The organism is Streptomyces thermocarboxydovorans (assembly GCF_039524635.1).
Lineage (GTDB): Bacteria > Actinomycetota > Actinomycetes > Streptomycetales > Streptomycetaceae > Streptomyces > Streptomyces thermocarboxydovorans.
Map to the genome: position 1 here is coordinate 1 of NZ_BAAAGU010000004.1, position 114,109 is coordinate 114,109.

At 70.6% G+C, this 114,109-nt stretch carries 99 protein-coding genes and 4 pseudogenes (1 of these 103 cut by a window edge); 49 read left to right on the plus strand and 54 right to left on the minus strand.

Translation table 11 applies throughout. From position 1 onward, the window contains the following. A partial coding sequence (locus tag ABD198_RS02445; RefSeq protein ID WP_343997606.1) for a DUF6542 domain-containing protein occupies nt 1–500 on the plus strand: 500 nt, incomplete at its 5' end. Between the two features lie 84 nt (nt 501–584). Here the strand turns inward: ABD198_RS02445 and ppgK are convergent. Then, complete coding sequence (gene ppgK, locus ABD198_RS02450; protein ID WP_343997607.1) at nt 585–1,331, minus strand: polyphosphate--glucose phosphotransferase; 747 nt, start codon at nt 1,329–1,331, stop codon at nt 585–587. A gap of 117 nt (nt 1,332–1,448) precedes the next feature. Next, nucleotides 1,449–2,474, minus strand: a complete 1,026-nt coding sequence (locus ABD198_RS02455; RefSeq protein WP_343997608.1) for a 4-hydroxy-3-methylbut-2-enyl diphosphate reductase — start codon at nt 2,472–2,474, stop codon at nt 1,449–1,451. A 182-nt stretch (nt 2,475–2,656) separates the two neighbouring features. Between ABD198_RS02455 and xseA the strand changes: the two genes are divergently transcribed. The 3 genes from xseA (at nt 2,657) to ABD198_RS02470 (ending at nt 4,888) form a co-directional block, all read left to right on the plus strand. Next, nucleotides 2,657–3,865: an exodeoxyribonuclease VII large subunit gene (gene xseA / locus ABD198_RS02460; RefSeq protein WP_343997609.1), complete on the plus strand. Its 1,209-nt coding sequence runs from the start codon at nt 2,657–2,659 to the stop codon at nt 3,863–3,865. 9 nt (nt 3,866–3,874) lie between these two features. Next, complete coding sequence (locus ABD198_RS02465; protein ID WP_343997610.1) at nt 3,875–4,147, plus strand: exodeoxyribonuclease VII small subunit; 273 nt, start codon at nt 3,875–3,877, stop codon at nt 4,145–4,147. 150 nt (nt 4,148–4,297) lie between these two features. Beyond that, a complete protein-coding gene (locus tag ABD198_RS02470) occupies nt 4,298–4,888 on the plus strand; it encodes a malonic semialdehyde reductase (RefSeq protein ID WP_343997611.1) in 591 nt (196 codons plus the stop codon). A gap of 118 nt (nt 4,889–5,006) precedes the next feature. On the opposite strand, the gene ABD198_RS02475 is transcribed toward ABD198_RS02470, so the two are convergent. Next, the gene (locus ABD198_RS02475; protein ID WP_425580401.1) at nt 5,007–5,564 is read right to left on the minus strand and encodes a DUF4245 domain-containing protein; all 558 of its coding nucleotides are present in this window, start codon (nt 5,562–5,564) and stop codon (nt 5,007–5,009) included. Between the two features lie 91 nt (nt 5,565–5,655). Here ABD198_RS02475 and glpX point away from each other — a divergent pair, with 91 nt between their 5' ends. Further along, nucleotides 5,656–6,690: a class II fructose-bisphosphatase gene (gene glpX, locus ABD198_RS02480; RefSeq protein ID WP_343997613.1), complete on the plus strand. Its 1,035-nt coding sequence runs from the start codon at nt 5,656–5,658 to the stop codon at nt 6,688–6,690. A 244-nt stretch (nt 6,691–6,934) separates the two neighbouring features. Here glpX and ABD198_RS02485 read toward each other — a convergent pair whose 3' ends face one another. Together ABD198_RS02485 and ABD198_RS02490 are read right to left on the minus strand one after the other, a co-directional pair. Beyond that, entirely contained in the window at nt 6,935–7,312 is a 378-nt protein-coding gene (locus ABD198_RS02485; RefSeq protein ID WP_167994305.1) for a WhiB family transcriptional regulator, read from the minus strand. Nucleotides 7,313–7,943: 631 nt separating this feature from the next. Further along, nucleotides 7,944–8,645, minus strand: coding sequence for a DUF1707 SHOCT-like domain-containing protein (locus ABD198_RS02490; protein ID WP_343997614.1), 702 nt, complete (start codon nt 8,643–8,645; stop codon nt 7,944–7,946). A gap of 147 nt (nt 8,646–8,792) precedes the next feature. Here ABD198_RS02490 and ABD198_RS02495 point away from each other — a divergent pair, with 147 nt between their 5' ends. The 6 genes from ABD198_RS02495 to ABD198_RS02520 all read left to right on the plus strand — a co-directional run bounded on the left by ABD198_RS02495 (nt 8,793) and on the right by ABD198_RS02520 (nt 14,210). Then, the gene (locus ABD198_RS02495; protein ID WP_343997615.1) at nt 8,793–10,472 is read left to right on the plus strand and encodes a fumarate hydratase; all 1,680 of its coding nucleotides are present in this window, start codon (nt 8,793–8,795) and stop codon (nt 10,470–10,472) included. 180 nt (nt 10,473–10,652) lie between these two features. After that, the gene (locus ABD198_RS02500; RefSeq protein ID WP_343997616.1) at nt 10,653–10,895 is read left to right on the plus strand and encodes a hypothetical protein; all 243 of its coding nucleotides are present in this window, start codon (nt 10,653–10,655) and stop codon (nt 10,893–10,895) included. Further along, on the plus strand, nt 10,867–11,391 hold the full coding sequence (locus tag ABD198_RS02505; protein WP_343997617.1) for a DUF6879 family protein: 525 nt from the start codon (nt 10,867–10,869) through the stop codon (nt 11,389–11,391). Before ABD198_RS02500 ends, ABD198_RS02505 begins: the two co-directional genes overlap by 29 nt. A 15-nt stretch (nt 11,392–11,406) precedes the next feature. Next, complete coding sequence (locus tag ABD198_RS02510) at nt 11,407–12,255, plus strand: helix-turn-helix domain-containing protein (RefSeq protein WP_343997618.1); 849 nt, start codon at nt 11,407–11,409, stop codon at nt 12,253–12,255. A 641-nt stretch (nt 12,256–12,896) separates the two neighbouring features. Beyond that, the gene (locus ABD198_RS02515; RefSeq protein WP_343997619.1) at nt 12,897–13,031 is read left to right on the plus strand and encodes a hypothetical protein; all 135 of its coding nucleotides are present in this window, start codon (nt 12,897–12,899) and stop codon (nt 13,029–13,031) included. Continuing rightward, nucleotides 13,032–14,210: a methyltransferase domain-containing protein gene (locus tag ABD198_RS02520; RefSeq protein WP_343997620.1), complete on the plus strand. Its 1,179-nt coding sequence runs from the start codon at nt 13,032–13,034 to the stop codon at nt 14,208–14,210. Between the two features lie 63 nt (nt 14,211–14,273). Here ABD198_RS02520 and ABD198_RS02525 read toward each other — a convergent pair whose 3' ends face one another. Further along, nucleotides 14,274–14,726 (minus strand): phage major capsid protein, encoded by a 453-nt coding sequence (locus ABD198_RS02525; RefSeq protein WP_343997621.1) that lies wholly within the window; start codon nt 14,724–14,726, stop codon nt 14,274–14,276. Nucleotides 14,727–14,943: 217 nt separating this feature from the next. Here ABD198_RS02525 and ABD198_RS02530 point away from each other — a divergent pair, with 217 nt between their 5' ends. The 3 genes and pseudogenes from ABD198_RS02530 to ABD198_RS02540 form a co-directional block, all read left to right on the plus strand. Next, on the plus strand, nt 14,944–16,329 hold the full coding sequence (locus tag ABD198_RS02530) for a class II fumarate hydratase (RefSeq protein WP_343997622.1): 1,386 nt from the start codon (nt 14,944–14,946) through the stop codon (nt 16,327–16,329). A gap of 84 nt (nt 16,330–16,413) precedes the next feature. Then, nucleotides 16,414–17,106, plus strand: coding sequence for a cytidylyl-2-hydroxypropylphosphonate hydrolase (gene fomD, locus ABD198_RS02535; protein ID WP_343997623.1), 693 nt, complete (start codon nt 16,414–16,416; stop codon nt 17,104–17,106). 792 nt (nt 17,107–17,898) lie between these two features. After that, nucleotides 17,899–19,800 (plus strand): annotated as a pseudogene (locus ABD198_RS02540) (SpoIIE family protein phosphatase); the annotation flags it as partial. A 149-nt stretch (nt 19,801–19,949) separates the two neighbouring features. Here ABD198_RS02540 and ABD198_RS02545 read toward each other — a convergent pair. Beyond that, on the minus strand, nt 19,950–22,247 hold the full coding sequence (locus tag ABD198_RS02545) for a transglycosylase domain-containing protein (RefSeq protein ID WP_343997626.1): 2,298 nt from the start codon (nt 22,245–22,247) through the stop codon (nt 19,950–19,952). A gap of 267 nt (nt 22,248–22,514) precedes the next feature. Between ABD198_RS02545 and ABD198_RS02550 the strand changes: the two genes are divergently transcribed. The 5 genes and pseudogenes from ABD198_RS02550 to ABD198_RS02570 form a co-directional block, all read left to right on the plus strand. Continuing rightward, a complete protein-coding gene (locus ABD198_RS02550) occupies nt 22,515–23,450 on the plus strand; it encodes an SPFH domain-containing protein (protein WP_343997627.1) in 936 nt (311 codons plus the stop codon). After that, nucleotides 23,447–23,719, plus strand: coding sequence for a type II toxin-antitoxin system antitoxin (locus ABD198_RS02555; protein ID WP_343997628.1), 273 nt, complete (start codon nt 23,447–23,449; stop codon nt 23,717–23,719). The genes ABD198_RS02550 and ABD198_RS02555 overlap by 4 nt, the downstream gene beginning before the upstream one ends. Nucleotides 23,720–23,874: 155 nt before the next feature. After that, nucleotides 23,875–24,399 (plus strand): PadR family transcriptional regulator, encoded by a 525-nt coding sequence (locus tag ABD198_RS02560; RefSeq protein ID WP_343997629.1) that lies wholly within the window; start codon nt 23,875–23,877, stop codon nt 24,397–24,399. Next, nucleotides 24,396–25,088 carry an ABC transporter ATP-binding protein gene (locus tag ABD198_RS02565; RefSeq protein ID WP_343997630.1) on the plus strand — a complete coding sequence of 231 codons (693 nt, stop codon included), beginning with the start codon at nt 24,396–24,398 and terminating at the stop codon, nt 25,086–25,088. The genes ABD198_RS02560 and ABD198_RS02565 overlap by 4 nt, the downstream gene beginning before the upstream one ends. A 298-nt stretch (nt 25,089–25,386) precedes the next feature. Beyond that, nucleotides 25,387–26,166: pseudogene (locus ABD198_RS02570) on the plus strand (ABC transporter permease); the annotation flags it as partial. A 34-nt stretch (nt 26,167–26,200) separates the two neighbouring features. Here the strand turns inward: ABD198_RS02570 and ABD198_RS02575 are convergent. The 3 genes from ABD198_RS02575 to thyX form a co-directional block, all read right to left on the minus strand. Further along, entirely contained in the window at nt 26,201–26,374 is a 174-nt protein-coding gene (locus ABD198_RS02575) for a hypothetical protein (protein WP_343997631.1), read from the minus strand. A 234-nt stretch (nt 26,375–26,608) separates the two neighbouring features. Next, on the minus strand, nt 26,609–27,568 hold the full coding sequence (locus ABD198_RS02580; RefSeq protein WP_343997632.1) for a LysR substrate-binding domain-containing protein: 960 nt from the start codon (nt 27,566–27,568) through the stop codon (nt 26,609–26,611). A 433-nt stretch (nt 27,569–28,001) separates the two neighbouring features. Continuing rightward, entirely contained in the window at nt 28,002–28,559 is a 558-nt protein-coding gene (gene thyX / locus ABD198_RS02585) for an FAD-dependent thymidylate synthase (protein ID WP_343997633.1), read from the minus strand. A gap of 203 nt (nt 28,560–28,762) precedes the next feature. Between thyX and ABD198_RS02590 the strand changes: the two genes are divergently transcribed. After that, a complete protein-coding gene (locus ABD198_RS02590) occupies nt 28,763–29,332 on the plus strand; it encodes a peroxiredoxin (protein WP_343997634.1) in 570 nt (189 codons plus the stop codon). Nucleotides 29,333–29,335: 3 nt separating this feature from the next. After that, nucleotides 29,336–29,869, plus strand: coding sequence for an alkyl hydroperoxide reductase (locus tag ABD198_RS02595; protein WP_343997635.1), 534 nt, complete (start codon nt 29,336–29,338; stop codon nt 29,867–29,869). Between the two features lie 115 nt (nt 29,870–29,984). On the opposite strand, the gene ABD198_RS02600 is transcribed toward ABD198_RS02595, so the two are convergent. The 4 genes from ABD198_RS02600 to ABD198_RS02615 form a co-directional block, all read right to left on the minus strand. Continuing rightward, nucleotides 29,985–31,361 (minus strand): AI-2E family transporter, encoded by a 1,377-nt coding sequence (locus ABD198_RS02600; protein WP_343997636.1) that lies wholly within the window; start codon nt 31,359–31,361, stop codon nt 29,985–29,987. A 135-nt stretch (nt 31,362–31,496) separates the two neighbouring features. Further along, nucleotides 31,497–32,198: an aggregation-promoting factor C-terminal-like domain-containing protein gene (locus tag ABD198_RS02605; protein ID WP_343997637.1), complete on the minus strand. Its 702-nt coding sequence runs from the start codon at nt 32,196–32,198 to the stop codon at nt 31,497–31,499. 427 nt (nt 32,199–32,625) lie between these two features. Then, the gene (gene phoH2 / locus ABD198_RS02610) at nt 32,626–33,951 is read right to left on the minus strand and encodes an RNA 5'-3' helicase PhoH2 (protein ID WP_343997638.1); all 1,326 of its coding nucleotides are present in this window, start codon (nt 33,949–33,951) and stop codon (nt 32,626–32,628) included. Nucleotides 33,952–34,357: 406 nt separating this feature from the next. After that, nucleotides 34,358–35,131 carry an isoprenyl transferase gene (locus ABD198_RS02615; protein ID WP_343997639.1) on the minus strand — a complete coding sequence of 258 codons (774 nt, stop codon included), beginning with the start codon at nt 35,129–35,131 and terminating at the stop codon, nt 34,358–34,360. Between the two features lie 1,041 nt (nt 35,132–36,172). On the opposite strand from ABD198_RS02615, the pseudogene ABD198_RS02620 reads away from it, so the two are divergent. Beyond that, nucleotides 36,173–36,535, plus strand: a pseudogene (locus ABD198_RS02620) (DUF192 domain-containing protein); the annotation flags it as partial. Nucleotides 36,536–36,750: 215 nt separating this feature from the next. Here the strand turns inward: ABD198_RS02620 and ABD198_RS02625 are convergent. The 4 genes from ABD198_RS02625 to ABD198_RS02640 all read right to left on the minus strand — a co-directional run bounded on the left by ABD198_RS02625 (nt 36,751) and on the right by ABD198_RS02640 (nt 41,117). Next, nucleotides 36,751–37,287, minus strand: a complete 537-nt coding sequence (locus ABD198_RS02625; RefSeq protein WP_343997640.1) for a hypothetical protein — start codon at nt 37,285–37,287, stop codon at nt 36,751–36,753. Further along, nucleotides 37,284–38,003 carry an Imm52 family immunity protein gene (locus ABD198_RS02630; RefSeq protein WP_343997641.1) on the minus strand — a complete coding sequence of 240 codons (720 nt, stop codon included), beginning with the start codon at nt 38,001–38,003 and terminating at the stop codon, nt 37,284–37,286. Before ABD198_RS02630 ends, ABD198_RS02625 begins: the two co-directional genes overlap by 4 nt. 163 nt (nt 38,004–38,166) lie before the next feature. Beyond that, a complete protein-coding gene (locus ABD198_RS02635; RefSeq protein ID WP_343997642.1) occupies nt 38,167–40,749 on the minus strand; it encodes a Tox-REase-5 domain-containing protein in 2,583 nt (860 codons plus the stop codon). A gap of 146 nt (nt 40,750–40,895) precedes the next feature. Continuing rightward, a complete protein-coding gene (locus tag ABD198_RS02640; protein WP_343997643.1) occupies nt 40,896–41,117 on the minus strand; it encodes a hypothetical protein in 222 nt (73 codons plus the stop codon). On the opposite strand from ABD198_RS02640, the gene ABD198_RS02645 reads away from it, so the two are divergent. From ABD198_RS02645 to ABD198_RS02655, 3 genes are read left to right on the plus strand one after another with little or no spacing between them, the layout of a single operon-like run. Beyond that, nucleotides 41,074–41,616 carry a DUF5753 domain-containing protein gene (locus ABD198_RS02645; RefSeq protein ID WP_425580402.1) on the plus strand — a complete coding sequence of 181 codons (543 nt, stop codon included), beginning with the start codon at nt 41,074–41,076 and terminating at the stop codon, nt 41,614–41,616. The genes ABD198_RS02640 and ABD198_RS02645 overlap by 44 nt on opposite strands. A 12-nt stretch (nt 41,617–41,628) precedes the next feature. After that, the gene (locus tag ABD198_RS02650; RefSeq protein WP_343997644.1) at nt 41,629–41,820 is read left to right on the plus strand and encodes a hypothetical protein; all 192 of its coding nucleotides are present in this window, start codon (nt 41,629–41,631) and stop codon (nt 41,818–41,820) included. 26 nt (nt 41,821–41,846) lie between these two features. Next, nucleotides 41,847–42,038: a hypothetical protein gene (locus tag ABD198_RS02655; RefSeq protein WP_343997645.1), complete on the plus strand. Its 192-nt coding sequence runs from the start codon at nt 41,847–41,849 to the stop codon at nt 42,036–42,038. Between the two features lie 57 nt (nt 42,039–42,095). On the opposite strand, the gene ABD198_RS02660 is transcribed toward ABD198_RS02655, so the two are convergent. From ABD198_RS02660 to ABD198_RS02725, 14 genes are all read right to left on the minus strand, one after another. Then, nucleotides 42,096–42,743, minus strand: a complete 648-nt coding sequence (locus tag ABD198_RS02660; RefSeq protein WP_343997646.1) for an OmpA family protein — start codon at nt 42,741–42,743, stop codon at nt 42,096–42,098. 8 nt (nt 42,744–42,751) lie between these two features. Continuing rightward, entirely contained in the window at nt 42,752–43,327 is a 576-nt protein-coding gene (locus tag ABD198_RS02665) for a hypothetical protein (RefSeq protein WP_343997647.1), read from the minus strand. 34 nt (nt 43,328–43,361) lie between these two features. Further along, on the minus strand, nt 43,362–43,961 hold the full coding sequence (locus ABD198_RS02670) for a pilus assembly protein TadG-related protein (RefSeq protein ID WP_343997648.1): 600 nt from the start codon (nt 43,959–43,961) through the stop codon (nt 43,362–43,364). Continuing rightward, entirely contained in the window at nt 43,961–44,158 is a 198-nt protein-coding gene (locus ABD198_RS02675; protein WP_343997649.1) for a Flp family type IVb pilin, read from the minus strand. The genes ABD198_RS02670 and ABD198_RS02675 overlap by 1 nt, the downstream gene beginning before the upstream one ends. Nucleotides 44,159–44,320: 162 nt before the next feature. Then, a complete protein-coding gene (locus ABD198_RS02680) occupies nt 44,321–45,187 on the minus strand; it encodes a response regulator (RefSeq protein ID WP_343997650.1) in 867 nt (288 codons plus the stop codon). Between the two features lie 35 nt (nt 45,188–45,222). After that, complete coding sequence (locus ABD198_RS02685) at nt 45,223–46,545, minus strand: sensor histidine kinase (RefSeq protein WP_343997735.1); 1,323 nt, start codon at nt 46,543–46,545, stop codon at nt 45,223–45,225. A gap of 562 nt (nt 46,546–47,107) precedes the next feature. Beyond that, nucleotides 47,108–47,995 carry a DUF5936 domain-containing protein gene (locus tag ABD198_RS02690; RefSeq protein WP_343997651.1) on the minus strand — a complete coding sequence of 296 codons (888 nt, stop codon included), beginning with the start codon at nt 47,993–47,995 and terminating at the stop codon, nt 47,108–47,110. Nucleotides 47,996–48,008: 13 nt separating this feature from the next. After that, on the minus strand, nt 48,009–48,953 hold the full coding sequence (locus ABD198_RS02695) for a type II secretion system F family protein (RefSeq protein ID WP_343997652.1): 945 nt from the start codon (nt 48,951–48,953) through the stop codon (nt 48,009–48,011). 11 nt (nt 48,954–48,964) lie between these two features. Continuing rightward, nucleotides 48,965–50,302, minus strand: a complete 1,338-nt coding sequence (locus tag ABD198_RS02700) for a TadA family conjugal transfer-associated ATPase (protein ID WP_343997654.1) — start codon at nt 50,300–50,302, stop codon at nt 48,965–48,967. A 93-nt stretch (nt 50,303–50,395) separates the two neighbouring features. Next, nucleotides 50,396–50,755: a TadE/TadG family type IV pilus assembly protein gene (locus tag ABD198_RS02705; RefSeq protein WP_343997736.1), complete on the minus strand. Its 360-nt coding sequence runs from the start codon at nt 50,753–50,755 to the stop codon at nt 50,396–50,398. Nucleotides 50,756–50,768: 13 nt separating this feature from the next. Continuing rightward, nucleotides 50,769–51,182 carry a pilus assembly protein gene (locus ABD198_RS02710; protein WP_343997655.1) on the minus strand — a complete coding sequence of 138 codons (414 nt, stop codon included), beginning with the start codon at nt 51,180–51,182 and terminating at the stop codon, nt 50,769–50,771. Next, nucleotides 51,179–52,432 (minus strand): CpaE/TadZ family protein, encoded by a 1,254-nt coding sequence (locus tag ABD198_RS02715; protein ID WP_343997656.1) that lies wholly within the window; start codon nt 52,430–52,432, stop codon nt 51,179–51,181. Before ABD198_RS02715 ends, ABD198_RS02710 begins: the two co-directional genes overlap by 4 nt. 9 nt (nt 52,433–52,441) lie before the next feature. After that, the gene (cpaB, locus tag ABD198_RS02720; protein WP_343997657.1) at nt 52,442–53,149 is read right to left on the minus strand and encodes a Flp pilus assembly protein CpaB; all 708 of its coding nucleotides are present in this window, start codon (nt 53,147–53,149) and stop codon (nt 52,442–52,444) included. Nucleotides 53,150–53,212: 63 nt separating this feature from the next. Next, on the minus strand, nt 53,213–54,043 hold the full coding sequence (locus ABD198_RS02725; protein ID WP_343997738.1) for a hypothetical protein: 831 nt from the start codon (nt 54,041–54,043) through the stop codon (nt 53,213–53,215). 353 nt (nt 54,044–54,396) lie between these two features. Here ABD198_RS02725 and ABD198_RS02730 point away from each other — a divergent pair, with 353 nt between their 5' ends. From ABD198_RS02730 to ABD198_RS02745, 4 genes are all read left to right on the plus strand, one after another. Then, complete coding sequence (locus ABD198_RS02730; RefSeq protein WP_343997658.1) at nt 54,397–55,941, plus strand: hypothetical protein; 1,545 nt, start codon at nt 54,397–54,399, stop codon at nt 55,939–55,941. Nucleotides 55,942–55,959: 18 nt separating this feature from the next. Further along, nucleotides 55,960–56,637 carry a hypothetical protein gene (locus ABD198_RS02735; RefSeq protein WP_343997659.1) on the plus strand — a complete coding sequence of 226 codons (678 nt, stop codon included), beginning with the start codon at nt 55,960–55,962 and terminating at the stop codon, nt 56,635–56,637. A 2-nt stretch (nt 56,638–56,639) separates the two neighbouring features. Next, complete coding sequence (locus ABD198_RS02740; RefSeq protein ID WP_343997661.1) at nt 56,640–57,062, plus strand: hypothetical protein; 423 nt, start codon at nt 56,640–56,642, stop codon at nt 57,060–57,062. 191 nt (nt 57,063–57,253) lie between these two features. After that, nucleotides 57,254–58,963: a chitinase gene (locus tag ABD198_RS02745; RefSeq protein ID WP_343997662.1), complete on the plus strand. Its 1,710-nt coding sequence runs from the start codon at nt 57,254–57,256 to the stop codon at nt 58,961–58,963. A 109-nt stretch (nt 58,964–59,072) separates the two neighbouring features. Here the strand turns inward: ABD198_RS02745 and ABD198_RS02750 are convergent, their stop codons facing one another. Further along, complete coding sequence (locus ABD198_RS02750; RefSeq protein WP_343997663.1) at nt 59,073–59,273, minus strand: hypothetical protein; 201 nt, start codon at nt 59,271–59,273, stop codon at nt 59,073–59,075. Nucleotides 59,274–59,371: 98 nt separating this feature from the next. Between ABD198_RS02750 and ABD198_RS02755 the strand changes: the two genes are divergently transcribed. Both ABD198_RS02755 and ABD198_RS02765 read left to right on the plus strand, forming a co-directional pair. Further along, nucleotides 59,372–59,941, plus strand: a complete 570-nt coding sequence (locus ABD198_RS02755; protein ID WP_343997664.1) for a maltokinase N-terminal cap-like domain-containing protein — start codon at nt 59,372–59,374, stop codon at nt 59,939–59,941. Nucleotides 59,942–60,131: 190 nt separating this feature from the next. Then, nucleotides 60,132–60,323: a hypothetical protein gene (locus ABD198_RS02765; protein WP_343997746.1), complete on the plus strand. Its 192-nt coding sequence runs from the start codon at nt 60,132–60,134 to the stop codon at nt 60,321–60,323. Nucleotides 60,324–60,353: 30 nt separating this feature from the next. Here ABD198_RS02765 and ABD198_RS02770 read toward each other — a convergent pair whose 3' ends face one another. Then, complete coding sequence (locus ABD198_RS02770) at nt 60,354–61,688, minus strand: Nramp family divalent metal transporter (protein ID WP_343997666.1); 1,335 nt, start codon at nt 61,686–61,688, stop codon at nt 60,354–60,356. Between the two features lie 405 nt (nt 61,689–62,093). On the opposite strand from ABD198_RS02770, the pseudogene ABD198_RS02775 reads away from it, so the two are divergent. Together ABD198_RS02775 and ABD198_RS02780 are read left to right on the plus strand one after the other, a co-directional pair. Then, a pseudogene (locus ABD198_RS02775) lies at nt 62,094–62,309 on the plus strand (HAD-IC family P-type ATPase); the annotation flags it as partial. A 102-nt stretch (nt 62,310–62,411) separates the two neighbouring features. Continuing rightward, complete coding sequence (locus ABD198_RS02780; protein WP_343997739.1) at nt 62,412–62,954, plus strand: DUF4396 domain-containing protein; 543 nt, start codon at nt 62,412–62,414, stop codon at nt 62,952–62,954. 15 nt (nt 62,955–62,969) lie between these two features. Here ABD198_RS02780 and ABD198_RS02785 read toward each other — a convergent pair whose 3' ends face one another. From ABD198_RS02785 to ABD198_RS02805, 5 genes are all read right to left on the minus strand, one after another. Continuing rightward, on the minus strand, nt 62,970–63,602 hold the full coding sequence (locus tag ABD198_RS02785; protein WP_343997667.1) for a hypothetical protein: 633 nt from the start codon (nt 63,600–63,602) through the stop codon (nt 62,970–62,972). 77 nt (nt 63,603–63,679) lie between these two features. Next, nucleotides 63,680–65,170 carry a GntP family permease gene (locus tag ABD198_RS02790; RefSeq protein ID WP_343997668.1) on the minus strand — a complete coding sequence of 497 codons (1,491 nt, stop codon included), beginning with the start codon at nt 65,168–65,170 and terminating at the stop codon, nt 63,680–63,682. A gap of 117 nt (nt 65,171–65,287) precedes the next feature. Then, nucleotides 65,288–65,698: a RidA family protein gene (locus ABD198_RS02795; RefSeq protein WP_343997669.1), complete on the minus strand. Its 411-nt coding sequence runs from the start codon at nt 65,696–65,698 to the stop codon at nt 65,288–65,290. Further along, on the minus strand, nt 65,695–66,468 hold the full coding sequence (locus ABD198_RS02800; RefSeq protein WP_343997670.1) for an IclR family transcriptional regulator: 774 nt from the start codon (nt 66,466–66,468) through the stop codon (nt 65,695–65,697). The genes ABD198_RS02795 and ABD198_RS02800 overlap by 4 nt, the downstream gene beginning before the upstream one ends. Then, nucleotides 66,465–67,541: a sugar kinase gene (locus tag ABD198_RS02805; RefSeq protein ID WP_343997671.1), complete on the minus strand. Its 1,077-nt coding sequence runs from the start codon at nt 67,539–67,541 to the stop codon at nt 66,465–66,467. The genes ABD198_RS02800 and ABD198_RS02805 overlap by 4 nt, the downstream gene beginning before the upstream one ends. Before the next feature lie 134 nt (nt 67,542–67,675). On the opposite strand from ABD198_RS02805, the gene ABD198_RS02810 reads away from it, so the two are divergent. Next, nucleotides 67,676–68,953 (plus strand): alanine racemase, encoded by a 1,278-nt coding sequence (locus ABD198_RS02810; RefSeq protein WP_343997672.1) that lies wholly within the window; start codon nt 67,676–67,678, stop codon nt 68,951–68,953. A 19-nt stretch (nt 68,954–68,972) separates the two neighbouring features. Then, a complete protein-coding gene (locus tag ABD198_RS02815) occupies nt 68,973–70,583 on the plus strand; it encodes an N-acyl-D-amino-acid deacylase family protein (protein WP_343997673.1) in 1,611 nt (536 codons plus the stop codon). 63 nt (nt 70,584–70,646) lie between these two features. Here the strand turns inward: ABD198_RS02815 and ABD198_RS02820 are convergent, their stop codons facing one another. Next, nucleotides 70,647–71,576: a S1 family peptidase gene (locus ABD198_RS02820; RefSeq protein ID WP_343997674.1), complete on the minus strand. Its 930-nt coding sequence runs from the start codon at nt 71,574–71,576 to the stop codon at nt 70,647–70,649. Nucleotides 71,577–71,913: 337 nt separating this feature from the next. Between ABD198_RS02820 and ABD198_RS02825 the strand changes: the two genes are divergently transcribed. Both ABD198_RS02825 and ABD198_RS02830 read left to right on the plus strand, forming a co-directional pair. After that, on the plus strand, nt 71,914–73,125 hold the full coding sequence (locus ABD198_RS02825) for a pyridoxal phosphate-dependent aminotransferase (RefSeq protein WP_343997675.1): 1,212 nt from the start codon (nt 71,914–71,916) through the stop codon (nt 73,123–73,125). 149 nt (nt 73,126–73,274) lie between these two features. After that, the gene (locus tag ABD198_RS02830; protein ID WP_343997676.1) at nt 73,275–73,697 is read left to right on the plus strand and encodes an SCO4983 family protein; all 423 of its coding nucleotides are present in this window, start codon (nt 73,275–73,277) and stop codon (nt 73,695–73,697) included. Nucleotides 73,698–74,250: 553 nt separating this feature from the next. On the opposite strand, the gene ABD198_RS02835 is transcribed toward ABD198_RS02830, so the two are convergent. Further along, on the minus strand, nt 74,251–76,062 hold the full coding sequence (locus ABD198_RS02835) for a phosphoenolpyruvate carboxykinase (GTP) (RefSeq protein WP_343997677.1): 1,812 nt from the start codon (nt 76,060–76,062) through the stop codon (nt 74,251–74,253). 327 nt (nt 76,063–76,389) lie between these two features. Between ABD198_RS02835 and trhA the strand changes: the two genes are divergently transcribed. From trhA to ABD198_RS02855, 4 genes are all read left to right on the plus strand, one after another. Continuing rightward, nucleotides 76,390–77,103 (plus strand): PAQR family membrane homeostasis protein TrhA, encoded by a 714-nt coding sequence (gene trhA / locus ABD198_RS02840; RefSeq protein ID WP_343997678.1) that lies wholly within the window; start codon nt 76,390–76,392, stop codon nt 77,101–77,103. A gap of 224 nt (nt 77,104–77,327) precedes the next feature. Next, complete coding sequence (locus ABD198_RS02845; RefSeq protein ID WP_343997740.1) at nt 77,328–78,854, plus strand: MFS transporter; 1,527 nt, start codon at nt 77,328–77,330, stop codon at nt 78,852–78,854. 14 nt (nt 78,855–78,868) lie between these two features. Then, nucleotides 78,869–79,507 (plus strand): TetR/AcrR family transcriptional regulator, encoded by a 639-nt coding sequence (locus ABD198_RS02850; protein WP_343997679.1) that lies wholly within the window; start codon nt 78,869–78,871, stop codon nt 79,505–79,507. A 13-nt stretch (nt 79,508–79,520) separates the two neighbouring features. Then, nucleotides 79,521–80,252 carry a Mut7-C RNAse domain-containing protein gene (locus ABD198_RS02855; RefSeq protein WP_343997680.1) on the plus strand — a complete coding sequence of 244 codons (732 nt, stop codon included), beginning with the start codon at nt 79,521–79,523 and terminating at the stop codon, nt 80,250–80,252. A 179-nt stretch (nt 80,253–80,431) separates the two neighbouring features. On the opposite strand, the gene ABD198_RS02860 is transcribed toward ABD198_RS02855, so the two are convergent. The 11 genes from ABD198_RS02860 to ABD198_RS02910 form a co-directional block, all read right to left on the minus strand. Beyond that, complete coding sequence (locus ABD198_RS02860) at nt 80,432–82,846, minus strand: galactose oxidase family protein (RefSeq protein ID WP_343997681.1); 2,415 nt, start codon at nt 82,844–82,846, stop codon at nt 80,432–80,434. After that, on the minus strand, nt 82,843–84,036 hold the full coding sequence (locus ABD198_RS02865; protein WP_343997682.1) for a glycosyltransferase: 1,194 nt from the start codon (nt 84,034–84,036) through the stop codon (nt 82,843–82,845). The genes ABD198_RS02860 and ABD198_RS02865 overlap by 4 nt, the downstream gene beginning before the upstream one ends. Further along, a complete protein-coding gene (locus ABD198_RS02870) occupies nt 84,033–85,679 on the minus strand; it encodes an ArnT family glycosyltransferase (protein WP_343997683.1) in 1,647 nt (548 codons plus the stop codon). The genes ABD198_RS02865 and ABD198_RS02870 overlap by 4 nt, the downstream gene beginning before the upstream one ends. Then, nucleotides 85,676–86,947 (minus strand): glycosyltransferase, encoded by a 1,272-nt coding sequence (locus tag ABD198_RS02875; RefSeq protein ID WP_343997684.1) that lies wholly within the window; start codon nt 86,945–86,947, stop codon nt 85,676–85,678. Before ABD198_RS02875 ends, ABD198_RS02870 begins: the two co-directional genes overlap by 4 nt. Before the next feature lie 285 nt (nt 86,948–87,232). Next, nucleotides 87,233–89,263, minus strand: coding sequence for a thioredoxin domain-containing protein (locus ABD198_RS02880; RefSeq protein ID WP_343997685.1), 2,031 nt, complete (start codon nt 89,261–89,263; stop codon nt 87,233–87,235). 92 nt (nt 89,264–89,355) lie between these two features. Then, entirely contained in the window at nt 89,356–90,117 is a 762-nt protein-coding gene (locus tag ABD198_RS02885; RefSeq protein WP_343997686.1) for a thioesterase II family protein, read from the minus strand. Beyond that, nucleotides 90,114–90,863: a thioesterase II family protein gene (locus ABD198_RS02890; protein WP_343997687.1), complete on the minus strand. Its 750-nt coding sequence runs from the start codon at nt 90,861–90,863 to the stop codon at nt 90,114–90,116. The genes ABD198_RS02885 and ABD198_RS02890 overlap by 4 nt, the downstream gene beginning before the upstream one ends. A gap of 33 nt (nt 90,864–90,896) precedes the next feature. Next, the gene (locus ABD198_RS02895; RefSeq protein WP_343997688.1) at nt 90,897–92,189 is read right to left on the minus strand and encodes a cytochrome P450; all 1,293 of its coding nucleotides are present in this window, start codon (nt 92,187–92,189) and stop codon (nt 90,897–90,899) included. Beyond that, the gene (locus ABD198_RS02900) at nt 92,173–94,014 is read right to left on the minus strand and encodes an amino acid adenylation domain-containing protein (protein WP_343997690.1); all 1,842 of its coding nucleotides are present in this window, start codon (nt 94,012–94,014) and stop codon (nt 92,173–92,175) included. The genes ABD198_RS02895 and ABD198_RS02900 overlap by 17 nt, the downstream gene beginning before the upstream one ends. 58 nt (nt 94,015–94,072) lie before the next feature. Further along, nucleotides 94,073–94,291, minus strand: coding sequence for an MbtH family protein (locus ABD198_RS02905; RefSeq protein WP_343997692.1), 219 nt, complete (start codon nt 94,289–94,291; stop codon nt 94,073–94,075). 210 nt (nt 94,292–94,501) lie between these two features. Then, entirely contained in the window at nt 94,502–95,608 is a 1,107-nt protein-coding gene (locus ABD198_RS02910; protein WP_343997693.1) for a branched-chain amino acid aminotransferase, read from the minus strand. 215 nt (nt 95,609–95,823) lie between these two features. Here ABD198_RS02910 and vioD point away from each other — a divergent pair, with 215 nt between their 5' ends. From vioD to ABD198_RS02925, 3 genes are read left to right on the plus strand one after another with little or no spacing between them, the layout of a single operon-like run. Continuing rightward, on the plus strand, nt 95,824–96,960 hold the full coding sequence (gene vioD, locus ABD198_RS02915; RefSeq protein WP_343997694.1) for a capreomycidine synthase: 1,137 nt from the start codon (nt 95,824–95,826) through the stop codon (nt 96,958–96,960). After that, entirely contained in the window at nt 96,957–101,639 is a 4,683-nt protein-coding gene (locus ABD198_RS02920) for an amino acid adenylation domain-containing protein (protein WP_343997695.1), read from the plus strand. The genes vioD and ABD198_RS02920 overlap by 4 nt, the downstream gene beginning before the upstream one ends. Next, nucleotides 101,636–105,493, plus strand: coding sequence for an amino acid adenylation domain-containing protein (locus tag ABD198_RS02925; RefSeq protein WP_343997696.1), 3,858 nt, complete (start codon nt 101,636–101,638; stop codon nt 105,491–105,493). Before ABD198_RS02920 ends, ABD198_RS02925 begins: the two co-directional genes overlap by 4 nt. Before the next feature lie 5 nt (nt 105,494–105,498). On the opposite strand, the gene ABD198_RS02930 is transcribed toward ABD198_RS02925, so the two are convergent. Beyond that, nucleotides 105,499–106,749, minus strand: a complete 1,251-nt coding sequence (locus ABD198_RS02930; protein WP_343997697.1) for a cytochrome P450 — start codon at nt 106,747–106,749, stop codon at nt 105,499–105,501. A gap of 188 nt (nt 106,750–106,937) precedes the next feature. Between ABD198_RS02930 and amaB the strand changes: the two genes are divergently transcribed. The 5 genes from amaB (at nt 106,938) to ABD198_RS02955 (ending at nt 113,386) form a co-directional block, all read left to right on the plus strand. After that, a complete protein-coding gene (amaB, locus tag ABD198_RS02935) occupies nt 106,938–108,464 on the plus strand; it encodes an L-piperidine-6-carboxylate dehydrogenase (protein ID WP_343997698.1) in 1,527 nt (508 codons plus the stop codon). Nucleotides 108,465–108,499: 35 nt separating this feature from the next. Next, on the plus strand, nt 108,500–109,909 hold the full coding sequence (lat, locus tag ABD198_RS02940; protein WP_343997699.1) for an L-lysine 6-transaminase: 1,410 nt from the start codon (nt 108,500–108,502) through the stop codon (nt 109,907–109,909). Between the two features lie 260 nt (nt 109,910–110,169). Next, nucleotides 110,170–110,883: a helix-turn-helix transcriptional regulator gene (locus ABD198_RS02945; RefSeq protein ID WP_343997700.1), complete on the plus strand. Its 714-nt coding sequence runs from the start codon at nt 110,170–110,172 to the stop codon at nt 110,881–110,883. Beyond that, complete coding sequence (locus ABD198_RS02950) at nt 110,880–112,121, plus strand: winged helix-turn-helix domain-containing protein (RefSeq protein ID WP_343997702.1); 1,242 nt, start codon at nt 110,880–110,882, stop codon at nt 112,119–112,121. Before ABD198_RS02945 ends, ABD198_RS02950 begins: the two co-directional genes overlap by 4 nt. 101 nt (nt 112,122–112,222) lie before the next feature. Further along, complete coding sequence (locus ABD198_RS02955) at nt 112,223–113,386, plus strand: aminotransferase (protein ID WP_343997703.1); 1,164 nt, start codon at nt 112,223–112,225, stop codon at nt 113,384–113,386. 16 nt (nt 113,387–113,402) lie between these two features. On the opposite strand, the gene vioC is transcribed toward ABD198_RS02955, so the two are convergent. Beyond that, nucleotides 113,403–114,109: the 3' portion of an arginine beta-hydroxylase, Fe(II)/alpha-ketoglutarate-dependent gene (gene vioC / locus ABD198_RS02960; protein WP_343997704.1), read on the minus strand. The gene runs 322 nt beyond the window's last position; 707 of the gene's 1,029 nt are visible here — the last part of the coding sequence; its start codon lies off the right edge, out of view; its stop codon occupies nt 113,403–113,405.

Below are 114,109 nucleotides of genomic sequence, written 5' to 3' on the forward strand. Positions count from 1 at the left end.
CCCGGTCCCCGCGGGCGCCCCGGCAGGCGTCCCGCGCGCCGCGTCCCGCGCAGCGCCGGCCGGCTGCTGCCGCCGCAGCCGCCCGCCGGTTTCCCGGTCCCCGGCTCACCGGGCTCGGCACGGGGCTCTTCTGCGCCGCCGCGCTGCTGCTGCTCGGTCTGCTCGCCGGAGCGCTGTTCGGGCGCGCGGCCCAGACGGTGTACGGGGTGCTGTTCCTGCCGGTGTGTGCGCTGACGGCGCTGTGGGTGCGGCGCGGTGATCTGCTCACGGCCCCGGTGGTGGTGCCGATCGGCTTCCTGGTGGGGCTGGTGCCGGTCGCCGAGCAGGGCGACGGCAGCACGGCCAGCAGGCTGATGGGGCTGGTGACCGGCCTCGCCATCCAGGCCGGGTGGCTGTACGGGGGGACGCTGGTGGCGGGGGTGATCGTTCTGGTGCGGCGGGTGCGCATGATCGGCCGGGAACGGCGGGCCGGGCGCGGGCGCGGGCGCGTACAGAGGTGATCCGCGCGGGTTGAATCCACGCGGGGGTGATCCACGCGGGGGTGATCCACGGAGGGGTGATTCCCCGCGGGCCGGCCCTTCGGGTCAGACTCCGGTGGCCGCTCGCATGGCCGCTCCGACGATGCCCGCGTTGTTCTGCAGCCGGGCGGGGACGATCTCGGCCTTGATGCCCTTGATGTGCGGCAGGAACTTGTGCGCCTTGCGGCTGACGCCGCCGCCGATGATGAACAGCTCCGGCGAGAACAGCATCTCGACGTGGGCCAGGTACTTCTTCACCCGGCGCGCCCACTCCTCCCAGGACAGGTCGTGGTCCTCCTTGGCCTTGCTGGAGGCGCGCTTCTCCGCGTCGTGGCCGCGCAGTTCCAGATGCCCGAGCTCGGTGTTGGGGACGAGGACGCCGTCCGTGAACAGGGCGCTGCCGATGCCGGTGCCGAAGGTCAGCACGATGACGGTGCCCCGGCGGTGGCGTCCGGCGCCGAAGTGCATCTCGGCGATGCCGGCGGCGTCCGCGTCGTTGACCACCGTCACCGGCAGGCCGCCGAGGCGGTCGCCGAGCAGGACGCGCGCGTCGGTGCCGACCCAGCTCTTGTCGACGTTGGCGGCGGTACGGATGGTGGCGCCGTCGGTGACCACGCCGGGGAAGGTGATGCCGACCGGGCCGGTCCAGCCGAAGTGGTCGACGACCTGCTTGACGCCGTCGGCCACCGCGTCGGGCGTGGCCGGGTGCGGGGTGAGGATCTTGTGGCGCTCCTGCGCCAGATCCCCTTTGTCCAGGTCGACCGGGGCGCCCTTGATCCCGGATCCGCCGATGTCCACGCCGAAGATCTGCATAGCCTTACGTTACGACGGACCACGGAAGGTCACGGAGTCGATCTCCGTGACCTCTCTACTCTCCGTGACGACCGCGACAGGCTCCGTGACGTCACGGAGCCGCGGCGGCCTCCGGGGTCACTCGGCCGCGGGCTCGCCACTCCCGGCGCCGCCGCGCTCGGCCACCAGGGCGGCGGCCTCCTCGCGCAGGTCGCGGCGCAGTTCCTTGGGCAGCGAGAAGGTGATGGACTCCTCGGCGGCCTTGACGATCTCCACGTCCTCGAAGCCGCGCTGGGCGAGCCACTCCAGCACCTGCTCGACCAGCACCTCCGGCACCGAGGCGCCCGAGGTGACGCCGACCGTGGTGACGCCCTCCAGCCAGGCCTCGTCGATCTCGTCGGCGAAGTCCACCAGGTAGGCCTCGCGGGCGCCGGCGAGCTTGGCGACCTCGACCAGCCGCTTGGAGTTGGAGGAGTTGCGGGAGCCGACCACGATCACCAGGTCGGCCTGGGCGCCCATCTGCTTGACCGCGAGCTGGCGGTTCTGCGTGGCGTAGCAGATGTCGTCGCTGGGCGGCGAGACCAGCTGCGGGAACTTCTCCTTGAGGGCGTCGACGGTCTCCATGGTCTCGTCGACGCTGAGCGTGGTCTGGGAGAGCCAGACGACCTTGTTCGGGTCGCGGACCTCGACCTTCTCCACGTCGCCGGGGCCGTCGACCAGCTGGATGTGCTCGGGGGCCTCGCCGGAGGTGCCGATGACCTCCTCGTGGCCCTCGTGCCCGATCAGGAGGATGTCGTAGTCCTCCTTGGCGAACCGGACCGCTTCCTTGTGGACCTTGGTGACCAGCGGGCAGGTGGCGTCGATGGTGGCGAGCCGGCCGCGCCGGGCCTCCTCGTGGACGACGGGCGCCACGCCGTGCGCGGAGAACATCACGATGTTGCCCGGCGGGACCTCCTCCGTCCGTTCGACGAAGATGGCGCCCTTCTTCTCCAGGGTCTGCACGACGTACTTGTTGTGCACGATCTCGTGCCGGACGTAGACGGGGGCCCCGTACTGCTCGAGAGCCTTCTCGACGGCGATCACGGCGCGGTCCACACCCGCGCAGTAGCCCCGGGGGGCGGCGAGCAGGACACGGCGGCCAGGCGAAGCAGTCATGCGGTCCATCGTAAGGGCCAGGTCCTGTCGTCCGGATCAGCGGCGGCAGCGGGACCGGGCGCGGGGCGGCCGGAGGGGCGGGCGCGGGGCGGCCGGAGGGGCGGGCGCGGGGCGGCCGGAGGGGCGGGCGCGGGGCGGCCGGAGGGGGCGGTCACGGTGCGTTGTCGGTGCGGCGCACTACTCTCGCGGGCATGGCTGTCACAACGTCTGCGGAAGCGCCCCTGCCGGTCAGCGAGGTGTCGCGGCTCATCGGAGGGTGGATCGACCGGCTCGGCGCGGTGTGGGTCGAGGGGCAGATCACCCAGCTGTCGCGGCGGCCGGGCGCGGGCATGGTGTTCCTGACGCTGCGCGACCCGTCGTACGACATCTCCGTGGGCGTGACCTGCCGCCGGCAGGTGTTCGAGGCGGTGGCGGACGTGGTGAGCGAGGGTGCGCGGGTGATCGTGCACTGCAAGCCGGAGTGGTACGCGCCGCGCGGGCAGCTGTCGCTGCGGGCGGCCGAGATCCGGCCGGTGGGGGTCGGGGAGCTGCTGGCCCGGCTGGAGCAGCTGAAGAAGTCGCTGGCGCGGGAGGGTCTGTTCGCGCCGGAGCGCAAGAAGCCGCTGCCGTTCCTGCCGCAGCTGATCGGGCTGGTGTGCGGGCGCGCCTCGGCCGCCGAGCGGGACGTGCTGGAGAACGCCCGGCACCGCTGGCCCGCGGTCCGTTTCGAGGTGCGCAATGTGGCGGTGCAGGGGGTGCACGCGGTGCCGGGGGTCGTCCAGGCGGTGAAGGAGCTGGACGACATCGACGAGGTGGACGTGATCATCGTGGCGCGCGGCGGCGGCAGCGTGGAGGATCTGCTGCCGTTCTCCGACGAGCAGCTGGTGCGCGCGGTGGCCGCCTGCCGTACGCCGGTGGTCTCGGCGATCGGCCACGAGCCGGACAATCCGCTGCTCGACCACGTCGCCGATCTGCGCGCCTCCACGCCCACGGACGCGGCCAAGAAGGTCGTGCCGGACGTGGGTGAGGAGTTCGAGCGGGTACGGATGCTGCGGGACCGGGCGCGGCGCTGTGTGGAGGCGTTCCTGGACCGCGAGGAGCGGGGCCTGGCGCAGGCTCTGGCCCGGCCCTCGATACAGGATCCGCACCGGATGATCGACGTCCGTGCGGAGGAGGTCACCGCGCTGATCGAGCGGGGCCGGCGCTGCCTGCGGCACCAGCTCGACCGGGCGGACTCGGAGCTGACGCATACGCATGCGCGGGTGGTGGCCCTCTCCCCCGCGGCGACGCTGAAGCGCGGATACGCCGTGCTCCAGCGGTCCGACGGGCACGCGGTGCGCGCGGCGGCGGAGGTGCAGCCCGGTGAGGCCTTGCGGGCCCGGGTGTCGGAGGGCGAGTTCACGGTCCGGGTGGATGCGTAGGGTGGGCTGATGACCGGCGAGACGGAGCAGACGGTGACCGGCGGGACGGAGCAGGCGGCGGTGGCCGAGGCACTGGGGTACGAGCAGGCTCGGGACGAGCTGATCGAGGTCGTGCGGCGCCTGGAGGCGGGCGGTACGACGCTGGAGGAGTCGCTGGCGCTGTGGGAGCGCGGCGAGGAGCTGGCCAAGGTGTGCCGGCGCTGGCTGGAGGGCGCCCGGGCCCGGCTGGACGCGGCGCTGGCGGAGGAGACGGAGGCCGAGGACGCCGACGAGGGCGAGTAGTCGTCGTCGCGGTGTCCGACATGCCTGTAGCAGTGTCCTGGCGCGGAACCTGTGAAGTGGATCACCGCAGTCCGGTTTTTGTCGAGTGTTGAACTTCACCGGGCGTACGGTCGGCTGCGTCAACCGCACCACCGAGAAGGTTCATCACGTATGTCACTCGCTCTTGACCCGGCCGCTCAGGATCTGCTGTTCCGCGAGGCGCGCACCGCCAGCACGTTCACCGATGAACCGGTGACCGACGAGCAGATGCGGGCGATCTACGACCTGGTCAAGTACGGCCCCACCGCCTTCAACCAGTGCCCGCTGCGCATCACCCTGGTCCGCTCCCCCGAGGCCCGCGAGCGGCTGCTGCCGCACCTGGCCGAGGGCAACCGGGCCAAGACCGCGTCCGCGCCGCTGGTCGCGATCCTCTCCGCGGACAACGAGTTCCACGAGGAACTGCCCGCCCTGCTGCCGCACTTCCCGCAGGCCAAGGACGTCTTCTTCGCCGAGCGCCCGGTGCGGGAGAACTCCGCCGCGCTGAACGCCGCCCTCCAGGCCGGATACTTCATCGTCGGCGTGCGGGCCGCAGGGCTGGCCGCCGGGCCGATGACCGGGTTCGACCACGAGGGTGTCCGCAAGGAGTTCCTGGACGACGACCACACCCCGCTGATGATCGTCAACATCGGCCGCCCCGGCCCGGACGCCTGGTTCCCGCGCAGCCCGCGGCTGGAGTACGAGCAGGTCGTCAGCGAGGTCTGACCCCGCCGGACGTACCACAGGACGCAGAACACCGGGTGGCCGCATGGCTCGGCCGGTCACGAAACAGGGCCCTCGCGGATCGCTCCGCGAGGGCCCTGTCCCGACTCTGGCCGGGGGCTCACTCGGTGCGCAGCGCCTGCGCCATCTTCGTCAGCTGCCCGAAGGGTGCCGTGCCGGTCACCACGGTGGTCGCACCGTCCTTGCCCTGGAGGACCAGCGCGTCGTAGTGGTCGCCGTCGTAACGCGTCCAGGTCTGGCCGTTGATCTTCTGGGTGACGTCGGTCTTCTCGGCGCCCTGGGTCGCCTCCTCGATGAAGAGCACCGGCTTGCGCGTGGACTGCTCCACCCCGATGTACTCGCCCTCCGCGGTGTGGAAGCCGAGGTGCCAGGCCTCGCCCTCCTCGCCGCGGTAGCGCACGGAGGTCGCCTTCCAGGCCTTCGGCAGGCCCTCGGGGGCGGCCACCGGGTAAGACGCGGCGCGGCGGGCGGTGAGCAGCTCGACCCTGTAGTCGACCCGCTTCAGCTCCGGGTCGCTGTCGTCGTGCGGGAGGAACAGCCAGACCACTCCCGAGACAAGACCGATGAGGCCCAGGGAGAGGATCATGTCCCGGGCCGACTTCTGCACGCTGCTCTTTCCTGCCACGCCCCTATCGTCGCAGGTGTCCGGGGCGCTCATCCGTGGGGTCCCCTGCTCATTTTGTCTGCCTAACGATAGAGTCGGGTCTACACCCTCATCCGGCCGTCGTCGTACAGAAAGGTGCGCTCCGATGACCGATCATCACCATTTGCCGTCCGAGCTCGATGTCCCCTCCGAGGCCCCCGACCGCAACCTCGCCCTGGAACTGGTGCGGGTGACGGAGGCCGCGGCGATGGCCGCCGGCCGCTGGGTCGGCCGGGGCGACAAGAACGGCGCCGACGGGGCCGCGGTGCGCGCCATGCGCACCCTCGTCTCCACCGTCTCGATGAACGGCGTGGTCGTCATCGGCGAGGGCGAGAAGGACGAGGCCCCGATGCTCTACAACGGCGAGCGCGTGGGTGACGGGACCGGACCGGAGTGCGACATCGCCGTCGACCCGATCGACGGCACGACGCTGACCGCCAAGGGCATGACCAACGCCATCGCGGTGCTGGCTGCGGCCGAGCGCGGCTCGATGTTCGACCCGTCCGCGGTCTTCTACATGGACAAGCTGGTCACCGGGCCGGAGGCGGCGGACTTCGTCGACATCAACGCGCCGGTGAGCGTGAACATCCGCCGGGTCGCCAAGGCGAAGCGGGTCACGCCCGAGGACGTCACCGTGGTGATCCTGGACCGGCCGCGGCACGAGGGCATCATCAAGGAGATCCGGGAGACTGGGGCGCGGATCAAGCTGATCTCCGACGGTGACGTGGCGGGCTCGATCCTGGCGCTGCGCGAGGGCACCGGCATCGATCTGCTGCTCGGCATCGGCGGCACCCCCGAGGGCATCATCTCGGCCTGCGCCGTGAAGTGCCTGGGCGGGACGATCCAGGGCAAGCTCTGGCCCAAGGACGACGAGGAGCGGCAGCGTGCCATCGACGCGGGGCACGACCTGGACAAGGTCCTGACGACGGAGGACCTGGTCACCGGGGACAACGTCTTCTTCGTGGCCACCGGCATCACCGACGGCGAGCTGCTGCGGGGCGTGCGGTACCGGTCGGAGACAGCCACCACCGACTCCATCGTGATGCGGTCCAAGTCGGGGACCGTGCGGCGGATCGACTCCGAACACCGGCTGAGCAAGCTGCGGGCCTACAGCGCGATCGACTTCGACCGGGCCAAGTGAGGCAGGGCTTCGGCCCGGCGGCATGAAAGGGCACCCCCTGTGCGGAGGGGGTGCCCTTTTTGTACGGCCGGGGCCGTACGGCCGTTCTCGTGCGGCTGCCTCCTGCGGCTGCCTCGCGCAGTTGTCTCGTGCGGTCGCTTCTCGCGCTGTTGTCTCGTGCGGTCGCTTCTCGTGCGGTCGTTCTCGTATCGGTCTCGTGTCGTTGTCGCGTGCGGCGGTCGCGTGCGATTGCCTCGTGCGGGGCTCAGCCGGCCGCGGCTATGCGGTTCGTCGTGCGCGCGGCCTTCTTCAGCTCCATCTCGCGCCTGCGGCGGCGGGCCAGGACCACGCGGCGCTCGGCCGCGGTCAGTCCGCCCCAGACGCCGTAGGGCTCGGGCTGGAGAAGGGCGTGTTCGCGGCACTCCACCATGACCGGACAGCGGGCGCAGACCCGCTTGGCCGCCTCCTCGCGGGAGAGGCGGGCCGCGGTGGGTTCCTTCGACGGGGCGAAGAACAGACCGGCCTCGTCGCGGCGGCACACCGCCTCGGTGTGCCAGGGGGTGTCTTGGTCCCTGTCTCGCGCTGGCACCCGCTGGGCCGGAACGGCAGCTACCTGCAGGGACGAATGCGGCGGTTGCAGCACGGTCAACTCCTGACGACGGCTTCGCGGCTGGAGGGTGCTGCGGGATCCACGTGGTGAGCCCGGTGTGACCGGTGCGTCCGACCGCAGCGCCGAGCCGTCCCCCGCGGCCGGCCCGCGAGGGCGGTTCGGCAACGCCGCGAGCGGGCGTGCCGGGCGTGCCGGGCTCCGCGTGAGTCCCGCGGCGCCCTCCTGGAGACGATGCAGCAAGGCTTACCCGTTGTGCGCGTGCCTATGCACTGAGTCCCCAACCGCCCGGTACGGAATCTGCGTTCAGTGGCACGGGAGGCGCGGGTACGGCCGTTGCCGCCCCGCCGGCGGGCGTGCGTCACCCGCGGCCGGGAGGCGTGCGGTCGCGGGTGACGTGACGGATGCCTTCGGCCGTCGTCGGTGTGCGGATGTAGTCGGTGACCGATACCTGCCGGTGGCCGGATGCCTGCGGTCGCTGTCGGCGACCAGATGTCAGCCGGTGGCCGGAGTATGCGTTCGTCGAGCGCGAGCGTCTCTGCGGGCGCCGACGGCAACCGTCAATGTCCCGGCCGCTGAGGCGACTTCGGGCATCTCGGTAGCCGGCGGCGACTGTGGACATCGGTCACTGGCCGTCGGCGCCCGCTGGGACGTTTCGCGCTCGCCGTCAGTGGCCGAGATGCCTGCGCATGCCGCGATGGTGCGCGCGGTCCAGCGAGCGCTGCACCCGGTCCAGGATGTCGGCGACCAGCTTGCCGCGCTTCGGGCGCGCCTCCACGTTGCCCAGGACCGCCCAGCCGTCGACGTAGACCACCGGCGCCCCGGGGTCCTCGGCGTCGAGCGAGGCCACCTCGAAGTTGCCGAGCACGCCGCCGCCCAGGCCGCGCAGCGAGACGTTCTCCGGGACGCGGACCTCGACGTTGCCGAAGACGGAGAACGCCTTGATCACGACCTGCTGGTGGTCGAAGAGCGCCTCGCTGAGGTCGATCTCCACGCTGCCGAAGATCGCGTACGCGTGGATGCGGCGTCCGGCGCGCCAGCGGCCCCTGCGGACGGCGGCGCTGAACACCGCGACCACGTTGTCGTCGGGGTCGACCGGGATGGCGCCGGCGGTGGGGCGGCTCGGGGCGGGGGCGGGGCGGCGCTGGTGGGCGGCCGGGAGGTCCCGGACGAACGTCTCGAGCTCCCCCACCGTCTTGGCGGCCAGCACGCCCTCGACCCGCTCGGCGTGCTCCTCGGCGGTCAGCCGGCCCTCGGCCAGGGCCTCGCGCAGAAGCTCGGCTATGCGGTCACGGTCGGCGTCCGAGGCCCGCAGCTCTGCGGGCGTCGGTGCGTTGTCCTGCTGCGGTGCGTGCTTCTGAAGGTCCACGGCAGCAGCGTACCCAAACACGATAGATCGCGACACCCCTTGTGGTCCGGCAACTGAGCCTTACCTCACAGGCTCAGCCGCGGTCGGCAGGTTTTACGCTGGTGGGCGCCCGCCGACGAAGGCGGGCAGCCGTCTGTCGAGTGAGGAATGGGCGCGATGCCTGAGTTCGAGTACGCCGATCTGCTCCCCACGGGAGAGGACACCACCCCGTACCGGCTGGTGACCTCCGAAGGTGTCTCCACCTTCGAGGCCGGCGGGCGGACCTTCCTCAAGGTGGAGCCGGAGGCGCTGCGCAAGCTCGCCGAGGAGGCCATCCGCGACATCCAGCACTACCTGCGCCCGGCCCACCTGGCCCAGCTACGCCGCATCATCGACGACCCGGAGGCGTCCAGCAACGACAAGTTCGTGGCGCTGGACCTGCTGAAGAACGCCAACATCGCGGCCGCGGGCGTGCTGCCGATGTGCCAGGACACCGGCACGGCCATCGTGATGGGCAAGCGCGGGCAGAACGTGCTGACCGAGGGCCGGGACGAGGAGGCGCTGAGCCGCGGCATCTACGATGCGTACCAGAAGCTCAACCTGCGCTACTCGCAGATGGCTCCGCTCACCATGTGGGAGGAGAAGAACACCGGCACCAACCTCCCCGCGCAGATCGAGCTGTACGCGACCGACGGCGACGCGTACAAGTTCCTCTTCATGGCCAAGGGCGGCGGCTCCGCCAACAAGTCCTTCCTGTACCAGGAGACCAAGGCGGTCCTGAACGAGGCCTCCATGATGAAGTTCCTGGAGGAGAAGATCCGTTCGCTCGGCACGGCCGCCTGCCCGCCGTACCACCTGGCGATCGTCGTCGGCGGCACGAGTGCCGAGTACGCGCTGAAGACCGCGAAGTACGCCTCCGCGCACTACCTGGACAACATGCCGACCGAGGGCTCCGAGCTGGGGCACGGCTTCCGGGACAAGGAGCTGGAGGAGAAGGTCTTCGAGCTGACCCAGAAGATCGGCATCGGGGCGCAGTTCGGCGGCAAGTACTTCTGCCACGACGTCCGCGTGATCCGCCTGCCCCGCCATGGCGCCTCCTGCCCGGTCGCCCTCGCGGTCTCCTGCTCGGCCGACCGGCAGGCCGTCGCGAAGATCACCGCCGAGGGTGTCTTCCTGGAGCAGCTGGAGACGGACCCGGCGCGGTTCCTGCCGGACACCACGCCCGAGCAGCTGGCGGACGAGGGCGAGGTCGTCAAGATCGACCTCAACCAGCCGATGGACGCGATCCTCGCGGAGCTGACCAAGCACCCGGTGAAGACCCGCCTGTCGCTGAGCGGTCCGCTGGTCGTGGCGCGGGACATCGCGCACGCCAAGATCAAGGAGCGGCTGGACGCGGGCGAGGAGATGCCGCAGTACCTGAAGGACCACCCGGTGTACTACGCCGGCCCGGCGAAGACCCCGGAGGGCTACGCCTCCGGCTCCTTCGGTCCGACGACCGCCGGCCGGATGGACTCCTACGTGGAGCAGTTCCAGGCCGCGGGCGGCTCCAAGGTGATGCTGGCGAAGGGCAACCGCAGCAAGCAGGTCACCGACGCGTGCGCCGCGCACGGCGGCTTCTACCTGGGCTCCATCGGCGGCCCGGCCGCCCGGCTCGCCCAGGACTGCATCAAGAAGGTCGAGGTGCTCGAGTACGAGGAGCTCGGCATGGAGGCGGTCTGGAAGATCGAGGTCGAGGACTTCCCCGCGTTCATCGTCGTCGACGACAAGGGCAACGACTTCTTCACTTCGCGGGAACCCGAGCAGCCGACGTTCACCAGCATCCCGGTGCGGGGGCCCGGGCTGGCCTGAGCCACCCCGTAAGCGCCTCACAGACCCCTCGGCGTCGCCGGGGGGTCTGCTGCTGTCCGTAGGTGGCGCTATGAGCCCCCCGCTCCCGTGGCTTAAAGCGCACCCTTGACGCCAACACGGCAGCATCGGGAGGGTCCGTGCGTAGAAGTCCGTGCAATCCGCATAGCCCGGGAGGCTGCTGTGTCGCTACGGTTCATCGCCAAGGACCCGAACACGGACGGGGCGAACTGCCCCACGGTCTGGGTCGACGAGGAGAAGCAAGAGATCGTGATGCAGGGTTGGACGGTGGACGAGGCGACGCGCGCCGAGTGCCTAAAGACCGGCCCCATCCCCGACAGCGAGACCGTCGTACGGCTGCCTATGCGCATGGTCGCCGCCATCAGGGAGGCTTGTGATGCCGCAGTCGGCCCCACCGTTCAGTGAGCTGCTGGCGAACTGCCAGCATTCCGCCGTGCATCTGGAGATGCGCGACTTCTACGACGACCCCGACGAGGCCCCGCGCGTGGCCGCATGGAAGGCCGGTCATCGACCGGACCCAAACGACCGGGCGTCCTGGTGGCGTCCCTGGCTGGACATGGTGTCCGAGGCCGTTTCCCGTGGCGTCGTGATCCGTCGCGCCCGGATCGTCTCCGAGCCGGTGAGCGAGTACACCCGGTACCTCTACGACGGCACGTTCACCAACATCGCCGCCGGTGAGCAGATTCGTTGGCTTCCCCGGCGGAACGCGTCGGATCTGGCACTCCCCGGCAATGACTTCTGGTGCTTCGATGACCGGTTGGTGAGGTTCGGCTACTTCTCCGGTGAGGGCGTGTACCTCGGCGACGAAGTGGACGACCGCGCCGAGGTGGTCAAGCTGTGTGCCTCGGCGTTCGAAGCCGTCTGGGACCGGGCTATTCCGCACGACCGCTACAGGATCTGAGAACGCACAGCACCAATGGCCCGTTCCCCTTCGTCCAGCGTCCAGGCGGCCCGTCAGGCGCTTGCAGCACGCCTCCGGGATATTCGCCTAGACGCTGGCCTGAAGGCCCGTGAGGTGGCCGTACAGGCTGGCTGGCATCCCTCCAAGGCGAGTCGGCTGGAGAATGCCGTAACGCCCCCCTCGGACGCCGACATTCGCGATTGGTGCCGCATCTGTGGAGCCGATGATCAAGCAGCCGACTTGATCGCCGCGTCTCGCTCGGCGGAGTCGATGTACGTCGAGTGGCGACGGCTCCAGCGCACCGGGCTACGCCGACTCCAGGAGTCGTACGTACCTCTCTTCGAGCGCACCCGAACCTTCCGGATCTACTGCTCCAACGTGGTGCCCGGCCTGCTCCAGACCCCTGCGTACGCAACCGCGCTGCTGACTGAGATCACCGACTTCCGGAAGACACCCAATGACGTCACGGAGGCTGTGGCCGCCCGCATGGATCGGGCGCGGGTCCTGCGTGAAGGAGATCATCGATTCGCGATCCTCGTTGAAGAAGCCGTTTTGCGGTACCGCATTGGTGACGCCGAAGTCATGGCCGGACAACTGGGTCATCTGCTGTCGGTCATGTCCCTGCCGGCGGTTTCACTCGGAGTGGTGCCGTTCACTGCCTCGCGACACATGTGGCCGCTGGAGACGTTCTCGATCTACGACAGCGCCCAAGCCCAAGTAGAGCTACTGACTGCCGCCGTGAATGTCACAGCACCCTCGGAGATCGAGCAGTACGCGAGAGCGTTCGAACGCCTGTCAGAAGCAGCGGTCTACGGCGCGACGGCACGAACGTTGATCACGAAGGCGATCGAGGCGCTCGGCTAACCGTCGTGCAATTTCGTAGAACTTCGTAGAGCCCCGACGTGGCCCGTTCCTAGCGTGGTCTGCACGACCAGAGGAGGGGCGAGCGATCATGGCGAGCGACGCAAGAGCCCGGTTGTCGGAGGCGTTCGAGTTGTTCGGCAGCGACGGAAGGTTGCGGGTGTTCCACGACCCGGACGACCCGTTGGGAACGACGGCCGAAGGGGCGGACACTCCTCCGCACTCAGGAGTGGAACGTTCGCCCTTGCGGGAAAAAGTCGCCAAAGCCAATGCTCGGAGTCGTGGCGAAATCCTCTAATGGCGCGCACCGACCCGCGCCGTCCCCTCACGTTCATGCAGACCCTTTGGTCTTTCGGCGACTACTGCGGAACGTGCACGGGACACCGCGAAATCTGGTGCCCCATCTGCTTCGGCTTCGAGGGTTGCTCGGGCTGCAACAACCAGCGAAAGGTGCCCTGCCCCACCTGTACCGGCGGTCAGCTCCTACCCAACGTCTGGTGATCTTTCTCCGCTGATCTCCGCCCCTGTCGGATGTGACCCGACCACCTTTCCCCCACGGCTGGGAATCCCGGCAGGGGCGGGCAAACCCCGTTTCGCAGACAGCGGGACGGCCAATGAGCACCATGAACTCAGGAGGTAATCAAGTGCGTAGCTGGTGGCTCACGATGGTGGACGGCAACCCGCAGGACGACAGCGACAGCGGCAACAAGCACGGCGGTGGCGGGTCGGACGAGGGCGGCAACACCAACGACGGCCAGGGACCGGCGGACGGCCGCTGAATGACCGAGCAGCACGGAACGGACGCCAGCCCTGAGCGGCTGGCGTCCGCGCTGATGGAAAAGGGCGCCCTGACGTCTGACTGGCTTCCCGCGTACAAGCGGGCACCGCGCCACCTGTTCATTCCGGATGTCATCTGGCCGGGCACGGCGGGCGGCAACCGGCAGAAGAACCGGATCATCCGATCCGAGGAACCGCGCGCGTGGTGGGAGGCCGTTTACACGGATGCGCCGATCACCACGCAGTGGGATGACGGGACGTACACCGGCCCCGAGAAGGGCAAGATCCCATCGTCCTCCAACTCCATGCCCACCATGGTCTTCTCAATGCTTGACGCCCTGGCCGTCGAGGAAGGCCAGCGGGTCTTGGAGATCGGGACCGGTACGGGCTGGAACGCGGCGCTTCTGTCGCACCGCGTAGGCCCTGAGAACGTCGTCACGGTCGAAGTGGACGAAGCCGTGTCGGCGGACGCCAGGAAGCGTCTCCAGAACGCGGGCTTCGTGCCCCTGGCCGTCGTGGGCGACGGCGCGGAGGCATTCCCCATGGAAGCCCCATATGACCGTGTGATCGCCACGTGTTCCATCGGCAGGGTGCCTTACGCCTGGGTCGAGCAGACGAAGCCAGGGGGCGTGATCGTGGCCCCGTGGGGGCCGACCTACGGCGGGGAAGCCATCGTTCGGCTCACCGTGCACGCGGACGGTACCGCGTCGGGGAAGTTCCTCGGTTCCTCGGCGTTCATGCGGCTTCGCGCCCAGCGCACCGAGCGGAAGCATGTCCGGGAGTACCTGAAGGGCAAGCCGTGGCCTGCCGACGGCATCAAGTCGACCACGGCTCTTTCCCCGGACGATGTGGGCGACTGGCACGTCATGTTCGCCATCGGGGTTCAGGTGCCCAACGCGTTCCCGTGGATGGAGTCGTACAAAGACGGCTCTTACACCCTGTGGCTTCGAGATACGGCGGTCACGTCATGGGCGACGGCCGACTACGAGAAAGAGCGGACAGAGTTCGAAGTCGTGCAGTCCGGCCCCCGGAAGCTGTGGGATGAGGTGGAGACGGCGTTCCGATGGTGGGACGGCCAGGGCCGCCCCGGCTTCGACCGGTTCGGACTCACGGTGAGCCCAGAGGGTGAGACGGTCTGGCTCGACGAGCCGGGGAATCCAGTTCCTTCGGTTCTCGGCTGAAACGAAAAACTCAGGGGCACCCGAATCAAGCCGGGTGCCCCTGAGTTGTTTGATCGACAGTGTTTAGCTAGCGGCAGCCTTCACGATCTGGACCGACGCGGCCTCAGCAACACCGACACCAGCCACGCGCATGGTGAGCTTAAACCCGACCTGATCCGAGGAGAAGCGAGCGTCCTCGGAAACCTTCACCTGTGCGTTTCGCCGCACGCCGACAAAGAGGCGGGACGCGTCGGCGACCACGACTGTACGGACCGGGAGGAATGCACTCGGCAGGATCGGCAGGCCCCAAGCCGTGGCAGCCGGGGAATCAGTCGGCGAACCGCCCTGATACTCGCCGCTACCGGAAGCCTTCTCCTTACGGAGAGCCGCAGCCATGTCAGTAGAAGCCCACACAACAGACGGACGCCCATTAACGGCCTCGACGCGCGCAACCGCGTCGGCCAGGTCGTCATAGGTCACGACCTTGTTGCCGGCCGCGAGCGACGTCGTAATTCCCTGAGCCAGAACACCCTTCACCACGTCAGATGAACAAGTCGAACGACTTCTTCCAGGACCTGTCCCCCGCCCCCACCTTCACCACCATCCCGGTCCGCGGCCCCGGCCTCGCCTGACCGCCGCCGGCCGGCCGCTGCGGCCCTGAGCGGGCCTCGTTCTCGAAAGCGCCGGACGGGTCGTGTTGCCCGTCCGGCGCAATGCACGGAACATCCACGGGTGCTCACGCGCTGTACCCGGTATGAGCGAATACCGGATCGAGCACGACTCCATGGGTGAGGTGCGGGTGCCCGTGGATGCGAAGTGGCGGGCGCAGACGCAGCGGGCCGTTGAGAACTTTCCGATCTCGGGGCAGCGGATCGAGCGGGCGCACATCGAGGCGCTGGCCCGGATCAAGGGCGCCGCGGCGAAGGTGAACGCGCGGCTCGGGGTGCTGGACAAGGACATCGCCGAGGCGATCCAGGAGGCGGCCGGCGAGGTCGCCGAGGGGCGGTGGGACGAGCACTTCCCCGTGGACGTGTTCCAGACCGGGTCGGGCACCTCGTCGAACATGAACGCCAACGAGGTCATCGCGACGCTCGCGAGCGAGCGGCTCGGCCGGGACGTGCACCCCAACGACCACGTCAACGCCTCCCAGTCGTCCAACGATGTCTTCCCCTCGTCCATCCACATCGCCGCCACCGCCGCCGTCACCCGGGATCTGATCCCGGCGCTGGAGCATCTGGCCGCGTCGCTGGGGCGGAAGGCCGAGGAGTTCGCCGATGTGGTGAAGTCGGGGCGCACGCATCTGATGGACGCGACTCCGGTGACGCTCGGTCAGGAGTTCGGCGGGTACGCCGCACAGGTGCGGTACGGCATCGAGCGGCTGCAGGCCTCCCTGCCCCGCCTGGCCGAACTCCCCCTCGGCGGCACCGCCGTGGGCACCGGCATCAACACCCCGCCCGGCTTCTCCGCCGCCGTGATCGAGGAGGTGGCCCGGGTCACCGGTCTGCCGCTGACCGAGGCGCGCGACCACTTCGAGGCGCAGGGCGCCCGCGACGGGATCGTGGAGACCAGCGGCCAGCTGCGCACCATCGCCGTGAGCCTGACGAAGATCGCCAACGATCTGCGCTGGATGTCCTCCGGCCCCCGCACCGGACTCGCCGAGATCCGCCTGCCCGACCTGCAGCCCGGTTCGTCGATCATGCCGGGCAAGGTCAACCCGGTGATCCCGGAGGCGGTGCTGATGGTCTGCGCCCAGGTCATCGGCAACGACACGACCGTGACCACCGCCGGCGCCTCCGGCAACTTCGAGCTCAATGTGATGTTGCCGGTCATCGCCAAGAACGTGCTGGAGTCCATCCGGCTGCTCTCCAACGCCTCCCGGCTGCTGGCGGACCGTACCGTCGACGGGATCGAGGCCGACCGCGAGCGGGCCCGCGAGTACGCCGAGTCCTCGCCGTCCGTGGTGACCCCGCTCAACAAGTACATCGGCTACGAGGAGGCCGCGAAGGTCGCCAAGAAGTCGCTGGCCGAGCGGAAGACCATCCGGCAGGTGGTGCTGGAGGGCGGCTATGTCGAGCGGGGCGACCTCACCCTGGAGCAGCTCGACGAGGCGCTGGATGTCCTGCGGATGACACGGCCGTGACGACTGCGGCGCAGCCGTCTCCGGAAGGGGTGAACCGTGACGGGGACCGCAGCGTCGTATGCCTGTGACACCTAGTATCTGCGCATGACAGAGGGCGGAGCGGTGAGGCGCGGGCAGGCGGGCGGTACGGCGGACTTCTGGGCGCCCGGGACACAGATCCTTTGGCGGTACCGGGAGAACGGCGGCGCGCGCTTCCACATCGCGCGCCCCGTCACGGTCGTACGCGACGACCCGGAGATGCTCGCGGTGTGGATGGCACCGGGCACCGAGTGCGTGAAACCGGTCCTCGCGGACGGCACACCGGTGCACCGCGAGCCCTTGACCACGCGTTACACCAAGCCGCGGACCGTGCGGCGCGACCGCTGGTCCGGCACCGGCGTGCTGAAGCTGGCCCGGCCCGGCGAGCCCTGGTCGGTGTGGCTGTTCTGGGAGCCGGGCTGGCGGTTCAAGAACTGGTACGTGAATCTGGAGGAGCCGCTCACCCGCTGGGCGGGCGGCGTGGACTCCGAGGACCACTTCCTGGACATCTCGGTGCAGCCGGACGGCACCTGGCACTGGCGTGACGAGGACGAGTTCGCGCAGGCCCAGCGGGACGGTCTGGTGGACTCCGCGCTGGCCGGACGGGTGCGCGAGGCCGGCCGGGCCGCGGTGGAGGTGATCACCGACTGGGGGCCTCCCTTCTCGGAGGACTGGCCGAACTGGCGCCCGGATCCCGCCTGGCCGGTACCGTCGTTGCCTCAGGACTGGGACCGCACGCCCGCGCATGTGTCCTCATGAGACCCTTGATGCGCCCCCGGGCACGAAACGTAGGATCGTCCTCCGCAAGACAGGGAGCAGATATCGACCGGGCGGCAACTACCGGAGCACGCGCTGGGCTTGACCGGACGTCACCGAGGGGCGGCAGGACGTGATCGAGGGGTACGGCAGCAACACCGGTACGGGCCGGGCACGGTCGGCCGACGGCACAGAAACATCCTCTGACCACAGGCGGATCCCGTTCCCGGCAGATGTTTTCCGGGTATCGGCATCTCGGCGGGACGAAGTGCACGCAGGGCGCACAGCGCCGGACGGACGGACTCGACACGCGTGACGGAGCAGCCGACCTCCTTCGAACGCCCCCAGCCGGGCGGCACCCCCGCTGATCCCGGCGGGGCGCTGGTGCACACCCAGACACCGGCCTGCGTGCCCGGCACCGCCCCGGCCTTACCGGCACAGAGCCGCTCCGGCGCCGAGCCGCCGGCGGCGGCAGGGAGAACGTCCGGAAAGTCGTCCGGATCGTCCGGAAAGTCGTCCGGATCCTCCGGCAAGTCGTCCGGATCCTCCGGTAAGTCGACCGGGAAGCCCTCCGGAAAGCCCTCGGGCTCGTCCGGTTCGTCCGGGTCGTCCGGGGCCTCGGAGGCGGCGGGTGCGTCCGGGAAGACGGCGGCTCCTGGCGGTCCGGAATCCCCGGGCGCCCCGGCGGCGGCCGCGGGCACGCCCGTCGGCGGCCGGACGTCGGATTCCTCAAGTACCTCAAGTACCTCAAGTACCTCAAGTACCTCGAGTACTTCGCGTTCCTCGCGTTCGGCGCCCCGCACCGAGCACTCGCAGCCGGGCGCCGAGCAGAGCGCGGCGCCCGACGCGCACCGGCCGCGTCCCGTGCCCGAGGGCATCCCGGTCCAGCCGGCCGGCGGCGAGCCGGGTGCGTCCGCGGGGCGTCCGGACGGGCGGGAGCGGCGCACCGGCAAGGGAACGCCGCCCGGGCGGCCCACGCCGATGCGGCGGGACGGGGACCGGCTGCGCTTCGTCGGCGCCGCGACCCGGCGGATCGCCCGTGGCCTCGATCTCGACGAGATCGTGATGGGGCTGTGCCGGGCCACCGTGCCCACCTTCGCCGACGCGATCCTGGTCTATCTGCGCGACCCGCTGCCAGTCGGCGACGAGCGGCCCACCGGCCCGCTGGTGCTGCGGCTGCGCCGCACCGACCGCGTCCCGCCCGAGCGGGACACCGAGAGCGGCTTCGCCGCGGCCGTCCAGCCGGAGCCGTCCTGCGAGCTGGAGTCGGTCGGCGCCGAGCTGTGCACGGTGCGGCCCGGCAGCGCGCTCGCCGAGGTGCTGCGCGGGGTGCGCCCGGTGTTCACGGACGCGCCCGCCGCGCGCGCCGCGCTGCCCGAACTCCTCGGCGAGGGCCGCGAGTCGGCCGTGCCGGACGGGCAGCGGGCGATCCTCGCGCCGCTGCGCGGCCGGCGCCGGGTGATCGGCGCCGCGCTGTTCCTGCGCGGCACCGAACGCATCCCGTTCGAGGCGGACGATCTGCTGGTCGCCGCGCAGCTCGCCACGCACAGCGCCCTCGGCATCGACAAGGCGGTGCTGTACGGGCGGGAGGCGTACATCGCGGACGAGCTGCAGCGCACCATGCTGCCGGAGAACCTGCCGCGCTGTACCGGCGTGCGGCTGGCCTCGCGCTACCTGCCGGCGGCGGAGACCGCGCGGGTCGGCGGCGACTGGTACGACGCGATCCCGCTGCCCGGCAGCCGGGTCGCCCTGGTGGTCGGGGACGTCATGGGGCACTCCATGACCTCCGCCGCGATCATGGGCCAGCTGCGCACCACCGCGCAGACCCTCGCGGGCCTGGACCTGCCGCCGCAGGAGGTGCTGCACCACCTCGACGAGCAGGCGCAGCGGCTCGGCGTGGACCGCATGGCGACCTGCCTGTACGCGGTGTACGACCCGGTGGCGCACCGGATCACCGTGGCCAACGCCGGTCATCCGCCGCCGGTGCTGCTGCATCTGGGCGGCGACGCCGAGGTGCTGCAGGTTCCCGCGGGCGCTCCGATCGGCGTGGGCGGGGTGGACTTCGAGGCCGTGGAGCTGGACGCGCCCGCCGGGGCGACGCTGCTGCTGTACACCGACGGCCTGGTCGAGTCGCGTCTGCGGGACGTGTGGACGGGCATCGAGCAGCTGCGCGAGAAGCTCGCGGCGACGGCCCAGCTCACCGGTCCCGGGCACGCGCCGCCGCTGGAGGCGCTGTGCGACGAGGTGCTGGACATGCTCGGGCCGGGCGACCGGGACGACGACATCGCGCTGCTCGCCGCGCGGTTCGACGGGATCGCGCCGAGCGATGTGGCGTACTGGTTCCTGGAGCCGGAGGACGCGGCACCGGGCCGGGCCCGGCGGCTGGCCCGGCGGGCGCTGACCCGCTGGGGCATGGAGGAGCTCAGCGACTCGGTGGAGCTGCTGGTCAGCGAGGTCGTGACGAACGCGGTGCGCTACGCCACGCGACCGGTGACGCTGCGCTTGCTGCGGACGGACGTGCTGCGCTGCGAGGTCGGGGACGATGTGCCGCAGCTGCCGCGGCTGCGGCAGGCCCGGGCGACCGACGAGGGCGGGCGCGGCCTGTATCTGGTCAACCGGCTGGCCCGCCGGTGGGGGGCGACGCGCCTCAGCACCGGCAAGGTGGTGTGGTTCGAGCTGACCAACTCGGGCGGCTGAGCAGCTGAAGCCTTTCGGGCAGCTGAACAAGAACCGGACGCGAGGTCCTGCGCGACTGCCGTACGTGTACGGCTTATCGCGCGGTCCCTCGCGCCCCTGCCGTTCGCCCCCCTGACGGCCGTTCGCTGACGGGCCGTCCGGACGACCACCTACTGCTGTTGCTGCTGCCCGTGCGGGTCGTCCGGGTCGCCCGGGAGTTCCGGGGTGGGCGGAGGTGAGGGCTGGCCGTCCGTCGGCGGCTTGAACGTCGGAGGCGACTGGCTCGGCGGCTCGGACGTCGGCTCCTGCGTCGGCTCCTGGGACGGCGGCGCGGAGGTCGGCGGCTCGCTCGACGGCTCCTGGCTCGGCGTCTGCGACGGGCTCTGCGTGGGCGAGGGCGTCCAGGACGGCTGGATCGCCGCGCCCTGGTCGGTGTCCAGGTCGAACTTGCTGGTCTCGTCCAGCACGCCGAACATGTACGCCGCCCAGATCTGCGCCGGGAAGCCACCGCCGTTGACGCGCGGTTCGCCGCCCGCGCCGTACATCTCCACCTGCTTGTGCGGGGGCTTGTCGTCCTCGCCGAACAGGCCGACGGAGGTGACCAGCTCGGGCGTGTAGCCGGTGAACCAGGCCGACTTGTTGTTGTCGGAGGTGCCGGTCTTGCCGGCGACCTGCTGGCCCTTGCGCAGCGGGTTGTTCCGGACCGCCGCCTGCGCCGTACCGTCGTCGACCACGCCCGTGAGCACCGAGGTCACGGTGTCGGCGGCCGCGCGGCTGATGACGCGCTCGCCGACCGCGTCCGGCATGGTGACCGTGCGGGTGCGGTGCTCGGCCTTCTTGATGATGGTCGGGGTGACCTTCTTGCCGTGGTTGTCGAGGGTGGCGTAGACGCCGGCCATCTGCAGCGGGCTGGCGCCCATGGAGCCCAGGGTCTGCGCGGGCACCGCCTCGAGGTCCTCGACCTTCATGCCGAGCTTGCCGGCGGTCTCCATCACCTTCGGCATGCCGACGTCGACGCCCATCTGCGCGAAGACGGAGTTCACGGACTTGTTCATCGCCGTCTGGACGGTGATGGGGCCGTAGTTGCGGTCGTCCTCGTTCTCGGGGGCGAAGCCGGCCTTCCGGCCGTCCTCGACGACCTCGCGCTCGCTGGTGCCGTCGTAGACGGTGTTGGCGGTGATGGGGCTGCCCGACTGGGTGGTGGCCTGCTCCTCCAGGGCGGCGGCCAGGATGACCGGCTTGAAGGTGGAGGCGACCTGGTAGTCGGTGCGGGTGGCGTTGTTGATGTAGTGCTTGAGGTAGTCCTGGCCGCCGTACATCGCCACGACCGCGCCGGTCTTGGGGTTCACGGAGGCGGCGCCGGCCTGGATGTCCGCGTCGACCTTGCGGTCCTTGGGGTCCAGCTTGCTGCGGAGCTGGGTCTTCACGGCCCGCTCCAGCGCGGCCTGCTTCTTCTTGTCGATGTTGAGGGTGACGGTCCAGCCGCCCGCGTCCACCAGGGCGTCGGCCTGCTTGGCGTCCTCCGCGGTGCCCTCGGCGATCAGCTGCTGTTTCAGCGCGTCGTTGGCCGCGCTCACCAGATAGCCGGTCTGGCCCTTCAGACCGGGGTCGCCCTTGGGCGGCTTGGGCTTCGGGAACTTCATGCCGGCCCGCTCGGAGGCGTCCAGCCAGCCCTGCTCGACCATGTTGTCCAGGACGTAGTTCCAGCGGGCCTTGACCAGCTTCCTGCCCTTCTCCGAGGCGACCGCCCAGTCGTACTGGTTCGGCGCCTGGAGCAGCGCGGCGAGGTAGGCGCCCTGCTCGACGGAGAGCTTCTCGGCGTCGACGCGGTAGTAGGCCTGGGCGGCGGCCTGGATGCCGTAGGCGTTGCGGCCGTAGTAGCTGGTGTTGATGTAGCCGGCCAGGATGTAGTCCTTGGACTTCTCCCGGTCCAGCTTCAGCGAGATGACCAGTTCCTTGAGCTTGCGGCTGACGGTCTGGTCCTGCGTCAGGTAGTAGTTCTTGACGTACTGCTGGGTGATCGTCGAGCCGCCCTGTGCGCCCTTGCCGGAGAGCGTGTTGAACAGACCGCGTGCGGTGCCCTTGAGGTCGACGCCGGCGTCCTTGTAGAAGGTCTTGTTCTCGGCGGCGACGAATGTCTTCTGGACCGGCTCGGGGACCCGCGCCAGGTCGACGACCTCACGGTTGAAGCCGGTGCGGGCCATGATCGAGCCGTCGCTGTACTTGTAGACGTTGCCCTGCCGCTTGGCGTCCTCGTTCCCCGCGGCCGGGATGTCGATCATCATGTAGAGCGCGATGAAGGCACCCATGCCGAGCAGGCAGAGGCCGAAGAAGGTGCCGAGGATCTTCCGCCAGGTGAACAGGCGGCGTATGCCGCTGCGGCCGGCCGCCCCCGACGAGCGGCGGCCGCCGGGCGCCGCACGGCGCCCGCCGCGCTGTCGTGCGCGTCTTTCTTCCGCTCGTCCCATGGGTTCCTTCTGCTCCGCTTCATTCGCGTGTGCCCGCGTGCCACACGGTTCGCCGCTCAGGTCAGCTCAGAAAGCTAACACCGGCAGATATGACAAAGGGCTGCCGATGCGGTCGTTACGGACGTGACAATCAGCACCCGCCCCAACGGAACCGACGCCCCAGAGGGGTTGAGGTTGCCGCACACGGGTAATGTGATATCACTTAGCAAGCGCTGAGATAGAGCGCCGAGGCAAGCAGAGTCAGCTGGACAGAACGAGGGGGACCCCATGGCCACGCAGGACATACAGGCCACCGCGGACGTGCCCGAGATGCCCGATCCGCGGGTGCGGGAGTTCGCGGCGCACAGCATCGGCGGAGGGCTGGCGCTGCTGCTCGGCCTGGCCGGAGTGCTGGGCGGCGCCGCGCTGCTCTTCTCCGCCACGGCGGTGACCGGGGCCGGAGCCAAGGCGGCGCTGATCGTCCCCGGCGTGCTCGTGGTGATCGCCTCGCTCCTCGCCATGGCCGGGCTGAACATGGTGGCGCCCGGCGAGGCGCGGGTGGTGCAGCTCTTCGGCCGGTACCGGGGCACGATCCGCCAGGACGGGCTGCGCTGGGTGAACCCCTTCACCACGCGCACCAAGATCTCCACGCGCGTCCGCAACCACGAGACCGCCGTGCTGAAGGTCAACGACGCCTACGGCAATCCGATCGAGCTGGCCGCGGTCGTGGTCTGGCGGGTGGAGGACACCGCGCAGGCCACCTTCGAGGTCGACGACTATGTCGAGTTCGTCTCCACCCAGACCGAGGCGGCCGTGCGGCACATCGCCATCGAGTACCCCTACGACGCCCACGACGAGGACGACCTGTCCCTGCGCGGCAACGCCGAGGAGATCACCGAGAAGCTCGCCGCCGAGCTGCACGCCCGGGTGGAGGCGGCCGGTGTGCAGATCATCGAGTCCCGCTTCACCCACCTCGCCTACGCACCCGAGATCGCCTCGGCGATGCTCCAGCGGCAGCAGGCCGGTGCGGTGGTGGCGGCCCGCAAGCAGATCGTGGAGGGCGCCGTGGGCATGGTGGAGACGGCGCTCAACCGGATCGCCGAGCACGACATCGTGGAGCTGGACCCCGAGCGGAAGGCGGCCATGGTGTCCAACCTGATGGTGGTGCTGTGCGGTGACCGCTCCGCGCAGCCGGTCGTCAACACCGGGACGCTCTACCAGTGACGGCCTCCGAGGAGGGTTCCTCGCCGCGCCGCCGGCCGCAGCGCAAGCAGGTGCTGCTGCGGCTGGACCCGGCGGTCTACGAGGCGCTGGCCCGCTGGGCCAACGACGAACTGCGGTCCGCCAACGCCCAGATCGAGTTCCTGCTCAGGCGGGCGCTGGCGGAGGCGGGCCGACTGCCGGGCAACGCGGGGCCCATCCCGCGCCGCGGCCGCCCGCCGGCTCAGCAGCCGCCCGCGCAACCGCCCGGCGACCAGCGGGAATCCCAGTAGCGAGCGAGCCGCAGCAGCCCTCGCGGCGGGGAGGCTGCGGCGCCCGGTTGCAGAACCGTGACATTCGCCTCCCACCTGCGCTCTCCCACCCGGCGCCACCGAGTACACACTCCGCGTATACATGCCGCGTATACACGGTGTGTACAGTGCTCGCCATGTCCATCGGTCACACCCTTCTGGGGCTCCTGGAGTCCGGCCCGCGCCACGGCTACGACCTGAAGCGGGCCTTCGACGAGAAGTTCGGTCACGACCGGCCGCTGCACTACGGCCAGGTCTACTCGACGATGTCCCGCCTGCTGAAGAACGGGCTGGTCGAGGTCGACGGCATCGAGGCCGGCGACGGCCCCGAGCGCAAGCGGTACGCCATCACCGCCGCCGGGGTCACCGATGTCGAGCGCTGGCTCGCCACACCGGAGAAGCCGGAACCGTATCTGCAGTCGACCCTCTACACCAAGGTCGTGCTCGCGCTGCTCACCAGCCGGGACGCGGCCGACATCCTCGACACGCAGCGCTCGGAGCATCTGCGCAGCATGCGGATCCTCACCGACCGCAAGCGCAAGGGCGACCTCGCGGACCAGCTGATCTGCGACCACGCGCTGTTCCACCTGGAGGCCGACCTGCGCTGGCTGGAGCTGACCGCGGCGCGCCTCGACAAGCTCCGGGAGGCGGTGACCCGATGAGCCCCGTCCCCGCCGGCAGCCTGCTCGCCGCCCAGGACCTGCGCAAGGCCTACGGCCCGACCACCGCCCTCGACGGCGCCGAGTTCTCCATCCACCCCGGTGAGGTCGTCGCCGTGATGGGCCCCTCCGGGTCGGGCAAGTCGACGCTGCTGCACTGCCTCGCCGGCATCGTCACCCCCGACTCCGGGTCGATCCTCTACAACGGGCGCGAGCTGACCACGATGAGCGACGCCGAGCGCAGCGCGCTGCGCCGCTCGGACTTCGGCTTCGTCTTCCAGTTCGGGCAGCTCGTCCCGGAGCTGACCTGCGTGGAGAACGTCGCCCTGCCGCTGCGGCTGAACGGCAGACCGCGCAAGGAGGCGGAGCGGGCCGCGCTGAGCTGGCTGGAACGGCTCGAGGTGGACGACGTCCGCAAGAAGCGGCCCGGCGAGGTCTCCGGCGGCCAGGGGCAGCGCGTCGCCGTCGCCCGGGCGCTGGTCACCGGCCCGCGGGTGCTGTTCGCCGACGAGCCGACCGGAGCGCTCGACTCGCTCAACGGCGAGCGGGTGATGGAGCTGCTCACCGATGCCGCCCGCTCCACCAACGCCGCCGTCGTGCTGGTCACGCACGAGGCGCGGGTGGCCGCCTACTCCGACCGCGAGATCGTCGTACGGGACGGCAAGTCGCGCGACATGGAGCGCGTCGTATGAGTGCCCGCGACTGGGCCCGGACCTGGCCATGGGCACCCGGTTCGCCTTCGCGGGCGGCCGGGAGGGCTGGGTCCGGGCCGTACTGACGGCCGTCGGCGTCGGACTGGGCGTGGCGCTGCTGCTGATCACCACGGCGGTCCCCAACGCGCTCGACGAACGGCACCGGCGCGAGGAGGCCCGCCTCGACTACACCTACGGCGAATCGGAGCTCAAGAAGGCCGACGACACACTGGTCATCGCCGACCTCGACACCGAGTTCCAGGGCCGGGACGTACGCGGCCGGCTGATGGAACCGGGGATGCCCTCCTGCCGGGACGGCGACGTCTTCAGGGTCTCGGGCGGCGAGTACGACACCGACACCCCGGCACTGAGCAAGCCCGGCCGGAAGCTGTACCTGGAGCCGTCCGCGGTGACCGGGACGAAGGCTCCGGACCTGGTCTGGACCGTCCCCGCGGGGCTGAAGCAGGCCGAGTCCGCCGAGGACCCGACCGGCATGCGGCGGGGCGGCTTCCTGATGACACCGGGCGCGCTGACCGAGGATGTCGCCAAGGCGCTCAGGCACGAGCTGTACATCGCGGTCGACCACTCGGTGCCGGACGCCCGTGAGTATGTGCGCAACACGGCGGCGCACCTCGATCCGCTGGCCGAGCCGATGAACTGGCAGGCCACCGAGCGCTCCGAGCGGTTCGACTCCATCCGCACGGGACTGTTCGTCGGGGCGGCGGCGGTGCTGGTGCTGATCGGGGCGAGCCTGCTGGTCTCCCAGCTGGAGCAGTTGCGCGAGCGGCGCAAGCTGCTGTCGTCCCTGGTGGCCTTCGGCACCCGGCGGCGCACCCTGAGCCTGTCGGTGCTGTGGCAGACGGCCATCCCGATCGGGCTGGGCCTGCTGCTCGCCTCGCTGGTGGGCATGACGCTGGGCGCGGTGCTGCTGCGGATGACGGCCACCGCGGTGCGGATCGACTGGGCGAGCGTGGCGTCGATGACGGGGATCGGCGCGGGCGTGGTGCTGGTGGTGACGCTGCTGAGCCTGCCGCCGCTGCTGCGCATGATGCGCCCGGACGGGCTGCGCACGGAGTAGCGTCCCGCGCGGTCGCACGTCACGGTGCGGGCCGCTACAGGTCGATCGCGAACACCGCGTCCTGCATCGCCATCATGCAGACGACCCGGAGCTGCACGGCTCCCGCGTAGCCGTGGGCGATCAGTCCTGCGGCGGGCCACTTGCCGGCGCCGGGTTCCCGCATCAGCTCGGCCGGCCCGGGACAGTCGCCGGTAGCCGTCCCGGTCAAGGAAATCCCGAGTACCGGACATCGCTCCCCTCGACATGCCGCACCGATCCCCGAACCGGGGCAGTACACGGCGATTTCACACAAACGCCTGATACGTCGCACTGAGGGGGTATGTCTATCAGTTCGGATTCCTGCTCAGGTGCGTGTCCGCGCAGTTGACGGAACCTGGACGAATGCACCGCCCAACCAGTCCCGGACGCACCCTTACCTGAGCAATTCGCACCCGCTTTCCGTTCAGTCCCGGGGGCCGAGCACCCGCACCGGCAGCTCGCGCATCGCCTCCCGCAGGGCCGCCGCCAGCTCCTCGTACTCCGCCGCACGAGCCGCGCCGGTGCGCATGGCGAGGGCGATGCGGCGGTTCGGGGCGGGGTCGGCGAAGTAGCCGGTGAGGAGCTGGCTGGAGCGGGTGGTCTCCACCTTGACGGCGGTGCGCGGCAGCAGCGTCACCCCGAGGCCGCCCGCGACCAGCTGCACCAGGGTGGACAGCCCGGCGGCGGCGGTGGTGGCCGGGACGTCCTCCCGTCCCGCCTCCCGGCAGATGTCCAGCGCCTGGTCGCGCAGGCAGTGCCCCTCGTCCAGCAGCAGCAGGTTCAGCTCGCGCAACGCCTCCCGCGGGATGCCCTCGCGCCCGCCGAGCCAGTGGTCCAGCGGGGTCACCAGCACGAAGTCCTCGTCGAACAGCGGCAGTTCGGTCACTCCCGGCACGCCGAGCGGCACCGCGAGCAGCAGCAGGTCGAGCCGGCCGCTGGTGAGGCCGTGGAGGAGGCTGGCGGTCTGCTCCTCGTGCACCTGGAGGTCGAGGTGCGGATAGCGTTCGTGGACCAGCCGCAGCACCGTGGGCAGCAGATACGGCGCGACCGTGGGGATGACACCGAGCCGCAGCGCGCCGGTGAACGGGGCGCGCACCGCCTCGGCCTCTTCCATGAGGGCGCCCACCTCCTCCAGCACCGCCTTGGCCCGCACGGCCAGCCGCTCACCGGCCGGCGAGAGCAGCACCCGGCGCGTCGTACGCTCGAGGAGCTTCACACCGAGTGTCTCCTCCAGGGCGGAGACGGCACCGGACAGCGCCGGCTGGCTCATGCCTATGGCCGCGGCGGCGTCCCGGAAGTGCAGGTGCTCCGCCACCGCCGCGAACGCCCTCAGCTGCGCCAGGCTCGGCTGCCTGCGCCTGTGACCCGCGTTACCCACTGTCACTGATAGCTACCTCCGATCAACCCGACCGAGTGTAGCTATTCAGTAATCAATGCATGCTGTGCCAGCATCGGCACAGTCCAACCCAAGGGAGACTTCCGCGATCCGGATGTCTCTGCGCTGCAAGGAGAGCGTGTGCTCACTGTCGGTGACAAGTTCCCCGTTCATCGTCCGTGACGACTTCGAGCGGATGCTGAAGGATCTTGAACGGCCTGGCGGTCGAGGGCGGCGTCGACCTGTCGACGTCGGGTCGGGGCATGTTCGTCATGCAGGCCACCGTGGGCAACATGGAGATCGGCAACACGCGCCGCCGTGTGACCCGCACGAACCGGCGCACCGAACACCAGCGGCCGCGTCTCTCGCCGTTGGCCACCCCTGCACGTCCCAGGGACGGACCAGAGACTGGTCCAACAGGCACAGCCGGGGCGGTCGGATGTCAACAGATCAGCTTTGGGACCGGGCAACCGCCCTCGTCCCTCGGACGATCGCGGCCGTAGGCGAAGTCAGCTGTCGACGTCCGCGCAGATGGCGTAGGCGTCGAAGAAGCGCTGGCCATTCTCGTTGTTCTTGACAAGCCCACCTCGCGCTGAGGGTTCGAGACGAAGGCGGCGTCCTCGCGGTAGGCGCGGAGGCTGAGGAAGTTCATCAGGCCACGAGGGTTCATCGTGACGTACATCGAGCTGTAGATGCCGACCGGCAGGGCCGCGCGGGCGATTTCGCGAGCTATGCCGGCGGCGAGCATCTGCTCGTACGCCTTGAAGGCGGTCTGGTAGGCGGTGACGAGCGCGCCGTCCACGACGCCGAGCTGTTCGGCTGTGCCGGGTTCGAAGCGGTAGGCGCCGGGCTTGCCGACTTGGACGAGGTTGCGGTCGACGGCCGGAAGGTGGAAGGAGGGCCGCAGCTCGCGGTACCGGGCGGACTCCTCGTTGTACGAGGCGATGCGGTGACGCTGCCACTCGCGGAAGACGGAGATCGGGGTGTTACATGAGCCCAAGGGCCCAGCAGATCGCTTACATCGTGACCGTGCTCGCCCAGGGCCTGGCCTTGCTGATCGCCATCCTCACCGAACAGCAATGCGTTCGCCGATTATCGGACGCACCTATCAATCAGCCTGGATCTTCCTATTTCTCCCTATAGATCGCCCTGTGCCATGGTGGCGCCGCTGTCCAACCCGAAAGTTCTATGCGGAGGTACTCTGTGCTCACCGTTGGTGACCAGTTCCCCGAGTTCGACCTCATGGCTTGCGTCTCCCTGGAGAAGGGCAAGGAGTTCGAGCGCATCGACGCTGAGTGGCTCAAGCTCAACCGGGAAAAGAAGGGTTGGTTGGTGGTCTTCGCCTGGCCCAAGGACTTCACCTTCGTGTGCCCGACCGAGATCGCGGCGTTCGGCAAGCTGAACGACGAGTTCGCCGACCGCGACGCCCAGATCCTCGGCTTCTCCGGTGACTCGGAGTTCGTCCACCACGCCTGGCGCAAGGACCACGACGACCTGCGCGACCTGCCGTTCCCGATGATGGCCGACCCCAAGCACGAGCTGATGCGGGACCTCGGCATCGAGGGCGAGGACGGCTACGCCAAGCGCGCGGTGTTCATCGTGGACCCGAACAACGAGATCCAGTTCTCCATGGTGACCGCGGGCTCCGTCGGCCGGAACCCGAAGGAGGTCCTGCGGGTGCTGGACGCGCTGCAGACCGACGAGCTGTGCCCGTGCAACTGGAACAAGGGCGACGAGACCCTGGACCCGGTCAAGCTCCTGGCTGGTGAGTGAGGCATGTCCCTCGATTCCCTGAAGGCCCGGATACCGGACTACGCCAAGGACCTGAAGCTCAACCTGGGTTCGGTCATCGGCAACTCCGACCTGCCGGCCCAGCAGCTGTGGGGCACGGTGCTGTCGACGGCCATCGCCTCGCGCTCGCCCATCATGCTGCGCGAGCTGGAGCCGGAGGCGAAGGCGAACCTGTCGCCGGAGGCGTACCAGGCGGCCAAGGCCGCCGCCGCGGTGATGGCGATGAACAACGTCTTCTACCGCACCCGCCACCTGCTGTCGGACCACGAGTACGGCAACCTGCGCGCCGGACTGCGGATGAACGTGATCGGCAACCCGGGTGTCGACAAGGTCGACTTCGAGTACTGGTCCTTCGCGGTCTCCGCCATCAACGGCTGCGGCATGTGCCTCGACTCCCACGAGCAGGTGCTCCGCAAGGCCGGCCTGGAGCGCGAGGTCATCCAGGAGGCGTTCAAGATCGCCGCGGTGATCCAGGCGGTCGCCGCGACCCTGGACGCCGAGGCCGCCCTCGCGGAGTAACTCCGCGAACACCTCGCAGATTCGAGGGACCCGTCCACCACACCGGTGGGCGGGCCCCTCGCCTTCGTACACAACCTCCGGGGCGACCAAGGCCTCCGTGCGCCGCTCGGGCGTTCTACGGCTGCTCTCGTGGCTCCGGCGGTTCGCCGCCCTGGCCGCCGCGCTCCCCGGGCGGCGGCTGGGCCCCGGGTGGGAGGGATGTCGCCTCCGACAGGGCGGTCGCGCCGTGGGGCTTTGGGGAGTGGGTCACGTCGGCCTCGGCCGAGTGGGCGCGGAGGTAGCCGACGACCGTGTTGGTCACCGCGACGAGCGGGACGGCGACGACCGCGCCGCCGATGCCGGCGACCATGCCGCCCGTGGCGACCGCCAGGACCACCGCCAGTGGGTGCACCCGCACCGCGCGGCCCAGGATGAAAGGCTGGAGGACGTGGCCCTCGATCTGCTGGACCGCCAGCACCACGGCGAGCGTCATCACGCCGGTGAACACGCCCTGGGTGACCAGCGCGACGACCACGGCCAGCGCGCCGGAGACCACCGCACCGACCAGCGGGATGAAGGAGAACAGGAAGATGAAGACGGCGAGCGGCACCGCCATCGGCACGTCGAGGAAGTAGATGCCGATGCCGATGAAGATGGCGTCGATCAGCGCCACGATCACCGTGCCGCGCACATACGCCGTGAGCGTGCGCCAGGCGGCCGGACCGGCGCCGGCGACGCCGGGGCGGGCGGCGGCGGGCACCAGCTTGAGCGCCCACTGCCAGATGCGCTTGCCGTCGTAGAGCAGGAAGAGGGTGGAGAAGGCCGCCAGCAGGATGCCGGTGAGCGCCTCCACGACGACCGTGACGCCCTCCAGGCCGGCCGAGGTGATCTGCTCGGTGTTGGCGCCGACCGCCTCGCGCAGGTTCTTGGCGATCTCGTTGATCTGCTTGTCGGTGACGTGGAAGGGGCTGTTGAGCAGCCAGTTGCGCAGCTCGTCGATGCCGTCCTGGATCTGGTCGGAGAGGTTGTCGATGTTCTCCATGACCTGCCAGGTCACGAACCAGCCGATGAGGCCCATGACGACGAAGCCGAACAGCGCCGTCAGTGCCGTGGCCGGGCCGCGCGGCACCCCGATGCGCCGAAGCCGGGCGACCGTCGGCTGGAGCAGGGCCGTGATCAGCAGCGCGGCGACGAACGCCAGGACGACGAGCTGGACGGCGCTGATGACGCGCATCAGCACCCAGAGCGTGCCCGCCAGCACCAGCAGCCGCCAGCCGGCCTCGGCCGCGACCCGCACGCCCCACGGCACGGCCTGGGCGGGATCCGGCCGGGGCCGGACGGCGGGCGCGTAGTCGGGCGGCGGCGGCACGGACGGCGTGCCCGCGGCGGACTCCCCGCCCGCCGGGCCCACCAGCTCGCCGCGCTCGACCTCGGCCCGGCGCTGCTCCAGCCGCTTCCCGGCCTCGGACAGCCGGGTTCCGATCCGGTTCAGCCACCCTGGCACTCGCGACATGCTCCGTCCCTTTCCCCCGTCTCGCCCCGCCACTCCCCGGAGTCGTCGGTCAGACCGTACATGGCGAAAGCCCCGCACCGTGGAACGGCGAGGGGCTGTGCCGAGGCGATTGGGCCCTGGTGGGGCGGACGAGCTCTAGTACCAGTGGTTGGCCTGCCAGAAGGACCAGGCCTCGCAGGGGCTGCCGTAGCGCTCGTTCATGTAGTTCAGGCCCCACTTGATCTGGGTGGCCGGGTTGGTCTGCCAGTCGGAGCCGGCAGAGGCCATCTTGGAGCCCGGCAGGGCCTGGAAGAGGCCGTAGGCGCCCGAGGAGGGGTTGACGGCCTTGTAGTTCCAGCTGGACTCGTGGTCCACGATGTTGCTGAAGCACTGGAACTGACCGGCCGGCACCATCTGGCGCGCCATCGCCTGGATCTGGGCGACGGTGTAGGTGCTCTGTACGGCGAAGTCGGACGCTTCCTTGGAGCGGCTGGCGGCCTCCTGCTCCTTCTTCCGCTCCTCGGCCTCCTTGGCGGCCTTGGCAGCCTTCTCGGCGGCCTCCTTCTTGGCGACCGCGGTCTCGGCGGCTGCCTTGCGGGCGGCCTCCTCGGCTTCCTTCTTCGCGCTCGTGTCCGCTGCAATGGCCATGGTTTCGGCCTGCTGCGTCAGGGACGCGGTCTGCACCTCGGCCTGCTGGCCCGCGGGGATGTCCGCGAGCAGCGTCGTGGCACCAGTTGCCGTCGCATCGGCGTCGTTGTTCTGCGCGGTGCTGCCCGAGGCAACACCGACGACGCTTCCGACAGCGGTGACCGCCGTGGCCGAGGCCACTGCGAATCCCCGGACCGAGATCCGGCTCACACGGTTTCCTTCCAGCATCGCCCGCTTCGGTGACCCTCGCGGACGCAATCGTGCCCCTGGCACTGGCCTCCCCAACTGCGGGTCACGGGAGGCACGGGCCCGGTGGGCAACTCCCCGAGGGGAGTGCCGCGTGGTGCTCGGGCGGCATACGACGACGCTATGCAGTTGAAGCTGTGTCTTCTGTTGTGCCGTACCGCTGGGGGTACGGCCGTGTCGTATGCGGGGCCTGACAGGAGTGAGACTTTGCCGTAACCAGACGGCGCAAGGCAATTCCGCGTTGCGTGTGAAAGCTCACATGCCGTTTGGGCCAGGGGATTTCCGGAAAGCGGCACACGCGCCGACGCCGCCCGGCTAGGCTCTACGCCTTTCCGGACGGCGCCAACTACCGCGTAACCGCACCTTGTTGGTACGGGTCAGGAGATGCGGGTCAGACCTTCCCGTCCTCCAGCATTTCGGTCACAAGGGCCGCGATCTGGGACCTCTCGGAACGGGTCAGGGTCACATGGGCGAAAAGCGGATGCCCCTTGAGTTTCTCGACAACCGCGACAACGCCGTCGTACCGGCCGACCCGGAGATTGTCCCGCTGGGCGACGTCGTGGGTGAGCACCACCCGTGAGTTGGCCCCGATCCGGGACAGCACGGTCAGCAGAACGTTTCGCTCCAGCGACTGGGCCTCGTCCACGATCACGAAGGCGTCGTGCAGCGAGCGGCCCCGGATGTGCGTCAGCGGCAGCACCTCCAGCATGCCGCGCGAGGTGACCTCCTCGATGACCTCCCGGCTGGTGACCGCCGAGAGCGTGTCGAAGACGGCCTGCGCCCAGGGGCTCATCTTCTCGGCCTCGGTGCCGGGCAGATAGCCCAGCTCCTGCCCGCCCACCGCGTACAGCGGGCGGAAGACCATCACCTTCTGGTGCTGACGGCGCTCCAGGACCGCCTCCAGGCCCGCGCACAGCGCCAGCGCCGATTTGCCGGTGCCGGCCCGGCCGCCCATGGACACGATGCCGACGTCCGGGTCGAGCAGCAGGTCGAGCGCGATCCGCTGCTCGGCGCTGCGGCCCTTGATGCCGAAGGCGTCCCGGTCGCCGCGCACCAGGCGGACATTGCCCTCGGCGGTGACCCGGCCGAGCGCCTTGCCGCGCTCGGAGTGGATCCTCAGCCCGGTGTGCACGGGCAGGTCGGCGACCTCCGGCACATAGACGTGCCCCTCCTCGAAGAGGATGTCCACCTGCTCACCGGGCAGGGTCACTTCGGACATTCCGGTCCAGCCGGAGGTGTCCGTGATGGCGAGCTCCGCCCGGTACTCCTCGGCGACGAGCCCCACGGAGGACGCCTTGATCCGCAGCGGGAGGTCCTTCGACACGACCGTGACGTCGTACCCCTCGGCCTGCAGATTGCGGGCGACGGCGAGGATGCGGGAGTCGTTGTCCCCCAGCCGGTAGCCGCTGGGCAGCACGCTGGGGTCCGAGTGGTTGAGCTCGACACGCACGGTCCCGCCGAGGTCCCCCATCGGGATGGGGGTGTCCAGCCGGCCGTGCCGCACCCGGTAGTCGTCGAGCAGGCGCAGGGCCTGCCGGGCGAAGTAGCCGAGTTCGGGATGGTGCCGCTTGGCCTCCAGCTCCGTCACCACGACGACCGGGAGCACGACCTCGTGCTCGTCGAAGCGGGTCAGGGCGTTGGGGTCGGCCAGCAGGACGCTGGTGTCGAGAACATAGGTGCGCCGGTCTGGCTTGTGGCGCTGTGCGCTGGTCACCACGGAAGGACGTACCCCCTCGGATGAGGTCGGGGAGCGACGGAGCGGAGGCCGGGCCGGGAGGGAGCCGAGGTCCAGGCCGGTTGCCGGCCGCCCCGCACCAGCGGTGGCCGGGAACCGGCCCTCCGCTGCTTCTTCCGTGCCGTGACCGCACGGTCGGGCTGGTGCAAAAGGGCCTCCCGGGCGGACGGCACCCGCGCCGCCCGCTGAGATCCGACACCCGTGGTTCGGGTGTCGACCTGTCTGGCTTATGCCCTCGAACAAGCGCTGCCATGCAACGCCGCGTCATGGCGCGCCGGTGAACTCCGGGTGAGGTACGGGGGCGGTGCCGGGGCCGTTGCGCCGGTCGGTGCCCCGGGAGTGCGCCGCAAGTGCGCCGGTCAGCGCCCCGCGAGGCGGAAATCCCGTGTCAACCGCCGTAACGCCGGTGGCGGGCCGCGTAGTCGCGCAGGGCGCGCAGGAAGTCCACCTTGCGGAAGGCCGGCCAGAAGACCTCGCAGAAGTAGTACTCCGAATGGGCGGTCTGCCAGAGCATGAATCCGGACAGCCGCTGCTCGCCGCTGGTGCGGATGACCAGGTCGGGGTCGGGCTGCTCGCGGGTGTAGAGGTGACGTCCGATCATGTCGATGTCGACGGCCTCGGCGAGCTCCTCCATCGACATGCCCTTCGCATGGGCGTCCAGCAGCATGGACCGCACGGCGTCGGCGATCTCCTGCCGTCCGCCGTAGCCGATGGCGACATTGACCGTTATGCCGTCGACGTGGGCGGTCGCCGCCTCGGCCTCCTTGAGGGTGCGCTGCATCCCGGCGGGCAGCAGGTCCAGCGCGCCGACGTGGTGGACCCGCCAGCGCCCGTCGGCGGCGAGGGAGCGCACCACGTCCTCGATGATGCCGAGGAGCGGGACCAGCTCCTCCTTTGGCCGGTCGAAGTTGTCCGTCGACAGCAGCCACAGGGTGACGACCTCGACGTCCGTCTCACTGCACCAGCCGAGGAACTCCTCGATCTTGTCCGCGCCGGCCCGGTGGCCCTGCGCGGTGGTGGACCCGGCCGCCTTCGCCCAGCGTCGGTTGCCGTCCATGATGACGCCGATGTGCTTGGGCACCTGAGCGTGGTCCAGGTGGCCTTCCACCCGGCGCGCGTACAGCCTGACCAGCAGGCCGCGCAGCTTGTCGCGCAGGTTCACGTGATCGTCAGCCCCTCCGTACGGATCGGACAGGCGTGGCCCCGGCCGCGCTGCGCGGCCTGCGACCCGGTGCGGGTGCGGTCGGACCCTGTCCGTATGGCGGTCCCCGGAGCGGAAGCCTACCCCCGGGAATGCCGGGGTCCCCAACCTCCGGGGTAGGGGCGAATGTCAGGGCTGCGGGGGCTGCCGGGGTATTGCGCCGGTACGCGGCCCGCCGGGCGGTCCGGGGGTGTCCGGAGTCACGGGAGGCGGATCCGGGAGGCTGATCCAGGGGGAGAGCGCCGGGCGCGCGCCGGCGGACGCGCCCAGAGGCGAGAAGCGGCCCCGGCCCGGCGGGAGCGGAAGCGGAGGCCGGGGGGAAGAAAAACGGGCCGGTCCGTGGGGGGGAGACGGACCGGCCCGAGGGGGGGGTTCCACCATAACCCTTCGTAAGGGATGCCGTGCACATTGACGCTGTATAACTACGCTCCGAAATCGACCGGCGACGCCGCGATGCCCTCGGAGGGCGTCGTTCATCACCTTTCCCTGGCCGAAATCAGCCGGAAAACAGCGGAAAACCGGGTGTTGAGGGGGTGCCGTGAAGGAAGTGACGGTGTGAGGCACCTATCGCGACAACTCTTCCGGCCGTCCCCCCGATGGGTGACCCGGGCGCCGCGCATGCGCTTGACTCGGGCGAGCACCGCGCAACTCGACTGCGCGGTACCACCTCCCGCGCAGCTTTGCTGACGCGAATTTCCTTGGTCTGAACCTACGGGAACGAGGGTCGCGAAGGCGAGCCGGGAACCATAACGATTCGAAACTCCTGGGACTCCTGGGACTCCTGGGACTCCTGGGACTCCTGGGGCGACTGGTTCGTATGGTGCATGTGGCACCCATGTGGCACACATGGGCGCCACATGGGATCAGAGTGGCCGGACACGGAGCGTTGCGGGGCGAAAACGGGCGCCGGCGGGAGGAGTTGAGCGGGAACGGTTGCGTCGGGAGGCTGAGGCGGCAGGGTAGGGCCTTGTCGTTCACAGGGTTGCGGTGGAGGAGGGTGCCGTGGGGCGCTGGCGGGACGGGTTCGGCGTGCTGGTCGTGAAGCCGGAGGGCGGTGAGGCGCGGCGGGTCCCGCTGGAGATCGCCTCCTCCTACCGGGCGCGGACCAAGGGGCTGCTGGGCCGGGACGCGGTGGAGGGGGCCCTGCTGCTGACTCCGGCCAACAGCGTGCACACCTTCCGGATGCGGATCCCGATCGACGTCGCCTATCTCGACCGGCGGCTCCGGGTGATCGCCGTGCGGACGATGCGGCCCGGGCGGCTGGGCCTGCCGAGGGTGCGGGCGCGGCATGTCCTGGAGGCGGAGGCCGGGGCGATGGCGGGCTGGGGACTGACCGCGGGCGCTCAGGTGGAGGTCGACACGGAGTCCGGCGGGGCTTCCGGACCCACGGGCGCGGCCCGCAGCGCCGGGGCCTCGGGGTCGTCGGACTCCTCCGGGTCGTCGGACTCCTCCGGGTCGTCAGGCTCCTCCGCGTCGCCAGACTCCTCCGCGTCGTGAGGCTCCTCCGGATCCGACTAGGGCGGGCCCGGTGCTCGGCTCACGGCGCCGAAGGGTCGGGGCGTTCGGGGCGTTCGGGGAGTTCAGGGGAGTTCCTCGACCGGATGCGTGGTGACCAGGGCCGTCAGGACCATGGGGGCGTCGCCGTCCGGCTGGTTGAGGGAGAGGGACAGCCAGCGGGGAACGTCGTCGGAGGCTGCGGGCGGGTGCAGCGGGCCCCAGACGCTCAGGTCGCCGAAGTAGTCCATCGCGGCGAGGGTCCCGAACGGTTCCGGCAGCGGCGGGTGCGGGTCTGGGCCGGTGCGGGTCAGGAAGAGGGGCACGCGCATGGACACGGTGCGGTGCGGGCCCCAGCGGTCGTCCAGTACCGCCGTCAGGCCGGTCAGATGGGACTCGGCCTGCTCCTCGGCCGCGCTCCAGTCCGCGCCGTACACGCCGGACAGCCAAGGGCCCTGCCAGAGCGGGAGGAGCCGGAAGCCCTCGCCCCGGGTGCCCGCCCACTCCCCCGTCGCCGGGTCGCTCTCCGGGGTGACCGGGCCGGAGGCGGGGACGGGGGCGGACAGGGCGGCGTCGAGAGCCTCGAGGGCCGCCTGCAGATCGAACGGTTGGCCGGTGGTCACAGGGTGGGCCTGTCCATGGGCTGGGGCAGGGGGTCCAGGGCGCCGGCCGCCTTCAGCGCGTTGAAGGCGCTGACGACCGGTGCGGTGTCGCCGGGCTGGGCGATCGTCAGGAGGGCTCCGCCCTCCGGCTCGCTCAGCCGGCGGGTCGCGTCCGCCAGGCCGTCGGGGATCCGGCTCGCCCGCACCGGGGACAGGTAGCCCACCCAGCCCACCGACGGTGTGCCGATCTTGAAGCCCGCCTCCTTCTTCAGCGCCGCCGTCACGGCGCGGTCGCTCACGTCGCCGTAGTCGGGGTGCCAGGTCTCGGCGACGGCGGTGAGGAGCTCGGCGTCGGGCAGACGGGCCTCGTCGGGGGCGACGATGGTGGCCACCAGGGACTGGAGCAGGTACTGAGGGGTGCCGCCGGCCAGGGCGGCGATCTCCAGCTTCCAGCCGGGCGAGACATCGCCGGCGAGCAGCCGCAGCGACGTGCCGTCGGCGGCGGACCAGTCGTCGGCGGCCTGGGCCGCGCGGAGGGCTTCGAGGAGGGACTTCTCGTCGGGGCGGACGGGCGTGGAGTCGGCGGTCAGCCAGGTCCATGTGCCGTCGTCCGACGTCTTGTGCACCGCGTCCGGAAGCAGCTCGGCGAAGCGCGTCAGCGTCGTGCTCCAGCGCGCGGCCAGTGCCTGCGCCGGCTCCTGCCGGGGGCCCCAGAAGCCCCGCACCACTCGTCGCATCTCGGTACTGCCCCTTCCTCGTGCTCGCAGGAAGTCTGTCGTGGCGGCCCGTACATCACCGCGTCACCACGTGACCACGTCACCACTTCATTACGTCACCATAGGCCGCCCGGCGCGGCGCGTCCGGCCGCGGGCGAACGCCCGGGTCGCGGCCGGACGCCCGTCAGTCGAACTGCTCGGGCCTGCGGTCGCCGGCGACCGGCTTGGCCGGGGTGTGGACGACCTCGATGTCCAGGCCCGCGTCCTCGAAGGCGTCCCGGGCCGCGTCGGCGACCTCCCGGTTGGAGAAGTGCCACTCGACGGACTTGCCCCGGGCCGCCTCGACCTGACGGCGTGCCTCCTTGAGCAGGTTCTCCCGGCCGGACGCGGTGAGTTCGGTGCGGTCGGCGGTCAGGTAGCTGTCGTAGCCGTTCTTCGCCTCCAGATAGGTCTGACGCGAGGAGTCCCAGCCGTCGAACTCGACGTCCGGCACGTCCGGGTCCGGGTGCGGGACGACGTACTCGTATCCGCGCTTGGTCCCGGTGACCTGCTCCTGGTAGCGCAGCCAGGACTCGTTCTTCCAGTTCGGCTTAGGGTTGCGGTCGCGGCTGGCCCAGAAGCCGTCGCCGTTGTCCGCGTCGCCGTAAGTGCGGCTGCGCAGGTCGTCCGCCCAGTCCGGCGGGTTGTAGTTGCGCGGGTCGCTGGTGTCGTTGCGCTCCGGGTCCGGCCACTTCTTCTTGGCCTTCAGCGCCTCCTTGGCCCGCTGCGGCTCCTCGGCCCGCTTGCGCGCCAGGTAGGCCTCGCGCTCCTTCTTGCGTGCCTCCTCCGCCTGCTTCTTGGCCTCCGGGTCACAGCCCTCCTCGGCACGGACGACATACGTCGGGCCGGCCTGCGCGGCGGCGAGGACCTCCGTCCGGCCCGGGTTCAGCCCGGTGCCAGGGGTGGTGCCGGGTGCGCCGTCGCCGTACGGGACCCCCCGGTGCGGGGCGGCGATGGTGCAGCCGGTCTTGCGGGCCGCGTCCTCCGCCTCGTCGGCGGCCTCGTCGGCGCGGCGTGCCGCGTCCTCCAGGGCGTCCATGTCACCCGCCTTGGCGGCGCGGCGCGCGTCCTCCGCCGCATCGGCGGCGTCGTCGATGACACGGGTCAGCCGACCGAGGCTGCCGATCTTCTCGGCGATCTTGGCCTCGCCGTAGCCGGGGATGAACAGGGAGCCGACGTTCCAGATGACGGTGGAGACGGCCCGGGTCTTGTTGCCCTTGTTCCACTGGTCGGCGACGTCGTCGCCGATGAACATGTCGTACAGGACCGTGCCGCCGGTGTTCAGCGAGGCGCCGCCCCAGTCCCAGATCGCACCGAAGTAGTCGCCCTTGTCCCACTTCTCGCGGGCGTCGGCGGTGTTGTTCCACCACTCCTCGCCGAGCGAACTGCCGTAGTCCGCCAGGCCCTTGAGGGTGTCGATCGGGTTGGTGACGACGTCCCAGGCGCCGGTGATGTCGCCCCAGATGCCGTCGACGAAGATGCCCTCGCCGACCTGCTTGATCTGGTCGCCGGCGCAGCTGAAGAAGGCGCCGAAGCCGGAGAAGCAGCCCTCGTCGTCGCCGCCGTCCTCCCCGTTGTTCTCGGTGGGGTCCTCGTACGGCGGCTCGTCGATCTCCTCCTCGTCCGACACAGGGTCGGCGAGGTTCGGGTCGTCACCGGGGCCGTCGTCGCCGTTGCCGTTTCCGTCGCCGGTGCCGTTGTCGCCGGTGCCCGTGCCGCCGTTGTCGCCGTTACCGGTACCGCCGTTGTCGCCGCCGGTGCCGCCGGTGCGGCCGTCGCCGGTGTTGCCGCCGGTGTTTCCGGTACCGCCATTACCACCGGTCCCGCCGTTTCCGCCGGTACCGCCGTTTCCGCCGGTACCGCCCGTGTCACCGGTTCCGCCGCCGGTGACACCGTTCCCTCCGGTGTCGCCACCGCGGCCGTCCCCGGTGCCGTTCCCGTCACCGTCGCCGTTACCGTTACCGTTTCCGTCCCCGGTGCCGTTGTCGGCGTCGCCGCCGTTGTCGTCCCCGGCGGTCACCGTGCCGTCGCCGCCCTCCGGGCCGGGGCAGGCAGCCCCGGTGACCTTGCAGATCTGCGACTGGATGCCGGTGAAAATCTGCGTGCCGAGTCCGCTCAGGACCAGCGCGGCGATGATGGCGGCGACGACCGCGATCAGACCCGCGTACTCCACGGCCGTCTGCCCCTCGTCCCGGCGCCAGCGGATCATCCGGGCCAGGGAGAAGGGGCGGTACGGCGGGCGGGAGCCCTCCGGGAGGCGGTACCAGTCGCGGCTCTCCCGCCGGGTGAGGAAGTAGACGATCAGGATCGGCAGGAGCAGCTGGGTGGCGCCCCGGGTCGATCCGTCAGCGATGTTGGAGATCGAACCGAAGATCAGCCATGCCTGCACGACGAGCAGCGCCGCCCAGGTCCGCGGGCCGCCGTTGCGCCGCGTACGGCGCGCCAGCCACCAGCCGAGGGTGCCGGGCGCGGCGGCGTACGCGATCTGGGCGAGCAGATTGCCGTCGACCGCGTCGTACGAGCTCGCGGTCAGCAGCAGGCCGATCCCGCCGAGGACGGTGACCGCGAAGAGAGTGTGGACGAGGACGAGGGCGAAGAGGAGCGGCCTGGGCAGGGCGGAACGGCGTCCGGAGGCCCCGGAGGATCCGGAGGGCGGCACCGATGCACCGCCCGCCGTTATGCCGCCGCCGCTCCCGCCGGCCCCGCTGGCTCCCCCGACCGACGCCATGCCGACTCCCCCCTCGGACGCTCAAGTGCCGTGCTTGCACGCAGCCTTCGCAGCCGCGCATCTGGCGAGCGTAGGGAGGGAGCCCCGGGAGGGCATGGGCCCGTGGGCCCAATGGCGAGCCCAAATCCGGGCCGGGAAGCGGAAGGTCAGCAGATGCGCTGGCCGGGTGCGAGGACGCCGTCCGGGTCGTAGCGCCGCCGTGCGGCGGCGAACTCGGCCCAGAACGGACCGAAGTGACGGGCCCAGTCGTCCTGAGCGAGCGGTACCGAGCCGATCGGGTACCAGCAGCCGCCCGCGTCCACCGTCACGTCGTACTGGCGACGGTTGGCGGCGACGCACGCCGTCCGGGTCAGCACGGCCCAGGTCACGCACGTACCGGACCTGCTCCAGACGGAGGAGTACGCCCGCGGGGTGTTCGCCGCCGTCCTTCCGCCACTCAGCCGACTGGAGATCGAACTCCGGGTGGCCCACCGCATGGAGCGCCAGCAGGTGCTCGACCGGCCGGAGCCGCTCCCGTACGTCGCCTACGTCCATGAAGCGGCGCTGCGCATGCCGTACGGCGGACCCGACGCCATGCGGCAGCAACTCGACCACCTCGCTGCCGCGTCCGAGCGACAGTCAGTGGAGGTACGCGTCGTCCCCAACGGGGTCGGCGGCTTTCCGGGCGCCGGGCATGCCCTGCTCTACGCGGAGGGACCGGTCCCCCAGCTCGACACGATGCAACTGGACTCGGCGCACGGACCGGAATTCACCGGCGCGGAGGCTCAGCTCACGAAGTACCGTGCCCACTTGGACTGGATGGACAAAGCGGCGCTGCCACCGGCGGCTTCGCGGGACCTCATCCGCACCGATGCCCGTGAGATCTGAGGAGCCCCGATCATGGCCGGCATCGACTGGGAAGACCCGTTCTGCGGCGAAGGCAACAACTGCTTCCGCATAGGCACCGACGACGACGGCAACGCCTATATCGCCGTCGCCGGGCAGGAGGACACGCCTCTCAAGGACAGCCGGGATGCCCTGCGTGCCCTCATCCTCGAGATCAAGGCAGGCAAGGCGGACCACCTGCTGTGAGCGCCAGCGACTTCTGAGGAGTGCCGATGCCAGACATCACCTGGGAAGACCCGTACTGCGCCGAGGGCGCCAACTGTTTCCGCATTGGCACCGACGACGACGGCAACGCCTATATCGCCGTCGCCGGGCAGGAGGAGACGCCTCTCAAGGACAGCCGGGATGCCCTGCGTGCCCTCATCCTCGAGATCAAGGCAGGCAAGGCGGACCACCTGCTGTGAGCGCGGGCCGCTCGCTCCCGCTCTGGGCGGGACAGCGAGCGGCCCGATGCTCTCTGGTCAGTTGTCGGCGCGCGGGAAGGAGACCTCCACCCGGCGGTTCTTCTTCCGGCCCGCCTCCGTGGAGTTGTCGGCGATCGGGTACTGCTCGCCGTAGCCGCGTACCTCGTACGTGATGTCGGAGTCGTTCAGCTCGTCCTCCAGGACACCGTGCACGGCGTTCGCCCGCTTGCGGGACAGCACGTCTCCGTGCGCGGAGGAACCCAGGTTGTCCGTGAAGCCGAAGACGCGGACCTTCGTCGCGTTCTGCGCCTTGATCTCCTCGGCGATCTCCGCGATCCGGGACTTCGCCTTGGCGCTGAGCTTGGCGCTGTCCTTGCCGAACAGCACCTCCGCCTGGAGGGCGAACTTCACGTCCGAGTTGGTGTCCTCACGGCGCTCGTCACCGCTTTGGTCTTCGACAACCTGCTTGATGTCGAGAACCTTGGGCTCGGCGAGCGTGGCGCCGTCGGGGAGCTTGAGGTCCGGATCGTTGGCGTCCACCTTCACGGGAGCGGAGGGCTTGGCCTCGGTGCCCGGGGGGACGCTGGGGCCGTCGTCGGCGGAGGCGAGCGCTGCGCCGTAGACGTTCGTGGCGATCAGGAAGGTCGTCGCGGTCAGGGTCAGGGCCAGCCGCGATGGCGTGGGGCGCGTGTAGTTACGTGTCATGGCCGGCCTCACCCAGAGATCTGGATGGTGGCGCTGGCGAACGTGGGAAGCTGGAAGGTGACTTCGGTTGTGTCCGACGGTGGTGCAGGGAACTGCATGAAGACAGGGACCGATTCACCGGGCTTGAGAATGCCGAGATCCGTGGTGGTCAGGGGTCGCCCCTCAGTGTCGCGGAGCACGTAGTAGCGCTTCTTGCTCTTCGAGTCCACCAAGGTGGCCCCGCCCAGTGACCTGCCGTGTTTGATGATCTCGGTCTCGTCACCCCTGACTCCGGCAGGGACCGTGACCTTCTCAGATCCGTCGTTCTTGAGCTCGCCGTTCACTGTGACGAAGCCACCGGCATCGCGATCGGCTGAGGTGAGCCGAAGAATCAGGCCGTCTTGGCCCTTCAGCTCGGCCAGCGGCTCGTCGGCCTGCCCCTCCTGAGCACTCGGATTGGAGCCCTTGGAGGCAGAAGCTGAAGTCTCAGGCTTCTTGTCGTCCCCCCCGCCTCCGCCGCAGCCGGTTACGCCGAGGGCCAGTCCCGCGACAGCGGTCAGCACGACCATCCCCCTGCGGGCCTTCGTAGTGAACCGCATGCTCATGCCTCTGCTTCCTTCATCACTCGTCGTTCGCTTCTCAGTCGGCCAGGTGGACGTCGAACAGGTCCTCGGGCTTGGGCAACAGATCCTTGGGATCCTTGGGGTCGAGCTTCCACTGCCGGTCCTTGCAGTTGAGCAGGGGCAGTGTGTCACCGCCTTCCTCCCACCCCAGGAGATTGAACGTACAGCGGGGCTCGATCACCGCAGTGGCGGATTCCTTCGACTTTTCGTCCTCCGTGCCGGGAACGATGGAGTCGCCCACGGTGTCTTTCGTCTCGACCTCGACGGTGTAGCCCAGGAAGCCTTCCGGCGCGCAACTGACAACAGTCGCGTCATTCTGCGCTGCGAGCTGGTCCGCTCGCCAGCAGGACAGTCCCAGTCCCTGCGCCTTGCCGTCGAAGATGTCCTGCCACTTGGTGGGGTCGAGCACATTCTCGACCCAGGCGCCGGTGAGTTTGTCGCGCCGGTCCTGGGCCGCCGCGAGGGCTGCCGCATCCGCGGCAGTCTGAGCCTCATTCCGATTCGCTGCGGCCTGGCCGACCGCAAGGTACGCGAACGCGAGGAAGAGCAGGCCCCCCACCACAGTGATGTAGATGGGGAAGGCCTGCCCTGCGTCGCCGTGGATACGGGGCCGCATCAGCCGCCGGTGACCTCTTCCACCTTCTCCGTGATGGCGTCGAAGATGGTCTCGCCGATATCCGTCCCCGTGATCGCCAGCACGATCGCCACGACCACCGCGATGATGCCCAGGTACTCCACCGCGGTCTGGCCCTTGTCGTTGCGGGCGGCGCGGGACTGGAGGTACGCGACCGTCGTGTTGATCCAGTTGCTCATGGTGTTCCCCTCCGGCTGACGCTGCTGTTGCGGCCGCCGTCGTCTTCTTCGCGGTGCCGCTTTCGACACCAGAAACGTACGGCCGGACACCCCGCCCGCCAGAGGGTCCCAGGGCCCAATCGCGGGCCCAATCACGGGCCCAGTTCCTCGCCTGCATGGTCGTCAGCCCACCCCTCGGCCCGAACCCGGTGCCGTACCGAGCCACTTCGCCGCGGCCTCCGCACGGCTGGTGCTGTGGAGCTTGGCGAAGATGCGGTTGATGTGGTTCTTGACCGTCTTCTCGCTGATGAAGCAGGTGGCGGCGATCTGCTGGTTGTTCATCCCGGATGCGATGAGGTCCATGATCTCCGCCTCCCTCGCGCTCAGTTGGAACCTCGACCTGTCGGGAGCGGCCGGCAGGCCGCCTGTCCACCTAGACGACGACTGTGCCACAGCCGGTTGCACTTGCGAAAGGTTTTCTGCCGAAGCAGGTGGTTGAGAGATGCGCGAGAGCCCCGCATTCGGTGAACTCATGCGCGGTTCATCGGTCGTGGCGCCCAGCCCATCGGGCAGGGATGCGCCCTCATTGCCCCTCTCGCGCAGTTGCGCCAGCAATGCCCCGGCCGCGGTCGGCGTGAAGTGGGGCCTGCCCTCCTTGATGTCCCGCACCGCGGACACCAGTTGGTCGGCCGTGAACTCCCCGTGGACCAGGTAGCCGCCGGCGCCCCGGCGCAGGGCCTCCTGGACGATCTCCGACTCTCTGCTGTACGTCAGCATCATCACCGGTGCCAGCTCCACCAAGTACGGGAGGGCAGAGAGGCCGTCCACGCCCGGCATGCGGACGTCCAGCAGGATGACGTCGGGCTGGTGCTCGCGCGCCGCGTCGTAGGCCTGCCGTCCGTCGGCGACCTCCGCCACGACCGTGATGTCGTCGCGCCCGGAGAGCAACGCGGTCAGGCCGGCGCGGACCACCGGGTTGTCGTCGGCCACGACCACCCGCAGCGGGGCGGGGGGCGGGACGTTCTCGAACGGGTTCGGCGGTGGCTGCATGGGGGCGGCCTCCTCTCCGGGCGTGGGGGACGTCTTCATCGGGGCTGGGCCTCCCCGTGCGGCTGAGCGGCCGGCACCGGCGCCTGCACCGGAATCTGGGTGGTGGTGGTCAGCGCCGCCAGCGGCAGGTCCAGGCGGACCTCCGTGCCGCGAGGGTGCGAACCGCGGCCGATGCGGATGCGGGCGCCCACGGAGGCGGCCCGTTCGACCATGCCGAGGAGGCCGAAGTGGCCCGCCCGGCGGAGCTGTTCGAGGTCGGTGCCGGGCGGGAGGCCGCGGCCGTCGTCGTAGATGCTGATGCGGAGCAGGTCGCCGTGGACGCCGGCCCGGATCTCGACCTTGGTCGGTTCCGCGTGGCGGTGGGCGTTCTCCATGGCCTCGGAGGCGATGGTGAGGAGCTGGCGGGCCACCGCGGGCGGGACCGGCGGGACGCTGTGCTGCCCCGTGGGGCGGTAGGTGACCGCGAGGCCGGTGCGCTTGGCGAAGTCGCGGGTGCGGGCGGCCAGTTCCACGAGGACGTCCGTGCCCTGGGCCGGGTCGGACTCGCGGCGCAGGTCGGCGAGGAGTTCGCGGGACTCGGCGGCGGCGCGGCGGGCCGAGCGGGCGACCAGTTCGGCCTGCTGCCGGATCAGGGCCGGGTCCAACCGGTCCGAGCTCGCGCTGCCGGCCAGGCCGTCGGCCGCCAAGGCGACGCCGTGCAGGGTCTTGGCCACCGAGTCGTGCATCTCCCGTGCCAGGCGGGCGCGTTCGGCGCTGACCGCCTCGGTCACCGCCAGGCGCGCCTGGACCGTGGTGAGGGCGCGGGTCGCCTCGCCGAAGTGCAGCATCAGATTGCGCAGGCTGGAGCCGACCGCGCCCGCGACCACACAGAGGCCGGGGAGGAGCAGCGTCTCCGCCGGGCCGCCGCTGGAGTCCTCCACCGTGGCGTACACGAGGAGCAGGATCAGGCCCTGGAGGGAGGCGAAGAGCGCGGCGCCGCGCCAGCCGTAGACCAGGCCGGCGAGCAGCGGTGTGCAGACGCTGACGTAGGCGAGGGTGGTGTCGGGGCCCGCGGAGACGAGGAGCAGGGCGCCGAAGAGGGTGTCCGCGGCGAGCAGGACGGGGTGCCGCAGCAGGAGGGGGCCGAAGCGTTCCCAGTCGCGGAAGAGGACGTAGGACGCCATGAAGGTGAGCACCACCGCGATGGCCACCAGGTAGGTGCCCCAGCCCGGACCGGCGTTGAGAAGGGCCGAGGGGGCGGCCAGGGCGATCATCGCCAGGCGGAAGCCGAAGACCTGCCGGCAGAGGGCCTGGAGGGCGTTGACCTGAATGTCCACGTCGGGTGCGCCGGGCCGGGCCGCCGGCTGCGCGGGCTGCACCTGGCCGGCGGGCGGCTGTCCGTGCACGGGCGCGGCAGGAAACGCGGGCCCAGGAGCAGGAGCAGGGGCGGGTGCAGAGGCAGGGGCGGGTGCTGGCGCACCGCCGTCTCCGCGCGCGCCGACGTCTCCGCGCGCGTCGCCGCCCGCCTCGCCCTTGCCGCTCACTCCAGCGGGCGCGGAAGGCTGCGGCGGCACCGTCGAGGACTGCTCACCCTCGCCCGCGGCCACCCCGGCCTGGGCCTGGGCCCCCGCCTGAGCCTGGGCCTGCACCTGGGCCTGGGCCCCCGCCTGGGCCTGCTCGCCACCCTCGCCGTCGCCGCCGGCCGGTGCACCCACCCGCCCGGCGCCCTGCGCACCCCCCACCGGCTCCCACCCCGGCGGCAGCGCGGGCGTGACCGTGGTGACCGGGATGTCGGGGGCGCCGGTGCGGACGTGGGGCGGGAGGACCGTGCCCGCCGGGGGTGTGGTGATCTCCGGCGGACGCGCACGGCGGCGCAGCAGCCCCGTGCCCGTCGTGGCCGTGCCCTTCTCTTCCCTCGTCGTCATGTCACCCCTCCCCCGTCTACTCCCCTGTGATGGAGCCGAAGTCGGTGCCGGAGCCGAGGATCAGGCCGGCGCCGAGCAGAATCATCGTGGCCGGGACCATGAACGTGGTGATCATCATGGTGGCCTTGGGCACCGCCCGTGCCGCCTTGCGGCGGGCGTTCTGGGCGTCCGTGCGGCGCATGTCCTTGGCGAGGGCGACGAGCGTGTCCACGATGGGCGCGCCCAGTTCCTCGCCCTGCTGCAGCGCTGTCACGAACATGGCAACCTGTTCGCTGTCGTTGCGCCGCCGCAGCTCGGCGAAGGCCTGGCGGCGGCTCATGCCGAGGTCCATCTGGCGCAGGGTGATGCGCAGTTCGTCCGCCCAGGGGCCCTCGTACTTGGAGGCCACCCGGTCCAGCGCCTGGCGGAAGCCGAGGCCGGCGCTGACCACGACCGCGAGGACGTCGAGGAAGTCGGGCAGGGTGCGTTCGATGACGTCCTTGCGGACGCGGATCGCCGACCAGATGCCGACCTCGGTCCAGAACGCGCCGAAGGCGAGCAGCAGCAGCGCCACGAACAGCTGGCCGCGCATCAGGAAGACCAGGAAGCCGACGCCGCCGAGGAAGCCGTAGACGGCGCGGCGGGCGGCGTAGCGGTCGATGGTCAGGCCGCCGGGGTTGCCGGCCAGGTCGATCTTGCGGCGGTACTTGGCGACCCGCTTGGGGCCCATCAGGCGCAGCACGGCGGGGGCGTAGCGCATGCCGAGGCGGTCGACGAGGGAGTCCACCGCGCCGGTGCGGGTGGAGCCGACCTCCAGGGCGAGGGCCAGATCGCCGGGGAGTTTGGCCTCGGCGCGGTACATGCGGATGCCGGCGAAGATGCCCCAGACGCCGAGGCCCATCAGCAGCGCGAGCAGCAGACCCATGATTGCTGCCTCCTCAGACGTCGATGCGGGACAGGCGGCGGATGAGGACGAAGCCGACCGCGTAGAGGCCGAAGGCGATGATGACGGCGGCCTGGCCGACCGGGGAGCCGGTCATGCGTTCCAGGGCGCCGTCCTTGACGCCGTTCATCAGGAAGAGCGAGCCGACGCCGAGGACGGGGACCGCGTAGGAAGTCATGTTCACCTGGGAGAGCTGGGTGCGGACCTCGCGCCGGGTCTCCTTGCGTTCCTCCAGGGTCTCGGTGAGGTTGCGCAGAGCGCTGACCAGCTGGCCGCCGGCCCGGTTGGACAGCACCAGCGTGGTGACCAGCACGACGAGTTCGCGGGAGGGCAGGCGGTCGGCGAGTTCGCCCAGGGCGTCGTCCATGGAGGCGCCCACGGCGAGCTGGTTGGCGACCTTGGCCAGTTCCTCGCCGGCGGGGGCCTCCAGCTCCTCGGCGGCCATGCCGATGGCGGTGCGCAGGGCGAGGCCGGCCTGGGTGGCGTTGGCCAGGATGCGGGCGAGTTCGGGGAGCTGGTTGATGAACTTCTCGATGCGTTTCTGGCGTTGCCAGTTGAGGAACTGCAGGGCCACCCAGATGCCGAGGAGTCCGGCGAGCGGGCCGAAGAAGGGGGCGAGGGTGGCCTGGCCGATGAGCCACAGGCCGGCGACCGTGGCCATCATGTAGACGAAGAACTCGCCGGGGGTGACGTCCAGGCCGGTGGCCGCCAGGCGGAGTTCGAGTTTGCGCCCGAGCCTGGTGCGGCGCAGCCGGCGGTCCAGGGCCATGAAGTGGCGGCGGCGGCCGACGACCGGTATCTGGCCGGTGGCGCTGAGCCGGTCCACCAGTGCCTGCCGCTGGGCCCTGCCCATGGCGTACGAGTGCACGCCGACGACCGCGAGGACGCAGGTCAGCAGGGTGATGCCGGTGGTCAGCGTGATCAGGTTCTGCAGTTCCATGGGGAGTGGTCCTACCTGGCTTCTCGGGTGGCGAGCTGGTCGGCGCTCCGGGCGACGCCGAAGGCCTGGGGAATGGGCTGGCTCGCCATGTAGAGGCGGTCGGCGGTGCGGCGCGGGAGCGGGAAGTACTCGAACTGGCCGTAGACGCGGCCGTCGGCGGCCATGGGCTGGGCGTTGAAGCGGGCGACGGTGGCCAGGCGGTAGGGCTCGCCGCCGTGGCTGTCGAGGATGGCGATCTCGGTGATGCGGCGGGCGCCGTCGGCGAAGCGGGTGAGCTGGACGATGACGTCGACGGCGCTGTTGATCTGGTCGTGGAGGGCGACGAACGGGATCTCCACGTCCGACATGGAGGCGAGGGTCTGCAGGCGCATCAGCGCGTCCTCGGCGCTGTTGGCGTGGACGGTGGCGAGCGAGCCGTCGTGGCCGGTGGACATGGCCTGGAGCATGTCCAGGGACTCGCCGCCGCGGACCTCACCGACGACGATGCGGTCGGGCCGCATGCGCAGGGAGTTGCGGACCAGGTCGCGGATGGTGACCCGGCCCTTGCCCTCGACGTTCGGCGGGCGGGACTCCAGGCGGATGACGTGCGGCTGCTGGAGCTGGAGTTCGGCGGAGTCCTCGATGGTGATGATGCGTTCGCCCTCGGGGATCAGGCCGGAGAGGGCGTTGAGGAGGGTCGTCTTGCCGGTGCCGGTGGCGCCGGAGACGATCACGTTGAACCGGGCCTGCACCAGCCCGGAGAGCAGGTGCAGCATGTGCTCGTCGAGCGAGCCGAGGCCGATCAGCTCCTGGAGGGTGAAGGAGCGCGGGAAGCGGCGGATGGTGAGGGTGGCGCCGGTCAGGGAGAGCGGCGGGATGATGACGTTGACACGTTCGCCGGAGGGCAGGCGGGCGTCGACCATCGGGTTGGACTCGTCCACGCGCCGGTTGACGGTGGAGACGATGCGCTCGATGGTCTGCATCAGCTGCTCGTTGGAGGCGAAGCGCAGCGGCAGCTGCTCCACCCGGCCGCCGCGCTCGACGAAGATGGCGTCGGGGCCGTTGACCATGATCTCGGTGATGGAGGCGTCCTCCAGCAGCGGCTCCAGGATGCCGAGGCCGAGGGCCTCGTCGACGACCCGGCGGATCAGCTGGGAGCGCTCCACGGTCGACAGGACCGGGCCCTCGCGGCTGATGATGTGCCCGAGGACGCGCTCCAGCCGGACCCGGCGCTCGGCGGCGGCCAGCGAACTCATCTCCGCGAGGTCGATCTCCTCGAGGAGCTTGGCGCGGTAGGAGGCGACCAGGTGGCCGTCCTCCCCCCGGCTGCCGTTCTCCTCGGGGGAGTTGATGCGTGCCCGCAGGCTCATGAGTCCCGTGCTCCTCGTTCTTCGTTCCGCATGTCCTTGTTGGGGTGAGGTCTCTGGTGTCCTCGGCCGGTGCTCCTCGCGTCGGCGGTCTCGTCAGTGGTCGATGGGCATGGTGGCGGTCTTGACGGCCGGGTCGAAGTCCCAGCCCGGCACGATCGAGGGGATCTGGACGGTCGCCGTGACGGTGACCTCGTCGCCGCCCCTCGCCTCGGCGCAGTCGGTGCCGTCGGCCAGCCAGCTGCTGACGGCGTCGGCGCAGGCGGGCCCGGCGCCCTGGTCGAGGGAGGCGCTGCGCGCCCCGGCGCGGGCGGCGGTGCCGGCCTGCTGGGCGGTGTAGGCGATCAGGCCGAGCTGTACGGCGGCCATCGCGACGATGAGGAGGATCGGGATGAAGCCGAGGTACTCCAGGGCGGCCTGCCCCCGGTCCCGGCGGGTGCGGCGCTCGTACGGCATGTCGTACGGCATGTCAGCCCACCTCCTCCTCGACCGCGCCGGCGTGGCCGTTGACCTCGAAGGGGAAGTCGGCGGTGCCGGGGAAGAGAATGGGGACGTTCAGCTGCACGTCGGCGGTGACCATGCCGCCCCCCGTGGCGCAGTTCACCGTCGCGGCCCCCTTCCACGCGTCCGGCAGCTTGTCCAGTCCGGCTTCCTCGCAGGCACCCTGGCGTGCGTCCGGCGCCGTCGCCGTGCCCGCCCGTACCGCCTCGTCGGCAGCATTCCCCGCGAGGGTGAAGGTGTATCCCACGAGTACCAGCTGCCACAGGACCACCAGCGTGATCAGTATGGTCGGTGTCATGCCGAGGAACTCGACGGTGACCTGGCCCCGGTCGCGGTCCCGTATGTGCCCGGGTACGGGCCGTGTTCCGGTCCGTGTTCTCATCCCCCTGCCTCCTTCCGGCGCCGGAAGCTGACCGCTCCCCGGTCGCCGCGCAACCGGCCCGCCTTGGGGGCGCCCTCGACGCTCTTGACCAGGCCGAGTTCGCCGGCCAGCCCCCACAGGGCCTGCTTCACCGTGCTCTTGGCCTCGAGTTCGTGGACGCGGCCGGCGTCCACGACGGACTGCAGTTCCTTGTAGTGCGCGGGGATCGTCGTGGCGGCGACCGCCGTGCCGGTGATCTTCTGGATCAGCGGCGGCTGGATCTCCGTCGCCCGCGAGTGACGGTTGACGACGATCGTGGTCTCCTCGGCCTTGCGGATCTGGAGCCGGTCCCACATGCGCACCGCCCGCTTGGCCCCGCGCACGGCGATCACGTCCGGGGTGGTGACCAGCAGGGCAGTGTCGGCCATCTCCACCGCGGCCGCCCCGGCGCCGCTGAGCTGGGCCCCGCAGTCGATGACCACGACCTCGTAGCGGGAGCGCAGGGCGCTGACGATCTGGCGGGTGGCGCGGTCGGTGACGTCCTCGCCGCGTTCGCCCTCGGCGGGGGCGAGCAGCAGGGCGACGCCGGTGTCGTGGCGGAAGACGGCGTCGGCGAGGACCCGCGGGGATATGTCGTTGACCGCGGCGAGGTCGACGACCGAGCGGCGGAACTGCACGTCCAGGAAGGACGCGATGTCGCCGGTCTGCAGGTCCATGTCGACCAGTGCGGTGGCGCGGCCGGACGCCTGGGCGGCGAGGGCGAGCTGGATGGCGGTGAGGGTGGTGCCGACCCCGCCCTTGGCGCCGCAGACGGTGACGACGGTGCCGCCGACGCCGGTGAAGACGTCACCACCGGTGCCCAGGTGGCGCCGTACGCCGATGGACCACTGGGCGACGGCCTGGACGCGGCTGGCGAGTTCCTCGTAGCTCAGCGGCAGGGCCACCAGGCCGCGGGCGCCGTAGTCCATGGCGGCCTGGAAGAGGCCGGGGCTGGCGTCGGAGGTGACGAGGATGACGCCGACGGCGGGGAACCGCAGGGCGACCTCGCGGATCAGCTCCAGCGCCGGGACGGGGCCGATCCGTTCGTGCACCACCACGACCTCGGGCAGCTCGTCGACGGACTCGGCGGCCAGGCGCGCCAGGGTGTCGATGAGCTGCGTGGAGTCGACCACCGGGGCCACCGGCTCGGCGTCCGGGAGCTGGCTGAGCAGGGTGGTGATGGACCGGATGGCGTCCGCGTCGCCGACTGCCGGGAGGATCCTGGTGGACATGCGGGCCTCTCACTTGTCCTTCGCGAGTTCGTACGTCCGCTGTGAGTCGGGCACGGTGGTGTCGCTGCCGGGGGCGACCAGGGCGAGCCGGACCCGCTGGGCGAACGACTCGGCGTAGGTGATGCGCTGGGCGTCGATGGTGGACAGCGCGAAGGTGATCGGGACGGCGTCGGTGGGCTGCCGGCCGCGGTCGTTCTCGTCGGGCTTCAGCGGGGTGAGCCTGCCGACGTCGAGGACTTTGGCGTTGGTTACGATGATCTTGGACTGAGCGGGGTCACCCTCACGCTCTCCGTCGAAGGTGGCGTACACGTTGACGGTCGAACCCGGCGTGATCTTGCCGGCGACGCCGGTCGCCGCATCGATCATGATGGCGACCTCTTGCTGCCCGGGCTGCAGAGCGGGCTGATCCACGATCATGTCGCTCTGCAGCAGGGAGCCCTTCTGCAGGGTGGTGACGGCGATCTTGCCCTCGATGTCGCCGAGGTCGGTGACCGCGTTGTCGGACAGCCAGCGCTCGGGCATCTTGATCTTCTCGAACTGGCCCGTGTTGAGCGCGGTATAGGGCGGGACATCGGATTTCAGCCGGTACGCGGTGACCTCGGGGCCGACCTTGGACTTCACGTCGCTGATGACGGACAGCACGCCGGCGAAGGCGCCGAGGGCGCACAGGACCGACAGGATCAGGAGTATCACGCCGCGGCGCTGACGGGAGTTCATGAACCGTACAACCTCATTGGGGATATCGGTCGAGCGGAATCGGTGGGTGTCGCGGGCGGGCGCTCAGGCCCGCTGGGCGAGCGGATGCCCTTCGGGGACGGGTGACGTGGCGGAGCAGAAGACGCAGCGGTCGCCGATGACCTCGATGCCGCACCAGTGGCAGGCGCCGCGCCGGACGGACGTGACCAGTTGGTAGAGGACGGACAGGTCGGGCAGATACGTGCAGAACTCGATGAGCTTGCCGGTGCCCCACCAGCCCGGGGACTCGGCGGGCAGCGGCGTCTCGCGCAGTCCCTGCACGTTCCAGGACGGGGCGAGGGTGGAGGTCACCCAGTCGGACTGGAGCTGGCCCTTGGCGACCAGCATCCAGGTGCCGAACTCCGGCCCGTCCAGCTTGGCCTCCGGCCCCAGGCGGACCAGTTGGGGCTGGGGATGGGCGAGGACGGCGAACTGGCTGCCGGGCACCCAGGATCTGGCGTGCTGCTTCAGGTCCACGGGGACCCGGTCGAGCCGGGCGACCGAGGCGAGCAGCGCGCCGGAGTGGATGTAGTGGACGAGCAGCCGGCCGGCCGAGGCGAGGACGCCGGGGCCGAGGTCGCAGGAGGCGAGCTGGCGCAGCTGGCGGACCAGGGCGGCGAGCCCCAGCGGCGGCAGGTCCGGGGTGAACAGGGCGATGCGGTCGCTCTCCAGCAGCGAGCGCAGGGTGTGCAGCCGCCGCTGGACGGCGGTGGGCGTGGCCCGGGAGCAGACGACGATGACGTGCCCGGCCTGCTCGACCAGCAGCTGCAGTTCGGTCAGTGCCTGTTCCAGCGGGCGGGTGCCGATGTCCTTGAGCACCACGGCAGGCAGCGTCCGGTCGTCCTGCGGCGGCAGCACCATGTCGGCACTGGTCACGGCGATGGCAGTTGGCACGCGCAGCTCCCCGTTCTCCCCTAGCCCTCGGTGCACCGGGTGTGACGCCGGAGCACCCTGATGACTTCGCTGCGTGACTACCTCAGCACTGTATCCACGGCCCTGTGACCGTAGAACAGCGATTGTGTAGCTGAACAGCAACTGCCGTTGCACAAGGTGCGGCAAAACGGGGCAGGTTGAGCATCTCGCCGGTCCGGTTCGGCCCCTCGGGGGACGGCGCCGAACGCACCGGCTTGACGCTGGGCCCCGCTTTGGGCCCCGGGGCCCACGCTTCCCACCCGTCGTCCTCCTTACGCTCGCCCAGCACCGAGGACACGGGAGAGGGGGCGAGGCGGATGAACCGTTCAACACGGGCGAGTTGGGGCGATCGCGGGGCCACCGGGACCGAGTACCTCGGGATGATCGTGGTCACCGTGGCGATCGTGCTGGCGGTGTCGGCGACCGGCGTCGGGCAGCTGATCCACGACGAGATCGCCGCGCTGGTGTGCCGGGTGACCGGTGGCGGGAACTGCGGCGGAGGCGACAACACGGCGGAAAAGCCGCTCACCGACGCCGATTTCGAGCCGACGTTGTGTCAGGTGTCGTCCGTAACGGACAAAGCGGGCTCCAAGGCGAAGATCTTCTTCTTCGAGATCGGCCGGGAGTACGGCTTCCAGGAACAGCGGCTGCAGGCGAAGAACGACGTCAACGGCGACGGCAAGGTCGACGACAAGGACCAGGTGGTGTACCTGACGTTCACCGACGCCGCCTCGGTCGCCGCGAAGAAGGACTTCAAGCCCGGGATGAAGGTGGGCCGTTTCGGCACCGACACGGTCGAACTGGGCGCCGGCATCAAGGTCACCAACGGCGACACCTGGGTGTTCGAGAGCGCGGAGGAGGCGGAACGGTTCCGCGAGGACGTGGAGAAGCTGCAGATGTACGAGATGCGGCGGACCATGCCCGGCGGCGCGGAGGCCAGCCTCGGCGACAGCATCCTCTACCTCTTCGGCACCGGGCCGCTGAAGGAAGAGGAGGAGACCCGGGAGCGGGTCGAGGCGAACCTCGGCGGCAACCGGCAGATCACCTACGGCAAGGTGGGCCTCGACGCCTCGGCGTCGGCCGGCCTGAAGCTGTCCGCGGGCGACGAGCGCAAGCTGAGCGCGGCACTCGGCGGCAACTTCAAGTACTCCCCCGAGATCACCTGGACCGACAACGCCTACAAGGGCACCAAGTCGTACACCTACTCCTCCTCCATCGAGTACGGCACCAAGGCCGGCTACGAGGCCGGCCCGATCAGCGGAGACTACTCGGCCAGCACCACCCAGACCGGCACGGTCACGGTCACCTACGACAAGAAGACCGGCAATCTGGTCCGCATCGACATGACCCGCACCGTGGAGCGGGGCGGCCGGCGGGACGGCGCCAGGGTCGGCGGCGACAACGGCAAGGAGGGCGACGACAAGCGGGGCGGCAGCGTCGGCGCGAAGGGCACCGACTCCAGCACCGGCATCGAGATCGTCACCACCTCCGTCTCCTTCGACCCGGGCAAGGCCGGCGACCGCGACCGGGCGATCGCCGAGCGGTGGCTGGACAGCACGAACGAGCAGGTGGGGGCGCCGTTCCGGTACATGTTCGGTTCGGACGACCTCACCCCGGTCAAGCGGCCCGGCGCCGACGACCCCTTCGGGCAGCTGGTGTTCGACAAGGGGCGCTCCAGCCGGATGACGTACACCGGTGAGGTGAACGCCGCCGAGTACGGCTTCGAGCTGAACCTCGGGCTCAGCCTCGGGATGACGGTCAGCACCGAGCAGAAGAAGGAGACCCTGACCGACGCGGAGTTCCTCGGCGCACCCCGCGGGGACCGCCGCTCCTACATTCCCTACAGCTACTGTGCGAACTGACCGGACAAGGAGCCCCACATGCCCTCACTCTCGATGCCCGGCCGCACACCGACCGGCCGTACCCTGGCCAGCCGCGTCCCGGCCCGCCGCCCCTTGATCGGCCACACCTCGACCGGCCGCCCGCGGATGAGCCGCTTGCTCGGCCGCTCCTGCGCGGCGGCCGGACTGCTCGCCCTGCTGCTGACCGCCTGCGGCAACGGCTCGTCCTCGTCCTCCTCGTCGGCCGAGGTGCCGGACGGCTGGCGGACCCTCGAGACTCCGCGCGTCTCGGTCGCGTACCCGGAAGGCTTCCGGGAGCAGGGCGACGCCGAACGCAGCAAGCACAACGCCGCCGCCGCCGAACTGCGCGAGGACGGCCGCACCGTCGCCCTGATCACCGTGCAGCTGGGCTTCACCCGGGCGAACTCCGCCGAACAGGCGGCCATCGCCGCGGAGGCCGGCATCCAGCTGGGAGCCGATGTCGAGAGCACCAAGGAGGTCGAGCTGTCCGGCACGGACGACGCCCGTCGCATCGACTTCACCTTCAAGGCGACCGGCGAGGGCGGCGGCCCGGCCAAGGGCGCCACGGTCGAGGGCGTCATCCTCACCGGGCTGGACTCCAAGCAGGAGACCTTCGCGGTACGCATCGACGCCCAGCGCGGGAAGCTGGCGGACGTCGATCTGAAGCGGATCGTCGACTCGGTGGAGGTGCGGTAGCCATGGCCGTCGACGCACCGGTCAGGCCCGCCCCGGCGTTCATACGGGCCTGGGCGGCCGGAGTGATCGTCCTGGTGGCGACGGAGGTGCTCCAGGCGTCACTGGTGAACGACCACCTGGTGGGCCCCGAGGGCGTCCGCTCCTTCGGCGCCGCCCTGGGCCTGGTCCACCTGCCCAACCTGGTGTGCGTGGTCCTGGCGACCTGGGCGGCGGCCCGGATGCACCCGGAGCCGTGGCGGGACGTTCCCTGGCAGCATGCGGTGGCGGCATGCGCGGTGCCGGTCGCGGCCCAGATCCTGTCCCTGACCCTCCACCACGAGCGGGGCGGCCTCGGAACGCTGGGCTTCTGGATGTCCACGGGGGTCCTGCTGGCGGGCTGCGCGCTGGGGATGCTGGTGGACGGGTGGCGGGAGGAGAGCAGGTAGGTCCGCTGCTTGCGCGATCACTGCCCGGTTGTCGGCAGGGACCGATCGGCGCCGCGGCGGCGGGGGCGTCGGATGCCGACCGGTCCAGGAGTTGACGCGTACCGACCACTTGACACCGCAATTGGTCTGGACCAACTTGGTTGCAGCGATGGCCACCGCTCCCCTTCCCCACTCCCCCACCGGAGGCCTCAGTGGACCTCGTACACAGACGGTTCGGACGACGCAGGCGGGTGTGGGCGGCGGCCGTCACTGCCGCGCTCGCCCTCTCCTTCGCGGGTCTGGGCGCGAACCCGGCGTCCGCGGCCGACGTCAACAACGCCAGGAACGCCGGCTTCGAGTCGGGCCTGAGCAACTGGACCTGCTCCGCGAACAGCGGGACGACCGTCTCCTCCCCCGTGCACGGCGGCACCGCCGCGCTCAAGGCGACGCCCGCCGGGCAGGACAACGCGCGATGCAGCCAGACCGTGGCCGTGAAGCCCAACTCCACGTATCAGCTGAGTGCTTGGGTGCAGGGCGGCTATGCGTACCTGGGCGTGACCGGCACGGGGACCACGGACGTGTCGACCTGGACGCCGGACTCCGGCAGCTGGAAGCAGCTGACGGCCGGCTTCACCACCGGGTCCTCCACCACCTCGGTGACGGTCTACACCCACGGCTGGTACGGCCAGCAGCCGTACTACGTCGACGACCTGTCGGTGTTCGGGCCCGACGGGGGCGGCGGCGGTGACCCGGAGCCGACCGTCCCGGGCACGCCGGGCGGGCTGAGCGTCTCCGGCACGACGACGAACTCCGTTTCCTTGAAGTGGAACACGGTCTCGGGTGCGACCGGCTACACCGTCTACCGGGACGGCTCCAAGGTGACGGCGGTGACCGGCACCTCGGCCACGATCACCGGGCTCGAGCCCTCCGCCTCGTACTCCTTCCAGGTGGCGGCCACCAACGCGGCGGGCGAGTCGGCGAAGTCGGCGGCGGTCACGGCCCGCACCGAGGACCGGGACAGCGGCGGCGGCGGTGATCTGCCGCGGCACGCGGTGACGGGCTACTGGCAGAACTTCAACAACGGCGCCGCGGTCCAGCGGATCTCGGACGTCTCGGACCAGTACGACATCATCGCGGTCGCCTTCGCGGACGCCACCGGCACGCCGGGCGCGGTCACCTTCAACCTGGACACGGCGGGTCTGGGCGGCTACACCGTCGGCCAGTTCAAGGCGGACGTCCGGGCCAAGCAGGCCGCCGGCAAGAAGGTCATCATCTCGGTGGGCGGCGAGAAGGGCACCGTCTCGGTGAACGACTCGGCCTCCGCGACCAACTTCGCCAACTCGGTCTACTCCCTGATGCAGGAGTACGGCTTCGACGGCGTGGACATCGACCTGGAGAACGGTCTCAACGCCACCTACATGACGCAGGCGCTGCGCGCGCTGTCCGCGAAGGCGGGACCGTCGATGATCCTGACGATGGCGCCGCAGACCATCGACATGCAGTCGACGTCGAACTCCTACTTCCAGACCGCGCTGAACGTGAAGGACATCCTCACGGTCGTCAATATGCAGTACTACAACAGCGGTTCGATGCTGGGCTGCGACGGCAAGGTCTACAGCCAGGGCTCGGTGGACTTCCTGACCGCGCTGGCCTGCATCCAGCTGGAGGGCGGCCTCGACCCGTCCCAGGTGGGCCTGGGCCTGCCGGCCTCGACCCGGGGCGCGGGCAGCGGCTACGTGGCGCCCTCGGTGGTGAACGCCGCCCTGGACTGCCTGACCCGCGGCACCAACTGCGGCTCCTTCAAGCCGTCGAAGACCTACCCGAGCCTGCGCGGCGCGATGACCTGGTCCACCAACTGGGACGCGACGGCGGGCAACGCCTGGTCGAACGCGGTGGGTCCGCATGTGCACGCACTGCCGTGAGGTTCTCGGACGTGTGAGGCTGTGCCCCTGAGGCACAGCGTGCGAACTGCGCCCCTGCCCGCCGCACTTGGCGGGCAGGGGCGCACGCGGTTACTGCCGGCGGGGCTCCTCAGAGCGTCTCCTGAAGCCAGTCGAAGACGACCGACTGCCGCCAGCGGGCGACCGGGAACGCGGCGAGCGCCGGCGTGCCGTGCCGGAAGTCCAGGTCGTTGCCGGGCCGCCGCAGCACGGGCGGCGGCTCCCACGGCTGCCACAGCGGATCGCCTCGCCGGTCGTTCGAGGAGTCACGAGCTTCGCCGGACGACGCCATCACCGGCCGCCCGGACGGCTCGGTGGCCCCGCCCCGGTAGGTTCGCTCACGTCCCCTCGAACGGGGTGGACCGGGAGACACGCGCAGGGGAGACGTGCATGGCCCTCATTCACCGCACCACCATGACGCCCACCAAGCTGGAGCTGCTCACCGGCTGGCTGCCGAAGCAGAGCTGGTACGCCGGGGACACCGGGCAGCCGGAGCCGGCGAGGGCGGGCGGGTTCCGGCTGGACGATCCGGCGGGCGAGGTCGGCATCGAGTTCATGGTCGTGACGGACTCGGCCGGGAAGGAGCCGGTGGCGTATCTGGTGCCGTTGAGCTATCGGGGGGCGGCGCTGGAGGGCGCGGCGGACGAGGCGCTGATCGGGACCGCCGAGCACGGTGTTCTGGGCACGCGGTGGGTGTACGACGGTCTTCAGGACCCGGTGGTGCGGGAGCAGTTGCCGGCTCTGCTGCGTGGTGAGGCGGTGCCGCAGCATCAGTCCGAGAGCAACACACCCGATCCGTCCGTCACCGTGCACGGCACCTGCCCCACCGGGGAGCCCGAGGTCCGGGTGAACCGGGTGCTGCGCCCGGGAGAGCACCCGCACACGACGTCCGCGTATGTGGTGGCCGGGTGGACCTGGCCGGACGGGACGGGGGCGCGGGCTGTGTTCGCCGTCACGTGAAACATTTCGCCGGGTTCAGCGCATCAGAAAGGTGAGAGCGGCCCGGGGAACGACGGGGGATCGACGGGGGGGATGGCGGAATGGGGCTGGGGCAGAGGGAGGGGGCGGGGCGTGCGGCGGGGTACTCCGAGTTCGCCTCGGCGCGGGCCGGGCACCTGTACCGGTCCGTCTGTCTGCTGACGACCGCGCGGTGGTCGTGCTGCGGTACTGGGAGGACCGGTCGTGGAGCGTCGACACCCTGCGCCCGGACGGGTTGCGGGTGGTGATCAGCGCGTTCAACTCCGGTGACCAGCACGAGGACGCCACCCGGGACGCCCCCGCGCTGAGCATCGCGGAGCTGCGCGAGATCGCCGTCAGTTCCGAGTGGGACCGGCTGGGGTGACGGACAGAACCCTCATGAGGAGAACCCCGGCTAGAAGAACTCCGACCACGGCTGGTCCCAGATCTGCTTGATGCACAGCACCAGGAACAGCAGCCCGGCGACGGTCAGCATGGCGTTGCTGAGCAGGCCGTTGCGCCATTCGCCGGGCGTGCGGGAGGAGTTGAGGAGCCAGATGAGGGTGAGGGCCAGGAAGGGCATGAAGGCCGCGCCCAGCACGCCGTAGATGATGACCAGGCGGAAGGGCTGGCCCTCGAAGAGGAGGATCATCGGCGGGAAGGTCAGCCAGAGCAGGTAGGCGCGGAAGGGCCAGGACTTCTCGCGGGCGCCGGAGGCGATCTCCTCGCCCCTCGACTCGGCGGCCTTGCGCCGGCCTCGGGTGACGAAGTCGGTGAACATCAGGCTCACGCCGTGCCACACGCCGATCAGCGAGGTGAAGGACGTGGCGAAGAAGCCGATCAGGAAGAACTTGGCCGTCGCGGTGCCGTACTCCTTCTCCAGCATGTCGCCCAGCTGCAGCAGGCCCTTGTCGCCGCTGGCGATGGCCACATGGGCGGAGTGGAGCAGTTCGGCGCCGACGATGAGCATGGCGACGACGAACACACCGGTGGTGATGTAGGCGACCCGGTTGTCCAGCCGCATCACCTTCATCCAGCCGGTGTCGGTCCAGCCCTTGGCGTTCACCCAGTAGCCGTAGGCGGCGAGGGTGATGGTGCCGCCGACGCCGCCGATCAGGCCGAGGGTGTTGAGGATGGAGTCCTCCGCGTCGGGCAGCACCGGCAGCAGCCCGGCGAAGGCGTCGCCCAGGTTCGGGGTGACACGGACCGCCAGATAGACGGTGACCACGAACATGACGCCCACCAGGACCGTCATGACCTTCTCGAACACCGCGTACTGGTTGAACCAGACGAACAGCAGCCCGACCAGCGCGCAGGCGATGCCCCACCATTCGAGGTCCATGATGCCGGGGAAGAGCGCCTGGAGCGGCAGCGCGCTGGACGACATGGCGGCCGCGCCGTAGACGAAGCCCCAGATGACGACGTAGACGCCGAAGAACCAGGTGGTCCAGCGACCGAGGCCGGCCCAGCCGTCGAAGAGGGTGCGGCCGGTGGACAGGTGCCAGCGTCCGGCCGCCTCGGCGAGGGAGATCTTCACGATGCAGCCGATGACGGCGGCCCACAGGAGGGTGTAGCCGAAGTTGCTGCCCGCGATCAGCGTGGCGACCAGGTCACCGGCGCCGACGCCGGTCGCGGCCACGACGATTCCGGGGCCGATGTATCTCCAGCTGCTTCTGCGGGGCCCGGAGCCCGCTTCGGCCCCTGCTCCGGTGTCCTGGGTGTTTCCCGTGTGTCCCGTGGTGTCCGCCATGGGGGTCAAGAAATCCCATGCGGGGCGGCGGGACAAGAGGGCCTGCGGGGATCTTCACCGGATGTGCCTGACCGTGTGACCGAAAACCCGCAGGCGCACCGAAACCCGCGCGCGTCTTGAGGGGAGCGGACCCCGGCGTCTCCCCGACGGCGGGCTCGGCGCGTCTCCGACCCCGGGCTCGGCGCGTCTCCGACGGCGGGCTCGGCGCCTCTCCCCCATCGCCCCAGTGCATCTTCTCCCCCGATCACCCTTGGCATTGATACCCCCATGGGGTATACAGGATCTGTGATGGAGATACCCCCCTGAGGTATCAAGCGCCAAGTGAGGGAGCGCACCGATGGCCACCACCGTCCCGGACCGGACCACCGAGGTCGAACTCGCGATCGGCGGCATGACCTGCGCCTCGTGCGCCGCGCGGTGGCCGCCGAGGTCGGCATCGACGAGGTGATCGCCGAGGTGATGCCGGAGGACAAGGCCGGGATCGTCAAGCGGCTGCAGGACGAGGGCCGTACGGTCGCCATGGTCGGCGACGGGGTCAACGACGCCGCCGCGCTCGCCCAGGCCGACCTGGGGCTGGCGATGGGCACCGGGACGCACGCGGCCATCGAGGCCGGCGACCTCCCTCGTCGTCGGCAACAGCCTGCGACTGCGCCGGTTCGAGGCCGCGCGATGACCACCCGCCGGGCCCTCATGGGACACGCTCAGGAAGGGAACCCGAGAACCATGGACCACACCGAGCACGGGCACCCCGGCCCCGTGCACACCACCGGGCACGGGCACAGCGACCACGGAAACGGCTCCCACGACGGCCACGGGGCTCACGGACGGGGCGGTGCCTCCTGGAAGACCGCCGTGATGGCGACCCTGCACTGCCTGACCGGCTGCGCCATCGGCGAGATCCTCGGCATGGTCATCGGCACCGCCCTGCTGTGGGGCAATGTCCCGACCATGGTGCTGGCGATCGCGCTGGCGTTCCTGTTCGGCTACTCGTTCACCCTGTTCGCCGTCGTGCGGGCCGGGGTGAGCCTGAAGAACGCGGTCCGGGTCGCGCTCGCCGCCGACACCGTCTCCATCGCCGTGATGGAACTGGTGGACAACGCCGTCGTCGCCCTCACCCCGGGCGCGATGGAGGCCGGACTGGCCGACGGGCTGTTCTGGTACGCGCTCCTCGGCGGCTTCGCCGTGGCGTTCGTGATCACCACACCGATCAACAAGTGGATGATCGGCCGCGGCAAGGGGCACGCGGTGGTGCACGCGTATCACTGAGCCGCGGCCGATCCCCTACTCGGCGCCGGCGCCGGCCTTCCGGTCGGCGCCGCTCTCCGTCCCGGCGCCCGCCTCGGCCTTCGCGTCCGCGTCCTTCGCGTCGGCGCCGGCTTCCTGGCCGTCCTTGTCCTCGGCGTCCGCCTCCTCGGCTCCGCCGTCGTCGAAGTACACGTCGAGGACCTTGTCCAGCCCGGCGTCCCACTCCGCGAAGCGGCTGCGGGACGGGGCCTCGATCTCGATCGGGTACCAACGGCGTTCCGGTGTATGGACGGTGACGGTGTATCGCTTCCCGAAGCGGGCGACCGACGTCTCCACCGCCCCGATCTCGTCCCAGCGGAACTCGCACTCCTGGTCGTCCAGCCGCAGCCGGATGCCGCGGTGGTCGGCGAGGATGCGGGCGCGGCGGTCGGACGCCTCGAAGACCGGTCCGTCGGGGGCCGGTTCCTCCTCCTCGGGGGCCTGCTCCTCCTCGGCCGGCGGCTCGGACGCCGTCGCGTCCTCCTCGGCCTCCTCGACCGGCTCCTCGGGCTCCTCCGCCCCGGCGTCCTCCTCGCGCCCGGAGACGGGTGAGGAGAGCCCGGGGATGAAGGCCGGGTCGAAACCGGCGCCTTCCAGGGGCTGACTGCTCGAACCTATGCGCTGCTCCACAGCGGAGCAGTATGGTCGACAAACCTGTGCCCGGCCCAGCCAGCCCCTGCTTCGTTATACGGGCTTCGCCGGCACCGTCATACGAACAGGCTCAGTGCCGCCGCGACCGCGAAGCCCGCGACCGACAGCACGCTCTCCAGGACGGTCCACGTCTTGAGGGTGTCCCGTTCGCTGATGCCGAAGTACTTGGCCACCATCCAGAAGCCGCCGTCGTTGACGTGCGAGGCGAAGATGGAGCCCGCGGAGATGGCCATGATGACGAGGGCGATGAACGCCTGGGAGTGGTCGCCCTCGGCCAGCAGGGGGGCCACGATGCCGGCCGTGGTCACGATCGCCACGGTGGCCGAGCCCTGGGCGACCCGCAGCACCAGGGAGATCAGGTACGACAGCACGATGACCGGCAGGCCGACGTCGTTGAAGGTGTCGGAGAGCGCCTGGGCGACCCCGCTGGCCTTGAGGACGGCGCCGAAGACGCCGCCCGCGCCGACCACCAGCAGGATGTTGCCGACCGGCTTGAGGGAGGACGTCGAGACGGCCTCCAGGGACTTGCGGGACCAGCCGCGGCGGATGCCGAGCAGGTAGTAGGCGAGGAACAGGGCGATGGTCAGGGCCACGAAGGGGTGGCCGAAGAACTCGATCACCGAGCGGAGGGTGGAGGGGTCCAGGGCGATCGAGGAGAAGGTCGCGGCGAGGATCAGCAGCAGCGGCGTGCCGATGATGCCGAGGACCGTGCCGAGCGGCACCGGGGTCTCGCGGGGCTCGACGCCGGAGGCCCGCTGCTCCTCGACCACGGCCCGCCGGGCGTCCTCGGCGGCCTCGACCATGTCCTGGGGCACGTCGACGAAGATGCGCCGGCCGATCCAGGCCGAGTAGACCCAGGCGGCGATCACGGCGGGGATGCCGCAGACGATGCCCATGAGGATGACCCAGCCGAGGTCCACATGGAGCAGTCCGGCGGCGGCCACCGGGCCGGGGTGCGGGGGCAGGAAGGCGTGGGTGACGGAGAGTCCGGCGAGCAGCGGCAGGCAGTACAGGAGGATGGACCTGCCGGAGCGCTTGGCGGCGGCGTAGACGATCGGCGCGAGCACGAAGATGCCGACGTCGAAGAAGACCGGGATGCCGAAGATCAGGCCGGTCAGGCCCATGGCGAGCGGGGCGCGCCGCTCCCCGAACAGACCGAGCAGCCGGGACGCCAGCACCTCGGCGCCGCCGCTGACTTCGAGGATCGCGCCGAGCATGGTGCCCAGACCGATGATGATGGCGACGTGGCCGAGGATGCCGCCCATGCCGGACTCGATGGTGGAGACGGCGTCGGACTTCTGCACGGTGCCGAAGAGTTCGGTGACCGACAGTCCCGCCAGCAGGCCGACGGCTATGGAGACGCCGAGCAGCGCGACGAACGGCTGGAGGCGGACCCTGATGATGAGGAAGAGCAGCAGGGCTATGCCGAGGGCGGCGACGGTGAGCAGCCCGGCGGTGCCGTCGATGAGCAGGAGCAGGCCGCCGGTGTGGGGTGGGGTCTCGGGGGCGGGGGCCGAGGCGGCGAGGTGAAGGGATGAGAAGGACATACGGGGGTCCTCTGGGTAAGGGCATGGTGCTTTCGGGCAGGGGGGATCGCGGCACGGCGCCCCTGGGGTGCCGGGCGCCGCGCCGGACGGCGTGTGTGCCTGCGGGGTGAGGGGGTGTCAGTCGAGAACGGCGAGTGCGTCGATCTCGATGAGGAGGCCGGCGGGGAGACCGACGTAGACGGTCGTGCGGGCCGCAGGGGGCTGGGTGAGGCCCTGCTCCTCGAAGTAGGCGTTGTAGATCTCGTTCATCTCCGCGAAGTGGTCCACGTCGGTGAGGTAGACGCGGATCATCATCACGTCGTCCCAGGTCGCGCCGCCCTCCTCGAGGACGGCCTTGACGTTGGCGAGGGTCTGCAGGGTCTGCTCGCGCAGGGTGGGGCCGGCGGGGGTGGGGGCCTTGCCCTCCTCGGCGGGGAGGAACCCGACCTGGCCGGCGACCTGGAGGATGTTGCCCTTGCGCACGCCGTGCGAGAACTTCGCCGGCGGGGTGGTGTGGGTCTTCGGGGTGAGCGCGGTCTTCTCGGTCATGGCGTGTCCTTGTCGGGGCGGTGCACGGGCGTTCTGCCGGAGTACTCGCCGCTGATCGCGTCCGCGGTACGGCGCACCAGCGGGAGCAGGGTGAGGAGTTCGTCGGCGGTCACCACGACGTTCGGCGCGGAGACCGACATGGCGGCGACCACCCGGCCGTCGGCGCCCCGGATGGGGGCGGCGACGCAGTTGATGGACTCCTCGTGGCCGCCGAGGTCGGTGGCCCAGCCCTGTTCGCGCACCTTGGCCAGCTCCTTGAGGAAGGCCTCGGCGTTCGGTGTCGAACGGGGCGTGTACATGGGGTAGTCGAGCTTCTCGGCGAGGGCCCGCCGCTCGGGCTCGGGCAGGTCGGCGAGGAGGAGCTTGGCGACGGCGGCGACGGTGATGGCGACGGGCTTGCCGATGCGGGAGTACATGCGCACCGGGTAGCGGCTCTCCACCTTGTCGATGTAGAGGACCTCGTTCTCCTCGTACACCGCGAGGTGCACGGTGTGTCCGCACTGTTCGTTGAGGCGCACCAGGTGGGGGTGGGCGATCTCGCGGACGTCGAGGTTCTCCATGGCCTCCTGGGCGAGGGCGAAGAGGCGGGCGCCGAGGCGGTAGCGCTGGTCGGACTGGCGGTAGACCAGGCCGTGTTCGTGGAGGGTGCGCAGCAGGCGCAGGGCGGTGGACTTGTGCACGCCGAGGCGGTCGGCGACCTGGCCGAGGTCGGCGGGGCCCTCGGCGAGCAGCGGCAGGATGCTCAGCGCGCGGTCTACGGTCTGGCTCATGGGGTGCGTACCTCCTCGTCGGCCCGTTCCACGGCGGCCGTCCAGCCGGGGCCGAGTCGCAGTCTCCCCCACTCGGTGTCGTCGAGGGCGGCGAGGCGGGCGGTGAGCGCCGCGGGCGGGGGCGGTGCGAGGTCGCCGGGGGTGGTGAGGGCGGCGGCCGCCCACAGGTGCCCGTAGCGCAGCCGCTGCCGTACGGGCAGTCCGCGCAGGGTGGCGGAGAGGAATCCGGCGGCGAAGGCGTCCCCGGCGCCGACGGTCGCCACGACATCGACGGCGAGGGCGGGGACGGAGGTGCCCTGGGCCGGGACGGAGGTGCCCTGGGCCGGCGGGGCCCCGTGGAAGGCCTCCGCTCCCTGGGCGCCGCGCTTGACGACCAGCGTCTCCGGCTCCGGCAGGGCCCTTCTGATCGCCTCCGCGCCGCCGGTGATGCCCCAGGCCTCCTCGGCCTCGTCCTCGCCGACGAAGACGATGTCGGCGCGGCGGGCCAGGTCGAGCAGGATGCGGGGGCCCTCGGGGTGCTGCCACAGGCCTGCCCGGTGGTTGACGTCGAAGGAGATCAGCGGGCGGTCCGGGCGGGGCGCGGTGAGTTCGCCGAGCAGGTCGCGGCAGCCGTCGGAGAGGGCGGCGGTGATGCCGGACAGGTGCAGGATGCGCCCCTGCAGTGCGGCGTCGGCGGGCACGTTCGCCGGGGTCATGGCGGAGGCGGCCGAGCCCGCGCGGTAGTACGCCACCTCGTGGGCGTCGGTCGCGCGGTCGCCCGCGGTGCGGAAGTAGATGCCGGTCGGGCGGTCCGGGTCGCGCCGCACCCGGGAGACGTCGACGCCGTGCCCGGCGATGGCCGCGAGGAGGTGGTCGCCGAAGGGGTCCGCGCCGACCCTGCTGATCCAGCGGGCCGTGTGCCCGGCTTCGGCGAGCATGCACGCGGTGTTGGATTCCGCGCCGCCGATCCCACGATGGAAGGACGGCACCTCGGCGAGGCGGCCCGGTACGGAGGGCCGGAACGTCACCATGGACTCGCCGAGCGCCACGACGTCCACGCCGCGGGCGGGGTCAGAAGGTCCGGTGACGGTCACGATGGCGGGGCTCCTTGTCGCCTGGGATGCTGCGGTGTCCGTTGACCCCGCGTGGCCGAGATGTTAGACAGCGGTGAGCGACATACGCAATGAGCGTTGCACCAAGCGCAACGTCCCTGATCGGGAGGTTCCCTATGGTCTCCGGCCCCGGCTCCGAAGCCCTCGCCCGACTCGCGGAGGAACGCGTCGACCACCGCTTCAGGGGCCTCCCGCCGGACGCCGAGGGCCTCACCGTGGGCGAGCTGGCCGCCCGGCGCCTCAACCTCTTCACCGACGGCTTCACCACGCCCGTGCCGGCACTGTCCGCCGAGCGCCTGGAGCACAACCTGAAGGTGATGGAGACGTACGCGGCCCGGCACGGCCTCGCCTTCGCCCCGCACGGCAAGACCTCCATGGCCCCGCAGCTGTTCCAGCGGCAGATCGAGCACGGGGCCTGGGGCATCACCCTGGCCGTGCCGCACCAGGTGCGGGTGGCGCGCGCGTTCGGCGTGCGGCGTGTGTTCCTCGCCAACGAGCTGGTCGACCCGGCGGCCCTGCGCTGGATCTCCGCGCAGCTGGACGCCGACGAGGACTTCCGGTTCATCTGCTACGTGGACTCGGTGCGCGGGGTGGAGCTGATGGACGCGGCGCTGAGCGGCGCCGGCCGCCCCGTGGACGTGGTGGTCGAGCTGGCCGCCGGTGAGGGCGCCCGGACCGGGGTGCGCACGGAGGCCGAGTGCGCCGCCGTCGCCGACGCGGTGGCCTCGGCGCGCGGGCTGCGGCTGGTCGGCGTCGCCGGGTACGAGGGCGAGGTGCCGAAGGCCGACCCGGAGCGGGTGAGCGCCTGGCTGCGCCGGCTGGTCGCGCTGGCCGTGGAGTTCGACAAGGCCGGGCGGTTCGCCGGGCTGGACGAGATCGTGGTGAGCGCGGGCGGCAGCGCCTGGTTCGACGCGGTCGCCGACGCCTTCGCCGCGATCCCCGCTCTGTCCGCCCCGGTGCTGAAGCTGCTGCGCTCCGGCGCCTATGTCTCGCACGACGACGGGCACTACCGCAGGCTCACCCCGTTCAACCGGGTCCCCGAGGAGGGCGCCCTGGAGCCCGCGTTCCGGCTGTGGGCCCAGGTGGTCTCCCGGCCGACTGCGGAGCAGGCGTTCCTCAACGCGGGCAAGCGGGACGCGGCGTACGACCTGGATCTGCCGTTCGCCCAGGTGGTCCGGCGGGACGGGGCCGAGCGCCCGGCCGAGGGGATCACGGTGACCGCGCTCTCCGACCAGCACGCCTGGCTGCGCACCACCGCCGAGGCCGATCTGCGGGTCGGCGACTGGGTGGGGCTCGGGCTGTCCCACCCGTGCACCTCGTTCGACAAGTGGGTGCTGATCCCCGTCGCCGAGGCGGACGGCACGGTGACCGACTACATCCGTACCTTCTTCTGAGAGACCGGGGGAGACCGGCATGGAAGAGCTCGTCATACGGGACGCGGACGTCGTCGACGGCTCCGGGGAGCCGTCGTACCGGGCAGACGTGGTCGTCGACCGCGGACGGATCGTGTCCATCGTCAAGGAGGCCGCCGCGGCCGGCTGCCAGCGGCCGAAGGCCCGGCGCGAGCTGGACGCCGAGGGGCTGGTGCTCTCCCCCGGCTTCATCGACATGCACGCCCACAGCGATCTGGCGCTGCTGCGCGACCCCGACCACAGCGCCAAGGCCGCGCAGGGCGTGACGCTGGAGGTGCTCGGGCAGGACGGGCTGTCCTACGCGCCGGTCGACGACCGCACGCTGGGCGAGGTGCGCCGGGCCATCGCCGGCTGGAACGGCGCCGGGGACGACATCGACTTCGACTGGCGCACGGTCGGCGAATACCTGGACCGGCTGGACCGCGGCATCGCGGTCAACGCCGCCTACCTCGTCCCGCAGGGCACCGTGCGCGCGCTCGTCATGGGCTGGGAGGACCGCAGGGCCACGCCCGAGGAGCTTCAGCGGATGCGGGAGCTGGTCGCGGAAGGCATGGAGCAGGGCGCGGTCGGCATGTCCTCCGGGCTGACCTACCCGCCGGGCATGTACGCCGACGGCGCCGAACTCACCGAGCTGTGCCGGGTGGTGGCCTCCTACGGCGGCTACTACTGCCCGCACCACCGCTCCTACGGGGCCGGCGCCCTGGAGGCGTACGAGGAGATGGTGACGCTGGCCCGGCGGTCCGGCTGCCCGCTGCATCTGGCGCACGCCACCATGAACTTCGGCGTGAACAAGGGCCGGGCGCCCGAGCTGCTGGCCCTGCTGGACCGGGCGCTGGAGGCCGGCGCCGACATCAGCCTCGACACCTACCCGTACACGCCGGGCTGCACCACGCTGGTGGCGCTGCTGCCGAGCTGGGCGAGCGAGGGCGGGCCGGAGGCGGTGCTGAAGCGGCTCGCGGACGAGGAGACGGCCGAGCGGATCCGGCACGACCTGGAGGTGACCGGCTCGGACGGCTGCCACGGGGTGCCCGTGGAGTGGGAGACGATCGAGATCTCCGGGGCCGGTGACCCGGCGCTCGGCGAGTACGTGGGCCGCACCGTGCTTCAGGCGGCGCGGGAGCGGGGCGTAAGCCCCTGGACGGTCGCCCGTGAGCTGCTGCTGCGGGACCGGCTGGCGCCGACGATCCTGCAGCACGTGGGCCACGAGGAGAACGTGCGGGAGATCATGCGGCACCGGGTGCACACCGGCGGCTCGGACGGCATCCTCCAGGGCAGCAAGCCGCATCCCCGGGCCTACGGCACCTTCCCGCGCTACCTCGGTCACTATGTGCGCGAGGCGGGGGTGCTGTCGCTGGAGGAGTGCGTGGCGCATCTGACCTCGCGTCCGGCCGCGCGGCTGCGGCTGCCGGACCGGGGCCTGGTCCGCGAGGGGTACAAGGCCGACCTGGTGCTGTTCGACCCGCGGACGGTGGCCGCGGGGGCGACCTTCGAGGAGCCCCGGACGCTGCCGACCGGCATCCCGTACGTCCTGGTGGACGGGCAGTTCGTGATCGAGGACGGGCGGCGCACCGATGTGCTGGCCGGGCGGGCGGTGCGCCGGACTCCCCGGTGACCGCCCGCCCGCTCAGGTGGTGACGTGACCGCTCAGGTGGTGACGTGACTGCTCAGGCGGTGCCTACGGCTTGGGGACGAGGCAGCCGCTCGCGTTCAGGTCGAGCTTGCTGTCCGCGCCGAAGCAGGCCGGGAACAGGTAGGTCTGCTGGGCGTAGTTGATGCCCTTGCGGACCGTGACCTGGCCGTTCTCGTCGACCTCGCACGGGTTGTTGAGCGTGCAGCGCTCGCCGTCCTCGTTGCCGGTGTTGTTGACCGCGACCACCTTGCCGGTGGCGGTGTCGACGACCGGCGAGCCGGAGGTGCCCCCGATGGTGTTGCACTCGGGCGTGTAGCGGACCGAGTCCTTGAAGGTCCAGTCGCCTTCCTTCAGGCGGTAGGCGAAGCCGTCGACGGAGCAGTTGTAGATCCGCCTCCAGTAGCCGGAGACCACGCTGATGGAGGTCCCGGCCGCGGGGCGGCTGTCGTCGACGGTGAGCGCGTCGATGCCGTAGGAGCTCTTGATCTGGGCGTAGCTGGTGTTCAGCCGGTAGATCGCCGCGTCCGTGTCGGTCATGGTGGCGTACACCAGGCGGTTGGCGCGCAGGGTGGCGATCCGCGAGCCGGAGGCGTTCAGCAGCGAGAAGGTGCGGCTGGAGGCGCGGTCCACCAGGACCTGGCCGGGCCCGGGGAAGCCGCTCTCCAGGCAGTGGCCGTTGGTCAGGACGAGCGCGGGGTCGTCGTCCTCGGCGTCCGGCATGCGGACGACGGAGCCGGAGCAGTTGCTGAGCGCGACCGTCCCGGCGAAGTTCACCGCACCGGCCTTCGGTGCGGTGAGCCCGGACACGGCGTCGAGGACGCCGTTGACGGTGTCCATCACCGTTCCGGTGGTCGTAGTGCCCGTGGCCGTGCTCGTGTCCGCGGATGTGGGGGGAGCTTCGGCGGCGACCGCGGGCATCGCGCCGGCACCGGTCATCGCCAGCGCGCACAGCGCGACGACGAGAGGTTTTCTCATGTGGGGCCCCTCTATGCGACGGAGGCGACCGGATGGCTCCGGTCGCCCACAGAATTGTCATGCGCATTGTCATCACCGGGACACCGGGACGACAAGGGCTTGTTTCCGCCGGTAACCCCAGTGGGGACCGGCCCGCCCGCGCACCGGATCAGGTTCGCCCGGCGGTGTGAAGGAGCGGGCGCCCGTCGTGGGGAGGGTCGGTGTGGAGGTGATGGAGAGAACCCCTGTGCCGCAAGGGACCGTTGGGGCCGCCGGGGCACATAGCCGCCCGAACCGGAACGTCTCACGTGGCGGAAAACACGGCCCAAGGGGCGATTCGGGACCGTAAGCTCCCTGCATGCAGGTGATCCAGTCGACCAAGCTCGCCAACGTCTGTTACGAGATCCGGGGCCCGGTGCTCGAGGAGGCGATGCGGCTCGAGGCGGCCGGTCACCGCATCCTCAAGCTCAACACCGGCAACCCGGCGGCGTTCGGCTTCGAGTGCCCGCCCGAGATCCTGGAGGACATCCTCCGCAACGTCTCCACGGCCCACGGCTACGGCGACGCCAAAGGCCTGCTGGCGGCCCGCCGGGCGGTGGTGATGCACAACCAGACCCTCGGCATCGAGACCGACGTCGAGCACGTCTTCATCGGCAACGGCGTCTCCGAGCTGATCGTGATGGCCATGCAGGGCCTGCTGGACGACGGCGACGAGGTGCTGGTCCCGGCGCCCGACTACCCGCTGTGGACGGCGGCCGTCTCCCTGTCCGGCGGCACCGCGGTGCACTACCGCTGCGACGAGCAGTCCGACTGGATGCCGGACCTCGCCGACGTGGAACGCAAGGTCACCGACCGCACCAAGGCGCTGGTGATCATCAACCCCAACAACCCCACCGGGGCGGTCTACGACGAGGCCGTCGTCAAGGGCCTGACGGATATCGCCCGCCGCCACAATCTGCTGGTCTGCTCCGACGAGATCTACGACAAGATCCTCTACGACGACGCCGTGCACACCCCCACCGCCGCCGTCGCCCCCGACCTGCTCACCCTCACCTTCAACGGCATGTCGAAGGCGTACCGGGTGGCCGGCTACCGGGTGGGCTGGATGTCGATCTCCGGCCCCCGCGCGCACGCCGACTCCTACATCGAGGGCCTGACGATCCTGGCGAACATGCGGCTGTGCGCGAACATGCCGGGCCAGCACGGCGTGGTCGCCGCGCTCAGCGGACGGCAGACGATCAACGACCTGGTACTGCCGGGCGGCCGGCTGCGCGAGCAGCGGGACACGGCCTACGAGCTGCTGACCCAGATCCCCGGGGTGAGCTGTGTGAAGCCGAAGGGGGCGCTGTATCTCTTCCCGCGGCTGGACCCGGACGTCTTCAAGATCAGGGACGACCGGCAGATGGTCCTGGACCTGCTGCGCCGCGAGAAGATCATGGTCGTACAGGGCACCGGCTTCAACTGGCCCGAGCCGGATCACTTCCGGCTGGTGACCCTGCCCTCGGTCGCCGACCTGCGGGACGCCATGGGCCGCATCGGGCGCTTCCTGGACGGCTACAGCCAGCCCTGAGCCGCGGCGCGGCGACCGAGGCTCTCGATGGCCCCGGTGGCCGGGGCTCCGGAGAATCCGGTGGCCGGGGCTCCGGATTTGATCGACCGCTCAACTTTAGACCGATTCTAAGCTAGGATGGCTTCCTGACAGTTCACAGGAGGCCATCCATGTACGAACCGATCCGCACCAAGTCGGTCCACCGCACGATGGCCGGCACCACCCAGGACTTCCCCCACCGCTCCCGCGAGGAGGAGCTGGACATCCAGCTCGCGGGCCACCTCGCCGCCCTGCTCGCCGTCACCGACGAGCTGCGCGCGACGGCCCCCTCGGCCGACCTGGACACCGCGGCCGAACGGCTGGCCGCCCAGGTGACCCGGCTGCGGGGAGGACGTACGCCGGCCCGCGCCACGGCGCGCACGACCGGTGGCGAGGCGGACGCCGCGACCCTGCACGAGCGGGCGCACGCCCTGGCGGGCCGTGCGCTGGTCGTCGCCGCGTCCCGCGCCGACACGGCGGCCGCGATCCTGGCCGCCGAGCGGATGGACGCGCACGCCGCCGCGCTGGAGCCGAAGGAGCTCGCGTCCCGCTGAGCCCGCCCGACGGGCTCCCGAAGACCGGCCCCGGCCCGCGTGCTCCACAACGACGCGCGGACCGGGCGCCCCGCACGTGAGGGGGCGTCTCCCCCAGCTTCTGCGGGCCGCGAGGCGCGTGGGAGCCGGGGGAGACGCCCCTGACGCCTGCCGTCAGCCGTCAGAGCTCCCGTCCGGCAGCGGTGACGACCGTTCTCGACCGCCCCAGCGGCCGGCACGAGGACGCCGCCGTGACGTTCACCGCGCACGATCACGCGGCCTGAAGGTCGTCACGAGTACCTCCGGAAGCACAGCCGGACGCCCCGGTCCGGGATGGGCCGGGGCGTCCGTCGTGGGTCGGCACGTTCGTGAGAGCCCGGGGCGGGCCGTGCCGGAGTGGGCGGGGGCGGGTCCGGGGCCGCGAGGTGCTCCGCCGGGGCGGACGGAGCGGGCGGTGCCGGGCCCGTAACCCCGCACGCCGTTGTACGGGGCCCCGCCGGTGAGTTCCGCGGCCGGCACGTGACGATCGCTGGTCAGGGCATCCGACCGGCCGCGGAGCTGGTGGGGGCTGTGCTCAGCCCAGGCGCTCGACGAGCGCGCGGTACTGGTCCCACAGCTCCTTCGGGGTGTGGTCGCCGAAGGTGTTGAGGTGCTCGGGGACCAGCGCGGCCTCCTCGCGCCACACGTCCTTGTCGACGGTGAGCAGGAAGTCCAGGTCGGAGTCGGACAGCTCCAGGCCGTCGGTGTCCAGCGCCTCCTTGGTCGGCAGGATGCCGATGGGGGTCTCGACGCCCTCGGCCTTGCCCTCCAGGCGCTCCACGATCCACTTCAGGACGCGGCTGTTCTCGCCGAAGCCGGGCCAGACGAACTTGCCCTCGTCGTTCTTGCGGAACCAGTTGACGTAGTAGATCTTCGGCAGCTTGGACTGGTCCTTGTCCTTGGCCACGTCGATCCAGTGGGCCATGTAGTCGCCCATGTTGTAGCCGCAGAAGGGCAGCATGGCGAACGGGTCGCGGCGCAGCTCGCCGACCTTGCCCTCGGCGGCGGCGGTCTTCTCGGAGGCCACGTTGGCGCCGAGGAAGACGCCGTGGTTCCAGTCGAAGGACTCGGTGACCAGCGGCACGGCGGTGGCGCGGCGCCCGCCGAAGAGGATCGCGGAGATCGGCACGCCCTTGGGGTCCTCCCACTCGGGCGCGATGATCGGGCACTGCGAGGCGGGCACGGTGAAGCGGGCGTTGGGGTGGGCGGCCGGGGTGTCGGACTCGGGCGTCCAGTCGTTGCCGCGCCAGTCGGTGAGGTGGGCCGGGGGCTGCTCGGTCATGCCCTCCCACCACACGTCGCCGTCGTCGGTGAGGGCGACGTTGGTGAAGACGGCGTTGCCCCACAGCGTCTTCATGGCGTTGGCGTTGGTGTGCTCGCCGGTGCCGGGCGCGACGCCGAAGAAGCCGGCCTCGGGGTTGATGGCGTAGAGGCGGCCGTCCTCGCCGAAGCGCATCCAGGCGATGTCGTCGCCGATGGTCTCGACCGTCCAGCCGGGGATGGTCGGCTCCAGCATGGCGAGGTTGGTCTTGCCGCAGGCGCTCGGGAAGGCGGCGGCGACGTACTTGGCCTCACCGCGCGGCGGGGTGAGCTTCAGGATGAGCATGTGCTCGGCCAGCCAGCCCTCGTCGCGGGCCATGACGGAGGCGATGCGCAGGGCGTAGCACTTCTTGCCGAGCAGGGCGTTGCCGCCGTAGCCGGAGCCGTAGGACCAGATCTCGCGGTCCTCCGGGAAGTGGGAGATGTACTTGGTCCGGTTGCAGGGCCAGGGCACGTCCTGCTGGCCCGGCTCCAGCGGGGCGCCGAGGGAGTGCACGGCCTTGACGAAGAATCCCTCGTCGCCGAGCTCGTCGAGCACGGCCTGCCCCATGCGGGTCATGGTGCGCATGGAGACGGCGACATAGGCCGAGTCGGTGATCTCGACGCCGATCGCGGACAGCGGCGAGCCGAGCGGGCCCATGCAGAAGGGCACCACGTACATCGTGCGGCCCCGCATGGAGCCGCGGAACAGGCCCTTGTCACCGGTGAAGATCTCCCGCATCTCGGCGGGGTCCTTCCAGTTGTTCGTCGGGCCGGCGTCCTCCTCCTTGGCGGAGCAGATGAAGGTCCGGTCCTCGACGCGGGCCACGTCGGTGGGGTCGGAGGCGGCGTAGTAGGAGTTGGGGCGCTTGATCGGATCCAGTTTCCGGAACGTTCCCTTGGCGACGAGCTCCTCGCACAGGCGCTCGTACTCGGCCTCTGAGCCGTCGCACCAGACGACCTCGTCCGGCTGCGTCAGGTCTGCGATCTCGTTGACCCAGGAGATCAGTCCCTGGTGGGTGGTGGGAGCCGCGATGTCGCGCGCCACGATTGCTCCTAAATGAGGGGTTTTTTGTTGGGAGGCCCCGTGGGGGCTGCGACCCGGATGCTTGTCGGTGAGATCTTGGGCGCTCATCCGGTGCCGACCGCACTCATTTGATCATCCGACGCGAGCGCCCATCTGTCCAGAGGGCCGCACAGGTGAGCAGCGTGATGATGACCACGGTTTTTCGGGTGGCTTTACGAGCACGTTGGGTTGATATGGCGATTTCTTTGCGTGACGGTTCGGCCGAGGAGTCGTGAGAGGATGGCCGGAACGGTGCCCAATTCGTCACACCGATCCGCAACTTACGGTCCCGTAGGTACCATGCGGTGCATGACAGCGTTCGTCCCCGACGCGCCCTCGGACACGCCGGCCGACGGCCGCGGTCCGGTCGCGACCCATCTGCCGCACCCGGTCAAGCCCAAGCTCCGGGGCTGGCTCCATCTGGGCATGTTCCCCGCCGCCCTGGTCGCCGGCCTGGTCCTCACCGCCCTCGCCGACTCCACCCGCGGCCGGATCGCCTGCGGGGTCTACGCGCTCACGGCCTGCCTGCTGTTCGGCGTCAGCGCGCTGTACCACAGGGGCAACTGGAGCCCCCGCATGGACGGCATCCTGCGCCGCCTGGACCACGCCAACATCTTCCTGATCATCGCCGGCACCTACACCCCGCTGACCATCCTGCTGCTGCCGCTCTCCAAGGGGCGCTGGCTGCTGTGGGGCATCTGGGCCGCCGCCGTCGCCGGGATCGCCTTCCGGGTCTTCTGGGTCGGCGCCCCGCGCTGGCTCTACACCCCCTGCTACATCGCCATGGGCTGGGCGGCCGTCTTCTACCTGCCCGACTTCATGCGCACCGGCGGCATCGCCGTGCTGGTCCTGGTGATCGCGGGCGGCGTGCTCTACAGCGCGGGCGGCGTGATCTACGGCATCAAGAAGCCCAACCCGTCACCGCGCTGGTTCGGCTTCCACGAGGTGTTCCACTCCTTCACCCTGGCCGCCTTCATCACCCACTACGTGGGGATCTCCCTGGTGGCCTACCAGCACGCGTAGCGCGCGACGAACGGCACGGGACAGGGCCGCGGCGGTGACGCCGCGGCCCTTTTTCATGCCCTTTTCCGTGCCCGGATACCGTCCACCCGCGTGGCGCTTGTTGACAGTCACCTCTTTTTGGGAGTTACTCTCATTTCATGGCTGCTGTCATTGCTGTCGATTCCGTGAACGCCGCTCCGCCCGACCCCCGCCGCTGGTGGGCCCTGGGCGCCCTGGTCGCGAGCATGCTCACGCTCGGCTTCGACCTGACGATCCTCAACGTGGCCCTGCCGACGATGGCCGCGCAGCTGGAGGCGAGCACCGACCGGCTCCAGTGGATCGTGGACGCGTACATCGTGGTGTTCGCCGCGCTGATGCTCCCCGCGGGACTTCTCGGCGACCGCTTCGGGCGCCGCCGGATGCTGGTGGCGGGGCTCGCCGTGTTCCTCCTCGGCTCCCTGGCCGGCGCGCTCACCGACACACCGGGCCTGGTGATCGCGGCCCGCTCGGTGATGGGGCTCGGGGCCGCGCTGGTCATCCCGCTCGGGCTGTCCGTGCTGCCGTCGATGTTCGGCGAGGAGGAGCGCGGCAAGGCGGTCGCCGCCGTCACCGCCTCCATGGCCGCGGGCATGCCGCTCGGCCCGCTCGTCGGCGGACTGCTGCTCGACCACTACTGGTGGGGCTCGATCTTCCTGATCAACCTGCCCATGGCCGCCCTCGGCATCGCCGCCTGCCTGTTCCTGCTGCCCGAGTCCCGCGACCCGTCCTCGCCGAAGGTCGACCCGCTGTCCACCGCGTACAGCGCGCTCGGGCTGGGCGCCCTGGTCTTCGGCATCATCGAGGGCCCCGGACACGGCTGGACCAGCGGCTGGGTGCTGGGCGCCTTCGCCCTGGCCGCGCTGCTGCTGACCCTGCTGACGGTGCGTGAACGGCACGCCGTGCGGCCCATGCTCGACCTGGCGCTGCTCGGCCGGCGGGTGTTCCTGCTCAACACGCTCGCCGCCACCCTCGGCACCTTCGTCTTCTCCGGGCTGCTGTTCCTGCTGCCCACCCGCCTGCAGGAGACCGACGGGCACGACGCCTTCGGCACCGGGCTGCGGCTGCTGCCGATGATGGGCGGCCTGCTGGTCGCCGCGCGGGCCAGCACGCCGCTGGTGCGCCGATTGGGCCCCCGGCCCGTGGTCGCCACCGGCCTGGTGGTGCTGTGCTTCGCCGCGCTGCTCGGCTCGCGCACCGGCCCCGGCGACGGCTACGGCTTCACCGCGCTGTGGCTGACCATCGCCGGCTTCGGCTTCGCCTTCGCCATGGTGCCGGCCATGGACGCGGCGCTCGGCGGCATCGCCGCCGACGAGGCCGGCAGCGGCTCCGGGCTGCTGATGACGCTGCGCCAGGTCGGCGGCGCCGTCGGCATCGCCCTGCTGGGCAGCCTGGTCGCCGACACCTACGCCGACCGGCTGGACACCACCGGCCTGCCCGCGCCCGCCGCCGAGGCCGCCCGCGAATCGCTCAGCGGGGCGCACGCCGTCGCCGAACGGCTTGACCTGCCCGCGCTGGCCGCCTCGGCGGACGCGGCCTATCTGGACGGCATGTCGGTGGTGCTGGTGGTGTGCGGCGCGGCCGCGCTGGCGACGGCGGTCATGACGGCCCTGTGGCTGCCGAATCCGCGGCCCGCGGCCGGACCGGACACCACCTCGCCCGAGCCGTCGCCGGCCGCAGGCCCCTCCGGCCCCTCCCCGGCTCTTCCCGGCCATGGTCCCGGCGAAGGAGGATGACGGACAATGAGGCCATGACCATGGCACGAACCCCTGTTCGCGAACCGGCCCGCCACCTGGGCCTGCGCGAACGGAAGAAGATCAAGACGCGCATGGCGATCAGGGAGGCCACCTACGCCCTGATCAAGGAACAGGGGTACGACGCCACCACGGTCGAGCAGATCGCCGAGCGCGCCGAGGTCTCGCCCAGTACCGTCTTCCGCTACTTCCCCACCAAGGAGGACATCGTCCTCACGGACGAGTACGACCACCTCCTCGAGGACCTGATGCGCGGCCGTCCCGACGACGAGCCCGTGCTGGAGTCGGTGCGGTGGGCCGTCCGGGAGGCGATGGCGATGGCCTTCGCCGACAACCCCGAGCACCAGCAGGAGGAGATGGTGCTGCGCGCCCGGCTGGCCGTGGAGGTCCCCCAGGTGCGCTCCCGGCTGATGGAGAGCATGTCCGTCACGGGGCATCTGCTGTGCCGGGCCATCGCGGAGCGCACCGGCCGCAAGGAGCAGGATCTCGAGGTCCGGGTCTACTCGATGGCCCTGATGGGCGCCCTGCTGGAGACACTGGTCTACTGGGGCGAGCGCGGCTGCCGCGACGATCTGGCCGAGCTGATCGACCGCACTCTGGACACGTTCCAGGACCTGCCGCGCCGCCTGCCATGACATCCTTGACCGGGTGAACGGTCCTGAGATCCACGTCGAGTTCGACCCCGAGCTGCTGCTCTTCGTGCCGCAGGCCCGGCCCGCGGGCACGCTGAAGACCGCCACCGACGGGATGTCCACCCTCGGCCATGTCGTCGAGTCCCTCGGCGTGCCGCTGACCGAGGTCGGTGCGCTGCTCGTGGACGGGCGCGAGGTGCCGGTCTCCCACGTGCCGCAGGCCGGGGAGGGGGTCACCGTACGGAAGGTGGCGCACCCGCAGCAGGTGCCCGGCGCCCCGCTGCGGTTCCTGCTCGACGTCCATCTGGGCACGCTGGCCCGGCGGCTGCGGCTGCTCGGGGTGGACACCGCCTACGAGGCGACCGACATCGGTGACCCGGCGCTGGCCTCGCGGTCGGCCGCGGAGCGGCGGGTGATGCTCAGCCGGGACCGGGGGCTGCTGCGGCGGCGCGAGCTGTGGGCGGGCGCGTTCGTGTACAGCACCCGGCCGGAGGAGCAACTGGCCTACGTCCTGGACCGGTTCCGGCCCGAGCTGCGGCCGTGGACGCGGTGCACCCAGTGCAACGGGCTGCTGCGGGAGGCGACCAAGGAGGAGGTCGCCGATCAGCTGAAGGGCGGCACGCACCGGACGTACGACGTCTTCGCGCAGTGCACCGAGTGCGGGCGCGCGTACTGGCGGGGCGCGCACCACGAGCAGCTGGAGGCGATCGTCGAACGGGCGGTGGCGATGCGCGCGCAACTGGGCTGAGCACACGGGCGCATCGAGCGGGCGGCTCGCCGATCCGGCGTGGGCGCCGAGCCCGTGCGACTGCGCCCCGTTGTGCCGGCGCCCGACGCCGGACACCCGCAGGCGCGGGGAACCGCGGCGCCGTGGTGTCCGGCGCGCGGTCCCCCGCGCCTGTCAGTGTCCGGGGTCCGGGGCCCGGCTCAGCGCATGGCCAGGTCCCCCTCGCCGCAGGCGATGCCGTCCCGGTTGCGGTCCAGCTTCAGCGGGTCGTCCTTGCCGTTGACCTTCAGCCGGCCGTAGTCGTGGTCCTTCAGCCAGGTGCAGCGGGCCGTGGTGGCCGGCTTCACCTCGTCGGGGAACACGGTCGGGACGCAGACGTTGGCCGAGCCGTAGTGGCGGTCGCAGCCGGAGATCCGCGGGCTGACCGGGTGGGACGTGCGCTTCTTGCCGGGCCCGGTCACCTTGCCCTCGGGTGCCTGCGCGAAGTCGTGGACGTGGGCGGAGGCGTCCTTGGCGGTGAGCGCCTGCGGGCCCTGCAGATGCACCCACTTGGCGACCGACGGCACGCCGCCCGCGTCGACCACGAACAGCATGTACCAGCCGGGCGGGGCCAGGTCGGGGTTGCTGGTGACATTCAGGTCGACGTTGTTGCCGTCGACGGACAGCGGCAGGTCGACGAACCGCTGGTTCGGGTCGGAGGAGTGGGTGACCGCGGCCGGGCGGATCAGCTCGGCCTGGGCGATGGGCCGGTCGACGGTGATGCGCTGGGTGTCGCCGTAGGTCCACTCGGTGTCGATCAGCGAGGTGATCTTCGGCCGCTCGCCCTTGAAGAGGTAGGGCGGGCTGTAGATCGACACGTCGTGGTTCCAGGAGCCGTCACCCGGGTTGTCGCCGGTGGCCATCACGCGGCCGTCGGGGAGCAGGAACGCCGAGGAGTGGTAGCCGCGGGCCTCCGGGTCGACGGCCACCGGGTCGAAGGTCTCCGAGGCGGGGTCGAAGATGGACGTCTCGTAGACCGGGTCGGCGCGGTTGTGCAGGGCGCCGCCGGTCTCCAGGACCTTGCCGTCGGGCAGCAGCACCGCGGACACGTACATCTTGCCCTGGCCGCCGGTCTGCGGGACGCGGCCGTCACCCAGGTCGACGGTGCCCTGCGGGATGGGCGGGCCGGCGACGTAGCTCGGGCTGGGTTCCTTGAGGTCGATGATGTCGGTCAGGCGGTTGGCGTCCGGGTTGGTGTCGATGTTGCCGCCGCCGAGGGTGAGGACCTTCTGGTCCTGCGCCGGGGGCAGCAGCACGCTGGCCGACTGGTCGCGCTCGTCCTTGTTCTGCAGGCCGGGCACCTGGGTGATGGTGTTGGCCTCGTAGTCGTAGATCGCCGCGCCGGTGCCGGGGATGTTGTTGCCGAAGACATGGCTGCCGGAGTAGAAGAGGCGGCCGTCCTGCATCAGGATCATCGACGGGTACAGGCCCCAGTACGACCAGGTCTGGTTGACCTTCCAGGTGGGCAGCCACTGCTGCTCGGCGTCCGACCACAGCTCGGCGGTCACCGAGCCGGTGGAGTCCTCGCGCAGGCCGCCGAAGCTGATGACGTCGCCGTTGCCGAGGATGGTCGCCGACGGGTACCAGTGCCCGTCGTTCATGTCGTTGGTCTTGGTGTAGGTCTCGGTCTCCGGGTCGAAGATGTACGAGTCCTTGTAGCCCTGGTAGCCGATGGTGCCGTCGGCGGACGGGTAGCCCTTGTTGCCGCTCATCACCAGGACGCGGCCGTCCTTGAGCTGGACGTGACCGGCGCAGAACATGTCGTCCGGCGTGGGGATGGTCTTGTAGGTGCCGTTCTCCGGGTCGTACACCGCCGAGGTGAAGGTGCCCGCCTCGAACATCTCCGGGTCGTTGCCGGAACCGGCGATCAGCAGCACCTTGCCGTTGTGCAGCACGACGGAGTGCATCGAGCGGACGGGGTTCTTGGTGGGGAGCACCTCCCACTTGCCGTCGGCGCACTCGGCCGCCGTCCCGGTGCACTCGGGGTCGGGGACCGGCTCGGCGACCTGCTCCATGGTGTAGTCGTCGGTGGTGACGGAGCCGGTGCCGTAGACGGAGACGCCCCAGGCGATGCGGTCGGTGCCGGCCGGGACCTCGGGGGTGCGGACGCCGGCCTCGGTCCAGGCGGCCGCCATGTCCAGCGTCTTGAGGTCGGTCCAGTACTGCCAGCCTGCGGTGGCGTCGTGCCGGAACAGCGTGACCGAGGTGTCGGGCGTCGTCGACTTGTACCAGAGGGACAGGTCGTACTGCCTGCCCGGCGACACCACCGGCGCGCACTCGGCGGACTCGGTGATCAGGGCCTTGCGGTCCCCGTCCACGCGCCGGGTCAGCTCGACCTTCATCGCCTTGTCGCCGGTGTGCGCGTCGTCGGTGACGGTGAAGGTGAAGTCGTTGTCACCCCAGCCCGACTTGGACCAGCAGTACGGCATGTCACCGGCGCCGGCCGTCTCGAATCCCGGGTTCTTCACCAGGTTGGCGGCCGAGGCCGGCTGGGGCGCGGTGAGCAGGAGGCCCGTGGTGAGCGCGCCGACGGCCGCCAGGGCCGTGGCGCGTCCGGGCCTGAGCGGTGTTCTCATGGCGTGCTCCTTGCTGTGCGGCTCGCTCGGCGGCTCCTGCGCGGCAGGTACACCAGCGCTTCGGTTCCCACGAAGCGCAGGACGAAGGTGATGACGAGGGCCAGGGCGGTGGCCGGGAGGACAGCCAGGTGGAACTGGCCGACCAGCAGGGCGATCAGCGGCAGCCTCAGCACCAGGTCGGCGTTGGCGAGCAGCGCGAACCGCACGGTGCGGTCGGCCCAGTGCCGGTGCCGGCGCCGGGTGCGGAACAGCAGCCGGTCGATGAGCAGGAAGTTCCAGGCCACGCCGGACTGGTTGGCGATGATCTCGGCGGGCAGATAGTGCAGCCCCGCCTCGGTGAGCGCCCACAGCGCGGCCAGGTTGGGCACGAAGCCGGTGAGCCCGATCAGCCCGAAGACGATCATGCGGGCGAGCGGTGCCTCGGTGCGCAGCCCGGCGAGGTGCCGCAGGAAGCGCAGGCCCTCCCTGGCGGTGGACTTGGACTCGCCTGCGAACCGCTCCTGGAAGACGAACGGCACCTCGGTGACCGTGCGCGGGCGGCTGCGGACGGCCAGTTCGAGGAGGATCTTGTAGCCGAGCGGCTTGAGCTCCTCGGCGGTGACCGTGGTGCGGCGGATGGCGAAGAAGCCGCTCATCGGGTCGCTGATGCCGTGCAGGCGGCGCGGGAAGAGGGACTTGGTCAGCCAGGTCGCGCCGCGCGAGACGGCCACCCGGTAGCTGCCGGCGAGTCCGGCGCGGCTGCCGCCCTCGATGTACCGGGAGGCGACGACGAGTTCGGCGCCCGCCCGCTCGCCGGTGGCGATCAGCTCGGGGACGAGGGCCGGCGGGTGCTGGCAGTCGCCGTCCATGACGACCACCCAGTCGGAGGTGGCCGCCTCGATGCCCTCGACGACGGCGCCGCCGAGCCCTCCGGTGGGCTCCTCCCGGTGCAGGACGGTCACCGGGAAGGGGCAGTCCTGCGCGGCGGCGCGGATGACCTCGGGGGTGTCGTCGGTGGAGTCGTCCACGAAGACGACCTCGCAGGGCACCCGCGCCGGGACGGACTCGGTGATCTGGTGCAGCAGCTGCCGTACGTTGGCGGACTCGTTGAAGGTCGGTACGACGATGGTGACGGCCCCCGGCTCGGGGACCTCCACCGGTTCGAGGACCGGCTCCCCCAGGCCGCCGGGGACGATGGACTCCTGGCTCATCGGGCGCCTCCGGCGGTCGCGACCTTGCGGATCTCTATGCGGTCCTCGCCCGTGCCGAACACGGCGACCGGCCGGGAGTGCTCGATGGCGGCCCTGACGTTGGGCAGGTCCTTGGCGTCGCGCCGCACGGTCGGCGAGGCGACGACGTAGTCGATGTCCCGCCAGCCCTTGGGCATGGTCCTGGTGACGGCCGGGTCCAGGTCGGCCTTGTAGAACCAGATGACGCCGAGCCCCGGTTCGTACCCGGCGTGCACCAGGTCCAGCCACATCGCGTCGTCCACCAGGACCCGTGTGCGGGCCGGGTCGGGCACCTTCTCGGCCATCCACCGCGAGGCCGCCTCGTAGGGGGCGTTGGCGTCGGTGGTGACGGCGATGCGGGTGCCGTCGTACCAGCGGGGGCCGACGTAGGCGCAGGCGGCCACGGCGAGGGCGACGGCGAGCGTGTGACGTCCGTACACCGTGGCGCGCCTCTCCATCTCGGAGCGGCCCCGGCGCAGCACCGCGTGGGCGACGCTGGCGGCCCCGCCGGCGAGGACCAGCGCGAGGAACGGCAGCGCCTGGATGACGTACATCGCGGGCAGATAGCCGTCGGGGCGCAGGGCGAGCGCGGCGAGGATCGCGACCGCGAGGGCCGGTCCGGCGAGCGCGCGGGCGGTGACCGACCAGCGCCAGGTGGCGAGCAGCAGCAGCGCGCCGGCCAGGCCGCCGAGCGGCAGGATGCGGTCGTAGTACAGCCAGGACTGGAGCACGTTCCAGGAGCCGGAGCCCTGGTCCAGGATGAAGCCCGAACCGGGCCTGGTCATCTGGTACTTGACGCCGTCCCAGAGAGAGACATGGCCTGCGCCGGGCAGCAGCTCGCCCTTGAGCAGGGCGAACAGCGGGTAGGAGAAGCCGATCAGCGCGCACGCCGTGACGGCGCCGGTCAGCGCGAACTTGCGGGTGTCCTTGTGGCTGTGCCGCCAGGCGGTGACGAACAGCGCGGGCAGGACGAGCAGCATCGTCTCCTTGGTGAGCACGGCGGTGGCGGCGGCCATGCCCGCGCCGAAGTGGTGCCACAGATGCCGGCTCGGGGACGCGGCGAGGGTGAAGGCGAGCAGCGTCCACATCACCGCGAGGTTGTCGAGGAAGATCTCCCGCTGGAGCACCACCGACAGCGGCGACAGCCCGAACAGCGCCATGCCGAGCCCGGCGGCCCAGCGGGGCAGGGCGAGGCGGCGGCCGAGGACGTGGACGAGGACCGCGCTGATGCCGCTGATCAGCAGCATCACCGCGCGCATGGTGCCGACGGTCATCGACTCGGGGCTGAGCAGCGCCGGGATCCAGGTGAGGACGGCGAGCTGGATCCAGCCGAGCGGCGGGTGGTCGTACCAGTAGGTGTAGTGGGCCAGGCCCCGGCCCTCCTGGACGGCCCAGGCCTGGGCGAGGTAGGTGCCCTCGTCGTCGCTGAAGGCCGGGTAGGCGGAGATGTTCCAGCCCTGCACGACGAGGATCGCCAGCAGCAGGACCCCGCACAGCAGCAGGTCGGGGCGCGAGGTGCGCAGACGGCGGGGCGGCAGCGCCCGGCCCGTGGCACCGGCGGGGGGTGCGGGCCGGCGCTGCGCGGGTATCTGCGGCGCGGTCACCGGGTCGAGGGTGGAGGTCACGCGGCAACGTCCTCTCGGGTCCGGACGTCGGCCGTGTCGAGATGGGCACCGACGTGCGTGGTCAGCTCCCAGTCGCTGCGCCCGCGCTGCTCGCGCCAGACCGCGCGGATCGCCGCGCCGGCGAGGAGCAGCTGGTAGAAGGGGCCGCCGACGATGAGCTTGAGGTAGTGCACGAGGCGCACCCGCAGCCCGTACTGCTTGCCGAAGTCGTGCAGCCCGACGACCTCGAAGACGAAGGTCACCAGGGCGGTGACGGCGGGCAGGAAGGTGATGAAGGCGACGCCGACGGGCACGTCGAGGAAGATCGCGATGGCCACGTTCAGCGGGATGATGACGCCGCTGAACGCCTGGAGGAACGGCGTCATCAGGGTGTAGCGGGCCAGCATCCGCTGCCGCAGCGCGGGCAGCTGCCTCCAGTCCTTCTTCCGGTACACCTGCAAGAAGCCCTGGTTCCAGCGGGTGCGCTGCTTGAGCAGCGAGACCAGCGAGCCGGGGGTCTCCTCGCGGGTGACCATGTCGGAGTCGTAGGCGACGACGACCTTCTTGCCGGCGCTGGAGAGGCGGACGCCGAGGTCGCAGTCCTCGGCGAGGCAGTCGGGGTCCCAGCCGCCGGCCGCGCGCAGCACGTCGGTGCGGACGAAGACGGTGTTGCCGCCCAGCGGGATGAACCCTTTCTGCGCGTGCAGATGGAGCCGGGAGCGGAACCAGAAGAAGTACTCCAGGCAGTTGCGCAGGCTGTACCAGCTGGAGTGGAAGTTGATCAGCTGCACCCCGCCCTGCACCACGTCGGCGCCGGTGGAGCGGAAGGCGTGGTCGACATGGGCGAGCAGCTCCGGGTGCACCTGGTCCTCGGCGTCGAACACCCCGACCACGTCGCCGCGGCAGTACGGCAGGGCCGTGTTCATCGCCTTCGGCTTGTTCTTCTTCCCGTGGGTGTCGACGACGACCCGCACCCGCGGGTCGCGGGCGGCCGCCGACTCGGCGACCGCGGTGGTCTCCGGATCGTCGTGGCCGACGATCACGATGATCTCGAAAGCGGTGTGGCTGGACTCCAGCAGCCGCTGGATGGTGTGGTCGAGCACGGCCTGCTCGTGCCGGGCGGGCAGCAGCAGGGAGAACGACAGATGCTCACCGCCGTCCGGGCTGCTGAACCGGGTGGAGGCCAGCACCTCCGGCGTGCGCCAGGCGTGCATCTGCCACCACAGGGTGAAGGCGGCCATCCCGAACAAGGCCAGCGAAACGACAGCAATGAAGACGGACGTCAGCAAACAGATCCCCCCAGATCCCCGATCCCCCCGGACGTGACGGCCGCGTCACCCGCATCGAGCGGCGCACGGCAGATTTCGTCACGTCACTGTGCAGAGAATAAGGGGAAGTTGTGAAAACTGGGGTCCATTTCGATGAAGTGCCTGTTGCGCAAGGGGTCGACTTCTGGCCGAAGTTGACCGATTTCGCACCCAACCTTTCTGCGCCCGGGCAGCGCAAAACGATTGCCGCACCTGCCGTTTGAGCGACTTTCAGCCGCGCTCAGGCGCCCTCCCTTTCAGTAAGCACTAGCCCCCCAGCGCGACGCGCAGCCGGTCCGCATCGGTGGTCGGCGCGTCGCAGGTGAAGTTGCGGCAGACGTAGGCGGCCGGTTCACCGCCCACCAGCGGCCGGCCGGCGAGCAGCGGGAACTCGTCGCTCTCCGGAGTCCCCACCGCGACCACGGCACCCGGCGCGGAGCCCAGCAGCGCCGTACGGTGCAGGGCGGCCGTGGCCTTGTCGTCGAGCGCGGGCCCGACCACCGCCACCTCGCGCGGCCCGTCCAGCACCGCCTCGGCGACCGCGAGCCCCCACCCGATGAACCGCGGCACCCGCGGGCCCAGCGCCTTCACCACGCCCAGCGCCCGCTCGGCGGCGGTGCGGTGGGGCTCCGAGCCGGTGTGGGCGGCGTAGCTCAGCAGGGCACCTGCGGCGGCGGTCCAGCCGGACGGGGCGGCGTTGTCGGTCGGGTCCTGCGGGCGGCGGATCAGCCGCTCGGCGTCCGCGGCCGTGTCGTACAGGGCGCCCGACTCCGGGTCGGTGAAGCGGGCCAGCACATGGTCGAGCAGCAGCCCGGCGAACTGCAGCCACACCCCCTCCCCTGTCACCGACGCCAGCGCCAGGAAGCCCTCGGCCGCGTCGGCGTAGTCCTCCAGCACCCCCGCGTGGGCGCCGACCCGGCCGTCCTTGCTGGTGCGGGCGATCCGGGCCAGCTCGTCCATGTGCAGCCGCACCAGCAGGTCGCCGGCGGCGACGGCGGCCTCGACCAGGTCCGGCCGCTCGAAGTAGGCGCCCGTCTCGGCGAGCGCGGCGATCGCCAGCCCGTTCCAGGCGGCGACGACTTTGTCGTCCCGTCCGGGCGCGGGCCGCTCGGCGCGCGCGGCCAGCAGCCGCTCCTTGATGCTCTCGATCCGCCCGGCGTCGAACACCTCGTCCTGCTGCGGCAGTTGCAGCACCGAGGCGCCGTGCTCGAAGGTGCCCTCCTCGGTGACCCCGAAGTACCGGGCGGCGAGCTCGGCGTCGTCCTCGCCGAGCACCTCGCGCAGCTGGGCGGGCGTCCACACGTAGTACGCGCCCTCGGCGTGCCGCCCGGTGCCGTCGTCGCTGTCGGCGTCCAGCGCGGAGGCGAACCCGCCCTCGGGGGTGCGCAGTTCGCGCACCATGAAGTCGGCGGTCTCCAGCGCGACCCGGCGGGCCAGCTCCGAGCCGGTGGTCCGCCACAGGTGGGCGTACACCCGGCACAGCAGGGCGTTGTCGTAGAGCATCTTCTCGAAGTGCGGCACCACCCAGTCCCGGTCCACCGAGTACCGGGCGAAGCCGCCCCCGAGCTGGTCGTAGATCCCGCCGCGCGCCATCCGCTCGCAGGTGTCCTGCGCCATCTGCAACGCGCCCTCGGAGCCGGTGCGCGCGTGGTGCCTGAGCAGGAACTCGATCACCATCGACGGCGGGAACTTCGGCGCCCCGCCGAAGCCGCCGCGCTGCGGGTCGTACTCCCGGGTCAGCCCGAGCAGCGCCTGCGCCAGCTCCTGCTCCCCGGGCACCTTCACGTCGCCGAAGTTCAGCTCCCGCCCGGCCAGGTCCCGCACGATCTTCCCGGCCACCTCGGTGACCTCCTCGCGCCGCTCCGCCCACGCCTGGTGCACGCCCTGCAGCACCTGGAGGAAGGAGGGCATGCCGTGCCGGGGCGCCGGCGGGAAGTAGGTGCCGAAGTAGAACGGCTCGGCGTCCGGAGTCAGGAACACCGACATGGGCCAGCCGCCCTGCCCGGTCGCCGCCTGCACGGCCTCCATGTAGACGGCGTCGACGTCGGGCCGCTCCTCCCGGTCCACCTTGACGCTGACGAAGTGCTCGTTCAGGTAGTCGGCGGTGGTTTGGTCCTCGAAGGACTCGTGCGCCATCACATGGCACCAGTGGCAGGCGCTGTATCCGACGCTGAGGAAGACCGGCACATCGCGCCGCCGGGCCTCCTCGAACGCCTCGGGACTCCACGGCCACCAGTCGACCGGGTTGTCCGCGTGCTGCAGGAGATAGGGCGAGGTCGCACCAGCCAGCCGGTTCATACGATCCAGCCTCTCACAGCGTCCCACCCGCCCGGCGAAGCCGACACCGCTCCCCGCAGCGTGAGGCTACGGACGGGCAGGACGTCCGGCGGTCAGGTGAGCTCGTCCGTGATCACGCGGAGCACCTGCTCCTGGCCCTCCTCGTCGAAGAAGTGACCGCCGGGGATCGGCGTCAGGCTGAACCGGCCGGACGTCTCCTTGGACCAGTCCCTCATCCGCTCGGGATGCGCCTCCGGGTCCTCCGTGCCCGCGAAGGCATGGACCGGGACGGCGAGTGGCGACTCGGGACGGAAGCCGTGGGTGCTTAGCACCGTCAGATCGGCCCGCAGCGTCGGCAGCAGCCCGGCGAGCAGCTCGGGCTGCTCCAGAACCTCGGCCGGCGTTCCGCCCATCTCACGCACGTACCCTTCGAGACCGTCCTCCCGGCCGTCCCACTCCCACTGGCAGTCGTCGCACGCCGGCGCCACGCTGGCCGCCACGAACAGCGCCCGCGGCCCGGGCAGGCCGCGCTCGCGCAGGCCGTGCGCCAGCGCCCAGGAGACCCGGGCTCCCATGCTGACGCCGTAGAGCGCGAACGGCCTGTCCAGGAGCGGCTTCATGACCTCGATCAGGTCGTCGACCAGGGGAGCCATGCGCTCGTAGGGTTCTTCGGTGAACCGGTCCGCACGGCCGGGGAGTTGCACCGCCACGGGCTCGATGTACCACGGCAGTGCCTGCGGCCACCGGCGGAACAGCGATGCGTTGCCGCCCGCGAAATGGAAGCAGAACAGACGGGTCTCGGCGGGTCCGGTGCGGCCGAACCGCTTGAACCAGCGGCGGTCGACGTTCGCCCCGGGCATCACGGTGCCGGTCATCGGCCAGCCGCCTTCAGCAGGTTGCCGGACATCAGGTCGAGGAGGCTCTCGGGGGCCTCCATGAATGTGTGGTGGCCGCCTTCGAGCAAGACGGACGTGGTCTCGCCGCACTCCTTCCAGCCGCCCATCTCGGCGTACCGGATCTCCTCGTCCTCTGTCCATCCGATGGCGGTGATCGGGCCGGGCAGCCGGTACGGGTCCGGCACGACGTACCGCTTGTTGGTGTCGAGGTCGGCGCGCAGGATCTCCAGGTAGAAGGAGAGCAGCTCCGGATTGGGGTCGCCGCCCAGCCGGCGCATGAGGCTTTCGAGTTCGACCCGTAGCTCGGTGTCGTCCATGGCCAGGAAGCGCCCCGCAGGACCGTCCTGCGGGGCGACCTGCGAGGAGACGTACAGCTGGGACGCGGCGGGCCTGCCCGTGCGAGCCAGCTCGGCGGACACCTCGTACGCGGCGAGCGCTGAGCCGCAGTGGCCGAAGAAGGCGAACGGCACGTCCAGGTACTCATCCAGACCCGGGATCATGGCCTGGGCGAGCTCCTGGTAGGTGGTGAAGTTGGGCTCGGCGAACCGCGTCTCGTGCCCCGGGAGCTCCACCGGAACGAAGTTCACGCCCTGCCACGAACGGGGCCACTGGCGGTACATGCTGGCGCCGCATCCCGAGTAGGGGATGAGAAACACCCGCGCTGCGGCGTCGGCCGACGGCCTGTGGGGCAGCCACGGGTTCCGGCCGGAGGGGCGGTGGTTCATCTGCGGGTCTCCAGGATTCGGAAAGCGCGATGCTCAGCGCTGTCGGGCGGTGATCGGCAGGTGCTTGTAGCCGGAGATGAAGTTCGACCGGAGCCGGGATTTCTCCCCTGCGTAGGCGAAGTCGGTGAACCTGGTGAGGAGTTCGGTGAAAAGGATCTTCAGGGTTACCCGGGCCACGGTGTGGCCGACGCAGTAGTGGGGGCCGATCCCGAACGCCATGTGCTTGTTGGGCCTGCGGCGCAGATCGAAGGTGTCGGGATCCCGGAACACCTCACGGTCCCGGTTGGCCGAGCCGAGCCAGACCACCACGGCGTCGCCTGCCTTGATACGGGTGCCGCGGACGACGGTGTCGCGCACGGCGTAGCGCATGAAGTGGCTGACCGGGGAACCCATGCGGAGGGCCTCCTCCACGGCGGTGGGCGTCACGCTGAGGTCGGAGGCCCAGGTGTCGAGCAGCCCGTCCTCCACATGTTCGGCCATCATGTAGTTCGGCGAGTGCGGAGTGGTGACCACGGCGCCGAGCAGCACGCTGTAGCAGTTGGACATCACCTCACCGGGCGTCATGCGCCGGCCATCCACCTCCGTGGTGATCAGGACGCTGATGAGGTCGTCGCCCAGATTGCGGCGGCGCTCGGCATAGATGTCCTGGAAGTAGGCGAACAGCCGGCGGTGCGCGTTGTCGAGGGTCGCCTGGGTGCCGCCGTCCAGCTGGTACTCGGGGTCGTCGGCGGCTATGGAGGAGTTCAGCAGCGTGGCCAGCCAGGGCCAGTCCTCACGGGGAAGCCCCATGGACGTACCGCCGACTGCGACCGGCAGGGCCAGCATGGCCTCGGCGAAGTCGAACGGGCCGCCGTCCTTCAGGGGCTCGAGCACCTCCAGGACCAGCTCACGGATCATCTGCTCCTGACGCTCGATGGCCTTGATGGCCATGGCCTTCTGAAGCCGGGCGCGCATGATCGTGTGCCGGGGCGGATCGGTCGCCGCGATCTGCCGGCCGCCCGCCGGGTCCTCCACCCCGAGGATGTTGAGCAGTGTGCCGCGCTCGGACGTGAACGTGTGGGCGTCGCGCAGCACCTGGTCGGCATCGTGGTAATTCACCACCGACCAGAAGCCGTTGTTCTCGTCCACCTGCTCCCAGGTGAGGTGGTCCTTTTCGCGCAGCTCGGCCCAGCGCTGATGGAAGTCGCCGTGGCTGTAGAGCATGGGGTCGGCCAGGCCCATGGCTGCCTTGCCGACCGGGCAGCCGGGAGCCGGCTGGGCGGGTACCACGGGGCACGCGCCGGCCAGGGCGGTCGCTGCGGCGGGCGATTCATCGAGTGGTGGCATCCTCGACCTCCTGTGTTGACTCGGGTGAGCCCGGCCCCTCGCTCTGCCGCAGGACCTCGGCCAGGTCCGCGATCGTCGGGCGCAGGTACAGCGTCCGGGCCGGCAGGTCGACGGCGAAGTCGCGCTGCAGGGCGGCGAGCAGTTCGGCGGCCATCAGCGAGTGCCCGCCGAGCTCGAAGAAGTTGTCGGTGGAGCCGATGGGCTCGACGTCGAGGGTGTCGCTCCAGATCTCGGCCAGGCGGCGCTCCAGATCGTCGGCCGGTTCGACGTACTCGTTCCACACATTGCGCGGGATCTTGGCGGAGGGCAGGGCACCCCGGTCGACCTTGCCGTTGGCGTTGAGCGGGATCTCCGGCAGGACGAGGATCGCCCAGGGAACCAGGTGGGCGGGCAGGACGGCGGCGAGCTTCTCGCGCAGGCCCGCGCCGAACGTCGGGGCCTCCTCCTCCCCCAGGCCGCTCACGGCGACATAGGCGATCAGCCGGGTGTCGCCGGCTCCGTCAGTGTGGGTGAGGGCGGCGGCCTCCTCGACCCGAGGGTCCTTGAGCAGCTCCGTCTCGACGGTGCTTGGCTCGACCCGGTAGCCGCGGATCTTGACCTGGCGGTCTGCCCGGCACAGGAAATCCAGGGTGCCGTCGGGCAGCTCCCGCACGATGTCGCCGGTGCGGTACATGCGGCGGCCGGGTTCCGGACCGAAGATGTCGGCGACGAACTTCTCGGCGGTGGCGCCCGGCTTGTTGAGGTAGCCGGTGGCCACGCCGTCGCCGCCGACCCACAGCTCACCCCATTCGCCCGGCGGGACGGGGCGCATCGCGTCGTCGAGGATGGCGGCGGTGGTGCCGTGGATGGGGGTGCCGATCGGGACCCGCTCGTTGTCACTGCTCTTACGGGTCGTCCAGCATGTGGTGAACGTGGTGTTCTCGGTCGGACCGTATCCGTTGGTGAACGTCAGGTGCGGGTGCGCGGCCAGAAGACGGCGCACGTGGTCGGGCGAGAGGACGTCACCGCCCGCGAGGAGGTGGCGTACCGTGCCCAGGCCGTCGAGGTGATGGGTGACCAGCTTGTGGAAAAGACCCGAGGTCAGCCACAGAATGGTGACGCCCTCGTCGTGGATGGTCTTGACGATCTCGTCCAGGTCGGCCCGTCCGGACGGAGCGAGCGCGAGCCGGCAGCCCTTGACCAGCGAGGTCCAGATCTCGAAGGTCGACACGTCGAATCCGACGCGGGTGATCTGCAGGAAGACGTCGTCGGGGCGTACCTCGATCCAGTCGGGTGTGTCGATCAGCCGGAAGATCGCGCGGTGCGACACCACGACGCCCTTGGGCACGCCCGTGGAGCCGGAGGTGTAGCAGACGTAGGCGGGGCTGTCCGGCCCGATTTCGGCGGCGGGCAGCAGCCCGGGCTCGGCGGCGGCCGCCTCGGCGGGTTCGTCGATCGACAGCACGTGCTCGATACCGTCGGCCAGCGACGCGGTGCCCGCGTCGGTCACGGCGAAGCGGGCCCGCGCGTCGTCGAGGATGCGGGCGCGCTGTTCGGCCGGCTCGGCCGGGTCGAGATACAGATAGGCGCCACCCGCCTTGAGGATTGCCGTCAGCACGACCATGAGCTCGATGGAGCGGTCGAGCATCACGGCGACGACGCTGCCTCCGCGCACCCCCGCAGCGCGCAGCCGCCGGGCCAGGGCGTCGGCGTCGGCGTCGAGCTGCTGGTAGCTGAGCCTGCGGTCGCCATGGCTGATCGCGGTCGCCTCTGGAGTCCGCGCGGCCTGTTCCGCGACCATGTCGTGCACGCATCGCGGCGAGCGGGCTGACTGAAGGCTACCCATCACTGGCTCCCTACCTTGTGATTCTCTGCTCGGACCTGCGGCCGATGCCCTTGCGGACTCAGCGGGAGGCGGAGGCCATGTCGGGGTCCTGGCGTGCGCTGAGGGGGCGAAGGTCGGTCCAGTTCTCGTCGACGTAGTCGAGGCAGGACTGCCGGGTGCCTTCATATACGGCCCTCCAGCCGGCCGGAATGTCCAGCTTGACCGGCCAGAGCGAGTGCTGCTCCTCGGCATTGACGAGAACAGCGAAGGTCCCCTCGGGATCGTCAAAGGGATTCATTTCGTGCGCTCCTTGAATTGGCAGCTGGATGGGGAGTGGGACGGGACCGAATTGCCGCACCGAAGTGACGAGGGGGCGCGGGGGCTGCCGGCGAATGCCCGGCGTTCTGCGCTCACTGGTCTCCCGATCACTGCTGGACCTCGAGCTGAAGCTACCCGGACGGCACCGCCGCGTACTGTCACATGAAAGGACGACATCCGGTCGCTGGGCTCAGCACACCTTGTGCACCCAGGCGTGCGGGTCGGGCAGCCGACCGTACTGGATGCCGAGCAGTTCCTCGCGCAGGCGCCGGGTGACGGGACCGGGCTCGCCGTCTCCGATGGTCCACCCCTTGCCGCCGGCTCCCTTGACCCGGCCGATCGGGGCGATGACGGCCGCCGTCCCGCAGGCGAAGGCCTCGGTCATCCGCCCCGAAGCGCACAGTTCCTGCCACTGGGGCACCGACATGGGCCGTTCCTCGGCGTCCAGACCGAGCTCGGGGGCCAGACGGAGCAGGGAGTCGCGCGTCACGCCGGGCAGCAGCGTGTCGGTCAGCGGGGGTGTGACGATCCGCGGCCTGCTCCCGCCACCCTCGTCGAGAACGAAGAAGATGTTCATGCCGCCCATCTCCTCCACCCAGGTGTGTTCGGCCGCGTCCAGCCACACCACCTGGTCGCAGCCCTCGGCCACACCCTGGCGCTGGGCGGCGAAGGCTGCGGCGTAGTTGCCGCCGGCCTTGGCGGCGCCGGTGCCACCGGGCGCGGCCCGGGTGTAGTCCTCCGACAGCCACACCGTCAGCGGCCGGAGCCTTTCCCCGGGACCGAAGTAGGCGGTGGCCGGAGAGGCGAAGACGACGAACAGGTAGCTGCGCGAGGGGAGGGTGAACCCCAGCTCGTGCTGGGTGGCGATCATCAGAGGCCGCAGGTAGAGGCTCTCACCGGCTCCTGCGGGGACCCAGGCCGCATCCTGGGTGACCAGCAGTTCCAGGGCTCTCAGGAAGGTCGCCTCGGGTATGCCGGGCATCGCCAGGCGCTCGGCGGAGCGGTTGAACCGGGCCGCATTGACACGTGGCCGGAAGAGAGCCACGCCGCCGCCGTCCTGCCGGTAGGCCTTCATGCCCTCGAAGCACTCCTGGCCGTAATGGAAGACGGAGGCGGAGGGATCCAGGCTGATCGGGCCGTAGGGTTCGAGCCGCCCGTCGTGCCAGCCGAGCCCCTCGTCCCAGCGCGCTGTGACCATGTGATCGGTGAAGATCCGGCCGAACCCGGGCTCGGCGAGGATCGCCTCGCGCTCCCTGTCCGGCACGGGCCGGTCATTGACACGGATCTCGAAGTCCACCGGCTGACCCCTCTTCCTCACTGAACTCTGGTGAGTGAAAGCCCTGTTGTGGCCCCCGAAACTACCCGTGGCAGGTGGGCGCGGCGTTGTCACATGAAAGAACGACATGCGGGCGCGGGGCCGGTGAAGGAGGCTGACTGACCGAGGCTGGGGAAGTTGTCGAATTCGGCTTCGCACTTCCCACCGAAGTGGCCGCCGACGGGATGGAATTACGTATGGGCATCGCCATTGCCAAGCTGGAAGCCTGGATGCGCGACTACTACCACAAGGTCGATCACGATATCGGCAGCAGCGGCGTGCGCGACCTGTCCGTGGCGGAACTTCGAGCGCTGTGCGGGTTCGAGCTGAGCGAGCTGGACTCGCTGGTGCTGCACGACAGCGAGGCATACGGCGGGCCCGGGCTGCGTGCCGCGCTGGCGGACCGCTGGACCGGTGGGGACGTCGACCCGGTGATGGTCACACATGGTTCCAGCGAGGCCATCTACATCGTCATGCACACACTGCTCGAGGCGGGCGACGAGGTGATCGTCGTCGACCCGGCGTACCAGCAGCTGTACGACATCGCCCGGTCGAAGGGCTGCCGGATCACCCCTTGGCGGCTCCGCGCCGACCGGGGCTTCTCCCCCGACATAGAGCTGCTGCGCAAGCTGGCCGCCTCGGGCCCGCGCATGATCGTGGTGAACTTCCCGCACAATCCGACCGGGGTGTCGATCACCGCCGAGGAGCAGGACGAGCTCATCGCCATCGCGGCCGCGTCGGGCGCGTGGCTGGTCTGGGACAACGCGTTCGGCGAGATGACCTACACGGCAGCCCCGCTGCGCCTGCCGCACGACCGCTACGAGAAGGTCATCTCCTTCGGCACCCTCTCCAAGAGCTACGGCCTGGCCGGCATGCGGGTGGGCTGGTGCCTGGCCCCGCGGGAACTGCACGAGCAGATGGCGGTGCTGCGCGACTACATCGCGCTGTACGTGTCACCCGTCCTGGAGTTCTTCGCCGAGAAGGCCGTCCGCAATGCGGACCGCATCGTGGCGCTCCAGCGCGAGCACGCTGCCGCCAATCTCAAGATCCTGCAGGACTGGGCCGCCGGCCTGCCCGACCTGGTCCGGCTCACCCCGCCGGACGGAAGCGTCACGACCTTCGTGGAGTTCCCCCGTCTGCCCGACGTGGAGCGCTCCTGCCGTCGGCTGGCCGAGGAGCACCGGGTGCTGCTCGTGCCGGGCATGTGCTTCGGCGACGACTTCCGCTCCTACGCCCGGCTCGGTTTCGGCGGTACGACCGCCGAGTTGACGGCCGGGCTCTCCTCCCTCGAACAAGTGCTGCGCGAAGACTCCCGAACGGTGGCGGACCGATGACCGATGACCTGCAGGCCCGCATAGCGGCCCTCTCACCGGACAAGCGAGCGGTGCTGGAGCGGCGGCTCGCCGAGATGGCGGCCGAGCGCGGCCCCGTCGCGGACGGCAGGATCAAGCCGCGCGACCGCAGTGTGCCGGCACCGCTGTCGTTTGCGCAGCTGCGCGAGTGGACCACCGGTCGGATCCGGGGGTCCAACAACATCAGCGGAGCCCTGCGGCTCGTCGGAGCCCTCGACCTGTCCCTGCTCAGCAAGGTGCTGACGGAGATCGTCGAGCGTCATGAGGCACTGCGGTCCACGGTCGAGCTCAGAGGCCGTACGCCCGTGCAGGTGGTACAGCCGGTCACGCCGGTGCCGACCCCGCTGGTGGACCTGTCGGACCTGCCGGCCGAGGAGCAGTCGGCCGAGATCCGGCGGCGCGCCGATGCCGAGCTGGTGCGCCCGTTCGCGCCCGATGAGGCACAGCGGTTGCGGATCCAGCTGCTGCGGCTGGCCCCGGACACCCACGTGGCGCTTTTCACGACCGACCATGCGGCATCCGACGCGTGGTCGATGGCCATCCTCGTCAGGGAGTTCGTGACCCTGTACGGCATCCACCTCAGCGGCGGGACAGGCGGGCTGCCCCTGCCGGAGATCCAGTTCGGGGACTTCGCCGCCCTGCAGGCGGAGGAGTTCACCGACGAGCGGATCGCCGCCGAACTCGACTACTGGAAGAAGGCGCTGGACGGCGCGCCGACCCGGCTCGCGCTGCCGGTCGACCGGCCCTACCCCGCGCGGCCGACCTTCGCGGGCGCCCAGTACCACATCGATCTCTCGCCCGAACTGAGCGAGGACCTCAAGACGTTCGGCGAGCGGGAGAACGTCTCGCTGTTCATGGTGCTGCTCGCCGCCCTCTCCGTGCTGCTCCACCGGTACTCCGGGCAGGACGACTTGGTGATCGGATCGGCCATCTCAGGGCGCAACCGGGTGGAGACCGAGCAGCTCATCGGCTGCTTCGCGAATCTGCTGCCGTTGCGGATGCGGCTCTCCGAGGACCAGACGCTGCGCGAACTGGTGCATGCCGCACGGGACACCACGACGGCGGGGTACGACCACCAGGACCTGCCCTTCGAACGGCTGCTGGAGCAGCTGGGCATCGGCCGGGAGGCGGCCCAGACCCCGCTCATCCAGGTCATGATCAACGTCCTGACCGCGCCGGCGAGCACCCTCGAGCTGCCGGGCCTGACGATCTCGCCGGAGCCGATGGACATAGGGCCGGTCTCCATCGACCTGACGCTGTTCGCCATGCCGCGCGGCGAGACGGTGTCGCTGCAGTGGCAGTACAGCACCGAGCTGTTCGACACCGAGACAGTGGAGCTGCTGGCCTCGCAGTTCGTCAACGTGCTCCGTCAGCTGGTGACGAAGCCCGACACGGCAGTCGGTGACGTGGAGTTCATCGTCGCCCCGGTCGCGGCGGTGACCGCCCCCGCTCCGGGGGCGGCCCGCGGTCCCGGCTTCGTGGAGCTGTTCCAGCGACGGGCGGCCCTCGCCCCGCACACCACGGCGGTGGTGCACGACGGGACCGCGCTCAGCTATGCGGAGCTGAACCGGCGCGCCAACCGGCTCGCGCACGAATTGCGCCGGCGGGGCGTCGGACCGGAGGTCGGCGTCGGCATCCTGCTCGACCGGTCGCCCCGGCTGCCCGTGGCGATCCTTGCGGTGCTCAAGGCCGGCGGCTACTACGTGCCCCTCGACCCGTCCTACCCGGCGGAGCGCCTGTCGTTCATGCTGACGGACGCAGGCGTGCGAGTGCTGATCACCGAGGGAGAGCCGGCCACCCAGGGGACCCGGTGGCCGGTCGAGATCCTGCGCATGGACTCGCTCCCCGACGGGCCCGACCACGATCTGCCCACGCTGCCCGACCCGGCGTCGCTGGCGTACATGGTGTACACCTCGGGTTCGACCGGCCGCCCCAAGGGCGCCGAGATCGAGCATCGCTCGCTGGTGACCTTCGCCCGTGAGGTGGTGGAGCGTTTCGGGCTCGGCAGCGGGGACCGGTTCCTTCAGTTCGCCTCGCCGAGCTTCGACGTGCTCGTGGAGGAGCTGTTCCCCATCTGGCTGGCCGGTGGTGCCGTGGTCATCCCTGCCGAACCGATGCTGGGCGGCGGCGCCGATCTGGCGGAGCTGCTCGAGCGCGAGCGCGTCACGGTGATGGAGCTGCCCACCGCGTACTGGCACGAGTGGACGCGCTCGCTGCGACGCCAGGACCGCCGGCTTCCGGACTGGCTCCGCCTCGTGATCATCGGCGGGGAGCGGGTGCTCCCCGACCGCATCACCATGTGGGAGCCGCTCGGCGTGCCGCTGATGCATGTGTACGGCCTGACGGAGACGACCGTAAGCTCGACCTTCTTCCGCCTCGACCCGCCCGACCAGAAACGCGACTGGCCCAACCTCCCGATCGGCACCCCGCTGCCCTCGGCCGATCTGCGCATCCTCGACAGCCGGCTGCGCCCCGTCCCCGTGGGCGGGTGCGGCGACCTGTACATCGGCGGGATCAGTCTGGCCCGCGGCTACCACGGCCGCCCCGGGCTGACCGCACAGCGGTTCGTCGCGGACCCGGACCCGGCGCATCCGGGCGAGCGGCTGTACCGCACCGGTGATGTGGTCCGGCAACGCCCGGACGGCAACCTGGAGTTCGTGTCCCGAGCCGACACCCAGATCAAGATCCGCGGCTTCCGGGTGGAACCGGCGGAGATCGAGGCAGCCCTCAGCCTGCATCCCGAGATCAGCGAGTCGGTGGTCGACGTGCACGAGCCCGAGCCCGGGGACAAGCGGCTCGTGGCATACGTCGTCCCTCACGGTTCCCCCGCACCCGCCGCCGCGACGCTCCGGGAGTTCCTGGCGCGGGAGCTGCCGCCGTACATGGTGCCCGCGACCTTCGTGCCCCTCGACGCGCTGCCGCTCACGCCGAACGGCAAGATCGACCGTGCCGCGCTGCCCGCTCCCACCGCGGAACGCCCCGCCGAGCCGGAGGATGCCGTCACGCCGCAGAACCCTGTGGAGCAGAGCCTCGCGAAGATCGTCGCCGGGGTCATCGGCGTCGAGAGCATCGGCCCGCACGACAACTTCTTCGAGCTGGGCGGAGATTCGATCCTGGCCATCCAGGTGGTCGCGCAGGCACAGGACATCGGCATCCGGATCTCCCCGCTGGACCTGTTCGAGCACCCCACGGTCGCCTCGCTCGCGGCGGTCACCACGGCCGCCCCGGCCATCGACGCCGAGCAGGGCGTCGTCAGCGGGCCGTCGCCGCTGGCCGCGCCGCAACGCTGGTTCTGTGGCGCGGACTTCACCGACCCGCATCACTGGAACGTCTCCACGCTGCTCGAACTGCGCGAGACCTACCCGCCGGAGATGCTGCGCGAGGCGGTCCAACAGCTCCTCGTCCACCACGACGGCTTGCGGCAGCGGTTCCAGCTCAACGGCGTCCAGACGCGCGTCCGGATCGCCCTGCCCCAGGGCCGTACGCCGTTCACCGCGCACGACCTGTCCGGCCTGGACGCGGACGAGCAGGAGCGCCGGATCACCGAGCTGACCGCCGAGGCGGCTGCGGGCCTCAAACTCTCGGTCGGTCCGCTGATCCGCTTCGAGTTCTTCCAGCTCGGCGACGGGCGTCCCGACCGTCTCGCGGTGATCGCGCATCACCTGGTCGCAGACGTCACCTCCCTGCGCATCGTCGTGGAGGATCTGCGGACCGCGCTGCTGGCGCTGGCCGCCGGACAGACGGTGGCACTGCCGGCGAAGACGACGTCCTGGCAGTCCTGGGCCCGCCGCCTCGCCTCGCACGCCGGTACTCAGCCGGTGCAGTCGCAGCGGCCGTACTGGACGGATCTCGTCGAGGAGGCATCCGGCGTGCTGCCCTCCGACACAGCGGCTGCGGACGACCCTGGCCCCGGAACGGTCGCCGACGCGCGCGAGGTCGTCGCGCGGCTCGGCTCGGCGGAGACCACCGAGCTGCTCCAGGCCGTTCCCGCCGCGCACAACTGCCGGATCGACGACCTGCTGCTCACGGCGCTGGGCCGCACCCTGAGCGAATGGACCGGCCGGCCACGGACCGTGGTCGACCTGCGGCGGCACACCCGCGAAAAGGTATTCGGTGACATCGATCTGGCCCGCACCGTCGGCTGGCTGGACACCGTCCACCCGTTCGCTCTGGTCAGCGAGCCCGGCAGCACTCCCGCCACCACCCTGAAGTCGGTCAAGGAGACCCTGCGGGCCGTCCCCGAAGGAGGGCTCGGCTGGCAGCTGCTGCGCCAGGGCAACGATCCGCTGCCGGATTCCCCGGCAGAGCTGGTCTTCGCCTACACCGGCCAGCTCGACGAGCCGTCGCCGGCAACGGACGGCTTCACCGTGCTCGGTCCCGCCGGTCCCGCGGCGAGCCCGCTCGCCCGCCGCCTCTATGCGCTGGACGTGCGCGCCGCGGTCAACGGCGGCCGGCTCACCGTCACCTGGGAGTACAACCACCGGCTGCACCACCGGGAGACCGTGGAACGGCTCGCGGAGCGCTTCCTGGCGGAGCTGCGCGCCCTCGCGGCCGACGGCGACGCCACGCACACACCGTCGGACTTCCCGCTCGCCCGGGTCGACCGGTCGCAGCTCGACGGACTTCTCAACCGCCTGCAGTCGGGCCGGGAGACCCCGTGAGCAACACCGACGTCGAGGACGTCTACGAGCTGTCCCCCCTGCAGCAGGGGATGCTGCTGCACACCTTGTACGGGGGTGAGACGGACACCTACGTCGCACAGCGCAGCTTCGAGATCGAGGGCACGCTCGACGCCGGTTTCCTGGAGCAGGCGTGGCGGCAGGTCGTTGCGGCGCATCCCGCGCTGCGCACCTCCTTTCACTGGGAAGGGCTGGACAAGCCGCTCCAGGTGGTGCACCGCAGGCCTCCGGACGCGCTGTCGCGGCACGACTGGTCGGACGCCGACGAGGACGAGCAGCGGGCCAGGTTCGAGCAGCTGCTCGCCGAGGACCGGGCGGCGGGCTTCGACCCGGAGCGTCCGCCGTTGCAGCGGCTGCATCTGATCCGGCTCGGTGACAAGCGCCACGGGTTCGCCTGGACCCACCACATGCTGCTGCTCGACGGCTGGTCGGTGCCGATCGTCCTCGGCGACCTCGTGCGCCGGTACCGCTGTCTCCTCGCGGGCGCTGCCCCGCCGGCCGCGCCCGCGCCGTACCGGGACTACATCGCCTGGCTGCAGCGCCAGGACCTTCAGGCGGCCAGGAACTGGTGGAGCCGTGCCCTGGCGGGTCCCGCCGGCAGCGGGCGGCTCGGCCCGCTGCTGCGACTCGACCCGCGGCGCGGACCCGGCGCGGTGGACGAGGTCCGCAGGGACCTGCCGGCCGTCCTCGAGGACCGGCTGCGCGCGGCCGCCGCACGCCATCGAGTCACCCTCAGCACCCTGCTGCAGGCTGCCTGGGCGCTGGTGCTCAGGCGGTTCAGCGGGGACTCGGAGGTCACCTACGGCTGCACCAGCTCGGGACGGCCCGCCGAACTGCGGGGCGTCGACGAGATGGTCGGGTCGTTCATCAACACCCTGCCGATCCGGGTCGCCGTGCCCCAGGACGGTGATCTGACCGCATGGCTGCAGGAGCTGCAGTCCCTGCACTCCACGGCCCGGCGCTACGAGTACACGCCGCTGGCGCAGATCCGGTCCTGGGCGGGCGTGCCCGGCGATCAGCCGCTGTTCGAGAGCGTCGTCGTCCTGGACAACTACCCGCTCGCCCTCGGCGGCGGGGAGCTGGCCGGGCAGTTCTCGATCCGTTCGGTGAACGACTTCGAGAAGACCAGTGAGGCGCTGACCCTGATCGTGACGCCCGCGCCCGCCTCGGTCGTGCGGCTGGTCTTCCACCGCGAACGGTTCGAGCCGGGCACGGTCGACGACATGATGGAGTACCTCCACCGCGTCCTGGAGGCGCTCACCGGCGCCGGGACGATCACCGAGGTGCTGACGGCGGCGGCGGAACGCGTGGCGGGCGCGCCGGCGGTGAGCGTGACCTACCCGGACGCGGAGCTCACCCTCGCGGCACTGGTGGAACGTCAGGCGGCGGCAACCCCGGACGCGGTCGCCGTCCTCGCGGACGACGGCACCCTCACCTACGCCCAGCTGCTCGACCGCTCCCGGCGGGCGGCCGGAGCGCTGGCCGCGGCCGGCGCGGGGCCCGGCCAGGTCGTCGGCGTCTGCGCCGATCGCTCCCTGGACATGGTCACGGGCGTGCTGGGGGCGCTGCTGGCCGGCGCCTCCTATCTGCCTCTCGAGCCGTCGCTGCCGACCGCGCGTCTGGCGTTCATGGCCGGCGAGGCGGGAATGACGGTGGCCTTCGCCTCGCCGGACCACGTGGAGACGGCCGTCCGGGCCGGAGCACGGCGTGTCCTGACCTCGGCGGATCATGCCGAGGGGGCAGCACAGTCGTCCCCGGGCCGACCCGATGACGCCGCCTACGTACTGTTCACCTCCGGCTCCACCGGCCGCCCCAAGGGCGTGGTCGTCACCCACCGCGCCATCGTCAACCGGCTGTTGTGGATGCAGGAGACGTTCGCGCTCGGTGCTGCCGACCGGGTGCTGCAGAAGACCCCGCTGAGCTTCGACGTGTCGGTGTGGGAGCTGTTCTGGCCGCTGATGACCGGGGCCACCATGGTCCTGGCCCGGCCCGGCGGGCACCAGGACAGCGCCTATCTGGCCCGCGTCATGGCCGAACGATCCGTCACCGTCGCGCATTTCGTGCCGTCGATGCTCCAGCTCTTCCTCGACGAGCCTGTCGAGGCGCCGGCCCTGCGCCGGGTGATGTGCAGCGGCGAGGCGCTCCCGCATCCGCTGGTGGAACGCTTCCGTGCCGTTCTTCCGCACGTGGAGCTGCACAATCTGTACGGGCCGACCGAAGCCGCCGTCGACGTCACCTGGTGGGACTGTGCTCGTCCGGCACCGGCGGGGGTGGTCCCGATCGGGGAGGCCGTCGCGAACACCGGCACGCACGTCCTGGACGAGCGTCTGGAGCCCGTGCCCGTCGGGGTTCCCGGCGAACTCTTCCTGAGCGGTGTCCAGTTGGCGCGCGGCTACGTCAACCGCCCGGCGCTGACCGCGGAACGGTTCGTCGCGCACGACCTGGCGGGGCCCGGAGGGCGGCTGTACCGGACCGGCGACAAGGTGCGCAGGCTGCGGGACGGGTCGCTGGAATTCCTCGGGCGGATCGACCAGCAGGTGAAGATCCACGGCTACAGGATCGAGCTGGGCGAGGTGGAGCAGATCCTGCTCACCCAGCCGTCGGTCCGGGAAGCGGTGGTGACGGTGCGCGAGGGATCGCGCCTCGCAGCGTACGTCACCGGTGACGGCCTCGACACGGCCGCCCTGCACGACGCGCTGCGCTCGGCTCTGCCCCGCTACATGGTTCCGGCCACGGTGACCGCCCTGCCCTCGATGCCGCTGACCCACAACGGCAAGCTGGACCGGCGCGCGCTGCCCGACCCCGCTCCGGCGGTTGCCGCCACGGCCGGTGACGCGCCGGCTTCCGCGCGGGAGGAGAGCATCGCCGAGGTCTTCCGGGACCTTCTGGACCTGCCCGCCGTGGACGTGACGACGAGCTTCTTCCACCTGGGCGGCGACTCCTTCACCGCGGTCCGGGCCGTGCGACGAATCGAGGGCGCCACGGTCGGGCTGCTCGCCGCGCACCCGAGCGTGCGGGAGCTGGCGGCGGCGTTGGAAGCAGCCGAGAAGCCCAGCCTGCTGCTCCGGCTGACCCCGGAGGACCCGGCGGCACGGCACACCCTGGTGTGCGTGCCGTTCGGCGGCGGCAGCGCCATCGGCTACCAGCCCCTGGCGGCCAGCCTCGGCCCCGGCCGCACGCTGCTGGCCGTGGCGCTGCCGGGCCACGAGCTCGGCGGCGATCCGCAGTTGCGGCCGCTCGGCGAGGTGGCCCGGGACGTCGCGGACGAGATCCTGAAGACCGTGGACGGTCCGGTCTCGGTCTACGGGCACTGTGTCGGGGTGGCGCTGGCCGTCGAGGTGGTGCGGTGCCTGGAGACCTCGGGCCGGACCGTCGAGCGGCTGTTCGTCGGGGCCTCGTACCCCTTCTACGAGAGCCGCATCCCGCGGCGGCGGCGTGAGGGCCCGGCGGCCGACCGGGCGGAGATGCGCTATCTGCAGTCGCTCGGCGGATTCCGCGGAGTGGTGGATGACGACGAACTCGCCTTCGTCATGCGGGCGTTCCGCCATGACGCGGCAGCCGCCCAGGCGTACTTCACCCAGCAGTGGCCCCGCCGCGGACGCACGGAGCCGCTCAGGGCGCCGATCACCGTGGTCGTCGGTACGGACGACCCGGAGACCCCGCGCTACGAGCGCAGGCACCGGGTGTGGGAGCGCTTCGGTTCGTCCGTGGACCTGGCGACCGTGCCCGGCGGGGGCCACTACTTCCTGCAGCAGCAGCCGGAGGCCCTTGCGGCGATCATCGCCTCGGCGTCCGGGGAGCCGGACGCCGGGGGGCGGCCCCCTCGCGATCAGTGAGCGCCCTACTCCGGCAGAGCGCGCGGCTTGGCGCGCAGAGTCACCGACGTCGGCAGGACGGCGAACCCGCGCTGATGCGGGGAGTGCACGCGGCGGGCGTACGTCATGTCGATCTCGTAGTCGGAGATGCGTGCTCCGATCTCCTCCAGGGCGATCCTGATCTCGAGCTTGGCGAGGGCGGCGCCCAGGCAGTAGTGCGGGCCGTGCCCGAAGCTGATCAGCTGGCCGGTGTCCCGGTCCAGGTCGTAGCGGTCGGGATCCTCGAAGACCCTGCGGTCGCGGTTGCCGGACGCGGGCAGGAGGGCGACCCGGGCGCCGGCCGGCAGCAGGACGTCGTGCAGCACCGTGTCCTCGGTGACGGTGCGAGCGACCATCTGGCTGGCCGAGTCGTAGCGCAGGGTCTCCATCGTCCAGTCGCCCGGCCGGTGGTCGAGGCCGGCCCGCTTCACGTCAGGGTGCAGCCAACCGTGGTACCAGGCATTGCCGATGACCTTGCCCGTCGACTCGTTCCCGGCAGTGATCAGCAGGAAGAGGAAGGCGACGATCTCCGAGTCGGTCAGCGGCCGGCCGTCGACCCGCACGTCCAGAAGGTGCGAGGTGAGGTCGTCGCCGGGACGGCGCCGCAGTTCGTTGACGTGCGCGACGAAGTACGAGGCGAGGCGCAGGGCGGCCTGGACGGATCCGGGCGGGCGCTTCTCCTCGCCGTCTTCGCGCATGTTCAGCAGGTCGGTGTCGGCGCGGATCAGGTCCCAGTCGGCGGCGGGTATGCCGACCATGTCGCACACGATGTCGTTGGGCAGGGCTGCCGCGTAGTCGCCGGCGAAGTCGAATTCGCCCTGCTCCAGGAGCGGCAGCAGCCGCTCGCGGGCCGCCTTGCGGATGCGAGCCTCCTGGCCGGTGACATGCCGGGCGGTGAAGCCGCTGGAGACCAGGGTGCGCAGCCGGCCGTGCTCCGGCGGGTCCATGGCGAGGAAGAAGCTGGTCTTGTACGCCTCGGGGCCCCACAGCTCGGTCTCCAGCGAGATGCCGTTACGGCTGGAGAACAGCTTGGGGTTGCGCAGTGCGGAAAGCACGTCCCCGTGCCGGGACAGGGCCCAGAAGTCGCGTTCTTCGTTGCGGTAGACCGGCTCGTTCTCCCGCATCCAGGCGTAGACCGGGTAGGGGTCCTCGTGCAGCTCCCAGGAGAAGGGGTCGTACAAGGGGCGGTCCGCCGCGTCGATGCCGTTGTCCTGGCTGGCCGGGCTGTCGGTGCGCATCTATACAACTCCAGTGCCGGTACGAACAGGGCCCCCTGCGCCCTGCCTCAGGAACGTACGACGCACGCGACAGGCTGTCCTGTCACGCGAACCGGGGGCTACCTGTCCGCTCCGTCACGGCCTGAGGTGGTGCCACCGGTCGTCAAGAACGTGGCCGGCTGCGCCTGCCTCACCCTTCAGGAGGATGCATGACCTCGATCGTCCTGCCCGCCACGGACGACCTGCGTGCGCGTGCCCGCGCGTGCCTGGACCGCATCGGGGTGGTGATCCCGGAAGGCGACGAACTGTACGCCCGGACGCCCATTACCGGCGAGGACCTGTTCGGCCTGAAGGGCAGCGGCGCGACGGAGACGGAGGCGGCCATAGCCGCCGCCCACGACACCTTCCTCACCTGGCGCACCACACCGGCCCCGCGCCGCGGCGACGTCGTGCGCCGCTTCGGCGACCTGGTACGGGAGCACCATGACGACCTGGCCGAGCTGATCACCCTGGAGGCGGGGAAGATCCGGGCCGAGGCGTACGGCGAGGTTCAGGAGATGATCGACATCGCGGACTACGCGGTGGGACTCTCCCGTCAGCTGTACGGACGGGTCATCGCGTCCGAGCGGCCCGGCCACCGGATGGCCGAGACCTGGCACCCGCTGGGCGTCGTAGGCATCATTTCCGCTTTCAACTTCCCCGCCGCCGTGTGGTCCTGGAACACCACGATTGCCCTGGTGTGCGGTGACACGGTGGTGTGGAAGCCGTCGGAGCAGACTCCGCTGATCTCGCTGGCCTGCGACCGGCTGCTGGCCCGGGCCGCCGAGGAGACCGGCGCCCCGGCCGGCATCCACCACCTGCTGATCGGCGGGCAGGAGACGGGCGAGGCGCTCGTGGACGACCGGCGCGTGGCGCTGGTCAGTGCCACCGGTTCGACGCGGATGGGCCGCTCGGTCGGCCCGCGGGTGGCCGCCCGCTTCGGGCGCTCCCTGCTGGAGCTGGGCGGTAACAACGCGGCGATCGTCACCCCCAGCGCCGACCTCGATCTGACCCTCTCCGCCGTGGTTTTCGCCGTCGCGGGCACCGCCGGCCAGCGCTGCACCTCGCTGCGGCGGCTCATCGTGCACCGGGACGTCGTGGACGAGCTGCTGCCCCGGCTGACCGCAGCCTTCGAACGACTGCCGGTGGGCGACCCGTTCGCGGAGGACACCCTCGTCGGCCCGTTGATCTCCCCGGCCCCGCTCGAGGCCATGCGGGAGGCGATCGCCCGGGTCACACAGGACGGCGGAAAGGTGCTCACCGGCGGCGAACAGGTGGCGACGACCGCCGAATCCGCCGCGTATGTGCGGCCGGCGGTCGTGCGGATCGACGGACACACCCCGGTCGTGCGGGAGGAGACGTTCGCGCCGCTGTTGTACGTGCTCACGTACGACTCCCTCGAGGAGGCCATCGCCCTGCAGAACGACGTCCCGCAGGGGCTGTCCGCCAGCATCTTCACGCAGGACCAGCGGGAGGCCGAGATCTTCATGTCGGCCGTGGGTGCGGACACCGGGCTGGTGAACGTCAACCTGGGCACGTCGGGGGCGGAGGTCGGCGGCGCCTTCGGCGGTGAGAAGGAGACCGGCGGTGGCCGGGCGTGCGGCTCGGACGCATGGCACGCGTACATGCGCCGGTCGACCAGCGTCGTCAACTACTCGGGCGAGGTAGCTCTCGCCCAGAACATCAGCTTCTCCTGACCGACGGTGACCCGCCCTAGACGCAAGGAATCCCCATGACTCTTCGCCGCGCAGGTTCCATCACCCCGGACCGGGTCCACACGAGTCTGGCCGAGCATCTGCTGGTCGACGGGTACCCGTTCGTGCTCGACCTGGAGCGCAGTCACGGCAGCTGGCTGGTCGACGAACTCACCGGACGTTCATACCTCGATCTCTTCACCTTCTACGCGTCCAGCCCGCTGGGCTTCAACCCGCCGGACGTGACGCAGGACCCGGAGTTCGCACGGCTCCTGGCCAAGGTGGGCGCCAACAAGCCCTCGAACGCGGATGTCTACACCACGGAACTCGCGGAGTTCGTCGCCACGTTCGCCCGGGTGCTGGGAGACCCCGAACTGCCCCATCTGTTCTTCGTAGAGGGCGGAGCGCTGGCCGTGGAGAACGCGCTCAAGTGCGCGTTCGACTGGAAGAGCCGGCGGAACGAGGCAGCCGGTCGGCCGGCCTCGCTCGGTACGCAAGTGCTGCATCTGAAGTACGCCTTCCACGGCCGCAGCGGGTACACCCTGTCCCTGACCAACACCGAGCCGGTCAAGACCGAGCGCTTCCCGGTCTTCGACTGGCCGCGCATCGACACGCCCGCGGTCCGCTTCCCGCTGGCCGACCACCTTGCCCAGGTCGAGGAGGCCGAGCGGGTGGCGCTCGCTCAGGCCGAGGCGGCGTTCCGTGCGCACCAGCACGACATCGCATGCTTCATCGCCGAGCCAGTCCTGAGCGAGGGCGGCGACAAGCATCTGCGGCCCGAGTTCCTCCAGGCGATGCAGCGGCTGTGCCACGAGCACGACGCGCTGTTCGTGCTCGACGAGGTGCAGACCGGGGTGGGGCTGACCGGCACGCCGTGGGCGTACCAGCAGCTGGGAATCGAGCCGGACGTGGTGGCCTTCGGCAAGAAGGCCCAGGTCGGCGGGGTTATGGCCGGCCGACGAGTGGACCTGGTCCCCGACCATGTCTTCCGGGTCAGCGCACGGGTGGGGTCGACCTGGGCCGGCGGCCTGGTTGACATGGTCCGCTCGCGCCGTCTGCTCGAAGTCATCGAACGCGACCGGCTGATCGAGCGGGCCGCAGACCTGGGCGGGCAGCTGTTGGCCGGGCTCCGTTCACTGGCCGACCGGTTCCCCGGACTGGTCTCCAATGCCAGGGGGCGCGGACTGATGTGCGCCTTCGATCTGCCGTCCACGACGTTCCGTGACACCTTCGTCGATGTGCTGCGGGAGGAGGGCGTCCTCGTGCTCCCCGGCGGCGAACTCTCGGTGCGGCTGCGGCCCGCGCTGTCGGTGAGCCAGGAGGAGCTGTCCTTCGCCCTCGACGCGTTCGCCCGATCGCTCAAGCGCTGCAGCGACGGCGCGCAGGCACACGGGCGAGCCCTCCCTTCCCCGCCGCCAACGGGGCGAGCCGGAAGTACGCGAGCATAGGGCTGGTTTTACCCCGTGCATCGCACATTCTCGTGTCCCCCAAAACAGCTACAGGTAGGACGACACCCGGCTGATAGCATCTGCTTTCGAATCGACAAACACGGTCTGGAGAACCGCAGTTGAGGCGATGGGAGTTAGGCGCGCGGCGATCCGGCCGATGCGGGAGAAATCGGTTGCGGCGACACAATCGCCCACAGCCAATTGCTCTGCGTCTGAATACCGATGCGCTGTCAAGCAATACGGCTATAAGACGGGGATTCATGATCAGAACCGAGGCAATTGCGGCGTCTCCTATCTATCTGGCCGGGCTCATCCAGGTCCTGCACGGTTCGGGAATCGACGTGACGGCTCGGTCGCCCCAGGCAGACCCTCCAGGTCGCACGGATGTCCTCCTCCTCGACGCCGAGGTTCTGCCCGTCGGCTCTGCGCACCTCATCACCGAACTCGCCGCCCACACACCTGTCCTGGTCGTCAATCACGCTCCGGAGGAGGACTACGAGGCCTACCTCATGGCGGGTGCCTCCGGCGTCGTCCACAAGCGGGGTTCGGTCGCCTGTATCGTGCGGGCCATTCAGGCCGTGGCCGCCGGTTCCCGGCCGGTCCCGTGCCGGCGTGACGACGCCAGGACCCCGTGCGGGTGCACCGGTTATCCGGCCGCGAAGCCGGTGGCCGCTCCCGACGCCAACCTGTCCGACCGTGAGACACAGGTCCTGCGGCAGATCTCCCGTGGCCTGACGCATGGCCAGATCGCGACACGGCTGGGTATCAGCCCGCATACGGTGGACACATACGTCAAGCGCATCCGCGCCAAGCTGGGCGTCGGCAACAAGGCGGAACTCACCCGTGTCGCCCTGCTCGGACAGCAGGTGGCGCCCCTGCCCGTACAGCCCGCCGGCCGGCCGCGCGCCGGTGACGGCGCCAGGCGGCCCGCCCGTTCCCGCGGGCAGCTGGCGCAGCAAGGAGCAGCGCAATGACCCCTCCCAAAGCGGCCCTGACGCTCAGCAAGACGGAGGCCCGCCGGCTCGCTCTGACCCGGCAGCATCTGACCGCCTCCCGCCCGGACCCGACACCGGAGGGCCTGCGTACCGTTCTGCGCTCACTGCGGTACCTCCAGCTCGACCCGGTGAGCGTCGTGGCGCCCAGCCACGAACTGGTCGTCTGGAGCCGTCTGGGGGCCGAGGCCGCGCCTCACCTGTCCACGGCATGGTGGCAGGACCGCTGGCTGTTCGAGTACTGGGCGCACGCGGCGGCCATCGTGCTCACCGAGGACTACCCGCTGCACCGCGCGACGATGGATGCCTACCCGCCGCCCAACCGGTCCTTCACACAGGTCTGGATGGACGCCAACGAGGTGCTGCTGAAGCACATCCTGTCCCGCCTCGCGGAGGGCACCCCGCTGCCCACGGAGGCCTTTGACGACTGTGCGGAAATGGACTGGCCCTCCTCCGGCTGGACCGCGGGCCGCAACGTCGAACGGATGCTGACCTTTCTCTGGCTTCAGGGCCGGGTGATGGTGCAGGCCCGGGAGGGCGGCCTGCGTCTGTGGGGCCTGCCCGACGCCTGCCTGCCCGCCGACACCGACCGGACGCCGATGGCACCCGAGCAGAAGGTCACGGCGGCCACGGAGCACACGCTGCGCGCCCTCGGGGTCGCCCGGCCGCTGGACATCAAGCAGTACTTCCTGCGCGGCCAGTACGACGGTCTGCCCGGAGTGCTGCGCGACCTCACCGAGCAGGGGAAGGTCATTCCCGTCCGAGTCGAGGGCGGCAAACCGTCCGAGACCTGGTACGTGCACGCGGACGCGGAGGCCGAGCTGACGGCGGTCCGCTCCGGCGAGTGGCACGGCCGTACCGCCCTGCTCTCGCCCTTCGACAACCTCGTCAGCGACCGGCGGCTGACCCAGCGGCTGTGGGACTTCGACTTCCGCAACGAGATGTACATCCCCAAGGCGAAGCGGCAGTACGGCTATTACCTGCTGCCGATCGTCCACGACGACCGGCTCGTCGGCCGGATCTCCCCGCGGGTCGAGCGTAAACGGGACACCCTGGTGGTCGAGGGCATCTATCTGGAGCCCGACGTCAAGCCCACGGCCGCGCTGCGCCGGGCGGTCGTCGGACAGCTGGAGGAGCTCGCCGCCTTCCGGGGCGTGCGCGGCATCGAGTACGGAGAGGTGCTCCCGGACGGCTGGCGCGCCGCGCTCCTCTCCTCATGAACGGGCCGGCCTCGTTCGGCACGTCCCCTGAAGAGGGGGATGGTGACCCCGGGCGGGGCCCGGGAAGCTCGGGGCGACCAGCCTTTCGAAGGAGAACCGGCGTGCGACTCACTCCCAGGACCCTGCAGCAGAGCGACTCTCCCATCGGAGCGACGTACGCACTGCTCGACGAGCGTGGGGCGCAGGGGAACGCCGAACTGCTCGATCTCGCCCAGGCGGCGCCCGCCTATCCGCCGGCCCCGTCGGTCGTGGACCATGTCGTGTCCGTCGCCCGGGACGCCCACGGCGCCGACTACGTGGACCTGGAGGGACTGCCGAAGCTGCGGTCCGCCTTCGCCGCCGAGCTGTCCAGGGACTACCGGGGCCGCGTCGACGCGGAGAACGTCGTCGTCACCGCCGGCTGCAACCAGGCCTTCTGCCTGGTGACCTCGGCCCTCACCCAGCCCGGCGACGAGATCGTTCTGCCGTTGCCGTACTACTTCAACCACGACATGTGGCTGCGGTTCGACGGCGTCACCCCGGTATACCTGGATCCCGGGCCCGGCCTCGTGCCGAGCGCCGCCGCGGCCGAGTCCCTGATCACCCCGCGCACCCGGGCGATCGTGCTGGTGACACCCGGCAACCCCACCGGGGTGACGATCCCCCCGCAGGAGATCACCAGGTTCGCGCGACTGGCCGAGCGGCACGGGATCGCCCTGGTCCTCGACGAGACGTACCGCTCGTTCCGCGGCACGGACGAACCCCCGCACCCGTTGTTCTCCGAACCGGGCTGGCAGGAGACGGTCGTCAGCCTGCACAGCTTCTCCAAGGACCTTGCGATCCCCGGCTACCGGGTCGGCGCGGTCGTGGCCTCGCCCGCGCTGAACAAAGAAGTCATGAAGCTGCTCGACTGCGTCGCGATCTGCCCGCCGCGCATCGGCCAGGAGGCCGCCTGGGCCGGACTCACCGGAGCCGACCGGTGGCGCCGGGACCGATCGGCGGAGGTCGTCGCCAAGCGGGAGGCCTTCGCCCGGGCCATGGCGGGGCGTCCCGGCGGGTTCGAGCTGCTGTCCGTCGGCGGCTTCTTCGGCTGGGTGCGCCACCCGTTCACCGACCGGCCGACCGGGGACGTCGTACGCGAACTGCTGCTGAAGCACGACGTTCTGGTCCTCCCGGGCACAGCCTTCCACCCCGAGGACCACGGCACGCTGCGGGTCAGTGTCAGCAACGTGGAGGAAGCCGCCTTGCACGACTTCGCCGGCCGCCTCGCGGCGGCCGGCGGGTGAGCGTGCGCCCTCGGGGTCAGTAGATGACGCGGTCGTCGGCCGCCGGACGCCAGGCCCGGGAACCCCGCAGATTGCGGGTGATGTTGAGCCGCTTCAGCCAGCGGTCCGACCCGTCGTAGCGGGCCCGGAACGACTTGCGGCCGTGCACCGCACGGAAGTTGTCGATGAAGACCAGATCGCCGGGCCGGAGCACGACGTCCTTCATCGCCTTCTCGATCTCCTCGCACAGCCGCTTGAAGGCCAGCCGGCTGCGCTCCGGCCAGGTCGAGGGGTCCATGTGGTACGGGTCGAGCGCCATGTACGGGTCGCTCCGGTCGCCGAAGAGCAGCGGTCGCTTCGGCGGATTCTCGTTCCACTCCTGGATGAGCCGGAAGCTGCGCTCGCGCAGCTTGTCGATGCGTGGGTCGCCGGAGGACTCCCGTCCCGGTGCCGGCTGGTGCGAGTTGTCCGGCATGACGGTGAACTCCGGCTCGAACAGGGCGTCCACGTCGATGTCCGTCCAGTCCATGTCCGGCACGGCCGACACGACCGTCTCCACCGCGTCCGGGTTCTTCAGGCACATCAGCGCCACGTAGTCGCCCCGGCACGGGTGGAAGGCGTCCTCCGTGTGCCAGGAGAGGTGCTGCAGGCTGTTGGAGCCGATTTCGTAGTGCTCATGGCCCTTGATCGGCAGAACGTCGTGCATAATGCGCCCGTCCTGCTGCGTCGCCCACCCGAAGACAT

What these genes read in the sequence shown, in the direction of transcription:
- ppgK (WP_343997607.1), bottom strand. Translation starts at nt 1,331, where the DNA reads ATGCAGATCTTCGGCGTGGACATCGGCGGATCCGGGATCAAGGGCGCC.
- ABD198_RS02455 (WP_343997608.1), bottom strand. Translation starts at nt 2,474, where the DNA reads ATGGACCGCATGACTGCTTCGCCTGGCCGCCGTGTCCTGCTCGCCGCC.
- xseA (WP_343997609.1), top strand. Translation starts at nt 2,657, where the DNA reads ATGGCTGTCACAACGTCTGCGGAAGCGCCCCTGCCGGTCAGCGAGGTG.
- ABD198_RS02465 (WP_343997610.1), top strand. Translation starts at nt 3,875, where the DNA reads ATGACCGGCGAGACGGAGCAGACGGTGACCGGCGGGACGGAGCAGGCG.
- ABD198_RS02470 (WP_343997611.1), top strand. Translation starts at nt 4,298, where the DNA reads ATGTCACTCGCTCTTGACCCGGCCGCTCAGGATCTGCTGTTCCGCGAG.
- ABD198_RS02475 (WP_425580401.1), bottom strand. Translation starts at nt 5,564, where the DNA reads ATGAGCGCCCCGGACACCTGCGACGATAGGGGCGTGGCAGGAAAGAGC.
- glpX (WP_343997613.1), top strand. Translation starts at nt 5,656, where the DNA reads ATGACCGATCATCACCATTTGCCGTCCGAGCTCGATGTCCCCTCCGAG.
- ABD198_RS02495 (WP_343997615.1), top strand. Translation starts at nt 8,793, where the DNA reads ATGGGCGCGATGCCTGAGTTCGAGTACGCCGATCTGCTCCCCACGGGA.
- ABD198_RS02505 (WP_343997617.1), top strand. Translation starts at nt 10,867, where the DNA reads ATGCCGCAGTCGGCCCCACCGTTCAGTGAGCTGCTGGCGAACTGCCAG.
- ABD198_RS02510 (WP_343997618.1), top strand. Translation starts at nt 11,407, where the DNA reads ATGGCCCGTTCCCCTTCGTCCAGCGTCCAGGCGGCCCGTCAGGCGCTT.
- ABD198_RS02520 (WP_343997620.1), top strand. Translation starts at nt 13,032, where the DNA reads ATGACCGAGCAGCACGGAACGGACGCCAGCCCTGAGCGGCTGGCGTCC.
- ABD198_RS02530 (WP_343997622.1), top strand. Translation starts at nt 14,944, where the DNA reads ATGAGCGAATACCGGATCGAGCACGACTCCATGGGTGAGGTGCGGGTG.
- fomD (WP_343997623.1), top strand. Translation starts at nt 16,414, where the DNA reads ATGACAGAGGGCGGAGCGGTGAGGCGCGGGCAGGCGGGCGGTACGGCG.
- ABD198_RS02545 (WP_343997626.1), bottom strand. Translation starts at nt 22,247, where the DNA reads ATGGGACGAGCGGAAGAAAGACGCGCACGACAGCGCGGCGGGCGCCGT.
- ABD198_RS02550 (WP_343997627.1), top strand. Translation starts at nt 22,515, where the DNA reads ATGGCCACGCAGGACATACAGGCCACCGCGGACGTGCCCGAGATGCCC.
- ABD198_RS02560 (WP_343997629.1), top strand. Translation starts at nt 23,875, where the DNA reads ATGTCCATCGGTCACACCCTTCTGGGGCTCCTGGAGTCCGGCCCGCGC.
- ABD198_RS02565 (WP_343997630.1), top strand. Translation starts at nt 24,396, where the DNA reads ATGAGCCCCGTCCCCGCCGGCAGCCTGCTCGCCGCCCAGGACCTGCGC.
- ABD198_RS02595 (WP_343997635.1), top strand. Translation starts at nt 29,336, where the DNA reads ATGTCCCTCGATTCCCTGAAGGCCCGGATACCGGACTACGCCAAGGAC.
- ABD198_RS02600 (WP_343997636.1), bottom strand. Translation starts at nt 31,361, where the DNA reads ATGTCGCGAGTGCCAGGGTGGCTGAACCGGATCGGAACCCGGCTGTCC.
- ABD198_RS02630 (WP_343997641.1), bottom strand. Translation starts at nt 38,003, where the DNA reads ATGCGACGAGTGGTGCGGGGCTTCTGGGGCCCCCGGCAGGAGCCGGCG.
- ABD198_RS02635 (WP_343997642.1), bottom strand. Translation starts at nt 40,749, where the DNA reads ATGGCGTCGGTCGGGGGAGCCAGCGGGGCCGGCGGGAGCGGCGGCGGC.
- ABD198_RS02650 (WP_343997644.1), top strand. Translation starts at nt 41,629, where the DNA reads ATGGCCGGCATCGACTGGGAAGACCCGTTCTGCGGCGAAGGCAACAAC.
- ABD198_RS02655 (WP_343997645.1), top strand. Translation starts at nt 41,847, where the DNA reads ATGCCAGACATCACCTGGGAAGACCCGTACTGCGCCGAGGGCGCCAAC.
- ABD198_RS02660 (WP_343997646.1), bottom strand. Translation starts at nt 42,743, where the DNA reads ATGACACGTAACTACACGCGCCCCACGCCATCGCGGCTGGCCCTGACC.
- ABD198_RS02665 (WP_343997647.1), bottom strand. Translation starts at nt 43,327, where the DNA reads ATGAGCATGCGGTTCACTACGAAGGCCCGCAGGGGGATGGTCGTGCTG.
- ABD198_RS02670 (WP_343997648.1), bottom strand. Translation starts at nt 43,961, where the DNA reads ATGCGGCCCCGTATCCACGGCGACGCAGGGCAGGCCTTCCCCATCTAC.
- ABD198_RS02675 (WP_343997649.1), bottom strand. Translation starts at nt 44,158, where the DNA reads ATGAGCAACTGGATCAACACGACGGTCGCGTACCTCCAGTCCCGCGCC.
- ABD198_RS02680 (WP_343997650.1), bottom strand. Translation starts at nt 45,187, where the DNA reads ATGCAGCCACCGCCGAACCCGTTCGAGAACGTCCCGCCCCCCGCCCCG.
- ABD198_RS02690 (WP_343997651.1), bottom strand. Translation starts at nt 47,995, where the DNA reads ATGGGTCTGCTGCTCGCGCTGCTGATGGGCCTCGGCGTCTGGGGCATC.
- ABD198_RS02695 (WP_343997652.1), bottom strand. Translation starts at nt 48,953, where the DNA reads ATGGAACTGCAGAACCTGATCACGCTGACCACCGGCATCACCCTGCTG.
- ABD198_RS02700 (WP_343997654.1), bottom strand. Translation starts at nt 50,302, where the DNA reads ATGAGCCTGCGGGCACGCATCAACTCCCCCGAGGAGAACGGCAGCCGG.
- ABD198_RS02705 (WP_343997736.1), bottom strand. Translation starts at nt 50,755, where the DNA reads ATGCCGTACGAGCGCCGCACCCGCCGGGACCGGGGGCAGGCCGCCCTG.
- ABD198_RS02710 (WP_343997655.1), bottom strand. Translation starts at nt 51,182, where the DNA reads ATGAGAACACGGACCGGAACACGGCCCGTACCCGGGCACATACGGGAC.
- ABD198_RS02715 (WP_343997656.1), bottom strand. Translation starts at nt 52,432, where the DNA reads ATGTCCACCAGGATCCTCCCGGCAGTCGGCGACGCGGACGCCATCCGG.
- cpaB (WP_343997657.1), bottom strand. Translation starts at nt 53,149, where the DNA reads ATGAACTCCCGTCAGCGCCGCGGCGTGATACTCCTGATCCTGTCGGTC.
- ABD198_RS02730 (WP_343997658.1), top strand. Translation starts at nt 54,397, where the DNA reads ATGAACCGTTCAACACGGGCGAGTTGGGGCGATCGCGGGGCCACCGGG.
- ABD198_RS02735 (WP_343997659.1), top strand. Translation starts at nt 55,960, where the DNA reads ATGCCCTCACTCTCGATGCCCGGCCGCACACCGACCGGCCGTACCCTG.
- ABD198_RS02740 (WP_343997661.1), top strand. Translation starts at nt 56,640, where the DNA reads ATGGCCGTCGACGCACCGGTCAGGCCCGCCCCGGCGTTCATACGGGCC.
- ABD198_RS02750 (WP_343997663.1), bottom strand. Translation starts at nt 59,273, where the DNA reads ATGGCGTCGTCCGGCGAAGCTCGTGACTCCTCGAACGACCGGCGAGGC.
- ABD198_RS02755 (WP_343997664.1), top strand. Translation starts at nt 59,372, where the DNA reads ATGGCCCTCATTCACCGCACCACCATGACGCCCACCAAGCTGGAGCTG.
- ABD198_RS02770 (WP_343997666.1), bottom strand. Translation starts at nt 61,688, where the DNA reads ATGGCGGACACCACGGGACACACGGGAAACACCCAGGACACCGGAGCA.
- ABD198_RS02780 (WP_343997739.1), top strand. Translation starts at nt 62,412, where the DNA reads ATGGACCACACCGAGCACGGGCACCCCGGCCCCGTGCACACCACCGGG.
- ABD198_RS02790 (WP_343997668.1), bottom strand. Translation starts at nt 65,170, where the DNA reads ATGTCCTTCTCATCCCTTCACCTCGCCGCCTCGGCCCCCGCCCCCGAG.
- ABD198_RS02795 (WP_343997669.1), bottom strand. Translation starts at nt 65,698, where the DNA reads ATGACCGAGAAGACCGCGCTCACCCCGAAGACCCACACCACCCCGCCG.
- ABD198_RS02800 (WP_343997670.1), bottom strand. Translation starts at nt 66,468, where the DNA reads ATGAGCCAGACCGTAGACCGCGCGCTGAGCATCCTGCCGCTGCTCGCC.
- ABD198_RS02810 (WP_343997672.1), top strand. Translation starts at nt 67,676, where the DNA reads ATGGTCTCCGGCCCCGGCTCCGAAGCCCTCGCCCGACTCGCGGAGGAA.
- ABD198_RS02815 (WP_343997673.1), top strand. Translation starts at nt 68,973, where the DNA reads ATGGAAGAGCTCGTCATACGGGACGCGGACGTCGTCGACGGCTCCGGG.
- ABD198_RS02820 (WP_343997674.1), bottom strand. Translation starts at nt 71,576, where the DNA reads ATGAGAAAACCTCTCGTCGTCGCGCTGTGCGCGCTGGCGATGACCGGT.
- ABD198_RS02825 (WP_343997675.1), top strand. Translation starts at nt 71,914, where the DNA reads ATGCAGGTGATCCAGTCGACCAAGCTCGCCAACGTCTGTTACGAGATC.
- ABD198_RS02830 (WP_343997676.1), top strand. Translation starts at nt 73,275, where the DNA reads ATGTACGAACCGATCCGCACCAAGTCGGTCCACCGCACGATGGCCGGC.
- trhA (WP_343997678.1), top strand. Translation starts at nt 76,390, where the DNA reads ATGACAGCGTTCGTCCCCGACGCGCCCTCGGACACGCCGGCCGACGGC.
- ABD198_RS02845 (WP_343997740.1), top strand. Translation starts at nt 77,328, where the DNA reads ATGCTCACGCTCGGCTTCGACCTGACGATCCTCAACGTGGCCCTGCCG.
- ABD198_RS02850 (WP_343997679.1), top strand. Translation starts at nt 78,869, where the DNA reads ATGACCATGGCACGAACCCCTGTTCGCGAACCGGCCCGCCACCTGGGC.
- ABD198_RS02860 (WP_343997681.1), bottom strand. Translation starts at nt 82,846, where the DNA reads ATGAGAACACCGCTCAGGCCCGGACGCGCCACGGCCCTGGCGGCCGTC.
- ABD198_RS02865 (WP_343997682.1), bottom strand. Translation starts at nt 84,036, where the DNA reads ATGAGCCAGGAGTCCATCGTCCCCGGCGGCCTGGGGGAGCCGGTCCTC.
- ABD198_RS02880 (WP_343997685.1), bottom strand. Translation starts at nt 89,263, where the DNA reads ATGAACCGGCTGGCTGGTGCGACCTCGCCCTATCTCCTGCAGCACGCG.
- ABD198_RS02885 (WP_343997686.1), bottom strand. Translation starts at nt 90,117, where the DNA reads ATGACCGGCACCGTGATGCCCGGGGCGAACGTCGACCGCCGCTGGTTC.
- ABD198_RS02890 (WP_343997687.1), bottom strand. Translation starts at nt 90,863, where the DNA reads ATGAACCACCGCCCCTCCGGCCGGAACCCGTGGCTGCCCCACAGGCCG.
- ABD198_RS02895 (WP_343997688.1), bottom strand. Translation starts at nt 92,189, where the DNA reads ATGCCACCACTCGATGAATCGCCCGCCGCAGCGACCGCCCTGGCCGGC.
- ABD198_RS02900 (WP_343997690.1), bottom strand. Translation starts at nt 94,014, where the DNA reads ATGGGTAGCCTTCAGTCAGCCCGCTCGCCGCGATGCGTGCACGACATG.
- ABD198_RS02905 (WP_343997692.1), bottom strand. Translation starts at nt 94,291, where the DNA reads ATGAATCCCTTTGACGATCCCGAGGGGACCTTCGCTGTTCTCGTCAAT.
- vioD (WP_343997694.1), top strand. Translation starts at nt 95,824, where the DNA reads ATGGGCATCGCCATTGCCAAGCTGGAAGCCTGGATGCGCGACTACTAC.
- ABD198_RS02920 (WP_343997695.1), top strand. Translation starts at nt 96,957, where the DNA reads ATGACCGATGACCTGCAGGCCCGCATAGCGGCCCTCTCACCGGACAAG.
- ABD198_RS02930 (WP_343997697.1), bottom strand. Translation starts at nt 106,749, where the DNA reads ATGCGCACCGACAGCCCGGCCAGCCAGGACAACGGCATCGACGCGGCG.
- amaB (WP_343997698.1), top strand. Translation starts at nt 106,938, where the DNA reads ATGACCTCGATCGTCCTGCCCGCCACGGACGACCTGCGTGCGCGTGCC.
- lat (WP_343997699.1), top strand. Translation starts at nt 108,500, where the DNA reads ATGACTCTTCGCCGCGCAGGTTCCATCACCCCGGACCGGGTCCACACG.
- ABD198_RS02945 (WP_343997700.1), top strand. Translation starts at nt 110,170, where the DNA reads ATGATCAGAACCGAGGCAATTGCGGCGTCTCCTATCTATCTGGCCGGG.
- ABD198_RS02950 (WP_343997702.1), top strand. Translation starts at nt 110,880, where the DNA reads ATGACCCCTCCCAAAGCGGCCCTGACGCTCAGCAAGACGGAGGCCCGC.